94 protein-coding genes, 3 tRNA genes and 1 pseudogene (2 of these 98 only partly in view) are annotated in these 114,810 nt (G+C 72.6%); 51 read left to right on the top strand and 47 right to left on the bottom strand.

Features of this window, described 5'->3' with window-relative positions:
- Nucleotides 1–611 carry the 5' end (the start) of a heavy metal translocating P-type ATPase gene (locus ACZ6WH_RS28245; RefSeq protein WP_469731657.1) on the bottom strand. The gene continues 1,699 nt to the left of window position 1, outside the view, so 611 of the gene's 2,310 nt are visible here — the first part of the coding sequence; it begins with the start codon at nt 609–611; its stop codon lies beyond the left edge, outside the window.
- Between the two features lie 4 nt (nt 612–615).
- Nucleotides 616–849 (bottom strand): heavy-metal-associated domain-containing protein, encoded by a 234-nt coding sequence (locus ACZ6WH_RS28240; protein ID WP_052866971.1) that lies wholly within the window; start codon nt 847–849, stop codon nt 616–618.
- A gap of 385 nt (nt 850–1,234) precedes the next feature.
- Here ACZ6WH_RS28240 and ACZ6WH_RS28235 point away from each other — a divergent pair.
- Nucleotides 1,235–1,591 (top strand): annotated as a pseudogene (locus ACZ6WH_RS28235) (DedA family protein); the annotation flags it as partial.
- Nucleotides 1,592–1,774: 183 nt separating this feature from the next.
- Here ACZ6WH_RS28235 and ACZ6WH_RS28230 read toward each other — a convergent pair.
- Together ACZ6WH_RS28230 and ACZ6WH_RS28225 are read right to left on the bottom strand one after the other, a co-directional pair.
- Nucleotides 1,775–2,746, bottom strand: coding sequence for a TSUP family transporter (locus ACZ6WH_RS28230; protein ID WP_469731654.1), 972 nt, complete (start codon nt 2,744–2,746; stop codon nt 1,775–1,777).
- A 14-nt stretch (nt 2,747–2,760) separates the two neighbouring features.
- Entirely contained in the window at nt 2,761–3,762 is a 1,002-nt protein-coding gene (locus ACZ6WH_RS28225; protein ID WP_469731652.1) for a Gfo/Idh/MocA family protein, read from the bottom strand.
- Between the two features lie 260 nt (nt 3,763–4,022).
- Here ACZ6WH_RS28225 and ACZ6WH_RS28220 point away from each other — a divergent pair, with 260 nt between their 5' ends.
- Nucleotides 4,023–5,132: a LacI family DNA-binding transcriptional regulator gene (locus tag ACZ6WH_RS28220; RefSeq protein WP_469731650.1), complete on the top strand. Its 1,110-nt coding sequence runs from the start codon at nt 4,023–4,025 to the stop codon at nt 5,130–5,132.
- A gap of 86 nt (nt 5,133–5,218) precedes the next feature.
- On the opposite strand, the gene ACZ6WH_RS28215 is transcribed toward ACZ6WH_RS28220, so the two are convergent.
- The 5 genes from ACZ6WH_RS28215 to ACZ6WH_RS28195 form a co-directional block, all read right to left on the bottom strand.
- The gene (locus tag ACZ6WH_RS28215; protein WP_399711375.1) at nt 5,219–5,425 is read right to left on the bottom strand and encodes a helix-turn-helix transcriptional regulator; all 207 of its coding nucleotides are present in this window, start codon (nt 5,423–5,425) and stop codon (nt 5,219–5,221) included.
- A 418-nt stretch (nt 5,426–5,843) separates the two neighbouring features.
- Nucleotides 5,844–7,262: a sugar porter family MFS transporter gene (locus ACZ6WH_RS28210; RefSeq protein ID WP_469731649.1), complete on the bottom strand. Its 1,419-nt coding sequence runs from the start codon at nt 7,260–7,262 to the stop codon at nt 5,844–5,846.
- A gap of 4 nt (nt 7,263–7,266) precedes the next feature.
- Entirely contained in the window at nt 7,267–8,127 is an 861-nt protein-coding gene (locus tag ACZ6WH_RS28205) for a sugar phosphate isomerase/epimerase family protein (protein ID WP_469731647.1), read from the bottom strand.
- 354 nt (nt 8,128–8,481) lie between these two features.
- Entirely contained in the window at nt 8,482–9,516 is a 1,035-nt protein-coding gene (locus ACZ6WH_RS28200) for a Gfo/Idh/MocA family protein (RefSeq protein WP_469731646.1), read from the bottom strand.
- Nucleotides 9,517–9,865: 349 nt separating this feature from the next.
- Complete coding sequence (locus tag ACZ6WH_RS28195) at nt 9,866–10,786, bottom strand: sugar phosphate isomerase/epimerase family protein (protein WP_469731645.1); 921 nt, start codon at nt 10,784–10,786, stop codon at nt 9,866–9,868.
- Nucleotides 10,787–11,080: 294 nt separating this feature from the next.
- Between ACZ6WH_RS28195 and iolC the strand changes: the two genes are divergently transcribed.
- The 5 genes from iolC to ACZ6WH_RS28170 are packed head-to-tail and all read left to right on the top strand — an operon-like array spanning nt 11,081 to nt 17,437.
- A complete protein-coding gene (gene iolC, locus ACZ6WH_RS28190) occupies nt 11,081–12,088 on the top strand; it encodes a 5-dehydro-2-deoxygluconokinase (RefSeq protein WP_469731644.1) in 1,008 nt (335 codons plus the stop codon).
- 60 nt (nt 12,089–12,148) lie between these two features.
- Nucleotides 12,149–13,030, top strand: a complete 882-nt coding sequence (locus ACZ6WH_RS28185) for a Cgl0159 family (beta/alpha)8-fold protein (RefSeq protein WP_469731643.1) — start codon at nt 12,149–12,151, stop codon at nt 13,028–13,030.
- 56 nt (nt 13,031–13,086) lie between these two features.
- Nucleotides 13,087–14,025, top strand: coding sequence for a 5-deoxy-glucuronate isomerase (gene iolB / locus ACZ6WH_RS28180; RefSeq protein ID WP_469731642.1), 939 nt, complete (start codon nt 13,087–13,089; stop codon nt 14,023–14,025).
- Nucleotides 14,022–15,905: a 3D-(3,5/4)-trihydroxycyclohexane-1,2-dione acylhydrolase (decyclizing) gene (gene iolD / locus ACZ6WH_RS28175; protein WP_469731641.1), complete on the top strand. Its 1,884-nt coding sequence runs from the start codon at nt 14,022–14,024 to the stop codon at nt 15,903–15,905. The genes iolB and iolD overlap by 4 nt, the downstream gene beginning before the upstream one ends.
- 38 nt (nt 15,906–15,943) lie before the next feature.
- The gene (locus tag ACZ6WH_RS28170; protein ID WP_469731640.1) at nt 15,944–17,437 is read left to right on the top strand and encodes a CoA-acylating methylmalonate-semialdehyde dehydrogenase; all 1,494 of its coding nucleotides are present in this window, start codon (nt 15,944–15,946) and stop codon (nt 17,435–17,437) included.
- Nucleotides 17,438–17,709: 272 nt separating this feature from the next.
- On the opposite strand, the gene ACZ6WH_RS28165 is transcribed toward ACZ6WH_RS28170, so the two are convergent.
- Complete coding sequence (locus tag ACZ6WH_RS28165) at nt 17,710–18,942, bottom strand: styrene monooxygenase/indole monooxygenase family protein (RefSeq protein WP_469731639.1); 1,233 nt, start codon at nt 18,940–18,942, stop codon at nt 17,710–17,712.
- Between the two features lie 171 nt (nt 18,943–19,113).
- Between ACZ6WH_RS28165 and ACZ6WH_RS28160 the strand changes: the two genes are divergently transcribed.
- The 3 genes from ACZ6WH_RS28160 (at nt 19,114) to ACZ6WH_RS28150 (ending at nt 24,059) form a co-directional block, all read left to right on the top strand.
- A complete protein-coding gene (locus tag ACZ6WH_RS28160; protein WP_469731638.1) occupies nt 19,114–20,415 on the top strand; it encodes a hypothetical protein in 1,302 nt (433 codons plus the stop codon).
- Between the two features lie 78 nt (nt 20,416–20,493).
- Entirely contained in the window at nt 20,494–23,199 is a 2,706-nt protein-coding gene (locus ACZ6WH_RS28155; RefSeq protein ID WP_469731637.1) for a CocE/NonD family hydrolase, read from the top strand.
- Nucleotides 23,196–24,059 (top strand): ABC transporter permease, encoded by an 864-nt coding sequence (locus ACZ6WH_RS28150; RefSeq protein WP_469731635.1) that lies wholly within the window; start codon nt 23,196–23,198, stop codon nt 24,057–24,059. The genes ACZ6WH_RS28155 and ACZ6WH_RS28150 overlap by 4 nt, the downstream gene beginning before the upstream one ends.
- Before the next feature lie 55 nt (nt 24,060–24,114).
- Here the strand turns inward: ACZ6WH_RS28150 and ACZ6WH_RS28145 are convergent, their stop codons facing one another.
- Both ACZ6WH_RS28145 and ACZ6WH_RS28140 read right to left on the bottom strand, forming a co-directional pair.
- Complete coding sequence (locus tag ACZ6WH_RS28145) at nt 24,115–24,837, bottom strand: YqeB family protein (RefSeq protein WP_469731633.1); 723 nt, start codon at nt 24,835–24,837, stop codon at nt 24,115–24,117.
- Entirely contained in the window at nt 24,837–25,457 is a 621-nt protein-coding gene (locus ACZ6WH_RS28140) for a TetR/AcrR family transcriptional regulator (RefSeq protein WP_469731631.1), read from the bottom strand. Before ACZ6WH_RS28140 ends, ACZ6WH_RS28145 begins: the two co-directional genes overlap by 1 nt.
- A gap of 181 nt (nt 25,458–25,638) precedes the next feature.
- Between ACZ6WH_RS28140 and ACZ6WH_RS28135 the strand changes: the two genes are divergently transcribed.
- The 8 genes from ACZ6WH_RS28135 (at nt 25,639) to ACZ6WH_RS28100 (ending at nt 33,738) form a co-directional block, all read left to right on the top strand.
- Complete coding sequence (locus ACZ6WH_RS28135; protein ID WP_432854544.1) at nt 25,639–26,094, top strand: hypothetical protein; 456 nt, start codon at nt 25,639–25,641, stop codon at nt 26,092–26,094.
- Nucleotides 26,095–26,203: 109 nt separating this feature from the next.
- A complete protein-coding gene (locus ACZ6WH_RS28130) occupies nt 26,204–28,273 on the top strand; it encodes an FUSC family protein (RefSeq protein ID WP_469731629.1) in 2,070 nt (689 codons plus the stop codon).
- Nucleotides 28,274–28,446: 173 nt separating this feature from the next.
- Nucleotides 28,447–29,595, top strand: coding sequence for a rod shape-determining protein MreB (gene mreB, locus ACZ6WH_RS28125; RefSeq protein WP_469731627.1), 1,149 nt, complete (start codon nt 28,447–28,449; stop codon nt 29,593–29,595).
- Between the two features lie 313 nt (nt 29,596–29,908).
- Nucleotides 29,909–31,498 (top strand): sensor histidine kinase, encoded by a 1,590-nt coding sequence (locus ACZ6WH_RS28120; protein WP_469731625.1) that lies wholly within the window; start codon nt 29,909–29,911, stop codon nt 31,496–31,498.
- Entirely contained in the window at nt 31,495–31,902 is a 408-nt protein-coding gene (locus tag ACZ6WH_RS28115; protein ID WP_469731623.1) for a roadblock/LC7 domain-containing protein, read from the top strand. Before ACZ6WH_RS28120 ends, ACZ6WH_RS28115 begins: the two co-directional genes overlap by 4 nt.
- Complete coding sequence (locus tag ACZ6WH_RS28110; RefSeq protein WP_469731621.1) at nt 31,899–32,258, top strand: DUF742 domain-containing protein; 360 nt, start codon at nt 31,899–31,901, stop codon at nt 32,256–32,258. The genes ACZ6WH_RS28115 and ACZ6WH_RS28110 overlap by 4 nt, the downstream gene beginning before the upstream one ends.
- Entirely contained in the window at nt 32,239–32,916 is a 678-nt protein-coding gene (locus ACZ6WH_RS28105) for a GTP-binding protein (RefSeq protein WP_432854528.1), read from the top strand. The genes ACZ6WH_RS28110 and ACZ6WH_RS28105 overlap by 20 nt, the downstream gene beginning before the upstream one ends.
- Nucleotides 32,917–33,222: 306 nt before the next feature.
- Nucleotides 33,223–33,738 (top strand): hypothetical protein, encoded by a 516-nt coding sequence (locus ACZ6WH_RS28100; RefSeq protein WP_432854525.1) that lies wholly within the window; start codon nt 33,223–33,225, stop codon nt 33,736–33,738.
- Between the two features lie 32 nt (nt 33,739–33,770).
- Here ACZ6WH_RS28100 and ACZ6WH_RS28095 read toward each other — a convergent pair whose 3' ends face one another.
- The 5 genes from ACZ6WH_RS28095 to ACZ6WH_RS28075 form a co-directional block, all read right to left on the bottom strand.
- A complete protein-coding gene (locus ACZ6WH_RS28095) occupies nt 33,771–34,649 on the bottom strand; it encodes a ribonuclease BN (protein ID WP_469731619.1) in 879 nt (292 codons plus the stop codon).
- A 382-nt stretch (nt 34,650–35,031) separates the two neighbouring features.
- Nucleotides 35,032–36,084, bottom strand: a complete 1,053-nt coding sequence (locus tag ACZ6WH_RS28090; protein WP_469731617.1) for a glucose 1-dehydrogenase — start codon at nt 36,082–36,084, stop codon at nt 35,032–35,034.
- A gap of 358 nt (nt 36,085–36,442) precedes the next feature.
- Nucleotides 36,443–37,321, bottom strand: coding sequence for a fructosamine kinase family protein (locus ACZ6WH_RS28085; protein ID WP_469731615.1), 879 nt, complete (start codon nt 37,319–37,321; stop codon nt 36,443–36,445).
- Nucleotides 37,318–37,833, bottom strand: a complete 516-nt coding sequence (locus ACZ6WH_RS28080; protein ID WP_469731613.1) for a low molecular weight protein-tyrosine-phosphatase — start codon at nt 37,831–37,833, stop codon at nt 37,318–37,320. The genes ACZ6WH_RS28085 and ACZ6WH_RS28080 overlap by 4 nt, the downstream gene beginning before the upstream one ends.
- Before the next feature lie 86 nt (nt 37,834–37,919).
- Nucleotides 37,920–37,992: transfer RNA gene (locus ACZ6WH_RS28075), tRNA-Arg, on the bottom strand.
- A 311-nt stretch (nt 37,993–38,303) separates the two neighbouring features.
- Here ACZ6WH_RS28075 and ACZ6WH_RS28070 point away from each other — a divergent pair.
- From ACZ6WH_RS28070 to ACZ6WH_RS28040, 7 genes are all read left to right on the top strand, one after another.
- Nucleotides 38,304–40,178: a dynamin family protein gene (locus tag ACZ6WH_RS28070; RefSeq protein WP_469731611.1), complete on the top strand. Its 1,875-nt coding sequence runs from the start codon at nt 38,304–38,306 to the stop codon at nt 40,176–40,178.
- 356 nt (nt 40,179–40,534) lie between these two features.
- Complete coding sequence (locus ACZ6WH_RS28065; protein WP_469731609.1) at nt 40,535–42,802, top strand: GTPase; 2,268 nt, start codon at nt 40,535–40,537, stop codon at nt 42,800–42,802.
- A 272-nt stretch (nt 42,803–43,074) separates the two neighbouring features.
- A complete protein-coding gene (locus tag ACZ6WH_RS28060; protein WP_469731607.1) occupies nt 43,075–43,749 on the top strand; it encodes a single-stranded DNA-binding protein in 675 nt (224 codons plus the stop codon).
- A 253-nt stretch (nt 43,750–44,002) separates the two neighbouring features.
- Nucleotides 44,003–45,415 carry a Cys-Gln thioester bond-forming surface protein gene (locus ACZ6WH_RS28055; RefSeq protein WP_432854502.1) on the top strand — a complete coding sequence of 471 codons (1,413 nt, stop codon included), beginning with the start codon at nt 44,003–44,005 and terminating at the stop codon, nt 45,413–45,415.
- Nucleotides 45,416–45,924: 509 nt separating this feature from the next.
- Nucleotides 45,925–47,589 (top strand): energy-dependent translational throttle protein EttA, encoded by a 1,665-nt coding sequence (gene ettA, locus ACZ6WH_RS28050; RefSeq protein ID WP_432854499.1) that lies wholly within the window; start codon nt 45,925–45,927, stop codon nt 47,587–47,589.
- Nucleotides 47,590–47,599: 10 nt separating this feature from the next.
- On the top strand, nt 47,600–48,070 hold the full coding sequence (locus ACZ6WH_RS28045) for an acyl-CoA thioesterase (protein WP_469731605.1): 471 nt from the start codon (nt 47,600–47,602) through the stop codon (nt 48,068–48,070).
- A complete protein-coding gene (locus ACZ6WH_RS28040; RefSeq protein ID WP_469731603.1) occupies nt 48,067–48,774 on the top strand; it encodes a DUF8010 domain-containing protein in 708 nt (235 codons plus the stop codon). The genes ACZ6WH_RS28045 and ACZ6WH_RS28040 overlap by 4 nt, the downstream gene beginning before the upstream one ends.
- 88 nt (nt 48,775–48,862) lie before the next feature.
- On the opposite strand, the gene ACZ6WH_RS28035 is transcribed toward ACZ6WH_RS28040, so the two are convergent.
- On the bottom strand, nt 48,863–49,267 hold the full coding sequence (locus ACZ6WH_RS28035) for a globin (protein ID WP_361566550.1): 405 nt from the start codon (nt 49,265–49,267) through the stop codon (nt 48,863–48,865).
- Between the two features lie 96 nt (nt 49,268–49,363).
- On the opposite strand from ACZ6WH_RS28035, the gene ACZ6WH_RS28030 reads away from it, so the two are divergent.
- A complete protein-coding gene (locus ACZ6WH_RS28030) occupies nt 49,364–50,443 on the top strand; it encodes a methyltransferase domain-containing protein (RefSeq protein ID WP_469731601.1) in 1,080 nt (359 codons plus the stop codon).
- Here ACZ6WH_RS28030 and ACZ6WH_RS28025 read toward each other — a convergent pair.
- From ACZ6WH_RS28025 to ACZ6WH_RS27995, 7 genes are all read right to left on the bottom strand, one after another.
- Nucleotides 50,424–51,836, bottom strand: a complete 1,413-nt coding sequence (locus ACZ6WH_RS28025; RefSeq protein ID WP_469731599.1) for an FHA domain-containing protein — start codon at nt 51,834–51,836, stop codon at nt 50,424–50,426. The genes ACZ6WH_RS28030 and ACZ6WH_RS28025 overlap by 20 nt on opposite strands.
- Nucleotides 51,837–51,898: 62 nt before the next feature.
- The gene (locus ACZ6WH_RS28020; RefSeq protein ID WP_469731597.1) at nt 51,899–53,254 is read right to left on the bottom strand and encodes a vWA domain-containing protein; all 1,356 of its coding nucleotides are present in this window, start codon (nt 53,252–53,254) and stop codon (nt 51,899–51,901) included.
- 140 nt (nt 53,255–53,394) lie between these two features.
- On the bottom strand, nt 53,395–54,726 hold the full coding sequence (locus ACZ6WH_RS28015) for a PP2C family serine/threonine-protein phosphatase (protein ID WP_469731595.1): 1,332 nt from the start codon (nt 54,724–54,726) through the stop codon (nt 53,395–53,397).
- Between the two features lies 1 nt (nt 54,727).
- Entirely contained in the window at nt 54,728–57,376 is a 2,649-nt protein-coding gene (locus ACZ6WH_RS28010) for a serine/threonine-protein kinase (protein WP_469731594.1), read from the bottom strand.
- Complete coding sequence (locus ACZ6WH_RS28005; RefSeq protein ID WP_432854485.1) at nt 57,373–58,629, bottom strand: hypothetical protein; 1,257 nt, start codon at nt 58,627–58,629, stop codon at nt 57,373–57,375. The genes ACZ6WH_RS28010 and ACZ6WH_RS28005 overlap by 4 nt, the downstream gene beginning before the upstream one ends.
- Before the next feature lie 97 nt (nt 58,630–58,726).
- Nucleotides 58,727–59,725: a glutamate ABC transporter substrate-binding protein gene (locus ACZ6WH_RS28000; protein ID WP_469731592.1), complete on the bottom strand. Its 999-nt coding sequence runs from the start codon at nt 59,723–59,725 to the stop codon at nt 58,727–58,729.
- Between the two features lie 17 nt (nt 59,726–59,742).
- Entirely contained in the window at nt 59,743–61,182 is a 1,440-nt protein-coding gene (locus ACZ6WH_RS27995) for a hypothetical protein (RefSeq protein ID WP_469731590.1), read from the bottom strand.
- A 340-nt stretch (nt 61,183–61,522) separates the two neighbouring features.
- Here ACZ6WH_RS27995 and ACZ6WH_RS27990 point away from each other — a divergent pair, with 340 nt between their 5' ends.
- The gene (locus ACZ6WH_RS27990) at nt 61,523–62,209 is read left to right on the top strand and encodes a FadR/GntR family transcriptional regulator (protein ID WP_469731588.1); all 687 of its coding nucleotides are present in this window, start codon (nt 61,523–61,525) and stop codon (nt 62,207–62,209) included.
- 39 nt (nt 62,210–62,248) lie between these two features.
- Here ACZ6WH_RS27990 and ACZ6WH_RS27985 read toward each other — a convergent pair whose 3' ends face one another.
- From ACZ6WH_RS27985 to ACZ6WH_RS27955, 7 genes are all read right to left on the bottom strand, one after another.
- Nucleotides 62,249–63,256, bottom strand: a complete 1,008-nt coding sequence (locus ACZ6WH_RS27985; RefSeq protein ID WP_469731586.1) for an N-acetylglucosamine kinase — start codon at nt 63,254–63,256, stop codon at nt 62,249–62,251.
- Nucleotides 63,247–64,500 (bottom strand): 6-phospho-beta-glucosidase, encoded by a 1,254-nt coding sequence (locus ACZ6WH_RS27980; RefSeq protein ID WP_469731957.1) that lies wholly within the window; start codon nt 64,498–64,500, stop codon nt 63,247–63,249. The genes ACZ6WH_RS27985 and ACZ6WH_RS27980 overlap by 10 nt, the downstream gene beginning before the upstream one ends.
- 16 nt (nt 64,501–64,516) lie before the next feature.
- Nucleotides 64,517–65,419, bottom strand: coding sequence for a carbohydrate ABC transporter permease (locus ACZ6WH_RS27975; protein ID WP_469731584.1), 903 nt, complete (start codon nt 65,417–65,419; stop codon nt 64,517–64,519).
- A 3-nt stretch (nt 65,420–65,422) separates the two neighbouring features.
- Nucleotides 65,423–66,376, bottom strand: coding sequence for a carbohydrate ABC transporter permease (locus tag ACZ6WH_RS27970; protein ID WP_469731582.1), 954 nt, complete (start codon nt 66,374–66,376; stop codon nt 65,423–65,425).
- Between the two features lie 11 nt (nt 66,377–66,387).
- On the bottom strand, nt 66,388–67,725 hold the full coding sequence (locus ACZ6WH_RS27965) for an ABC transporter substrate-binding protein (RefSeq protein WP_469731580.1): 1,338 nt from the start codon (nt 67,723–67,725) through the stop codon (nt 66,388–66,390).
- An 84-nt stretch (nt 67,726–67,809) separates the two neighbouring features.
- The gene (locus ACZ6WH_RS27960) at nt 67,810–68,967 is read right to left on the bottom strand and encodes an ROK family transcriptional regulator (protein ID WP_469731578.1); all 1,158 of its coding nucleotides are present in this window, start codon (nt 68,965–68,967) and stop codon (nt 67,810–67,812) included.
- 237 nt (nt 68,968–69,204) lie between these two features.
- Nucleotides 69,205–70,269, bottom strand: a complete 1,065-nt coding sequence (locus ACZ6WH_RS27955) for a mechanosensitive ion channel family protein (protein ID WP_432854455.1) — start codon at nt 70,267–70,269, stop codon at nt 69,205–69,207.
- A 266-nt stretch (nt 70,270–70,535) separates the two neighbouring features.
- Here ACZ6WH_RS27955 and ACZ6WH_RS27950 point away from each other — a divergent pair, with 266 nt between their 5' ends.
- The gene (locus ACZ6WH_RS27950) at nt 70,536–71,072 is read left to right on the top strand and encodes an HNH endonuclease (protein ID WP_361566593.1); all 537 of its coding nucleotides are present in this window, start codon (nt 70,536–70,538) and stop codon (nt 71,070–71,072) included.
- Nucleotides 71,073–71,175: 103 nt separating this feature from the next.
- Here ACZ6WH_RS27950 and ACZ6WH_RS27945 read toward each other — a convergent pair whose 3' ends face one another.
- Complete coding sequence (locus tag ACZ6WH_RS27945; RefSeq protein WP_469731955.1) at nt 71,176–74,322, bottom strand: beta-N-acetylglucosaminidase domain-containing protein; 3,147 nt, start codon at nt 74,320–74,322, stop codon at nt 71,176–71,178.
- 432 nt (nt 74,323–74,754) lie between these two features.
- On the opposite strand from ACZ6WH_RS27945, the gene ACZ6WH_RS27940 reads away from it, so the two are divergent.
- The 7 genes from ACZ6WH_RS27940 to alc all read left to right on the top strand — a co-directional run bounded on the left by ACZ6WH_RS27940 (nt 74,755) and on the right by alc (nt 81,926).
- Nucleotides 74,755–75,009, top strand: coding sequence for a hypothetical protein (locus ACZ6WH_RS27940; RefSeq protein WP_030614919.1), 255 nt, complete (start codon nt 74,755–74,757; stop codon nt 75,007–75,009).
- On the top strand, nt 75,009–77,105 hold the full coding sequence (gene malQ, locus ACZ6WH_RS27935) for a 4-alpha-glucanotransferase (protein WP_469731575.1): 2,097 nt from the start codon (nt 75,009–75,011) through the stop codon (nt 77,103–77,105). The genes ACZ6WH_RS27940 and malQ overlap by 1 nt, the downstream gene beginning before the upstream one ends.
- Nucleotides 77,106–77,153: 48 nt before the next feature.
- Nucleotides 77,154–77,396 (top strand): hypothetical protein, encoded by a 243-nt coding sequence (locus tag ACZ6WH_RS27930; protein WP_469731573.1) that lies wholly within the window; start codon nt 77,154–77,156, stop codon nt 77,394–77,396.
- A 209-nt stretch (nt 77,397–77,605) separates the two neighbouring features.
- Nucleotides 77,606–78,583: an acyl-ACP desaturase gene (locus ACZ6WH_RS27925; protein WP_469731572.1), complete on the top strand. Its 978-nt coding sequence runs from the start codon at nt 77,606–77,608 to the stop codon at nt 78,581–78,583.
- 118 nt (nt 78,584–78,701) lie between these two features.
- A complete protein-coding gene (locus ACZ6WH_RS27920) occupies nt 78,702–79,691 on the top strand; it encodes a DMT family transporter (RefSeq protein ID WP_469731570.1) in 990 nt (329 codons plus the stop codon).
- A 17-nt stretch (nt 79,692–79,708) separates the two neighbouring features.
- A complete protein-coding gene (locus ACZ6WH_RS27915) occupies nt 79,709–80,626 on the top strand; it encodes a LysR family transcriptional regulator (protein ID WP_469731568.1) in 918 nt (305 codons plus the stop codon).
- Between the two features lie 154 nt (nt 80,627–80,780).
- A complete protein-coding gene (gene alc, locus ACZ6WH_RS27910; protein ID WP_469731566.1) occupies nt 80,781–81,926 on the top strand; it encodes an allantoicase in 1,146 nt (381 codons plus the stop codon).
- 259 nt (nt 81,927–82,185) lie between these two features.
- Here alc and pepN (ACZ6WH_RS27905) read toward each other — a convergent pair whose 3' ends face one another.
- A complete protein-coding gene (pepN, locus tag ACZ6WH_RS27905; protein ID WP_469731564.1) occupies nt 82,186–84,759 on the bottom strand; it encodes an aminopeptidase N in 2,574 nt (857 codons plus the stop codon).
- A 126-nt stretch (nt 84,760–84,885) separates the two neighbouring features.
- Between pepN (ACZ6WH_RS27905) and ACZ6WH_RS27900 the strand changes: the two genes are divergently transcribed.
- The 3 genes from ACZ6WH_RS27900 to ACZ6WH_RS27890 all read left to right on the top strand — a co-directional run bounded on the left by ACZ6WH_RS27900 (nt 84,886) and on the right by ACZ6WH_RS27890 (nt 86,040).
- Nucleotides 84,886–85,116 carry a ribbon-helix-helix domain-containing protein gene (locus ACZ6WH_RS27900; RefSeq protein ID WP_469731562.1) on the top strand — a complete coding sequence of 77 codons (231 nt, stop codon included), beginning with the start codon at nt 84,886–84,888 and terminating at the stop codon, nt 85,114–85,116.
- Nucleotides 85,103–85,450 (top strand): type II toxin-antitoxin system PemK/MazF family toxin, encoded by a 348-nt coding sequence (locus ACZ6WH_RS27895; protein ID WP_469731560.1) that lies wholly within the window; start codon nt 85,103–85,105, stop codon nt 85,448–85,450. The genes ACZ6WH_RS27900 and ACZ6WH_RS27895 overlap by 14 nt, the downstream gene beginning before the upstream one ends.
- A 68-nt stretch (nt 85,451–85,518) precedes the next feature.
- Nucleotides 85,519–86,040, top strand: coding sequence for a DUF1203 domain-containing protein (locus ACZ6WH_RS27890; protein WP_469731558.1), 522 nt, complete (start codon nt 85,519–85,521; stop codon nt 86,038–86,040).
- A gap of 73 nt (nt 86,041–86,113) precedes the next feature.
- On the opposite strand, the gene ACZ6WH_RS27885 is transcribed toward ACZ6WH_RS27890, so the two are convergent.
- Nucleotides 86,114–87,145: an aspartate-semialdehyde dehydrogenase gene (locus tag ACZ6WH_RS27885; protein ID WP_469731556.1), complete on the bottom strand. Its 1,032-nt coding sequence runs from the start codon at nt 87,143–87,145 to the stop codon at nt 86,114–86,116.
- A 280-nt stretch (nt 87,146–87,425) separates the two neighbouring features.
- Between ACZ6WH_RS27885 and ACZ6WH_RS27880 the strand changes: the two genes are divergently transcribed.
- Together ACZ6WH_RS27880 and ACZ6WH_RS27875 are read left to right on the top strand one after the other, a co-directional pair.
- Nucleotides 87,426–87,986 (top strand): HPP family protein, encoded by a 561-nt coding sequence (locus ACZ6WH_RS27880; protein WP_469731555.1) that lies wholly within the window; start codon nt 87,426–87,428, stop codon nt 87,984–87,986.
- A 282-nt stretch (nt 87,987–88,268) separates the two neighbouring features.
- Entirely contained in the window at nt 88,269–89,999 is a 1,731-nt protein-coding gene (locus ACZ6WH_RS27875; RefSeq protein WP_469731553.1) for a TIGR03767 family metallophosphoesterase, read from the top strand.
- Between the two features lie 80 nt (nt 90,000–90,079).
- Here the strand turns inward: ACZ6WH_RS27875 and ACZ6WH_RS27870 are convergent, their stop codons facing one another.
- A complete protein-coding gene (locus tag ACZ6WH_RS27870; RefSeq protein WP_432854416.1) occupies nt 90,080–91,195 on the bottom strand; it encodes a hypothetical protein in 1,116 nt (371 codons plus the stop codon).
- Between the two features lie 125 nt (nt 91,196–91,320).
- Nucleotides 91,321–93,909, bottom strand: coding sequence for an aminopeptidase N (gene pepN, locus ACZ6WH_RS27865; protein WP_469731551.1), 2,589 nt, complete (start codon nt 93,907–93,909; stop codon nt 91,321–91,323).
- Between the two features lie 103 nt (nt 93,910–94,012).
- Here pepN (ACZ6WH_RS27865) and ACZ6WH_RS27860 point away from each other — a divergent pair, with 103 nt between their 5' ends.
- Nucleotides 94,013–94,651 carry a mycothiol-dependent nitroreductase Rv2466c family protein gene (locus ACZ6WH_RS27860; RefSeq protein WP_432854409.1) on the top strand — a complete coding sequence of 213 codons (639 nt, stop codon included), beginning with the start codon at nt 94,013–94,015 and terminating at the stop codon, nt 94,649–94,651.
- Between the two features lie 181 nt (nt 94,652–94,832).
- Here the strand turns inward: ACZ6WH_RS27860 and ACZ6WH_RS27855 are convergent, their stop codons facing one another.
- From ACZ6WH_RS27855 to ACZ6WH_RS27845, 3 genes are all read right to left on the bottom strand, one after another.
- Entirely contained in the window at nt 94,833–95,474 is a 642-nt protein-coding gene (locus ACZ6WH_RS27855) for a superoxide dismutase (RefSeq protein WP_361566632.1), read from the bottom strand.
- A 179-nt stretch (nt 95,475–95,653) separates the two neighbouring features.
- Complete coding sequence (locus ACZ6WH_RS27850) at nt 95,654–97,078, bottom strand: amino acid permease (protein ID WP_469731548.1); 1,425 nt, start codon at nt 97,076–97,078, stop codon at nt 95,654–95,656.
- Between the two features lie 177 nt (nt 97,079–97,255).
- Complete coding sequence (locus ACZ6WH_RS27845) at nt 97,256–98,677, bottom strand: amino acid permease (RefSeq protein ID WP_469731546.1); 1,422 nt, start codon at nt 98,675–98,677, stop codon at nt 97,256–97,258.
- 279 nt (nt 98,678–98,956) lie between these two features.
- Between ACZ6WH_RS27845 and ACZ6WH_RS27840 the strand changes: the two genes are divergently transcribed.
- On the top strand, nt 98,957–99,556 hold the full coding sequence (locus tag ACZ6WH_RS27840; protein WP_469731544.1) for a biotin transporter BioY: 600 nt from the start codon (nt 98,957–98,959) through the stop codon (nt 99,554–99,556).
- Nucleotides 99,557–99,635: 79 nt separating this feature from the next.
- On the opposite strand, the gene ACZ6WH_RS27835 is transcribed toward ACZ6WH_RS27840, so the two are convergent.
- The gene (locus ACZ6WH_RS27835; RefSeq protein ID WP_432854399.1) at nt 99,636–101,051 is read right to left on the bottom strand and encodes an amino acid permease; all 1,416 of its coding nucleotides are present in this window, start codon (nt 101,049–101,051) and stop codon (nt 99,636–99,638) included.
- Nucleotides 101,052–101,265: 214 nt separating this feature from the next.
- Here ACZ6WH_RS27835 and ACZ6WH_RS27830 point away from each other — a divergent pair, with 214 nt between their 5' ends.
- Both ACZ6WH_RS27830 and ACZ6WH_RS27825 read left to right on the top strand, forming a co-directional pair.
- On the top strand, nt 101,266–101,754 hold the full coding sequence (locus ACZ6WH_RS27830; RefSeq protein ID WP_432854396.1) for a ribose-5-phosphate isomerase: 489 nt from the start codon (nt 101,266–101,268) through the stop codon (nt 101,752–101,754).
- Between the two features lie 24 nt (nt 101,755–101,778).
- Nucleotides 101,779–102,588 carry an Fpg/Nei family DNA glycosylase gene (locus ACZ6WH_RS27825; RefSeq protein WP_469731541.1) on the top strand — a complete coding sequence of 270 codons (810 nt, stop codon included), beginning with the start codon at nt 101,779–101,781 and terminating at the stop codon, nt 102,586–102,588.
- 168 nt (nt 102,589–102,756) lie between these two features.
- Here ACZ6WH_RS27825 and ACZ6WH_RS27820 read toward each other — a convergent pair whose 3' ends face one another.
- Complete coding sequence (locus ACZ6WH_RS27820; RefSeq protein WP_469731539.1) at nt 102,757–103,986, bottom strand: GNAT family N-acetyltransferase; 1,230 nt, start codon at nt 103,984–103,986, stop codon at nt 102,757–102,759.
- A gap of 127 nt (nt 103,987–104,113) precedes the next feature.
- Between ACZ6WH_RS27820 and ACZ6WH_RS27815 the strand changes: the two genes are divergently transcribed.
- Nucleotides 104,114–105,256: a SpoIIE family protein phosphatase gene (locus tag ACZ6WH_RS27815; protein WP_469731537.1), complete on the top strand. Its 1,143-nt coding sequence runs from the start codon at nt 104,114–104,116 to the stop codon at nt 105,254–105,256.
- Nucleotides 105,257–105,407: 151 nt separating this feature from the next.
- Here ACZ6WH_RS27815 and ACZ6WH_RS27810 read toward each other — a convergent pair whose 3' ends face one another.
- Nucleotides 105,408–106,595, bottom strand: coding sequence for a cation:proton antiporter (locus ACZ6WH_RS27810; protein ID WP_469731535.1), 1,188 nt, complete (start codon nt 106,593–106,595; stop codon nt 105,408–105,410).
- 282 nt (nt 106,596–106,877) lie between these two features.
- On the bottom strand, nt 106,878–108,065 hold the full coding sequence (locus tag ACZ6WH_RS27805; RefSeq protein WP_432854385.1) for an acyltransferase family protein: 1,188 nt from the start codon (nt 108,063–108,065) through the stop codon (nt 106,878–106,880).
- 547 nt (nt 108,066–108,612) lie between these two features.
- On the opposite strand from ACZ6WH_RS27805, the gene ACZ6WH_RS27800 reads away from it, so the two are divergent.
- Entirely contained in the window at nt 108,613–108,807 is a 195-nt protein-coding gene (locus ACZ6WH_RS27800; RefSeq protein WP_361557684.1) for a hypothetical protein, read from the top strand.
- A 108-nt stretch (nt 108,808–108,915) separates the two neighbouring features.
- Here ACZ6WH_RS27800 and ACZ6WH_RS27795 read toward each other — a convergent pair whose 3' ends face one another.
- Both ACZ6WH_RS27795 and ACZ6WH_RS27790 read right to left on the bottom strand, forming a co-directional pair.
- Nucleotides 108,916–109,284, bottom strand: a complete 369-nt coding sequence (locus tag ACZ6WH_RS27795; protein WP_469731533.1) for an arsenate reductase family protein — start codon at nt 109,282–109,284, stop codon at nt 108,916–108,918.
- 86 nt (nt 109,285–109,370) lie between these two features.
- Nucleotides 109,371–109,444 (bottom strand) — tRNA-Gly (locus tag ACZ6WH_RS27790).
- 138 nt (nt 109,445–109,582) lie between these two features.
- On the opposite strand from ACZ6WH_RS27790, the gene ACZ6WH_RS27785 reads away from it, so the two are divergent.
- From ACZ6WH_RS27785 to clpX, 5 genes are all read left to right on the top strand, one after another.
- Nucleotides 109,583–109,659 (top strand) — tRNA-Pro (locus tag ACZ6WH_RS27785).
- Nucleotides 109,660–109,903: 244 nt separating this feature from the next.
- Nucleotides 109,904–111,310, top strand: coding sequence for a trigger factor (gene tig / locus ACZ6WH_RS27780; protein WP_432854380.1), 1,407 nt, complete (start codon nt 109,904–109,906; stop codon nt 111,308–111,310).
- A gap of 345 nt (nt 111,311–111,655) precedes the next feature.
- Nucleotides 111,656–112,258 (top strand): ATP-dependent Clp protease proteolytic subunit, encoded by a 603-nt coding sequence (locus ACZ6WH_RS27775; RefSeq protein WP_030614813.1) that lies wholly within the window; start codon nt 111,656–111,658, stop codon nt 112,256–112,258.
- A gap of 67 nt (nt 112,259–112,325) precedes the next feature.
- On the top strand, nt 112,326–113,018 hold the full coding sequence (locus ACZ6WH_RS27770) for an ATP-dependent Clp protease proteolytic subunit (protein ID WP_030614811.1): 693 nt from the start codon (nt 112,326–112,328) through the stop codon (nt 113,016–113,018).
- A gap of 175 nt (nt 113,019–113,193) precedes the next feature.
- Nucleotides 113,194–114,483, top strand: a complete 1,290-nt coding sequence (gene clpX, locus ACZ6WH_RS27765; RefSeq protein ID WP_052866896.1) for an ATP-dependent Clp protease ATP-binding subunit ClpX — start codon at nt 113,194–113,196, stop codon at nt 114,481–114,483.
- Nucleotides 114,484–114,595: 112 nt separating this feature from the next.
- Here clpX and ACZ6WH_RS27760 read toward each other — a convergent pair whose 3' ends face one another.
- Nucleotides 114,596–114,810 carry the 3' end of a hypothetical protein gene (locus tag ACZ6WH_RS27760; protein ID WP_469731530.1) on the bottom strand. The gene runs 757 nt beyond the window's last position, so 215 of the gene's 972 nt are visible here — the last part of the coding sequence; the start codon falls outside the window, past its right edge — the gene reads right to left on this strand; it ends in the stop codon at nt 114,596–114,598.

Below are 114,810 nucleotides of genomic sequence, written 5' to 3'. Positions count from 1 at the left end.
CCGGCCGTCAGGTCGAAGCCGTGCCGCATCCCCGGCATCCCGGCGTCCCCGAAGAACAGTGCCCACAGCGACCAGCCGAACGCGGCCAGCGTGCCGAGGGAGACCAGGGTGTCCATCGTGGCGGCGCCGTGGCGAAGGTTCGTCCAGGCCGCCCGGTGGAAGGGGTACGCGCCCCAGACGACGACCGGCGCGGCCAGCGTCAGGCAGAGCCACTGCCAGTTGTCGAACTGGAGGGCGGGGATCATCGACAGCGCGACGACGGGCGCGGCGAGTACCGCCGACACGATCAGCCGCTGCCGCAGCGCCGACAGCGCGTGATCCGGGTCGCCCTCGGAGCCGGCCGCGCGCTCGTCGTCCGAGTCCGGGGCGGGGGCCGGCGGCTCGGGCTCCGGCTCGCGCGCCGTGTAACCGGTCCGCTCCACGGTGGCGATGAGATCGGCGATCTCCACACCGGAGTCGTAGGCGACCTTCGCCTTCTCCGTCGCGTAGTTGACGGTGGCGGTGACGCCCTCCATCCGGTTGAGCTTCTTCTCCACGCGCGCGGCGCACGAGGCGCAGGTCATGCCGCCGATGGCCAGCTCGACCTGCGCCTGCGACGTGGTGTCCGGCATGGGATCAGGCCTGGCCCACGAGCTCGTAGCCGGCCTCGTCGACGGCGGCGCGCACGGCCTCCTCGTCGAGCGGGGCCTGCGAGACGACGGTGACGAGACCGGTCGCGGCGGCGGCCTCGACCGAGCTGACGCCGGCGATCTCCGAGATCTCCTCCTTCACCGCGCCTTCGCAGTGACCGCAGGTCATGCCGGTGACCTTGTAGGTGGTGGTGACGGGCTGGTCGGCCGGTGCGGTCATGGGACTCTCCTTGTGCCGGGTGACGGTGAGTGTTTCGTGGTTCCTGAGTCCACTGTATACCCCTATGGGGTATACACGGCAAAACCCTCCCACCGCGCCGGAAACATTGCCGTCCGGCAGCCCCGGGACGAGTCTGGAAGGACAGGAAAAGCCCGGACCGGACAGGAGGAGACCGAAACCGTTCGCGTGGGACGGAAACGGCCCGGAAGGACGGCACCGGAACGGTTCGGAAGGACGGGGACCGGCACCGTTCGGATGGGACGGGAACGGTTCGGACGGGACGCAAGTGGCCCGGAAATGACGGGACCGGGACGCACGGGGGAGGGGACGCAGGGCGGAGGGGACGCAGGGCGGAGGAGGCGGGGCCGCAGTGAACGCGCTCGCCATGTACGGACTGCTGGCGCTGACCACCGCGCCACCACTGGTACTCAACGCCGCGCTGCTCGCCTGGGCCGGCGTCCTCGCCGCCGACGGCGACCTCCACCTGGCCCTCGTCCTCTCCGTCGTCGCCGGCAGCGCGCTCCTCGGCGACCTGCTGCTCCACCTGGCCGCGCGGCGCTTCGCACGCCCGGTACGCGCCTGGGCGAACCGCCGCCCGCGCCGCCGGGCGTTCCTGCAACGGACGTCCGTGCTCGTCGACCGGTACGGCGTGCCCTTCGTGGCGGGCGTCCGCTTCCTCCCGGCAGGGCGGGTCGCCGCCGCGCTCGTCACCGGCCTCGTCCGGTACCCGGTGCGCCGCTACCTCCTCGGCTGCGCCATCGCCGAGACGCTCTGGGCGTCGTACTCGGTGGGCATCGGCTACCTCGGCACCACCGCCACCCGCTCCTTCGTGCCCGCCCTGGCCCTCAGCATCGGCCTCTCCGCCGTCGTCTGCGGCGCGACGGCCCTGGTGCAGCACGTGGCGCTGGGGCGCCCGGCGCCCCGGTCAGCGGAGCAGGTTGAGGCCGGCGAGCGTGGTGAGGAGAAGGGTGAGCCGGGTGAAGAGGGGCAGGTCGATGCGGTGGATGCAGCGGCGGCCGAGGTGGGCACCGAGCAGGACGGCGGGGAGCAGGACGGCGTCCAGCAGGAGGACGTCCGGGGTGAGCAGGCCCAGGCCGGCGCTGAAGGGCAGCTTGAAGGCGTTCACCAGGAAGAAGAACCACGCCGCCGTCCCGAGGAAGCCGAGCACGCCGAGGCCTGAGGCGAGCAGGTAGAGGGACATCGCCGGGCCGCCCGCGTTCGCGACCATGGTGGCGAAGCCGGCCATGAGGCCGTAAAGGGCGGTGCGGGTACGGCCGGTGGTGGGGGAGGGGTGTGCGGGGGTGGGCGCCGCGGCCGCCCTGGTGCGGAGGGTGCCGTGGGCCTCTGTGGGGGCCGCGTGCGCAGCTCCCTGAGGGGTGGCGGCATGCGCAGCTCCCTGAGGGGCGGTGGCCGCTGCGCCCTGAGAGGCGGTGGGCACTGCGCCCTGAGGCGAAGCCCCCTCGGCACTTGAACGGGGCGAAGCCTCCTCGGTCCGTGAAGTGGAGCGGGGCGGGCGCCCGCTCCGGAGCCACTTCGCCCGCCGTTGCCACACGTGGTGGACCGTGATCGAGAGCAGCAGGACGCCGATGGTGCGGCGTACGAGGGTGTCGTCGGCGACGGCCGTGAACACGACGCCGAGGAGGACGCCCGCCGCGACGGAGGGGAAGAGACGGAGCAGGGTGGGACGGTCGGCGTGCCGGCGGTAGGCGCGTACGGCGATGAGGTCGCCGGCCAGCAGGAGGGGCAGCAGGGCGCCGGTGGACTCCTTGGCGGGGAGCACCGCGGCGAACAGGGCCACGCCGACGGCGGCCACGCCGCTGAGGGCGGTCTTGGAGAAGCCCGCCAGCAGCGCGGCCACCACCAGGGTGAGCAGCGGGAGCAGTCCCAGGCCGAGCACGGTGACGGCGCGGCTCAGGCGCGGACGTCGGCGAGCGCGACCGGCTCGCCGGTACGGCGCGAACGCTCGCACGCCTCGGCGATGTAGAGCGCTTCGAGGGCGTCGGCGGCCGGGCAGGGGTTCTCCGCGCGACCCGCCGCGACCTCGGTGAAGGCCGTCAGTTCGGTGACGTACGCGGCGTGGAAGCGCTCCATGAACGTCGCGTACGGGGTGGCCTGCTGCCAGGACAGCGTGGCCTCGGCGGTGGGCATCGGGGCGCGGTCGTCCAGGCCGACGAAGCGGGCTCCCTTGGAGCCGCAGACCTCCAGCCGCACGTCGTGGCCCGCGCCGTTGTAACGGGTCGCGGTGACCGTGGCGAGGGTGTCGTCGTCGAAGCGGAGCAGCGCGGCGCAGGTGTCGACGTCGTCGCCGTCGGCGAAGAACGGCTCGCCCTTGTTGGCGCCCTGGGCGAAGACCGAGACGACCTCACGCCCGGTCAGCCAGCGCAGGATGTCGAAGTCGTGGATGGAGCAGTCGCGGAAGAGGCCGCCGGAGGTGGGGATGTACGCGGCGGGCGGCGGCGTTCGGTCCGAGGTGCAGGCGCGCAGGGTGTGCAGCCAGCCCAGTTCGCCGGCGCGGAGCGCGTCGCGGGTGGCGTTGTAGCCCGCGTCGAAGCGGCGCTGGAAGCCGATCTGTACAGGGGTGGGGCTGTGCGCCGCGCGCTCGACGACGCTGAGGGTGCCCGGGACGTCCAGCGCCACCGGCTTCTCGCAGAAGACCGGGACGCCGTGGTCCAGGGCCTGGTGGATGAGGGCGGCGTGGGCGCTGGTGGCAGCGGTGATCACCACGCCGTCCACGCCGTCCGCGTACATGTCCTCGATGGTGGTCGCCGCCCGGACGTCGAGCTTGTCCGCCAGCTCCCGGGCGCGGGCGGTGTCCGCGTCCGCGACGACAACCTCGTGCACGCCGGGGACGCCCTTCAGGGTCTCGGCGTGGAACGCGCCGATGCGGCCGGTGCCGATGAGTCCGAGCTTCATAGCTGCCACTCCCTTGGTGGAGGCACGACTGGTGGAGGCACGACCGCGTCGGCGGCCGGCACTTTGGAACGGTCCAACGGTCCAACTTCTGCTCCGGAACCCTGCATGTCCTTACATAGTCGTGTCAACCCTCGGAGGTGGGGTTTTCCGGCCACCCGTTGACGCCCGTTGGTTTCCCTTGATGTCTCTCGACCGATGCCTCTCGACGTCTGTTGGTGTCCATTGACGGAGGAATGGGGCGGGTGGAAGGATCCCAGCCCATGGAACGGTCCAAAAGGTCCGCCGGGAAGCCTGAGAGGCCGGTGGGACCGGCACGCGCGCGACGGGCGGAGAACGCGGGGCGGGCCACCGCCGGTGCCGTCGACCGGCCGCCGACGATCCGCAGCGTCGCCGAGCACGCGGGAGTCTCCAAGTCGCTGGTCTCCCTCGTACTCCGCGGCTCGCCGCAGGTCAGCGACGCCAAGCGGGCCGCCGTCCTGGACGCCGTCCGGGAGCTGGACTACCGGCCCAACGCCGCCGCGCGCAGCCTCGTGGCCCGCCGCACGCACACCGTCGGCGTACTGCTCAACGACATGCGCAACCCCTGGTTCGTGGAGCTGCTGGACGGCCTGAACTCCGTACTGCACGAGCACGGCCTGCGCATGCTGATGGCCGACGGGCGACTCAGCCGCCGGACGGGCGAGGACTTCACCCGCGCCTTCGCCGAGCTGCGCGTGGACGGCCTCGTCGCGGTCGGCACCATGCCGGACACCGGCGCGCTCGCGGAGGCCGCCGGACGGCTGCCGACGGTCGTCGCCGGCACCCACGACCCGGAGCTGCCCCGGGTGGACACCGTCGCCAACGACGACGCGCGCGGCGCGCGACTGGCCACCGAGCACCTCATCGCCCTCGGGCACCGACGGATCGCGCACATCATGGGCCAGGGCAGCGTCGGCGCGCTGCGCCGCCACGGCTACGAAGCGGCGATGCGCGAGCACGGCCTCGAAAGCGGCATCGTCATGGCACCCAGCGACGCGACGGAGGAAGGCGGCTACCGCGCCGCCGTACGGCTGCTCGGCGGCCCGCGCGGCGGCGAACGGCCCACCGCCGTCTTCGCGTTCAACGACATCGCGGCCGTCGGCGTCCTCTCCGCCGCGCAGGAACTGGGGCTCGACGTACCCCGCGACCTCTCCCTCATCGGCTGCGACAACACCTACCTCGCCCGGATCCGGCACCTGTGGCTGACGACGGTGGACAACGCCAGCCACGAAGTGGGCCGGCGGGCGGCACGGTGCCTCCTGGAGCGCATGGACCATCCGTCCCGGCCCGCCGAACGACAACTCGTCGAACCCGCCCTGGAGATCAGAGGCACCGCGACGGCTCCGCACTGAGGCACGGCGGCAGCCCGCTCCGAAGCGCATGGAACGGCCCCGCACCGGACGATGCGGGGCCTGCGGACAGAGGTAATGCCGGGCGCTCAGCCCTCGCGGTCGCGCCTGCCGCGGTGACCCGGCCGGCGGGCCACCCACTCCCGTACGGTGTCGGCGAACCAGTACGGTTTCCCGCCCTCCACGAGGTCGGGTGGTGGCAGCAGCCCGTGCTTCCGGTAGGAGCGCACCGTGTCCGGCTGGACCCGGATGTGTGCGGCGATCTCCTTGTACGACCAGAGCCTCCGGTCGGTCATGTTCTGCGCACCTCCTCGGCCGTACGCAGGGCGGCCCGAAGGAGCCCGCGGGGGAACTGCGTACGGCTTGGTGATCACTCAGCCTGTGCCTGGTGCAACGAGGTCCTTGAGCGACGGGGACAGCCTGTCGAGGGCCTGTGACGCAAGACCCGCGTAACGGTGACGACCGTGACGCGCTCCGGACGGCTGTTGCCGTACGAAGAAGCCACGTGGCCGCACGAGGGACGCGAGAGAGCCGCGCACGAGGGACACGAGCGACACGAGGGAACCGCACCAGGGACACAAGGCAGCCGCACGAAGGACACGAGGGAGGGGACGTTCGCATACGGAGAAGGGCCGGGCAACCCCCGCGCCCGGCCCTGCCTCATCCCGTACTCAATCCCGTACTCATGCCGTACTCACCCCGTGGTGCGCCGGCTCACGTGTGCGCCGCCGCCCTGCGCAGCTCGTGCTCCAGGTCCTCCAGGGCCATGCCCTTGGTCTCCGGCGCGTACCGCTTGCAGAAGACCAGCGACAGCACGCACGCCACCCCGAACAGCCAGAACGTGACCGCGGCACCGGCCGCGTCCAGCAGCACCGGAAAGAGCAGCGCGACCGCGAAGTTGACCATCCACATCACGAACACCGCGGCGCCCATGGCCAGCCCCCGCACCTTCAGCGGGAACATCTCGGCGAGCAACAGCCACACACCCGTGTTCAAGGTCGCCTGCATGAAGGCCATGTAGACCACCATCAGGCCCAGCACGAGGAAGCTGACACCGGCGGACCGCGGGAGGTGGAACGAGGCGCCCAGCAGAGCCAGGGACACAGTCATCCCCGTCAGCCCCCGGATCAGCATCGGGCGCCGCCCGACCCTGTCGATCAGCGACATGCCGATCGCCGTGGCCACGACCGAGATCGCACCGACCGCGATGGTGGCGGTGATCGCGGCGTTCGTGCCCAGGCCGGTGGTCAGCAGGATCTTCGGGGCGAAGTAGATGACCGCGTTGACCCCGGTGATCTGCTGGACGATCGACAGACCGATCCCGACCAGCAGAAGCCGACGCACCCAAGGGGTACGCAGCTCCTGCCAGGCGCCGCGCTGAGCGCTCGTCTCCAGGGCGCGGGCCTGCTCGATGCGGGCCAGCTCGCCGTCCACCTCAGCGGCCGGCAGGGTGCGCCGCAGGACCGCGCTCGCCTCCGCCGTACGCCCCTTGCTCATGTACCAGCGCGGGGTGTCCGGCAGGAAGAACAGGCCGACGAAGAGGGCGACGGCGGGCAGCGCGGCCAGGCCGAGCATCCAGCGCCACGCCTCCCAGCGCGCGAGCACCGCGTTGATGAGGTACGCCAGCAGCTGACCGCTGACGATCATCAGGGAGTTGAAGGAGACCAGCCGCCCCCGGATGTGCGGCGGGGCGATCTCCGACAGGTAGAGCGGGGTGATGACGGACGCGCTGCCCACGGCGAGGCCGAGGACGAAGCGCGCCGCCACCATGAACGGGACCGAAGGCGCGAGCGCGACGGCGATCGCGCCCGCGATGAACACCGCGCCCGACCGGAGCAGCGAGTTGCGGCGGCCCAGCCGGTCGGACATCCGGCCGCCCGCGAGGGACCCGAAGGCCGCGCCGATCAGCAGGGCACTGGTGATGACGCCCTCGCCGAGCGAGGTGAGCCCGAAGTGCTCCTCCATGAACGGGAGGGCCCCGGAGACGACTCCGGTGTCGTAGCCGAACAGGGCACCGCCGATGGCGGCGATGGCAGCGATGCCGACGATGAAGCGCTTGGCGCGGCCCGCCGTCACGACGGGGGCCTGACCCTCGCGGACGGGCGCGTCCGGTTCGGTCGGTGCGGCGACCATGGGATCAGCTCCAGTGGCGGGTGACGTACTCGTCGATCTTGGCCCGCATGAAACGTGACGACTCCTTCGCACGCTCCTCCCAGGCGAAGACGGAGGACACCAGGGTGCCGTCGAAGCCGTTGGCGGCCAGCTCCCGGAAGAGCTCGTCGAAGTCGACCTCGCCCTGGCCCATGTCCAGGTGCTGGTGGATGCGTACGGCCGAACCGGGCGGGTTGACGATGTAGCGCAGCCCGGAGGAGCCGGTGTGGTCGAAGGAGTCGGCCAGGTGGACGGCGGTGGTCAGATCGCCCGCGTGCTTCAGGATGCCCGGCGCGTCGTTGCCCTGATGGAAGGTGTGCGGCGCGCAGTACAGGAAGGACACCAGCGGGTTGTTGATGCCGCGGATCATGTCGACGGCGGCGTGGCCGTCCTCGATGAAGTCGTCCGGGTGCGGCTCCAGGGCGAGCGTGATGCCCTCCCGCTCGAAGACCGGGAGCAGCTGCTCCAGAGAGCGCCAGAACTGGCCCTCACTTGTGTCGGCCTTCTCGGGACGCCCGTTGAACTCCGAGTTCATCGCGGAGACGCCGAGGTCGGCGGTGATCTGAATGGCCCGCTTCCAGTAACGGACGGCGGCCTGCCGCTCGTCCTCGTCCGGGGAGGACCACTTGTACAGGGGCAGGACGGAGGAGATGCCGACACCCGCCGCGGTCAGCTCCTTGCGGAACTTCTGCACGGTGCCGTCGTCCACGCGCGGGTGGAGGAAGAACGGGTTGAAGTCCTCGCGCGGCGACAGCTCGATCCACTCAAAGCCCAGCTCGGCGACGACGCCGGGCAGCTCGAGCAGCGGAACGTGGCGGAACATGTAGGGGTCGAGGGCGATCTTCACGGAAGGGCAGCCTTTCGAAGTACGGGAGAAGCCCGGGGCCCGGACGGAGGCCCACGGCGGGGCCCGTGACGGAGGCCCACGGCGGAGCCCCCGTGACGGAGCCCCATGGAGGCGGTCGAACACCTGCACCGACGGGGGCGGGGCGGGGGCGGGACGGGAGCCGGCGGATCAGCGGTACGAGTTGTCGTGACCGTCAGCGGTACGAGTTGTCGGTACGACCTGTCGGTACGAGTCGTCGCGATTCGCCGCGATCTTCAGCGCTACGAGGAGCGGCGATCGTCAGCACAACAAGGCGCCGCGACCGTCATCACTACTCAGCACTGCAAGGATCAGCACTACAAGGAAACGCGTGGGTCAGCGGTACAGGGCCGGGCGTTCGACCAGCTCGACGGTGATGCGCTCGCCGGTCTCCTGGGCGCGGACGCCGGCCTCGCAGACCGCGGCGGCGGCGTAGCCGTCCCAGCAGCTGGGGCCCTCGACCTCGCCGCGGCGGGTGGCGTCCACCCAGCGCTGCACCTGGCGGTCGTAGGCGTCCACGAAACGGTCCTCGAAGCCGGGGTCGATGGCGCCGCCCCAGCCGTTGGCGGTGTTGGTGAACACGCCGCGGTCGTCGCCGACACGGGCGGTGCCGTCGGTGCAGACCGCCTCGCACTGGACCTGATAGCCGAAGCCGCAGTTGACGAACAGCTCGGTGTCGACCACGTGGCCGGCGGCGGTCTCGAAAAGGATGAGCTGCGGGTCGTTCAGCCCCTCGGGCGCCTTGCCGGTGGGCTTCGGGAAGAGCACGCGGACGGCGGTGATCTCCTCCTCCAGCAGCCAGCGGGTCACGTCGATCTCGTGCACCGCGGAGTCGTTGATCATCATCGAGTTGGTGAAGCCGGGCGGGGCAGTGGGATTGCGGTGCTTGTTGCGCAGCATCAGCGGCCGGCCGAAGGCGCCCTGGTCCAGCTGCGCCTTGAGCTTCATGTAGTCGGCGTCGTAGCGGCGCATGAAGCCGACCTGGACCCGGCGGTGGCCCAGCTTCTGCTCGGCCTCCAGCACGCGCAGCGCGGAGGCGGCGTCCGGCGTCAGCGGCTTCTCGCAGAGCACCGGCAGGTCCCGCTCGAACGCGGCGAGCAGGGTGGCCTCGTGGGCCGGGCCGGGGGAGGCGATCAGTACGGCGTCGACCGCCGGGTCGTCCATCGCGGCGGCCGGGTCGGTGTAGGGCGTACAGCCGTCGATGCCGTCGGCGATGGTCTTCACGCGGTCGGCGTCGATGTCCACCACGGCGGCGACCCGCGCGCCGCTGATGACGTTCTTGATGCGGCGTACGTGGTCCGAGCCCATCCGGCCGGTGCCGATGACCGCCACCCCGAGCGTTCCGTATGAAGTCTTGTCGTCCCTCGTCATGTCGTCCCTCATCCATCCTTACGAGTGATAGCTACAGACTGTGATGATCCCCGGGAGTAGAATCACTTTATGTAATCGTTGCCGGGGATAGAGGAGGCGGCGCGGCGGACGGACACAGGCGGACTCGCGCACTGGCCGCACAACATGCGTGCCGCACTGGACACCCCTGCCGCACGTGGATGCATGAGTGCACGCCCCACCCGCGCCTGGCGGGTGGCAGCGCTCCACCGCCTGACAGCGCTCCACCGCCACGCCTGGGCGTACCGACTAGGCGTACCCGGTCCGCAGTGCGTATTCGGCGCGAGGCGAGGTCATGCGGGGCGAGGTCATGGGCTCGGGGCGGGGCGGGTCAGGCGCCGCAGGAGCGCAGGAAGCGGCGGGTGCGCTCGGCGATCGGGAAGGGCTGGGCGGGCGGGCAGGGGTACATGTCCTGTTCGACGATGGCGAAGAGGTCCACGTTCAGGGCCTGCGCGGCCTCCAGGACGGGCGGCAGGGCCGGTACGCCGAGCGGCGGCTCGCACATCACGCCCTGCTTCACGGCGGGCCCGAAGGGGGTGCCGTTGGCCTGGACGCCGGCCAGGATGTCGGGGTCGACCTGCTTGAGGTGGAGGTAGCCGATCCGCTCGCCGTACGTCTTGATCAGCTTGACGTTGTCGCCGCCGCAGTAGGCGTAGTGGCCGGTGTCCAGGCAGAGGTTGACCAGATTCGAGTCGGTGCCGTCGAGGAAGCGCTCGACGTGCTCCTCGGTGTCGATGTGGGTGTCGGCGTGCGGGTGCACGACGATGTCCAGGCCGAACTCGTCGCGTACCTGCTTCGCGAGCCGCTCCATGCCGCTGGTGAGGTGCTTCCACTGCTCGGTGGTCAGCTCGTTCGGCTCGATGAGTTCGGCGGTCTTGTCGTCGCGCCAGAACGACGGGATCACGACAAGGTGGTTGGCGTTCATCGCCTTGGTCAGCGTGGCCACCTCGCTGACGTGCTGCCAGGTCGCGTCCCAGACGTCGGGGCCGCGGTGCATCGAGGTGAAGATCGTGCCGGCCGACACCTTCAGGTCACGCTTGGCGATCTCGGCGTGCAGTACGGCAGGGTCGGTCGGCAGGTAGCCGTACGGGCCCAGCTCGATCCACTCGTAGCCGGCCTCGCTGACCTCGTCCAGGAAGCGTTCCCAGGGCACCTGCTGGTCGTCCTCGGGGAACCAGACGCCCCAGGAGTCGGGTGCCGATCCGACGCGGAGCCGGTCCAGGCGGGGAACGTTCGCGCTGGGTACGGACATGGTGCGGCTCTCCTCTCGCCGGTCGGCGATGACCGGGGGAAGGGACGGAGTGGGGTTGCGGTGCGCTCAGCCTTCATCGGTGTGCCGAGCCTGTCAAGACTTCGTCCTGACATAAGGACTTAAGGACTTTGTAACCCTGGGCGTAACCCCGGGTGACTCCGTCATCATCGCATCGTCGACGTCAGAATGTAAGGACAAACTGTTGACAGGGGTTGAGTCGTCCCGTTAGACCTGTGGTCGGAGCCGACCTGGCCGGAGCCGACAGCCGGCACCGGGCGAATCGAAGGGGCGCACATGACCGAGCCGACCGACACCGGACGCTTTGACCTGATCACCATGGGCCGCATCGGAGTGGACATCTACCCGCTGCAGACCGGCGTCTCGCTGGCCGAGGTGGAGACGTTCGGGAAGTTCCTGGGCGGCTCGGCCACCAACGTCGCGGTCGCCGCGTCCCGCCAGGGCCGCCGCACCGCGGTGATCAGCCGCACCGGTGACGATCCCTTCGGTGCGTACATCCACAACGCGCTGCGCGACTTCGGCGTGGACGACCGCTGGGTGACCCCCGTCGCGCAGTACCCGACCCCGGTCACCTTCTGCGAGATCTTCCCGCCGGACGACTTCCCGCTGTACTTCTACCGTCGGCCCAAGGCTCCCGACCTGGTCATCCGCCCCGAAGAACTGGACCAGGACGCCATCCGTGCCGCGCGCGTCTTCTGGATCACCGGTACCGGCCTGTGCGAGGAGCCCAGCCGCTCCGCGACGCTCGCCGCCCTGGAGGCCCGCGCCAAGTCCGGGACGACCGTCTTCGACCTGGACTGGCGGCCGATGTTCTGGGGCGGCCAGGGCGGCGCCTCCGGGGACGGCGGCGAGACCGGCGCGCAGGCGATGGCCAACGCCCGTCCGTATTACGAAGCGGCGCTGGCGCACGCCACCGTCGCGGTCGGCAACGTCGACGAGGCCGAGGTCGCCACCGGCGTGCGCGACCCGAAGGCCTGCGCCCAGGCGCTCCTGGCCATGGGCGTCGAACTCGCCGTCATCAAGCAGGGCCCCAAGGGCGTGCTCGCCGTGCACCGCGACGGCCGCACCGCCGAGGTGCCGCCCACCCCCGTGGAGGTCGTCAACGGCCTCGGTGCGGGTGACTCGTTCGGCGGCGCCCTCGTGCACGGCCTGCTCGCCGGCTGGGACCTGGAGCGCATGATGCGGTACGCCAACGCCGCCGGCGCCATCGTCGCCTCCCGCCTGGCCTGCTCCTCGGCCATGCCCACCACCTCCGAGGTCGAAGCGTTCCTCGCGGAGCGCTGACCACACCGCCGCACACCGCCCGCGCGGACTGCGCGGGCGCTCAAGAAGGTGAGTTACGCCTTGACCACTCCGCTCTCCGACCTCGTGCGGCTGCGGGCCCGGCACCCCGAAGCCGTCGCGGAAGCCGCGGCCCGCCGCACCCGCCGCCCCCTCATCGGCGACAGCGGCCGGCTGATGATCGTCGCCGCCGACCATCCCGCGCGCGGCGCCCTGGCCGTCGGTGACCGCAAGCTGGCCATGGCGGACCGTTTCGACCTGCTGGAACGCCTCTCGCTCGCGCTGTCCCGGCCGGGCGTCGACGGGGTGCTGGCCACCGCCGACATCCTGGAGGACCTGCTCCTCATGGGTGCCCTGGAGGGCAAGGTCGTGATGGGCTCGATGAACCGCGGTGGGATCGCCGGCGCGTCCTTTGAGATGGACGACCGCTTCACCGGCCACCGTCCGCAGGACATCGCCCGGCTCCGCTTCGACTGCGGCAAGCTGCTGATGCGCATCGACTACGAAGACGCCGGATCGCTGGACACCATGGAGTCCACTGCGCGCGCCATCGACGCCATGGCGGAGCTGGAACTGCCCACCTTCGTCGAGCCGTTCATCTCCCGCCGGGTCGACGGGAAGGTGAAGAACGACCTGAGCGCCGAGGCGGTGACCAAGTCCGTCGCCATCGCCTCCGGACTCGGCGGCACCTCCGCGTACACCTGGCTCAAGCTGCCGGTCACCGAGGACCCCGACGACATGGCGCGGGTCTGCGAGACCTCGACGCTCCCGACGGTGCTGCTCGGCGGGGACATCTCGGCCGCCGACCAGGACACGACGTACGAGAAGTGGCGCAAGGCCCTCCATCTGCCCACCGTGCAGGGGCTGGTCGCCGGGCGCTCGCTGCTCTACCCCGTCGACGGGGACGTGGCAAGCGCTGTGGATACCGCAGTCGGCCTGCTCTAGCCGGAGTTGTCCACAGGCATCTGTCACTGTCAGTGATCAGTAGGAGACTTGACGCCATGAACGCCGAATCCCGCTTCCACCGCCCGGCCGGCACCGCCGCCGACGGTCCGTACGCCCTCGACATCCATCCCAAGAACGCCGGCTGGGGGTACTCCTCCCTCCGCGTGCTCGAACTCCCGCCCGGCGGCCACCACTCCTTCCCGACCGGCGACAGCGAGTGGATCGTGCTGCCGCTGTCCGGCGGCTGCACGGTCGCGGTCGATTCCGGCGAGGAGTTCGCGCTGACCGGCCGGGAGAGCGTCTTCAGCGGCGTCACGGACTTCGCGTACGTACCGCGCGACGCGCACGTGGGCATCGCCAGCGAGTCCGGCGGCCGCTTCGCGCTCACCGGCGCCCGCTGCGAGCGCAGGCTCCCCGCGCGGTACGGCCCGGCCTCGTCCGTCCCCGTCGAGCTGCGAGGTACGGGCAACTGCTCGCGGCAGGTCAACAACTTCGGTGCGGCAGCCCCCGCCGGAGGCGACAGTGACTACGGCTTCGAGTGCGACAAGCTCATCGCCGTCGAGGTGCTGACGCCGGGCGGCAACTGGTCCTCCTACCCGCCGCACAAGCACGACGAGTGCCGGCCCGGCGAGGAGTCCGAGCTGGAGGAGATCTACTACTTCGAGATCGCCGCCGCGACCGGCGAGGACGGCACCGCCAGGCCCGGCCTCGGCTACCAGCGCGTGACGCCCTCCGGCGACGGCCGCGAGACCGATGTGCTCGCCGAGGTACGCGGCGGCGACGTCGTCCTCATCCCCGACGGCTGGCACGGCCCCTCCATCGCGGCGCCCGGCCACGACATGTACTACCTCAACGTCATGGCGGGCCCCGGCGAGGCCCGCGAGTGGCTGATCTGCGACCACCCGGACCACGGCTGGATCCGGGGCACCTGGTCCGAGCAGCCCGTCGACGCCCGCCTCCCCCTCTACAGCGCACCCGCAGGAGACCCCCGATGACCGCCCCGACGACGCGCCGCCTCACGGTCGCGCAGGCCCTGGTCGCCTTCCTCGCTCACCAGTACACCGAGCGGGACGGCGTACGGCGCCGCCTGATCGGTGCCACCTGGGGCATCTTCGGCCATGGCAACGTCGCCGGGCTCGGCCAGGCGCTGCTGGAGTCGCAGGATGCGATGCCCTACCTCCAGGGCCGTAACGAGCAGGCCATGGTGCACGCCGCCGTCGGGTACGCCCGCCAGTCCGACCGGCTCTCCGCGCAGGCCGTCACCACCTCCATCGGCCCCGGCGCGACCAATCTCGTCACGGGCGCGGCCCTGGCCACGGTCAACCGCCTGCCGGTCCTGCTGCTGCCCGGTGACACGTTCGCCACCCGCCCGGCCGAGCCCGTGCTCCAGCAGCTGGAGGTGGCGTACGCGGGGGACGTCTCCGTCAACGACGCGCTGCGCCCGGTCTCCCGCTACTTCGACCGGGTCGGCCGCCCCGAGGCGCTGATCCCCGCCGCTCTGCAGGCCATGCGGGTGCTCGCCGACCCGGTGGAGACCGGTGCGGTCACCCTGGCCCTGCCGCAGGACGTGCAGGCCGAGGCGTACGACTGGCCCGAGGAGTTCTTCGCCGACCGGGTCTGGCACGTCACCCGCCCGCAGCCGGACGCGGGCGCGCTGGCCGAGGCGGTGCACGCCGTCCGCTCCGCCGAGCGGCCGCTGCTCGTCGCGGGCGGCGGCGTCCACCACTCCGAGGCGGAGGACGCGCTGCGGGCCTTCGCCGACGCCACCGGCATCCCGGTCGCCTCCACCCAGGCGGGCAAGGGCTCGCTGCGGTACGACCACCCGGCCGACGTGGGCGGTATCGGGCACACCGGCACCGCGACCGCGGACGCGCTGGCCCGCGAGGCGGACCTGATCATCGGAGTCGGCACCCGCTACACCGACTTCACCACCGCCTCGGCGACGCTGTTCGCCCGCCCCGGCGTGCGCTTCGTCAACCTCAACATCGCCTCCTTCGACTCCCACAAGCTCGGTGCGCACTCGCTGATCGCCGACGCCCGCGCGGGCCTGGAGGCGCTGGCCCGGGAGCTCGGCGGACACCGGGTGGAGCGGGCGTACGAGGAGGCGTACGGCGCGGCCAAGGCCGAGTGGGAGCGGATGGTGGACACCGCTTACCTGACCGGTGCCGAGGACGCGCGGCCCAGCCAGACGCAGGTGCTCGGGCTGCTCGACGCGACCGTCGGCGACGACGACGTGATCATCAATGCGGCCGGCTCGCTCCCCGGTGACCTGCACAAACTGTGGCGCGCCCGGTCCCGCCGCCAGTACCACCTGGAGTACGGCTACTCCTGCATGGGGTACGAGATCCCGGCCGCGATCGGCGTCCGGATGGCCACCCCGGACCGTCCGGTGTGGTCGCTGGTCGGCGACGGCACGTACCTGATGATGCCCACCGAGATCGTGACGGCGGTCCAGGAGGGCATCAACATCAACCTCGTCCTCATCCAGAACCACGGCTACGCCTCGATCGGCGGGCTCTCGGAGGAGACCGGCGCCGAGCGTTTCGGTACGGCGTACCGGTTCCGGGCCAAGGACGGCACGTACACCGGCGAGCCGCTGCCGGTGGACCTGGCCGCCAACGCCGCGTCGCTGGGCATGGAGGTGATCCGCGCGGCGACCGTGGCCGAGCTGCGGGCGGCCCTCTCGGCGGCGCGCGCCTCCGACCGGCCCACATGTGTCTATGTCGAGACCGAAACGGCTGACACAGTGCCGGGCGCGCCCGCGGCGCAGGCCTGGTGGGATGTTCCTGTTGCCGAGACCGCGACGCGTGAGGCGGCGCTGCTCGCCCGTGAGGAGTACGACCGCCAGGCGGCCGGACGCCGCCGCCATCTCTGACCTCAGCTGAAGCTTTCGTCCCCAGAAAGGCCCCGCACATGAAGACCCTCAGCCACTGGATCGGCGGCAAGCCCGTCGAGGGCATCTCCGGCAACTTCGGTCCGGTCTACAACCCGGCCACCGGCGCCCAGGAGAAGCAGGTCCCCTTCGCCTCGGTCGACGAGGTGGACTCCGCCGCCGCCGCGGCCAAGGCCGCCCACGCGACCTGGGGCACCAGCTCGCTCGCCAAGCGCACCTCGATCCTGTTCAGGTACCGCGAGCTGGTCGACGCGCACCGCGAGGAGATCGCGAAGCTGATCACCGCCGAGCACGGCAAGGTGCACTCCGACGCCCTCGGCGAGGTCGCCCGCGGCCTGGAGATCGTCGAGCTGGCCTGCGGCATCTCCGAGAAGCTCAAGGGCGAGCTGTCCACCCAGGTCTCCACCCGTGTGGACGTCTCCTCGGTCCGCCAGTCGCTGGGTGTGGTCGCCGGCATCACGCCGTTCAACTTCCCGGCCATGGTGCCGATGTGGATGTTCCCCATCGCGGTCGCCTGCGGCAACACCTTCGTGCTCAAGCCCAGCGAGAAGGTGCCCTCGGCCGCCTTCAAGCTGGCCGAGCTGGCGGCCGAGGCGGGTCTGCCGGACGGTGTGCTGAACGTCGTCAACGGTGACAAGACCGCCGTGGACCGGATCCTGGAGCACCCGGACATCGCCGCGGTCTCCTTCGTCGGCTCCACCCCGATCGCGAAGTACATCCACACCACGGGCACCGCCAACGGCAAGCGTGTGCAGGCGCTGGGCGGCGCGAAGAACCACATGCTGGTGCTGCCGGACGCCGACCTGGACCTGGCCGCGGACTCCGCGATCAACGCGGCGTACGGCTCGGCGGGCGAGCGCTGCATGGCCATCTCCGTCGTGGTCGCGGTCGGTGACACCGCGGACCCGCTGATCGAGAAGATCAAGGAGCGGGCCGGGAAGCTGACCATCGGCCCCGGCGACGACCCGGCCTCCGAGATGGGCCCGCTGATCACCAAGGTGCACCGGGACAAGGTCGCGTCGTACGTGACCGGCGCGGGCGCCCAGGGTGCGACCGTCGCGCTCGACGGCACCGGCTTCACCGTCGAGGGCCACGAGGACGGCCACTGGATCGGCGTCTCGCTGCTGGACAACGTCACGCCCGAGATGGACTGCTACCGCGACGAGATCTTCGGCCCGGTGCTCTCCGTCGTCCGTGTCGACACGTACGACGAGGCCATCGCCCTGATGAACAACTCGCCGTGGGGCAACGGCACCGCGATCTTCACCCGGGACGGCGGCGCGGCCCGCCGCTTCCAGCTGGAGGTCGAGGCCGGCATGGTCGGCGTGAACGTGCCGATCCCGGTGCCGGTGGGCTACCACTCCTTCGGCGGCTGGAAGGACTCGCTCTTCGGCGACCACCACATCTACGGCAACGACGGCGTGCACTTCTACACCCGCGGCAAGGTCGTCACCACCCGCTGGCCGGACCCCTCCGACGGCGGCATCAACCTGGGCTTCCCCAGCAACAGCTGACGTCAGGCAACAGGCAGCTGACGCCGGGCAACAGGCAGCTGAAGCCGGGCAACAGCCGACGTCGGGCAGCAGCTGACGCCAGGCATCGGCCGACGCCCGGAAGCGGAACGGGCGGGACGGGCGGAGCCCCGCCGGTGCGGACCGGCGGGGCTCCGCCGACCGCGCTCAGGAGCTGTACCGCGCTCAGGAGCTGTACCGCGCTCAGGAGCCGTACCGAGCGTGGGAGCCGTACCGAGCGTGGGAGCCGTACCGAGCGTGGGAGCCGTACCGGCTCACGGGGCGCGGATCTCCGCCAGGTAGGACGCGGCGGCCTCCGGGTCGGTGAGCCAGTGGCGGAAGTCGGCGGGGTCGGCGTAGCCGTTGACGAAGCGGTGGGCGACGGCCGGGCAGTGGGCGGCGGCCGCCAGCAGCCGCCGTACGTGGTCCGGCGGCGGCTGGAGCATGGCGTTGGTGAACTCCGTGGCGTACTGCGCGTGGTCCCAGAAGGTCTCGAAGGTCCGCTCCATCCAGGCCCGGTCGAAGGGGGCGTCGCCGCGTTCCCTGATGGCGCGGAGGTAGCGGGCGGCGCAGCGGGCCGCGTTGTTCGAACCCTGGCCGGTGACCGGGTCGTTGACGACGACCGTGTCCGCCATGCCCAGGACCCAGTGGCCCGCCGCCACCTCGGCGACCGGGCGCCGCACCGTCGGGGTGACCGCGCCGTAGAGCGTGCAGCGCGCGTCGGTCGGTTCGGCGTTCCGGCACAGTTCGTACTCCACGGGCACGTACCGGCGCAGCAGGCGCTGGGTGCGGGTGAGGCAGTCGCCGGGGCCCGGGCGGTCCTGCCAGCAGTCGAAGGGGCCGCCCGGCAGCCCCTCGAAGAAGACGATGTCGCACAGTCCGCCCGTGGTGAGCGCGGGGATCACGAAGACCTCCCCGGCCCCGGCGGTGAGATGGGAGCGGGCCTGCGGCGCGGGGTACTCCGGCGGGTGCCCGACGCCGTGCAGGTAGATGCAGGCCAGGGTGCGTTGGGGCCGGTCGTACGGGGAGCGGGCCGGGTCCCGGGGGAAGAGCCGGGCGAGGTCGCCGCGGCCCGCGGCGACCAGCGTCAGGTCGTGCGAGGCGGCCAGCGCGGCCAGTCGGCGGGCGTCGGCCGCGCCGTACTCCACCCGGCCGCCGCGCGCTTCGTAGAGGTCGAGCCAGTCGGCCGTCTTCACCCGCTGGTCGACGGATTGCGCCTCCTCGTCGAAGCGGCCGCTGAACCGCAGCGCGGGCGTGCCCGGCGGGTCCCAGACGGTGGCCTGCAGTGCCGTGATGCCGGGGGCCTTGCCGTCCCAGGAGTTCAGGCCCGCCGTCCGTTCGAGGCCCAGCGCGGGGCCGAACATGATCTGTGTCGACAGCACCCGGCCGGAGCGGATCTGCTCCGGTGTGCGGTCCGAGACGACGGTCACGTCGTACCCCTCGGCCAGCAGTCCGTGGGCGAGTTGCAGCCCCGCCTGCCCGGCTCCGACGATCGCGATGGCGCGCATGCCGCCTCCCACCCCCGCGGCCCGGTGCGGCGCCGGACCCCTCCTTCAGTTGTACTGGCGGTGCGCGGGGGGTGTACAGATCCGTTACGGTGCGCGGGCGCCGTACCGCCGTTCCGGCACCCGGCGCAGCTCGGCACAGATGGCACAACATAAAGAAAAGACGGGGGCGAGATGCCGCACAGTACGGTCCTCAGCAAGGGGGCGCGGATCACCGCGGGGGTGTTCTGCACGCTCTTCTTGCTGCACAGCGCCACATGGATGGCGATCGATGTCGCGGAGCGCGGGTTCGGGGCGCTGTGGGACTCCTGGGCCGGTGCCGGCGGCACGGGCATGGTGACCGACCTGTTCACGCTGGCGCTCGCGGTGGTGCAGCTCGGCGCGGTCTGGGCGGCGTTCACCGGGGCGCGGGCCGCCGGCGGCATCCTGGCCGTGGCGACGACGCTGACGTTCACCTCCAGCGTGCTGGTCTTCATCAGCACCGGCCAGCACACCAGCGACGACCGCTGGTTCCGCGGTGAGGTGGACAACGGCAGCGGCACCTTCGAGGGCGTGTTCATCAGCAGCGCCTTCGTCATCCTGCTGGCTTTCGCGTGCGGCGTGGTGCTCCTCGCGGGCATGCGCAGCTGGCCCACGCGGCGGCCCAGCGACCCGCCGATGCGTCCCGCGAAGCCGGCGGTCGCGACCGGTGCCGCGGTGCTCGGTGTCCTCGCGCTGTTCGGCGCGGTCTGGAACATCTACATGGTGGTGGAGTACGGCTCCGGTGTGCTGGAGGCCCTGTACCTGGGCCGTGGCACGCTGACGGCGCTGCTGAGCGTCGCGGGCGGCTGGCAGTCCGTCGTCTTCGTCCTGCTGACCGGGGTCGGCGCGCTGCTGTGCCTGGGGCGTGCGGGGTCCGCGCGCGGCTTCGCGCTGGGGCTGGCGCTCGTCCTGCTGCCGCTCGCGCTGATGACGACGATCGCCCTGATCAGGTTCGGTGTGTTCTTCTCGGTGCAGCAGGGCCCGGCGTTCCCGGTGATCCTGAACCACACGCAGATCCTGTTCGAGCTGGTGGGCTCGGTGGCGCTGCTGGTCCTGATGGGGCGTCCGGGCGTGCCCGTCGCCGCCGAGTGGTACCCGCCGGCGCAGCCGGGCATGCCGGGGCCGGCGCCGTTCGCGATGCCGGGCACGCAGCCGTACGGAGCGCCGGGCCAACCGCAGCCGGGTTACGCCCAGCCCGGCCAGCCGCAGCCGGGTTACGCGCAGCCCGGGTACGCGCCGCCCGTGCAGCAGCCGCAGCAGCAGCCCGGCTTCGGCCCGGCCGCCGCCCCGGCACCGGGCTTCGGCCCGCCCGCCGCGTCCCCGCAGGCACCCGCGGTACCGCCGCAGGCCCCCCAAGCGCCTCCGCAGCCCCCGCAGGCGCCGCCCATGCCGTACGGCGCTCCGCCCGTCCCGCCCGCTCCGCCGGGCGGCGGTTTCGGTCCGCCGCAGGGCTGACCTGGGAGGTCATGAAGGTGAGACGGAGATCGCAGGGCTGACCCGGAGATCGTTGGGCACCCCCGTAGGGTGAACGACATGGCTCTGAAGGTTCCCCGGCCGCGTGGCCGGCGACTGGTCGCGCTCGTGGCCGTGCTGGGCGTCCTGCTCGGCGGCGGCTCATGGGCGGCCGTCGCCGCGTCCGACGACGCGGCCCCCGCGGTGCACCGCGAGGACCACGTTTTGACGCTGCCGGAGAAGCCCGGCAGCAAGTCCACCGTCCGGATCGACACCTCCTACTTCACCAGCACGGCGGACTCCGGCCGCCGGCCCGCCGTGCTGGTCGGCCACGGCTTCGGCGCGAGCAAGGCCGCGGCCGCCGGCCAGGCCCAGCAGCTGGCGCGGGCCGGGTACGCCGTGCTCACCTGGTCGGCGCGCGGCTTCGGCCGCTCCACCGGCAAGATCGGCCTCAACGACCCGAAGGGCGAGGTCGCCGACGTCAGCGGGCTCATCGACTGGCTGGCGAAACGCCCCGAGGTGCAGCTGGACAAGGCCGGTGACCCGCGCGTCGGCATGACCGGCGCCTCGTACGGCGGCGCCATCGCGCTCCTCACCGCCGCCCACGACCCCCGTGTCGACGCGATCGCCCCGCAGATCACGTACTGGAACCTCGCCGACGCGCTGTTCCCCGACGGGGTGTTCAAGAAGCTGTGGGCCGGCTACTTCTTCACCACCGGCTCGGCCCCCGTCACCACCACCGTGCCCAACCCCGCACGCGGCGTCGCCTGCAACCGCTTCGAGGCGCAGCTGTGCCGGATGTACGAGCGGGTGGCGGTCTCCGGCCGGCCGGACGCGGCGGCCCGGGAGATGCTGGAGAGCCGCAGTCCGAAGGCGGTGGCCGACCGCATCAAGGTCCCCACCCTCATCTCCCAGGGCCAGTCCGACTCGCTCTTCCCGCTCGGCCAGTCCGACGCGCTGGCCAAGGCGCTGAAGAAGAACGGCGCGCCGGTCGCGGTGGACTGGATCGAGGGCGGCCACGACGGCGGCAACCGTGAGGAGCCCCGGGTACTGGCGCGTACGGAGGCGTGGTTCGCCCACTACCTGAAGAAGGACCGCGGCGCCGACACCGGTCCGGCGTTCCGGATCAGCCGGGCCGGGGGCGTGAACGCCGCCGACGGGGCCTCGCGGCTGCGCGGCGCGACCGGGGACAGCTACCCGGGCCTGCGCGGCGACCCGCGGTCCGTGCCGCTCGCCGGCCGCGAGCAGACTCTCGCCAACCCCGCGGGCGGCGACCCGCCCGCCATCTCCTCCGTTCCCGGCATCGGCGCCGCGCTCGGCAGCCTCAGCGCGCTGGGCAACAGCCCGTCGCTGGACTTCCCCGGCCAGTACGCCCGGTTCGAGTCCGCGCCGCTGAAGGATTCCGTGCAGGTCACGGGCTCGCCCACGGCGAAGATCCGGGTGAAGAGCGACCACGACGAGGCCGTGCTGTTCGCCAAGGTCTACGACGTCGGACCGGACGGGCAGAGCCAGTTGCTGCCGCACCAGCTCGTCACGCCGCTCCGGGTGACGGACGCGAAGGACGGCCGTACGGTCTCCGTCCGGCTCCCGGCCATCGACCACGAGTTCGAGGCCGGGCACCACATGCGGCTGGTGGTGGCCGCCACCGACATGGCGTACGCATCACCCGACGAACCCGCCGTGTACAAGGTCGCGCTCGCCGGCAAGGACGCGCTGAGCGTGCCGACCGCGCCCGACGTGCGGACCGCCCCCACCTCGCTGCCCTGGTGGGTGTGGGGCCTGCCGCTCGCGGCCGTAGTGATCGCCGCCGGGCTGCTGCTCACCGGCCGCCGCCGCACCACGCCGCCCGCCCCCGACCCGGACCTGGCGGATGTGCCGCTGCGCATCACCGGCCTGACGAAGAAGTACGCGGGCGCCGTGGACCGGTACGCCGTACGGGAGCTGACTTTCGGCGTCGAGCGCGGCCAGGTGCTCGGGCTGCTCGGGCCGAACGGCGCGGGCAAGACCACCACGCTGCGGATGCTGATGGGGCTGATCACGCCGGACGAGGGCGAGATCCGGGTGTTCGGGCACGCGGTGCGGCCGGGTGCTCCGGTGCTCTCCCGGGTCGGCGCCTTCGTCGAGGGCGCGGGCTTCCTGCCGCATCTGACGGGCCGGGAGAACCTGGAGCTGTACTGGCGGGCGACCGGCCGGTCGGCCGAGGACGCGCACCTCGACGAGGCGCTGGAGATCGCGGGCCTGGGCGAGGCGCTGCAACGCGCCGTCCGTACGTACTCGCAGGGCATGCGGCAGCGGCTGGCCATCGCGCAGGCCATGCTCGGCCTGCCGGACCTGCTCATCCTGGACGAGCCGACCAACGGCCTGGACCCGCCGCAGATCCGCGAGATGCGGGCCGTGATGATCCGGTACGCGGCCGAGGGCCGGACCGTGATCGTCTCCAGTCATCTGCTGGCCGAGGTCGAGCAGACCTGTACGCATCTGGTCGTCATGGACCGTGGCCGGCTGGTGCAGGCGGGCCCGGTCGCCGAGATCGTCGGGAGCGGCGACACGCTGCTGGTCGGCACGGCGGCGCCGGTGCCGGACGGGGTGGTGGAGAAGGTGGCCGCGCTGCCGTTCGTCGTCTCGGCCGCGGGCGGTGACGACGGGCTCCTCGTACGCCTCGACGGCACGGCCGGCACCCCGGAGCTGCTCGCCGAACTCCTCCGGCTGGGCGTGCCGGTGGAGAGCGTCGGTCCGCACCGCCGCCTGGAGGACGCCTTCCTGACCCTGATCGGAGGGGACCGATGAATACCGCCGCACATCCGGCCGGGCCCGCGGCCGGCTACCGCGCGGGCCGCACCCTGCCGCTGCGTGTCGAGGCCCTGCGGCAGCTGAAGCGGCGCCGCACGCTGGTGGTCGGCCTGGTGCTGGTCGCGCTGCCGTTCGTGCTGGCCGCGGCGTTCGCCATCGGCGGCGATCCGGCCGGGCGGAACAGCCGGGTCAACCTGATGGACACCGCGACCGCCTCGGCCGCCAACTTCGCGGCCACCGCGCTGTTCGTCTCGGCCGGCTTCCTGCTGGTGGTGCCGGTCGCGCTGTTCTGCGGCGACACGGTCGCCTCGGAGGCGAGCTGGTCCTCGCTGCGGTACCTGCTGGCGGCGCCCGTCCCGCGGACCCGGCTGCTGCTGAGCAAGCTGACCGTGGCGCTGGCCTTCAGCGCGGCGGCGATGGTGCTGCTGCCGCTGGTCGCGCTGGCCGTGGGCACGTACGCGTACGGCTGGGACGGGCTGCGGCTGCCGGGCGGCGGGGTGCTGCCGGCCGGGGACGCGGTGCCGCGGCTGGCGCTGGTGGTGGCGTACCTCTTCGTGTCGCAGCTGGTGACGGCGGCGCTGGCGTTCTGGCTGTCGACGGTGACCGACGCGCCGCTGGGGGCGGTCGGCGGCGCGGTCGGCCTCACCATCGTCGGCAACGTCCTGGACCAGGTCACCGCGCTCGGCAACTGGCGCGACGTGCTGCCCGCGCACTGGCAGTTCGCCTGGGTGGACGCGCTCCAGCCGAAGCTGGACATGACGGACATGCTGCAGGGCGCGGCGGTCTCGGTGTCCTACGCGCTGGTCCTCTTCGCGCTGGCCTTCCGCGGCTTCCGCACCAAGGACGTGGTGTCCTAGCGGACCCGGTGCCGTACCGGCCGGGCGCGGCGCCCGGCCGGGCGGCGGGCGGCGCTCAGGTCTCCGGTTCCGCCGCCGGGAGGCCCCGGTCGCGGCGGAAGAACTGCTGTTTCTTCTCCTCGCGGACGACGATGCCCAGCGCGGCCAGTTCCTCGCGCAGCTGGGCGGCGTCGTCCGCGCGGCTCTTCTCCAGCGCGTGCGCGCGGGCCTTGAGGAGCGCGTGCGCGCCCGCGTCGAGGCCCGGGAGCCCGGCCACCCAGCGGCGGTACTCCTCGGCGTGCGGGTCGGTGTCCTGCCAGGGGTAGCCGTGCGCGCGGAACGCGGCGGCGAACGCGCCGGTGTCGAAGTCGCCCTTGAGGCGGAGCAGTTCCTCGGTGCGCCGGCCGAGGGCCACGAGGTGCGTGCCGTCAGGGAAGACCGCCGAGACGTCCGCGCGGTGCAGTATGTGGTTCCGGCCCCCGCGGGTGAGGACGGTCCGTGCGGGGCCGACGGCGGCGTGTACGTAGTCGTGTTCGGCGAGCAGCGCGAGCAGCACCCCGGCCAGCAGGCCGAGGAGCGCGGCGCCGATCGTGGCCTGCGGCTCGGGGAGCGACGCGACGAGCCGGAACAGTCCTTGGAACGGCGCCCACGGCAGCCCGGCCACCCAGCCCGCCACCGCGTCCAGCAGCCATCCCAGCGCGGCGCCCAGGACCGGGAAGCCGGCCCGGGCCAGGGCGCGGGAGCCGGTGCCCGGCCCGATGCGGGTCGCTTCCTTCCCGGCCGTGTCCTCAGCAGACATCAGGTGTGCCCTTCCGCTCGGGCCGGGGCCGGGACGCGGCCCACCAGCCAGTCGATGAGGTGGCGCAGTTCGGCGGCGTGCGCCGCGGCGTCAAAGTCGTCCTCGCCCGCGCTCAGATAGCCGGAGTCGACCATCCGCTGGATCCAGCCGGCGACGCGCGCCGGCGGGAACGCGAGGGGCCGGCCCGCGTCCGCGAGCCGTTCCGCCAGCGTGACGAGCGTGGCCCGGATCCGGGCCTCGTCGGCGGCGACCATCGCGGCGAACCGCTCGTCCCGGTTGGCCTGGAGGAAGGCCGCCGCCGCGAGGCCGGGGACGAGCGGGTCGGGCAGGTCGGCGAGGAGGTGGTCCACCAGCCCGTCGAGGCCGTCGTCGGGCCGCTCGGCGGCCAGCGCCCGGTCGCAGGCCTCGGCGTGACGCGGCACGTCGTCGGCGAACAGTGCGTGGAAGAGGTCGCGCTTGGTCGGGAAGTAGTGGAAGAGGGTGCCGGAGCCGATGCCGGCGCGGCGGCAGACGGCCGCGGTGGAGGTGCCGTCCACGCCGTGGGCGGCGAACTCCTCGGCGGCGGCCCGGAGGATCCTGGCCCGCTTGCGGGCGTGCCGGTCGGGGTCGACGGTGCGCATCGAGCCAATAGTAGAGCACGCACTCTATTAATGGCGGCCCGTTCACGGCAGAGGTGTGCGGGCCGTCGTTGGGCCGGGCGGGTGCTTGCGCCGCGGGTCGTGCAACCCTCGCGCGGTGCGGCGTGTCTGCTCGGGTGAGGTCCGCATAATGCGGATGAAATCCGGAAGAAGAGGACATTCGATGATCCGTAAGGCTTCGCGAGCTGTCACCGTCTCCGCGCTCTGCGCCGCCCTGCTCGGCGGCGGCCTGACCCTCGCCGCCTCCGCACCCGCCGCGAGCCCGGCCCCGAAGAAGGCGCCGGCCCGCTACGGCGCCGAGCAGATCCACCACTTCCTGGAGGGCTTCTACGGCAACCACGGGCCCCGCCGGTGGGAGCGGCGGCACATGGTCGGCGACGCGCTGAAGAAGCGCGTCGAGCAGAACAAGAAGTACGACGTGCTGCTCTGCGCGCAGAACGCCCCGCGCGACATCGCCATCGGCCGGGTGACCACCGCGCAGTCCGCGGGCGTCGGCTGGGCGACGGTGACGACCAAGTGGAACCGCGGCCGGGACCAGCACTTCACCGCCTACGTCGGCCTGGACGCCACCAAGCCGATCAAGCTCACCCAGATCGACTGCAGCCCCGGCCGCCGCTGACGGCCGCCCTCTCCTCCGTACCGGCCGTGATCCGAGGGGCGGCCGGTACGGAGGTGCCGCGCGTGGCAGAGCACCCGATTTCCACGTATACGGCACGTATTCTCTCGCTATGACCTGGACGAGCGCGCTGAAGCAGACCGCCCGCTCCGGACTGTCCGTCGAACGGGCCAAGCTGACGCCGCTCATCGCGGTCCGCGGTGCGGTGGGCGTGGCGCTCGTCATCGGGGGCTGCCTGTGGCTGGGCTCCCCGGTACTCGCCGTCTCCGCCGCCTTCGGAGCCTTCTCCGCCGCCATCGCCACCTTCCAGCGCAGCTGGCGGCCGCGCCCGCTGCTCGCCCTGGCCGTCGCGGGCGGCCTGTCGGTCTCCACCTTCCTCGGCTACCTCGCCGCGTCGCACACCGTGCTCTTCGTGCTGCTGCTCGCTGCCTGGACCCTGCTCGCGGGGCTGTGCTGGGCGGTCGGGCCGGTCTCCGGGCTGATCGGTACCCAGACGGTCGCGGTGATGCTGGTCACCGTCACGCTGCCGACCTCCGTCCTGGGCGCGCTGGAACACGCCGCGCTCATCGCGGCCGGCGGCTGCGTCCAGGCCGCGCTCATCGTGCTCTTCCCCGTCCGCCGCTGGGGGCGGCAGCGCGACGCGCTGGCCGACGCGCTCGCCGCCGAGGCCGACTACGCGCGCCGGCTGCGCCACGACCCGGTCGCGCCCTTCGACCCGCAGCCCCTGATGGACGCCCGGCTCGCCTCCCGGGTCACACCCCGTCAGGCCCGCCGCCGCCCCGCCCAGCTGCACGGCCCGCGCACCCTCGCCGAGCAGGTGCGCCCGGTGCTCGCCTCGCTCGCCGACCCGGTCGTCGGCGCGCCGCTGGAGGGACCCGAGCGGGACCGCGTCCGTGCACTCCTGCACGCAGCGGCGACCGTGCTGGACGCGGTGGCCTCCGCCATCCGGCACGCCCGGCCGGTCCGGCTGCCCGCCGACGTCCTGGACATCATGGAGGTGCCGGTCACCGGCGACACGCTGACCGGCCCGGCGCGCCGCTCGGCGACCCGCCTGCTGAGTCTGCTGGCCGACGCCGTGGAGGCCGCCGACGAACCGGTCGAGCCGACCGGCCCCGTCACCGACGGCGACCGACCCCACCTGCTGCGCCCCGCCGTCCACCGGCAGGTACCGGTGGTCCTGCGGGCCGTACGGCGCGAGCTGCGGTGGTCCTCCTTCGTGCTGCGGCACGCGCTGCGCGTGGCGGCGGTCGCCGCTGTCGGCTACCTGGCGGGCACCGCGCTGCCCTTCGGGCACGGCTACTGGGCGCCGCTCGCCTCCGTGATGATCATGCGTCCGGACTTCGCGCAGACCTACCAGCGGGGCATCGCCCGGTTCACCGGCACCCTCTTCGGCGTCGCCGTCGGCGGCGGTGTCCTCGCCCTGTTCCACCCCGGGCAGTACGTGGACGCGGCGCTGGCCGTCGTCTGCGTCTTCCTGATGTACCTGCTGCTGCGCACCGGCGTCGCGGTCACCTCCGCCTGCGTCGCCGCGTACGTCGTCTTCCTGCTCGGCATCGCGGGCGCCGGCTGGGAGCAGACCGTCCAGGAGCGGGTGGTCCTCACCCTCCTCGGCGGGGTGCTGGCGACCCTCTCGTACGCCGTCTTCCCGGCCTGGGAGACCTCACGGCTGCGCGACCGGCTGGCGGAGTGGCTGGCCGCCGGCGGCCGGTACGCCACCGCCGTCCTGGACATTTACGCCCGGCCCGCCGACCGCCGGCCGCGCCGGGTGCGCGAGGCCCTGCTCGACCTGCGCGCGGCGCGCGTCGCCTGGGTGAAGAGCGGGGAGCGCGCCGGGCAGGAGCCGGTACGGCACCGCGGGCTCTCCCCGACCGCCGAGGAGGACGCCGAAACGGCCCTCAACACGATGGGCCGGGTCACCATGGTGATGGAGGCCCACCTGCCGGGCCCGGACGCCGAACCGTCGCCGGGCGCCGAGGCGTTCGCCGCCGAGTTGGGGCCCGCGGTGGAGCGCGCGGCGCGGGCCGTCCGGGAGGGCGGCGACCTGGACTGGACCGGTCTGCGCCGGCGGCTGGCGGCGTGGGAGGCCGGGGCCGAGGGCGGGGGAGTGGCGCCGCGCGCGGCGGACCTCCTGGTGGACGCCCTCGACGAGCTCGCGCGGGCGCTGAACCGGACCCGGAGCTGAGCGCGTGCTCCTTCCCGGGCCGGGCGGCGTGCACCTATGCGACGCCGGTAGGGTAGGTAATCGCCCGTTATTGACGTCATTGCTGTCGTCTGGGGCGCGATGTCGGGGGGATCCGCACGCCGCGCCGCGGGCGTACCCGCAGTCCGAGCCGAAAGCGAGCGAGCGAACTCCTCATGGCCAGCACTTCCTCCGGTGGTACGTACGACATAGGCATCGACCTGGGCACCGCCAACACCCTGGTGTACGCACGCGGCAAGGGCGTGGTGCTCGACGAGCCGTCCGTGGTCGCCGTCAACGCGGCGGGCGACGTCGTCGCGGTCGGCGCGGAGGCCAAGCGCACCATCGGCCGCACCCCCTCCGGCATCACCGCGATGCGGCCGCTCCAGGAAGGGGTGATCGCCGACTTCGACGCCGCCGAGCGGATGCTGCGGGGGCTGCTGAAGAAGGCGCTGCCCGGGCGCCGGTTCTCCCGCCCGCGCGTGGTGATCTGCGTGCCGTCGGGCATCACCGGTGTCGAGCGGCGCGCGGTCATCGACTCCGGCAAGCGCGCGGGCGCCCGCGAAGTGCAGCTGATCGAGGAGCCGATGGCGGCGGCCATCGGAGCCGGGCTGCCGGTCGCGGAGCCGGTGGGCTGCATGGTGGTGGACATCGGCGGCGGCACGACCGAGGTCGCCGTGGTCTCGATGGGCGGCCTGGTCACCGCCCACTCGGTACGGGTCGGGGGCGACGCGATGGACGCGGCGATCCTGGCGTACGTCAAGAAGAAGCACGCGCTGGACATCGGGGAGCGCACCGCCGAGGACATCAAGATCGCGATCGGCTCCGCGCTCCGGACGCCGGACGAGGACCGCACGCCGCAGCCGCCCGCCGACGGCGCGGAGACGGACGCGGAGAGGGAGGCGGACGCGGAGACGGACGCGGAGACCACCGTTCCGGTACGCGTCGACTCCTGCACCGTCCGCGGCCGGGACCACGTCAACGGCCTGCCGCGGGTCCAGGAGATCACCGCGGAGGAGGTCCGGCAGGCGCTCGCCGAGCCCGTCGACGCGATCGTGCGGGCCGTCCGCCGCACCCTGGACGCCTGCCCGCCCGAGCTGTCCGGCGACGTCATCGAGCACGGCATCGCGCTCACCGGCGGCGGCGCGCTGCTGCGCGGCCTGGACCGGCTGCTCACCCAGGAGACCGGCGTGCCCGTCGTCGTCGCCGAGGACCCGCTGAACTGCGTCGTGGCGGGCACCGGCCGGTGCGTGGAAGAGTTCGCCGCCATGAACGGACTGCTGGCGGACGCCAGGAACCTGCCGCGGCGGACCGTACGCCTCTGAGGATCCGCCCGTCGGCCGGCCGCGCGGTCAACTCCCTTGCCCGCGTGGCGAACCGGCGTCCCCGTGTGCCGTACGGAGGGTGGTGTGCGGGTGGCCGGAAGGCGTCCGCAGCGCGGACACATCCGTCCGTTCCGCGGCCCGAATAGCCCTCCACCTGCGGCGACATGACCTGGCGTCAAGGAGTGATCAAGTCCGGTTATGCTGAGACCGGCTCAGCGTACTGGCAGTTACCACTGGTGATCTGTGCGTCGACGCTGCCCTCACCGCTGCGCCCGAGAACTTCCCCGTATCTTTCGATTGGTTGAGGGTGCTGATGGTTCGAGAAGGATCGTCGCCCGGAGGCCTGCGACCGGCTTCGGCGTTCGTGTGGATACTGCCGGCGGCGCTCACCGTGATCGCCGCCGTCGTCTCCGCCGTGCTGGTCCCCTCCGACGCGCTGACGCCGGTCCTGTGGACCGGAGGCGTCGCCACCGTCGCGGTGGCGCTCCTCTCCGCCGAGGTCGCCCGCCGCGGCCGGGCCCTGGTGGAACTGCGCCGGAGCTCCCGGACGCAGGCCGAGGTGCTCGCCCGCCAGGAGGCCGCGACCGTACGGCTCGCCGAGGAGCTGCTGCCCGAGGTCGTCCACCGGCTCGGCCAGGAGGAGTTCCCCGAGGACGTCCTCGCCTCGATGACCGAGCGGCTGGCGCAGGAGGCCCGCGAGGCCCGGCTGACCCCCGAGTTCACCGCGGCCCACGAGGCGGTGCTCCGCTCGGTCCTGGAGGCGGTCGTCGCCGAGGAGGACCTGCGCGAGTCCGCCCAGCGCGCGTTCGTGAACATCGCGCGCCGCGTCCAGGCCATCGTCCACCAGCAGGCGCAGGAACTGCGCGACATGGAGGACCGGCACGGCCAGAACCACGAGGTCTTCGGCGACCTGCTGCGGCTGGACCACGGCACCGCGCTGATCGGCCGGCTGGCCGACTCCATCGCTGTACTGGGCGGTGCCCGCCCCGGCCGCCAGTGGAGCCGCGCCGTCCCGCTGTTCAGCGTGCTCCGCGGCGCGATGTCGCGGATCATCGACTACCAGCGCGTCGAGCTGCACTCCGTCACCGAGGTCGCCGTCGTCGGCCAGGCCGTCGAGCCGCTCATCCACGCGCTCGCCGAGCTGCTGGACAACGCCACCCGCTACTCCCCGCCGCAGACCCGGGTGCACCTGACCGCGGTCGAGGTGCAGTCCGGCATCGCCGTCGAGATCGAGGACGGCGGCGTCAGCATGAGCGAGGAGGCCCGCATGCGGGCCGAGCGGATGCTCCAGCAGGCCCAGGAAGGCATCGACGTCAACGACCTGGGGGAGACCCCGCGGCTCGGCCTCGCGGTCGTCGGCCGGCTGGCCCAGGCGTACGACTTCCAGGTGTCGCTGCGCCCCTCGGCGTACGGCGGCGTGCGCGCCGTCCTCATCGTGCCGCAGGACCTGATCACCACGGCGCCGGCCACCGGACGCGCGCACGGCATCGGCGCCTCCTCCGGGCCGGTGAGCGAGCGCACCGAGCGCCCGGCGGTCCCGCGTCAGGCCACCGGGCCCGTGCCCGCGGCGCCCGTGGCTCCGGCGGCACCGGTAGCACCCGCGGCGCTGCCGCCCCGGGCCGAGAACACCCAGGAAGACGTACCCGTGGTGACCGAGCGGACCGCCAACGGGCTGCCGCAGCGGCGCCGCAAGTCCCGCGCCACCGCGCCGGCGGCCCAGCCCGCGCCGCAGGCGTCCACCGCCCCCGACACCGCAGACCACCGGTCCTCCGCGTCGGAGCCCGCCCCCGAGGTGCAGCCCGGCATGTGGCTGGCCGCCTTCCAGAGCGGCCTCTCCGGAGAACAGGGCGGGGCCGCCGGGCCGAAGAGTGACGAGTCGTCGGAAAAGAGTGAGTTGCCATGATTCAGCACCGGGCCAACATGGACTGGATGCTCAAGGACCTGGCGGAGAGCGTCCCGCAGACCCGCAACGTCGTCGTGCTGTCCTCGGACGGCCTGCGGATGGCCCAGTACGGCACGGACAACGACACCGCCGACCGGCTGGCCGCCGCCTGTGCCGGCCTGCAGTCCCTGGCCGGTGCCGTCTCCGCCGAATTCCCGCGCAGCGACGGCAGGATGCGGATGGTCGTCATCGAACTGGACGGCGGGTTCTTCTACCTGATGGCCGCCGGCTCGGGCGCCTACCTCGCGGTGCTGGCCGACGAAGGGGTGGACGCCGGACTGATCGGGATGAAGATGCGCGACCTGGTGGCGCGGATCGGCGAGCACCTCAGCAGCCCGCCGCGCGGCGACGGACCGGCCGCATGAGCACAGCGGGCCAGGAGTGGGAGGACGAGAGCCCCGAGCGGCTCTATGTGATCACCGGCGGTCGCACCGGCGCCGCCGACACCTTCTCCCTCGACCTGGTCACGCTGATCGTGGCCAAGAGTTCGCCGAGACCGGGCGGACAGCCCGAGCACGCCACGATCATGCGGCTGTGCCACTCCCCCCTGTCGGTGGCGGAGCTCTCCGCCTACCTGAAGCTGCCGGTCAGTGTGGTCACCGTGCTCCTGGGTGACCTGCTGGCCGACGGGCGGGTGGTGGCGCGTGCCCCCGTTCCGCCCGCAGAACTTCCGGACCGTTCCCTTATCGAGGCGGTGATCCATGGACTTCAACAGCTCTGAGCCGACCGCAGGACAGGCGCTCGCCGAGCAGCCCGTGGCCGGTCAGACGTTCGCCGCGGAGCCGGTCGTCGGGCCGCGGAGCGAGGACGAGCTGCCGGACTCGGCGACGGCCGCGGTCAAGGTGGTGATCGTGGGCGGCTTCGGGGTCGGCAAGACGACCCTGGTCGGCGCCGTCAGCGAGATCCGTCCGCTGACCACCGAGGAGACGATGACCCAGGCCGGCGTCGGCGTCGACGACACCCTGGGCGTGGAACGCAAGACCTCCACGACCGTCGCGATGGACTTCGGGCGCATCAGCCTCAACGAGGAACTGGTGCTCTACCTCTTCGGCACCCCGGGCCAGCAGCGCTTCTGGTTCCTGTGGAACGGCCTGTTCGACGGCGCGCTCGGCGCGGTCGTGCTGGTCGACACCCGCCGCCTGGAGGTCAGCTTCGACGTCATCGGGCGTCTGGAGGAGCGCGGCGTCCCCTTCGTCGTCGCCATCAACTCCTTCCCGGAGGCGCCGAAGTACCCCGTCGAGGAGCTGCGCGGCGCCCTCGACCTGCCGCCCGAGGTACCGATCGTGGACTGCGACGCCCGGCTGCGCACCTCCAGCCGTGACGTCCTGATGACGCTCATGCACTACCTGCACGGCCTCGCCGTCACCGCGGAGAGCTGAGGCTCCGCAGCGCGCTCGCCGAGAGGGCCCGGACCGGCATCCGCCGGCCGGGCCCTCGGTCGTGCGGCCGGTCCGCCGCCCTGCCGCCGGGCCTTCCGTCGTGCCGCCCGCGCGCTGCCCCGGCGGCCGGGCGTCGACGCGCGGCCGAGTCGAATCGGCCGGAGTGCCGACACACATGGACGCCATCCCGGGGAACCCCGAATGACACACCGGGTCGAATACAACCCTTCCCAGGCATATGAGTGTCTTATCTCGTGGACCCACTGACTCAGGGACCAAACGCTCATCCTGGGGGAAGGAATGACCATGCGTACCTCTCGTCCCGCGCGCCGCCGCACCGCCGTCATCGGCACGGCCGCCGCCGCGCTCCTCACCGCCTCCGCCGCCATCCCGGCCTTCGGCGCCACCACGACACCGCCGCCCGTCCGGCCGGCGGCGCAGCCGGCGGCCGAGCCGGTGCGCGGCGGCAGCCCCGAGTCGACCGTCGACCGGGTCGCGGACTTCTACGGCGCGTACATCGACGCCGTGTACGACGAGGACGGCCGGCTCGCCGGGCAGCTGCGGACCCACTACCTCCGCGCCGACCTGCGCAAGCGCCTCGCCACCTGGGAGTCCAAGAACCACGCCGACGGCGTGCTGCGCGCGCAGAACGTCCCGGTCAAGTGGTCGGTCTCCTACGACGGTTCCGGCACCGGCAGCTCGTACACGGTCGTCACCCTGACCTGGGACTCGGGCAGCAAGCCCAGCACCTCCCGGGTGGCGGTCCGCAGCTCGCTGGAGACCCGGCAGATCACGGACATCAAGGAAGCACCGGCGAACTGACGTGACGCCCGGGCCGCGACCGGCCCGGCCGTTCACGGGGCGTGCGGGGGCCCGCCGGAGGGTGGCGGCGGGCCCCCGTCCCGCGCGGTCCGGGGAGCGGGCCGCAGGTGATGGACGTGGCGGACGTGCACGGCCCGGCGTACGCGGGGGAACGCGTGGCGCTCGGGATGGTCGTGGAAGTGCCGCCCCAGCAGCGCCCCGCCGAAGACCACGAAGCCGACCCCGACCAGCCAGCACTCCACGATCAGTACGGTGCCCACCGGCCCGTAGCTGACCGCGTTGGTGACGATGAGCGGCGCGAAGACCAGGTACGAGAAGGCGCGCAGCCCCGTCAGGCCCGCCATGGTCGCGACCGCGCCCGGCAGCAGCGCCCGCCACGCGACCTGCGCGCCGAGCAGGAAGCGCTGGCCCCACCAGAAGAACAGCACGCCGGCGAAGAGGTTCAGCACGATCCGCAGCGGCTCCGGGAGGGCGCCGCGGGACTGCACCTCGGCGTAGAGGTAGGCCAGCAGGACGGCCAGCCAGACGAGCTGCCGCCAGGCCCGGTGCCACGGTCCGACCGACAGGCTCCAGGTCTTCTCGTACCCGGTCTGCACGCTGCCCGCGAAGCTCAGCCCGAAGACGGCCAGGGCGACGAGGCTGACCGCGCCCGTGGTGGCGACCGCCTGGCGCGGCGCCGTGAAGACGCTCTGCACCGCGTCCGCCGAACGGCCGGACAGCGCCATGCCGTCGACCAGCCAGAGGGCGAAGCCGCGGTGCCGTACCGGGTCGGCCGCGGCCACCACGATCAGCAGCGGCACGAGCGTCACCAGACCCAGCGCGCCGAAGCCCATGGCACGGTGCAGCAGCTCCAGTTCGCTGCCGCGCTCCCGGAACCGCCCGATCTGCAGCCGGTGCCGCACGCGACGCACGATGCGGCGGCGGTGCTGCCGCTCCGTGGTGCGGCCCGGCCCTGCGGGGCCGGGTCCTGTCGGCTCGGGCTTCGTGGGCTCGGGTCCTGTCGGCTCGGGCTTCGTGGGCTCGGGTCCTGTCGGCTCGGGCTTCGTGGGCTCGGGTCCTGTCGGCTCGGGTCCCGTCCGCTCAGGCTCTGCCGGCCCAGGCCCCGTCGGCTCGGGTTCCGTGGGCTCAGGTCCCGGCGTCATGCGTACCCACCGTCCTCCGCACTCCCTCCGGCCGCGCCCGGTCCGCCCGGTGTCGCGCCCTCCGCCGAGCAGGCCGCCCGGGGTCTCCGGCTCGCGGCCTTCGCGCTCGCGGCCTTCGCGCTCGCGGCCTTCGCGCTCGCGGCCTCCGTGCTCACTCCTCCAGCGAGACGACGACCTTGATGTCGTCCTCCCGCGCGGTGAACGCCTCCTGCGCGCGGGACAGCGGCACCCGCCTGGTGATCATGCGTGCCAGCCAGTCGTGGTCGGCGCCGGCCAGCGCGTCGGCCGCCTGCCGGTAGTGCCGCAGATTGGCGTTGACCGAGCCCACCACCGCGTCGTTCTCCAGCACCAGGTCCCGGTTGACGGTGCCCGCGTCGATGGTGAGCCGCCGCCCGGCCGGGGAGACGCCCGTCAGGCACACGATCCCGTACGCGGCCGTCCCGGCCATCGCGTCGAAGACCAGGTGGCCGGCGCCGGTGGCCTCGATGACCACGTCCGGGCGGAGCGCCTCGGTGACCCGGTCGATGTCCTCGCTGTGGTACGTCGCGCCCAGGTCCCGGACCAGTCCGGGCTTCGGCCCGCCGGTGACCCGGTCCAGTACGTGCACGTCGAGCCCCCGCTGCACACCGAGGAGCGCCGCCAGCAGCCCGATCGGCCCCGCGCCGGTCACCAGGACCCGTTCCGGCTCGAACCAGGCCCGGCCCCCGACCCGCTCCACCTGCTCCCACGCCTTGGCGACCACGGTGGTGGGCTCCATGAGCACCCCCACCCGGCGCAGCCCCGGGTCGAGGCGTACCGCGTACTCGCTCTCCACCGTCCACGCCCGGCTCGCGTACCCGTCCCGCTCCTTGATGCCCCGCTCGGTGTAGCGCCCGTTGCGGCACATGTCGAACTCGCCCCGCGCGCACGCCCCGCACGGTTCGGGGTCGGGCCGGCGGACCACCCCCACCACCAGGTCACCGCGCGCGAAGCCGCTCCCGGGAGGCGCCTCGCGCACCCGCCCGAGCGACTCGTGCCCGAGGACGAGCCGGTCCCGCCCCGGCGGCGGGGCCCCGTAGTCGCCGGCCGCGATCTCCTTGTCGGTACCGCACACCCCGACGTCGAGGCCGTCCACCAGCAGCTCGCCCGCCCCGGCCACCGGGTCGGGCACCTCCCGCACCTCCAGCGAATCCGGCTGCAACGGCCGGATGGTCAGCGCACGCATGCTCACAAGCCCTCTCGTCGCTCCGCCACGCCCCACCGGGCAGCCGCGCCACCACCACCGACGGGGTGCGACCGCGTACCCGTGGGGTGACCCGAGTACCCATGGGGAGGCGCCCCCCGACCGGGCACGGAGCACCCGGCCCCTCATTCACCTCCGAACCGCCCGCGCCGTCACCTCCCCACGCCGCCACCGCCCGACGAACCCACAGAGGGAGGGGCGCTGTCACCCGTCCGGGCGGGGTGGGCGTGGGGGCGTGGGGTGAGCGGGCTGGGTGAGAGGTGTCCGGTGGGGGCGGGGTCTCGCGGGGTAAGGCCGAGGGGCGGGAGCGACGGGGCGTCAGCCGAGGGCCGACCGGGCGTCAGCCGAGGGTCGACCGGGCCGCCGCGAGGGCCTGTTCGGCGTAGCCGCGGCCGAAGAGCACGGTGTGGACCAGCAGGGGGAACAACTGGTGCAGGCCGATGCGGTCGGCCCAGCCGTCGGCCAGCGGCGCGGCGTCCTGGTAGGCGGCCAGGACGCGGTCCAGATGTGGGCACCCGAACAGGTGCAGCATGGCCAGGTCGGTCTCGCGATGGCCGCCGTGCGCGGCCGGATCGATCAGCCATACCTGGTCGTCCGCGCCCCACAGCACGTTGCCGCTCCACAGGTCGCCGTGGAGCCGGGCGGGCGGTTCGGCCGGGCCCACCAGCTCGGGGAGGCGTGCCGCGACGTCCTCGATCACGGCTGCCTCGGCGGGACCCACCGTGCCGTCGTCGACGGCGCGGCGCAGATACGGGAGGACCCGGTGCTCGGCGTACCACTCGGGCCAGTCGGTGCCGGGGACGTTGCGCATCGGGGCGAGCCCGATGGCCGCGTCTTGGGGGCCGTCGGGCGGCGCGGCGCCGAAGGCGGGTGCCCCGGCGGCATGCAGAGCGGCCAGCTCCCGGCCGAAGCGTTCCGCGGCGCCCGCGCTCGGCCGCCCGGTCGGCACGCGGTCGATCACCAGCCGGCGCCCGTCCCGGCCGTGCACCGCGGGGACCCGGACCGCGTCGGCCTCGGCCAGCCAGCGCAGCCCCGCCGCCTCGGCCGCCACCGCGCCGGGGCTGTCGCCCCGCTTGACGACCACGACCCGCCCGTCATCGAGCGCGACCTCGGCAAGCGCTCCCGACAGCCGCGGTTCGCCCTTCACCCGCCGCCCGGTGAGCCGGGCCGCCACGTCCTCCGGTCCCTCGCCGTCCGGGGCCGCCGTACCGGCCGTCACGCGTCGTCCAGCCGCTCGCGCACCCAGGCGAGAAGCCCCGGCATCGCACCTTCGATCATGCCCAGCACCTCGTCGAACCCCTCGGGCCCGCCGTAGTACGGATCAGGCACCTCCAGCCCGACGGCCGCGCCCACGGCACCGGCCGCTCCCGGATCGACGCCCACGGCACCCGCCGCTCGCGGATCGAACGAACGCAGCAGCCGCACCCGGGACACGTCGGCCACCTGCCGGCGCAGCGCCTTCTCGTGACTGCGGTCCATCGCCACGAACAGATCGGCGTCCATGTGCGCGGCACCGATCTGGGCCGCGACGTGCCGAGTGGGGTAACCGTGCCGGGCCAGTACCTCGCCGGCCCGTTCGTCGATCGGTTCCCCGACGTGCCAGGGCCCGATGCCGACACTGCTGACCCGCACCGCCCCGTCCAGCCCGGCCCGGCGCAGATGCTCACCGAAGACCAGCGCGGCCGACGGCGACCGGCAGATGTTCCCGCTGCAGACGAAACAGATGTGCACACGCCCAGCGTACGACCGCCCGCCCGCGACTACGCTGCCCAGCAGAGCCCAGCAGAAAGGCCCTCCCCGGGGAGGGCCTTGAAGAGCGCCCCCGGCAGGACTCGAACCTGCGGCCAAGTGCTTAGAAGGCACCTGCTCTATCCACTGAGCTACGGGGGCCGGGTGTGAACGTGGATCACGGACCGCGGACCAGGATAGGGGGCCGCGTGCCTCGTCCCGGTTGCTTCACCTCCGTGGCACGTTGTGGAGGTTCGGTGAAGCGGTCCCGATAATCGCAGGCAGGTACGAATTCTGCACCGGTTTTGGCGCCTCACGGGACGGGTGTTGTGCACTCGTTATGCCTGAGCCCCTCCTGTCGCGGGCGTCCCACGCGTCACACATACCGTTTTGAGCGGGTTCGTACGGCGCGCACATGGGGCTATACGCTTCAAAAAGGCGTCGAAATTGGGCATTCTTCACATGTGGCGACCTTGGACGTAGGACCCCGGATCATCGACGCGCTCTCCGTGCTGCGTGACCGCGTCGCCGCCGCGCGCTTCCCGCTGCCGCTTCCAGGGGCCGCGCGGGCCCGCCGCGATCGTGCCGAACTCCTCGCTCACCTCGACGACTATGTGATGCCCCGTTTGCGCGCTCCTCAGGCACCGCTCCTGGCGGTCGTCGGCGGATCCACCGGCGCCGGGAAGTCCACACTGGTCAATTCCCTCGTCGGGCGGCACATCACCGAGGCGGGTGTGCTGCGGCCCACGACGCGTACGCCCGTCCTGGTGTGCCACCCCGACGACCGGCACTGGTTCGCCGGCCCCCGTGTGCTGCCCGACCTCGTCCGCCTGTGGATGCCCGAGCAGGGCGGCGCCGGGAATCACCCGTATGGGGAGGGTTCGTGCGGAAGTGATTTTTACGGGGACGAAGGAGGCGCGGGGCTCGGCGCGTACGAGGGCGAGGAGGAGGACGGTGACGCCGCTTCCGAAGACGGCGGGCCCGCGCCGCTGCGTATCGAGACGGACCGGGGTGTCCCCCGGGGGCTCGCCCTCCTGGACGCCCCGGACATCGACTCCCTCGTGGCCCGCAACCGGGAGCTCGCGGCGGAGCTGATCTGCGCCGCGGACGTATGGGTGCTGGTCACCACGGCCGCGCGGTACGCCGACGCCGTCCCCTGGCACCTGCTGCGCACGGCCAAGGAGTACGACGTCACGCTCGTCACCGTGCTCGACCGGGTGCCGCACCAGATCGCGCCGGACATCACGGACCGGTACGCGGCCCTGCTGAACCGCGCGGGCCTCGGTGCCGTGCCGCGTTTCACCATCCCCGAGCTGCCCGAGTCGGCGGGCGGCGGCAGCGGCCTGCTGCCGGCCACCGCGGTCGCGGCGCTCCGCGCCTGGCTGGAGCGGCACGCCGAGGACCCGGTGGCCCGGGAGGCGGCAGCGGCCCGCTCCGTTGCCGGGGCGATCGCCTCGCTGCGCGGCCGGCTGCCCGCGCTGGCCGGTGCCTCCGCCGCCCAGCACGCCGCGGCGGTCCGGCTGGCCGACCGGGTCGACGAGGCGTACGAGATGGCCTTCGCACGGGTACGGACCGCGGTGACCGGCGGCGACGTCCTCTCGGGCGACGCCCGCGCCAACTGGCGCGACCACGCCCTCGGTGGCCGCCCCGACGAACTGCTGGACTCCCTCACCCGCGGCCTCGCCTCCCTCTTGTGCTGCGCGGTCGAGGAGGCGGACGAGCGGACGGCGGAGGTCTGGCGGCGCGATCCGGCGGCGGCCGGACTCGCCCTACTGGGGCAGGGACCCTCGCCACACGGGGGAGCGGCCGGGCCCACCGCCTCCCGAGACGCGGGCACCGCCGGACGGCTCGGCATCCTTGCCCGGCGCTGGCGCCGCTGCCTGGAGGAACTCGCGGAGGAGGAGGCACGCGAGGCCCGCGCGGCACGGGAGGCGGCCGGGGACGCCCGCGGGCTGCTCGGCGGCGTACGGGGGCTGACACGTGACGCGCGCGGTGTCTCTGGAGAGCCGCGCGGCCCGGAACGTACGGGGGCCGCGGTACCCGAAGAGGCGGCGGCGCTGCTGGCCACCACGTTGCTGGGCGGCCGCCGGGCCCGTACGGCGGGCGAGAACCTCGCCGAGCTGCTCGGCGCCCACGGAGCGCTGCGGCTGCGCGACAAGGGGGGCGCGCTGCTCGACACGTACCTGGGCAGGGCGCTGGCCGCCGAACGCGAGCGCCGGCTGGCCCCCCTGGACGAACTGACCGTCCCGCCCGACCAGCAGGTCGGACTGATCGCCGCCCTGTCGGTCCTGCGCACGGAACTGGCCGCCGAACGCGGCCCGGTGGCGGAGGGGGCGATGGCGGGGTGAGGGGCGCCGGAGGGGGTGCCCTGCTCGGGGACGTCCCGGGCGGTTGCGGGGACGTCCTGGTCGGGGGCGCCCCGGGCGGTGGCGGTCACGGCGACCTCGGTTGCCGTCGGTGCTGTCGATGACGTTGAGGACTCTGCTGGTTCGTACGGGAAGGGCTACTGGTGAGCGGTGAGCGCGAGGGCACGGACGGCGGCGCTGTACGGAGGAGCGGCTGGGACGACGGGCTGATCGCACGCCGGGCCGCTCATGGCGAGCGCGCTGCTGACGGGAGCCGGGCCGGGCACGGTGGCCACATCGATCACGGCGGCCGTGCGGGGCATGCGGTTCGGCGGGCTGTGCAGGAGGGCGACTCGGCCGTGCCGGAGGACCGTCGCGCCGCGTCGGAGGGCGTGTCTGCCGCGCCGGAGGAGTACCGCGCTGCGCCGGCGGCTGCGCCGGAGGGGTACCGCGCCATGCAGGAGGGCTACCGCGCCATGTCGAGGGAGGACCATCCCGTACCGCGGGACCGGCACGGCGTACCGGAGGCCGATGGCGCGGCACCGCAGGCCGCCCCCGCCGCTTCGGGGGGCGCGGCGGACGCGGGACCGGGAGAGCCGGTGGCCGGGGCGACACGGGACGCCGCTCCCTCGTACGCGTACGTGCCGCCCGTACGGCGCACCGTGGAGGACGAGCTGCAGCCCCGTATCGACGCGCTGCGCGAGCTGATCGGGCTGTCCCGGACGCGGCTGGACGGGCGGACGCTGGACGAGGCCGGACAGGTGCTGGACGCGGCGGACGAGCGGGGCCGGCTGTCGGGCGAGCACACGGTCGTGGCGATCGCCGGTGCGACTGGCAGCGGTAAGTCGTCGCTCTTCAACGCGCTGTCCGGCGCCCCGTGTTCGGAGGTGGCCGCGCGTCGGCCGACCACTTCGCAGCCCGTGGCGTGCGTGTGGCCGGGCGACCGGGCGGGCGCCGAGGCCCTGCTGCACCGGCTGGAGATCTCCGTATCGCGGCGGTACGCCCCCGGTACGGCGGCGGGGCCGGGCGGTGTCCAGGGTGCCGAGTCGGACGGCGCCCCCGAAGGCGGGCGGGCCGGCGGCCCCGCAGGCGACCACGCCCTGCGCGGACTCGTACTGCTCGACCTGCCGGACCACGACTCGGCCGCCGTCGGCCACCGTGACCAGGTGGACCGGCTGCTGAAGATCGTCGACGCCGTCATCTGGGTCGTGGACCCGGAGAAGTACGCGGACGCGGTGCTGCACGAGCGGTACCTGCGCCCGTTGGCGGGCTACGCCGAGGTGACGTTCGTGGTGCTCAACCAGGTGGACCGGCTGCCGGGCGACGCCGCCGACCAGGTGGTCGACGATCTGCGGCGGCTGCTCGACGAGGACGGGCTGGCGCTCAGCGAACACGGCGAGCCGGGCGCCACGGTACTCGCGCTCTCCGCGGCGACCGGTGAGGGCGTGGAGGAACTGCGGGACGCCCTCCGGCAGTTCGTGGGGGAGCGGGGCGCGGCGGGGCGCCGCCTGGCGGCGGACGTGGACGCGGCGGCGGAACGGCTGCAGCCCGTGTACGTGGCGGACGGCCAGGTCGGCCTGACCGAACAGGCACGTGAGGACTTCGAGGAACGGCTCGCCGAGGCCGTGGGCGCAGCGGCGACCGGACGCGCCGCGGAACGTGACTGGCTGCGCCACGCGGAGCGGGCCTGCGCCACCCCGTGGGTACGCCTCCGCAACTGGCGCGCGGACGCCGCGAGACGAAGAGAAGCCGCTGCCGAGGGACCACGCGGCCCGGTCACCGGAGCGGCGACGGGAGCGGCGACAGGAGCGGGGGGCGGGCAGCGCAGCGAGTACGGACAGGCCCATGTGTACGGGCAAGCCCATGTGTACGGCCGGGCCGCTGAGTCGCCGGGTGCCTCCGGTCCGGTCCGTCCTGCCGGCTCCGCCAACGCCTCCAGAGCGTCCGTGCCCTCCATGCCGTCCGCACCCTCCACGCCCTCCACGCCCTCCACGCCCTCCGTGCCGTCCGCGCGGTCCGTGGCGGCTGCGTCGACCGCCTCCGCTTCCGCCGCTGCCTCCGCCGTCTCCACCGGCTCCGCCGCGCAGACGTCGCGGACCGTTACGGAGCAGGCGGTACGGGCCGTGGCGAGTGGGGCGGCGCGGGGGCTGCCCGTGCCGTGGGCGCAGGCCGTGCGCGAGGCGGCGGACAAGGGAGCGCTCGGGCTGCCGGAAGCGCTGGACCGGGCGGCGGAGGCGGCCGACGAGGCGTTGCGGGCCGGGCCGCCGGCGAAGCCGCGGTGGTGGACCGTGGCCGCCGGGGGACAGGGGCTGCTGGTCGGGCTCCAAGTGCTGGGCGCCCTGTGGATGGTCGGCCTGCTGTGCGGGGTGGACCGGGCGTCCGGCGCAGCCGGCTGGCTGCCGGCGTTGGCGCTGGTCACGATCGGTACGGTCGGCGGGCCCGCGTTGTCCTGGCTGTGCGGGGTGGCCGCGCGCGGCCCGGCGCGGCGGTACGGGCAGGACGCCGAGCGGGAGCTGCGGGCCGCGGCGGCGGGCGCCGGCCGGGCCCGGGTGCTGGAGCCGGTCGCGGCCGAACTGCTGCGGTACCGGGAGGTGCGCGAGCAGTACGCGGTGGCGGCGGGCGCGTGAGCGCCTGACCGGCCGGGGCGGGCGAGGCGTGCGGTTGCCCCGGCCGCTGCGGCTGCTCACCCACACGAGTGGCGGTCTTTTCCCCACCCGGCCCCCACCTGACCCGACTCGGCCTCCGGCGGCCTTCGCGCCCGTCTCGCTCGGATGGTTGTCCACAGCCCCCGACGCGATTTCGCGAATCCGGGCAGCATGGATTTCACGACGCGGCCGATGGCGGGCTCGGAGCTCGCCGGGGAGAACGGAACGGCCGCGACAGAACGGGGGAGACGACGATGACCGACACGATGGTGACGCTGACGGGGAACGCGGCGACGGCGGTGGAGCACCGCTATACCAAGGACGGCGCGGCAGCGGCGAGGTTCCGGATGGCGTGCACACCGCGCCGGTTCGACAGGGAGCAGGGCCGCTGGACGGACGGCCCCACGAGTTTCTACACCGTGCGGGCCTGGCGCACCCTCGCCGACAATCTCGCCGCCTCGGTGGCCGTCGGCGAACCCCTCCTCGTACGGGGGAGGTTGACGATGCGCGAGGGGGAGCACCCGCCGGAGCGGGGTGGCGGCCGGTGGTTCGCGGCTGAGGTCGACGCCGTGGCGATCGGGCACGACCTCACCCGCGGCACGGCCGCCTTCCGCCGCGTTGCCCGGACGACGGCCTTCCCCGGCACGGACGTTGACGCGACCGACTCCGCACCCGGCTCCGCCGCCCCCGCACCCGCCCCCGCGAGCCCACCCGACCCGGGCGCCGACCCGAGCACCGCCTCCGAAGCAGAAGGCAGGACAGCAGCAGGCAATACAGCGGAAGGCAAGACAACTGACCGTCCACTGCCGGGAAGTGACCTCTTCACGAGCGGAACTGTGCGCTCCGTAGCAGCAAATGACGCCCATGGGGCCGGAATTGATGCTTCCGTGATGGGAAGTGATTCGCCGGAGAAGGTGCCAGTGTCCTGAATTGCCCCCGGGGATTTGTCGATAATCCCAGGTCAACGGTGGTTCGTTCGGTAACGATTGCGATTCGGATCGCTTGTCGTACGGCATCACTGGGGACGCTGTTGCGCTCGCTCTCTAGGATCCACGAGTGACTCACGGGGGCTGATCATCACGAGCACTCACGGGGGCCGATCGTTCCGTTCGGCTGTTGAGTTCTCGGTTCTTTCCGGCGAGGCCACCTCCCATCGACCTGCCTCGCCCAGAGGGGAATTTCATGATTTCTGTGAAGAGGCGCGGTGCGGCCCGCCTTGCCGCCGCGGTCCTGGCCTCGGGCCTGGCAGCGGCGGGCGCGATAGCCACCGCGGGGCCTGCTGTCGCGGATGACGCGCCCCCGGCGCACAGCGGCGTCACCGCCACGCTCGGTGGCCTGAAGGTCTACGACCAGGCCGTCATCCACGACAACGGCCGGGACCAGAAGATCGGTGCCGGGCTGTTCGAGATGGCTGTCGACAAGGGCGGTGCGCTCCAGACGTACTGCATCGACATCCACAACCCGACGCAGAACCAGGCCAAGTACCAGGAAGTGCCCTGGAGCCAGTCGTCGCTGCACAACAACAGCGACGCCGGCAAGATCCGCTGGATCCTGCAGAACTCCTACCCGCAGGTGAACGACCTGGCCGCGCTCGCGCAGAAGGCGGGTGCCGGGACGCTCACCGAGAAGACCGCGGCGGCCGGTACGCAGGTCGCGATCTGGCGCTTCTCCGACCACGCCGACGTCGACGCGGTGAACCCCGCGGCGGAGAAGCTGGCGGACTACCTCGAGAAGAGCGCCCAGAACCTGGAGGAGCCGACGGCGTCCCTGACGCTCGACCCGCCGGCCGTCTCCGGCAAGTCCGGCAGCCGGATCGGCCCGGTCACGGTCCACACCAACGCGCAGAGCGCGGCGGTCACCCCGGCGGCGGACGCCCCGTCCGGCGTCAAGGTCGTCGACAAGAGCGGCAAGCCGGTCACCAGCGCGCCCAACGGTTCGCAGCTGTTCTTCGACGTGCCGGCCGGTGCCGAGGACGGTTCCACCTCGCTGACGGTCCAGGCCGCCACGAAGGTGCCGGTGGGCCGCGCGTTCACCGGTGTCGGTCAGCACGCCAAGAGCCAGACGCAGATCCTGGCGGGCTCCAGCGAGTCCACCGTCTCCGCCGTGGCGACGGCCTCCTGGGCGAAGCAGGGCGCGGTTCCGGCCGTGACCGCCGAGAAGGACTGCAAGAAGGGCGGCGTCGACGTCACCGCCAGCAACAAGGGTGACGAGGCGTTCCACTTCCAGCTGGCGGGCAAGGACTACGAGGTCGCGCCCGGCAAGTCCGAGACGGTGACCGTGCCGGTCGCCGAGGACCAGTCGTACGACATCACGGTCAAGGGTGACAACGGCTTCTCGAAGCAGTTCACCGGCGTCCTGGACTGCAAGACCGCGGGCAGCGGTGGCGACAGCACCCCGGCCCCGTCCGCGCACCCGAGCCCGGCGTCGGCCGGCGGTACGGGTGGCGACTCGGCCGGTGACACCGGTGGCGACTTGGCGGAGACCGGTTCCAGCAACGCCACGCCGATGATCGCGGGTGTCGCGGTCGCGCTGGTCGTGATCGGCGGTGCGGCGGTGTTCTTCCTCCGCAAGAAGAAGGCCGGCGTCACGCAGTAGGACACGCGGCAGTACGGCGCGCAGCAAGAGGCGTCACGCAGTAAGAGCAGTGCAGTACCGAAGACCGGTCCAGCGGTAACGACGACCGGCGTCATGGTCACGCGGTAGCAGTGGCGTGACCCGCGGTGAGCGGCGCTCACCGCAAGCACCAGGCCCCGGCCCCGGAGCGCCCCAGGCGCCCGGGGCCGTCGGCTGCCCGTCCACGGGGCCGTCGGCTGCCCGTCCACGGAGTCGACGGCGATGGGCCACCCCGAGGCTCGGCCCCCGCCCCGGGAGCGCTCCCCCGCAGGCTTGGCCGGCAGGGCCCCGGCCCGCTCCCCGCCCTCTTCCCCGCCCTCTTCCCGGCCCGCTCCCCGTCCGCTCCCCGCCCGCTCCTCACCGTCCCCGGAGCCCCTCTCGGCCCCGGGTTGAGGGGGCTCGGGTCGTTACCCGTTTTCATCGGGGGACCGGCGTACGGCAAGATGGGTAGTACTGCCCACTTCCAGATCCAGACTGCCGGACGGTTTCTCTTGGCTGAGTTCATTTACACCATGCGCAAGGCGCGCAAGGCGCACGGCGACAAGGTGATCCTCGACGACGTCACCCTGAACTTCCTGCCGGGAGCGAAGATCGGTGTCGTGGGCCCCAACGGTGCCGGTAAGTCCACGGTGCTGAAGATCATGGCGGGCCTGGAGCAGCCGTCCAACGGTGACGCGTTCCTGTCGCCCGGTTACAGCGTCGGCATGCTGCTGCAGGAGCCGCCGCTGGACGAGTCCAAGACGGTCCTGGAGAACGTCCAGGACGGCGCCCGCGAGATCATGGACAAGCTGCACCGCTTCAACGAGGTCGCCGAGCTCATGGCGACCGACTACAGCGACGCGCTCATGGACGAGATGGGCAAGCTGCAGGAGGACCTGGACCACGCCAACGCGTGGGACCTGGACACTCAGCTGGAGCAGGCCATGGACGCGCTGGGCTGCCCGCCCGGCGACTGGGGCGTCACCAAGCTCTCCGGTGGTGAGAAGCGCCGCGTCGCGCTCTGCAAGCTCCTCCTGGAGGCCCCCGACCTGCTGCTCCTCGACGAGCCCACCAACCACCTGGACGCCGAGTCCGTGCAGTGGCTGGAGCAGCACCTCGCGCAGTACAGCGGCACCGTCGTCGCCGTCACCCACGACCGGTACTTCCTCGACAACGTGGCCGAGTGGATCCTGGAGCTGGACCGCGGCCGGGCGCACCCCTACGAGGGCAACTACTCCACGTACCTGGACAAGAAGGCCACGCGCCTGAAGGTCGAGGGGCAGAAGGACGCCAAGCGTGCGAAGCGTCTGAAGGAAGAGCTGGAGTGGGTCCGCTCCAACGCCAAGGGCCGGCAGGCCAAGTCCAAGTCGCGTCTGACGCGGTACGAGGAGATGGCGGCCGAGGCGGAGAAGACCCGGAAGCTGGACTTCGAGGAGATCCAGATCCCGCCGGGCCCGCGTCTGGGCAACATCGTCGTCGAGGTCGAGAACCTCTCGAAGGCGTTCGGGGACAAGGTCCTCATCGACGACCTCTCCTTCACCCTGCCGCGCAACGGCATCGTGGGTGTCATCGGCCCGAACGGTGCCGGTAAGACCACGCTGTTCAAGATGATCCAGGGCCTGGAGACCGCGGACTCCGGTTCGATCAAGGTCGGCGACACGGTCAAGATCTCGTACGTGGACCAGAACCGCGCCAACATCGACCCCAAGAAGACCCTGTGGGCCGTGGTGTCGGACGAGCTGGACTACATCAACGTGGGCCAGGTCGAGATGCCGTCCCGCGCGTACGTCTCCGCGTTCGGCTTCAAGGGCCCGGACCAGCAGAAGCCGGCCGGCGTGCTCTCCGGTGGTGAGCGCAACCGCCTGAACCTCGCGCTGACCCTGAAGCAGGGCGGCAACCTGCTGCTCCTCGACGAGCCGACCAACGACCTCGACGTCGAGACCCTGTCCTCGCTGGAGAACGCGCTGCTGGAGTTCCCGGGCTGCGCCGTGGTCGTCTCCCACGACCGCTGGTTCCTGGACCGCGTCGCCACGCACATCCTGGCGTACGAGGGCGAGTCCAAGTGGTTCTGGTTCGAGGGCAACTTCGAGTCGTACGAGAAGAACAAGATCGAGCGGCTCGGCCCGGACGCCGCCCGCCCGCACCGCGCCACCTACAAGAAGCTGACCCGAGGCTGAGGCTGATCGCGTGCGACACGTCTACTCCTGCCCCCTGCGCTGGGCGGACATGGATGCGTTCGGCCACGTCAACAACGTGGTCTTCCTCCGCTACCTCGAAGAGGCGCGGATCGACTTCATGTTCCGGCTGGCGCCGGGGGACGGCAGCCCGTCGTTCTCCGGCGGGTCCGTCGTGGCCCGTCATGAGATCGACTACGTGCGTCCGCTGGTCCACCGGCACGCGCCGGTGACCATCGAGTCCTGGGTGACGCGGATCACCGCGGCCTCGCTGACGATCCAGTACGAGATCAAGGACGCCGCCACGCCGGAACGAGGGGAGACCGTGTACGTGCGCGCCTCGACCGTCGTGGTGCCCTACGACCTCGAAGCGGGGCGTCCGCGGCGCATCACGGCCGAGGAGAAGTCGTTCCTGCAGGAGTACCGGGACGACGCCGACGACAGCGGCAACGGCAGCGACCGCTCGGAAGCCGTCGCCGCATGACGGTTCTGCGCCTCGCCGACGACGGGGAGGCGGCGGACCTCGCCGCCTTCCTGTCCCGGCTGCTGCACTACGACCGGGCCGCCGCGGTGCGTCTGCAGGCGGCGCCCGGCGGAGCCGGCGACGGCGGCGTGCTCGCGGTCTTCGGCCGGCCGCCGTCCTTCGAGGTGCTGGCCATCCGCACGGCGCGGCTCGCGGAGCCGGCCCGGCTGGACGCCACCGTCTCGGCCGGCGAACTGCTCGACGGCCTCGCGGAACCGGCGGGCACGCTCGCCGTGCCCGCCGAGGTCACCGGCCCGCCGTGGGCCGGGGTGCTGCCGCCGCAGGGCGGCTGGCGCCGGGTGCCGGGGCTGCCCGCGCCCGACGCGCTGGGCCGGACGCTCGCGGCCTCGGTGGCCGAGTTCCGCGCCCGTGACGCGGAGCTGTCGCCGGAGCGGCGGACCCGTACGGAACGGGACCGCATCGGCCGGGAGATCTGGTCGCGCACGGTCGGCGACACGCATCTGCCGCTGCGCGCCGTGCACGCCGCGCAGTCCCTGGGCTTCCTGCGTCCGGTGCGCGCCGCGGTCGGCGCCGCGGGCGCCGGGCGCCTCCCGGAGCCGTACACGCTGCTCGCCGCGGGCGGCTGGCTCCGGTTCCGTACGCCGCACGGCTCCATCGCCGTCCGTACCGGCGGCCTCCAGGGCCTCTCGGTCACCCCGACCTGAGCCGACCCGGGTCACGTCCGGCGAACGGCGAGAGGCCGGGCCCCCGGGAGGGGGTCCGGCCTCTCGCCGTTCATGCCACCGGTCGTCGTCAGCCCTCCGAGTTGACCATCGAAGCGGCCGCGTACGTCATGTAGTTCCACAGCTGGGTCTCCAGCTCGGGCGCCAGCTCCAGGGAGTCCACCGCGTCCCGCATGTGCCGCAGCCAGGCGTCGTGCGCCGCGCGGTCGACGGTGAAGGGCGCGTGCCGCATCCGCAGCCGGGGGTGGCCGCGGCCCTCGCTGTACGTACGGGGACCGCCCCAGTACTGCATGAGGAACAGCGTGAGGCGCTCCTCGGCCGGGCCGAGGTCCTCCTCCGGGTACATGGGCCGGAGCAGCGGGTCCTCAGCGACGCCCTGGTAGAAACGGTGCACCAGACGCCGGAAGGTCTCCTCGCCACCGACCTGCTCGTAGAAGGTCTGGTCCTGAAGCGTGCCGCGCGGAATCTCGTTCACCCCTCCATCGTCTCAGACGCACCGGCCGAGTACGGAAGATCTAGGACCACGGGCAGCGGGAGGACGGCCGGGGCGCGGGCGTAGCACAGTGGAGGCATGAGCGGTAACGGCGCGGAACCGACACATGATCCGTACGTCGCCGAGGCCGCGGCGGCGAGAGCCGGGCTGGTGCGGCTGATCACGCTGGGCGGCGGGCTCGCGGACCCCCGCTGGCGGGCGGCGTTCGCCGAGGTGCCCCGGCATCTGTTCGTCCCCGTGTACTACGTGGGCGCGGCCGGCGGGTACGAGCGGCGGGCCGCCGATCACCCCGATCCGCAGCGCCGGGCGGAGTGGCTGCGCGGGGCGTACACGGACGGCGCGCTGGCCACCCACGTACGGGAGGGGGAGCTGGTCTCCTCCAGCAGCCAGCCGTCGCTGATGGCCATGATGCTCGACGCGCTGGCGGTCGAGGACGGGCACGAGGTGCTGGAGGTCGGCACGGGCACGGGCTACAACGCGGCGCTGCTCGCGCACCGGCTCGGCGACGCGCGTGTCACCACCGTGGACCTCGACGAGGAGATCACCGGGCCGGCCCGGGAGCACCTGGCGGCGGCCGGGTACCGGCCCCTGGTGCTCACCGGGGACGGCGCGGCGGGCTGCCCGGAGCGGGCCCCGTTCGACCGGATCATGGCGACCTGCCGGCTGCCGTCCGTGCCGCCGGCGTGGCCGGCGCAGTGCCGGACCGGCGGGCTGATCCTCACGCCGCTGGCCACCGGGCTGGTCCTGCTGCGGGTGACCGGGCCGGAGCACGCGGAGGGACGTTTCCTGTCGACTCCGGCGTACTTCGTGCGGCTGCGCGGCGGGTCCGAGGCTCCCGCGGACCGGCCCCGCGGCGCTTCGGGGGACGGTGGGCAGGACAGGGCGCAGGCCGAGACCGCCGCGCTGCCCACGGAAGCGCTGCGCGACGAGCGCTTCCACTTCCTGCGCGCGCTGAGCGCCGGGACGCTGGACCCGCAGGCCGCGTACGCGCTGTGGCGCGCGGAGCACCGGCCGGACCGGGAGCGGTACGGGGTGACGGTCGCGGGCAGGCGGCAGTGGGCGTGGCTGGACGACCCCGACGGGCCCCACCGCTGGCCGCTGCCCGGCCGGGACCGGCCCCGGCCGGGAGCGTCGGAGCTCAGCCCCGGCGGACCGTGATCGTCGTCCAGGCGCCGACGTGCACCCGGTCGCCGTCCTGGAGCGGGATCGGGACGTACGGCTGGATCGGCTCCTCGCCGCCGTTGATCGTCGTGCCGTTGGTGGAGTTCTGGTCCACCACGGCCCAGCCGCCGTCCGGCTGCTGGACCAGCATCGCGTGCTGGTGCGAGACGCCCGGGTCCTCCGGCGGGCGCGCCAGGTCGATGTCCGGCGACTCGCCCGTGCTCTGCCGGCGGCGGCCGATGGTGACCTGCTGGCCGGAGAGCTGCAGCTGCTGCTCGGGGGAGTAGGCGGGCAGGTTCAGGCCGGCGGCCTCCGGGCCGCTGCGGCCCATCATCGCCATGAAGTACTCACGGTCCGGAGCGATCACCGCGACCCAGCCGGCCGCGGTCGGCACGGGGCCGGTGCCGCCGCCCGGGGGCCACGGCTGCTCACCGGTCCGGGCCTGCTGACCCTGGTCGTACGGCGGCGGCTGCTGGCCCTGCTGGTCGTACGGCTGCTGTTGCTGCTGCGGGAACGGCTGCTGCTGCGGCTGCTCCCACGGGGCCGACTGCTGCGAGTCGTACGGGCCGGGCGGCGCCGGGGGCGCGGACTGCTCGTACGGCGGGGGCGGCGGACCGGGCTGGTCGAAGCCCTGCGGGCCCGGACCCTGCGGGCCGGGCTGGTCGAAGCCCTGTGGGCCGGGGCCCTGGGGGCCGGGACCGTGCTGGCCGGGGACGGGCGGTCCGTACGGGCCGGGGCCGCCGGGCGGTGCCGGGGCCTGCGGGGCGGCGTTCTGCGGTGCGCCGGGCGGCTGCGGGCCGCCGGGGGGCGGGAGCAGCCAGTCGTCGCCGCCCTGGGACTGGCCCTGCGGCTGCGGCGGGGGCGGCGGGCCCGCGTCACCGAAGGGCGCGGGCGGCGGCGTCGCGTCGCCGTACGGCGGGGGCGGGCCGGCGGGGCCCGGCTGCCCGCCGGGGCCCAGCGGCTCGGCGGGCCGGTTCATCTGGGAGGGGCGGGAGCCCTGGTACTCGTACTGGTCCGGCGGTCCGGGCTGGGGCGGGAAGCCGGGCGGCTGCGCGGACTGCTGCTGCGGCGCCGGGTACGAGGCGGAGGTCGAGGAGTGCGTGAGGAAGTTGTACCGGCACTCCTCGCAGAACGGCGCCATGGCCTCGCGCGGCGTACCGCACTGCGGGCACAGCTCGGCCTGGCCGGTGGCGGGACCGCCGGGGACCTGGCCGGCGCCGGGCGGGGGCTGGGGCGGCGGGAAGCCGTAGCCCCCCTGCTGGGGCGCCGGGGCGCCGGGGAAGCCGGGCGGTGGGGGAGGCGGAGGAGCGACAGTGCCCGCCATGCGGTGGCCGCACACCTCGCACCAGTCTTCGGCCACTGAGTGGTGGCCGTTCGGGCAGGTCGGCATGTCGGTATGTCCCCCTCCGTACCGTCTTCCGACGGTGTTACGTCTCGCTCGTCACTCGTGTGTCACTTTTTGACGCGAACTGTCTTGGTTGAGCGTGTTTCGAGTGTCATCTCGTCCGCTTCCGCGACCTTCGCCTTCAGCCGCACAGTACCGGTCGCGGCATCGACGACGTCCACCACCTTCGCAAGCAGTTTCGCGGTGGCCTCGTTGCCGGAGGCGCTCGCGAGCTGGACGGCGCGGCCCAGCCGGGCGGTCGCTCCGTCCGTATCGCCGGACTTGCGCGCATCGAGCCCCTGCTGGATGGCGTGCGCCAGTTCCGCCTGCCCCGTGTAATGCGCCACCTGCGGGTTGATCTGCGTCGATGCGGCCATGTCCGATGTCCACACCGCCCGTACCAGGCCCTGCGCGAGCGTCCGGGGCGCCTCGCCGCCGGGCACAGGGAGCACCAGTGCCACCCGCGCGGCCAGCATCTCCCGGCCGACACCGGCGTCCGGAACCCGTACGCACAGGTGGTAGTCGCGGGACTCGTCGCCCCAGGAACCGGTCGGGTAGACGCCGGCCCGCGGCCCGGCATCGGTGCGCCGGCCGGTCAGGTCCTCGACGGTCGGCGCGACCTGCTTCACGAACCGGATCTCCGCGCCCTGCGGCGTCCACACCCGCAGTCCGACGTCCGCGACCTCCTTGCCCATCGCGGTCTCCATCATCCGCGTGAAGTCCGCCGCCAGCCCGGCCGGATCGGCGACGATGTCGGCGCTGCCCAGCAGGGCCGAGGCGATGCCGGTGACCTCCGCGACCTCCCAGTCCGTGCCCACCCCGCGCGCGTCGCAGGTGAACCGCCCGGCGCAGGCGTCCAGCACGGCCCGCAGGTCCTCGGGCGACTCGTGCTCGTTGCGGCCGTCGGTGAGCAGGATGCCGTGCCGGATCGCCGCGTCGGAGGAGGTCAGCAGCCGGTCGGCCAGCCGCAGCCAGGTGCCGATCGCCGTGCCGCCGCCCGGCCTCAGCCGCCGCAGCGCCTCCTTGGCCTGGCCGCGGGTGGCGGGCGAGGCCTGCGCGAGGCGGCCGCCGCCCGGGTAGACCTCGGCGGCCTGGTGGGTGCCGGCGACCACCGCGAAGGCCACCCCGTCGCGCAGGGTGTCGATGGCCGCGGCGGTGGCCTCGCGGGCGTTGCGCATCTTGGCCGGCGGGTACTCCATCGAGCCGGAGCAGTCGACCATCACGACCACGGCGGCGTCCGGGGCGCCCGGCGCGGAGTACGGGCCTTCCCCGGCGCCGGCGAGCGGCCGGCCCCCCGATGTGCCGCCGCCGGTGGCGGTGACCGTGACGATGGCGTTCACCTCGCGGCCGCCCTCGGGCAGGTACGCGTTCTGGTACACCTCCGCGGAGAACCGCGGCACCGTGGACTTCGAGAAGTTGGCCATCTTTTCCGCTCCTTGACGCTCCGTCGAAGCTCGTCGGCATGCGGGCGGGCGGAAGTACCCCAGGCCGTCCCCCCGTCGGCACCTCCCCAGATGCCGGACCGTTCACTGCGGTTGCTGCGCGGCGCTGCCGCCGCGGTGACTCAGGCCGATCCTGCCCCGCCTGCGGGGACCGGGAACGGCACCAGGGCCACTGTTACGTTGTCGTGGCCCCCGCTGTCCAGGGCGTGGTGCACCAGTGTCCGGGCGCCGTGCAGCGGGCGTTCACCCGCGTCCGGGGGCAGTATGTCGGCCAGTTCGTCCGCGGCCTCGGTGTAGTTCCACAGGCCGTCGGTGCACACCACGACGACGCCGGAGCGGTCCGGCCGGAAAGCGGCGGTGTGCGGCTGCAGTTCGTACGCGTCGGCGCCGAGCCAGCCGGTGATGGCGTGGGCCCGTTCGTCGGCGTACGCCTCCGCCTCCGTCATCAGGTTGTTCGCCACCATCTGTGCGGCCCAGGAGTCGTCCTCGGTGAGCCGGGCGCCGGGCGCCGTGCGGTCGTCGGGGATCCAGTACACGCGGCTGTCGCCGATCCAGCCGACGGTCAGCACCCCGCCCGCCGCGACGGCCGCGACGAGCGTGCAGGCCGGGGCGTTCTGCCGGCGGTACGGATCGTGCTCCTGCGGCTCGTCGGGCGAGGCCGCGAGCGCGTCGACGGCCTTGGCGGCGGCCACGATCGCGTCGTGCATGGCCTGTTGGGGCTGCGGTTCCCGGGGGAGCGCCGCCACCAGCGCCTCGGCCGCAGTCTCGGCCGCTGCCTGCGACGCGTCGTCGGGCCTGGTCGCGGAGGAGACGCCGTCGCAGACCACGGCGAGCACGGCCGGGGAGCCGTCGGTGAGCGTGGTGCCGGCGACGGCGAAGAAGTCCTCGTTGCGGTGGTGGCGGTGGCCGCGGTCGCTGACCGCCGCGACCCGCCCCAGCTCCCGCTCGAAGTGGTCGCGCTCGCGGGGCTGGGCGTGGCCGCAGTGCTCGCAGTAGCCGTCCTGGTCCACGGTGCCGGTCCGGCACGCGGCACAGGACGTTGCGGCGAACGTCTCGCGGGGGTCGGCGGGGGCCTCGGCAGGGGGCCCGGCCGGGCCGGCCTCCGCGGCCGGTGCAGGGGCGGGCGCCGGCGGCGCGGCCGGCATGGGGGGCACCGGCGCGGGAGCCGCCGGTGCCGGGGCGGCCGGGGGCGCGGCGCCGGGGTCCGGCAGCCGGGTCTCCGGCGCGGGCGGCGGCGCCGCCCGGTACGCCTCGTCGGGCCGTCCGGCCCCGGAACCGCCGTACGCACCGCCGGGCACCCCCTGGGGGCTGAGCGCGAGCGTCGGGTGGTCCCCGGCCGCGGCGTTCCCGTCCGCCGTGGCGGAGAGTTCGGCTCCGCACACGCCGCAGAAGTTGTCCCCCGGCTCCAGCGGCTCGGCACAGCCCGGGCACCGGGAGGGACCTGTCACTGCCATCTCACACCCACGTCCTGGGGCGGAAGCGGTTGGCCCGTTCCACCAGTTCGATCCTCTCATCACCGCGCTGGGCCAGCCTGGCGAGCAGCCGGTAGGACCGCTCCAGGCCGAAGCGCAGTCCGCGCTCGTCCAGCGCACAGCCGAGCAGCACGGGGCGGCCGTCGGCCGGCCCGCCCGCCGCGTCCGGCGGGCCGGGCACCCGCTCCCCGGCTCGCCCGGACAGCACCCAGTCCAGGGCGCAGCCCAGCACTTCCGTCGTCAGCGTCTCCCGGCGCTGCGCGTCCAGCCCGAAGTCCGCGAGCCGCTCGATCTGCCCGGCCGCGGCCCGCAGGTCCGCCAGCAGCGGTTCACCGGCCGGGCGCTGCCGGAGCCGGGCCCGCACCGCGGCGATGCGGGCCGCGGTGAAGTGGATCGAGGACTCGGGTACGGCCTCCAGGGCACGTACGGCACCCGCCCGGTCACCGGCCGCGAGCCGCACACGTGCCAGCCCGAACGCCGCGCTCACGTAGCTGTGGTCGGTGGACCACACCAGGTGGTAGTACTCGGCGGCGTTGTCCAGCTGGCCCAGTACCTCGGCGCAGACGCCCAGCGCGAGCTTGGGAGCGGGCTCGCCGGGGAACGCGTCGTACACCGCGTCGAAGGACAGCGCGGCGGTCTCCTTGTCGCCGGTGGCCAGGGCCACCAGGCCGCGGTTCCAGACCACCCGCCAGTCCGACGCCCACTCCGCCAGCGGGTCCGTCTCGATCTCCCGCAGCACCCGCCGGGCCTCGGGCCCGTCGCCCATCTCCAGCCGGGCCCGCAGGTCGCGCAGCCGGACCTCCAGCGAGTCGGCGGGCGCCGAGCGGAGCGCGGCGACCAGTTCGGCGGGGGCGGCGGCGAGCAGGCCGGCCAGGAAGCCGGAGTTCGGGTCGCCGGGGTCCACCCGCGGCGCCGGCAGCGCCAGCACGGTGGCCGAGGTGTCCAGGGTGCGCAGCACGGGGGCCGGGCGCCCGTATCCGGGCAGCGGGGAGACCTCGTACGACATCTGCGCCGGGATCGACGGCGTGTCCGGTGCGGCGCCCACGAGCCCCGCCGTCGGTCCCCGGCCGGGAAGGGCCGCGGCCGGCTGTCTGCGCCGGCCGGGGCGGCGGGACGGCGCGGCCCGGCCGCCCAGCAGCGAGGTGTCGCCGTCCACGGCCGGCATCAGCTCGGTGTCCACGACGCGCAGCTCGGGCCCGAACAGCTGGGACAGCGCGGGCCGTTGCTCGCCCGTCTGGAGCGCCACGACCTCCCGCAGCACGCCCGTCAGCTGCTCGGCCATCTCCTCGGCGTCGGTGAACCGGCGCGCCGGGTCGGGGTCGGTGGCGCGGACGAGCAGCCGGTAGAAGGACTCGTACCGGCGGAAGACCTCGATGTGCTCGGGGTCCGGCAGGGAGTCCGCGAAGACGTTGGTGTAGCCCTGGAAGTCGAAGGTGAGGACGGCGAGGGTGCGCGCGACGGTGTAGAGGTCGGAGGCGACGGACGGGCCGACCTCGGCGACCTCCGGTGCCTGGTAGCCGACCGTGCCGTAGATCGCGCTCTCGTGGTCGTCCATCCGGCGGACCGCGCCCATGTCGATCAGCTTGAGCTGGTCGTTCTGCTGGATGGCGTTGTCGACCTTGAAGTCGCAGTACAGCAGGTTGCGGCTGTGCAGGTGGCCCAGGGCCTCCAGCGCCTCGATGCCGTACGCGCAGGCCTGCTCGACCGGGAGCGGGTCGCGCCTTCCCTGGGGCGTGCGCCGGTCGTTGGCGATCTCCTTGAGGGACTTGCCGCCGACGTACTCCATGACGATGTAGCCGTCGAGGCTGCCGGTCGCCGGGTCGAGGTGCTCGACGAAGTTGTAGATCCGGACGATGTTGGAGTGCTCGATCTCGGCGAGGAAGCGGCGCTCGGAGACCGCGACCGCCAGCGCGTCCTCGTCGCCGGTGTCCAGCAGGCCCTTGAGCACCACCCACCGGTCGGAGACCGCGCGGTCCACCGCGAGGTAGATCCAGCCGAGCCCGCCGTGCGCCAGGCAGCCCGCGACCTCGTACTGGCCGTGCACCACGTCACCGGCCCGCAGTTTCGGCACGAAGCTGTACGGGTGGCCGCACTTGGTGCAGAACCCCTCCGTACGGCCGGGGCGTCCGCTGCGCGCGCGGCCCACCGGCGCCCCGCAGTCGCTGCGGCTGCAGAATCGCTTGCGCTCGGGGACCTCCGGGTTCTCCAGCACGACCGTGCGCGGGTCGGGCCGGGGCACGTCCGGCACCGCCACCAGCCCGGCACCGAGCCGCCCGCGCCCCGCGCCGGAGGCGGACGTGGAGCCCTGCCCCGAGCTTCCGCTGCGCACGGACACCAGCTGCGTCGAAGGGCCGGACAGGGAGCGGGAGAGGCGCCCGGACACCGAGCGCCGGGAGCCGGCGGAGCGGGCGGAGGACGAGGAGCCGGAGCTGCCGGAGCCCGGTGCGGACCCGGACCCGGCGGAGGAGCGGGCCGCGCCCGCGACTCCGGTCGGCGGCGAGGCCACCATGCCGGTCCGGGAGACGACCGGGGCCATGCCGCAGGTGTCGCAGTACAGTTCGCCGTCGCCGACGTCCTCGTACGTGCCACCGCACTCCGGCCGCTGGCAGGCGGTGTCCGGCGCGCCGCTCATGACTCCTCCTCGCGGTCCTGCTGTCCGGCCGCCACCGCCTCGGCCACCGCGTGCTGGTAGCGCAGTACGGCGTGTTCGGCGGCGCGCAGGTCGCAGGGCGCGCTCCACAGCATCCGGCGGGCGATGTCGTACCGCTCGACCAGCAGCAGGTCCTCGGCCAGGCCGTGCCGCGCCACCTTGGCCTTGTACGCGTCGAGCCGGCCGCGCAGCTCGGCGCGTACGGCCAGCGGCGCGGTCACCGCGGTCAGCGACTCGCGGGCCCGCAGCAACTCCTCCTCGGCGCGCTCCTCCAGGCTCTCCAGCAGCGGCGACAGCAGGTGCCACTGGGAGCGTCTGCGGTGGTCGGCGGCGGTGGCGAGCTGTTCGTGCAGGGCGGCCGACGGGCCCGAGACGGCCGGGACCTCGGACGCGGCGATCTTCGCCAGCACCTCGCCGCGCGCCTGCCGCGCCTCGGTGAGCGTACGGTCGGCGCGCGAGAGCAGGTCGCGCACCTGCATCAGCCGCCGTTCGGCGTCCTGCCGTACGGCGAGGACCGCCTCGATCTCGCGCCGTACGTCCTCCAGGGCGCGCGCCGCGCGGTCGTACCGGCCGGTGTCGGGGCGGCCGCCGCCGGGCGCGGCGCTGGCGTCGGTGGCGGGAATCCAGAAGGCGAGCGGGTCGGTGAGCACCTCGGCGCGCAGCCGGTCCAGTTCGCCGGTGATGTCCTCCAGGTCGTCGCCCGAGGGGTGTTCGCCGGGGCGTACGCCGACGGAGTGCGCGAGGGAGCGGGTGCGGCGCAGTTCGGCGGCGAGCAGGTCGATGCGGGCGGGCAGCGCGGTCCATACCGAGTCGGCGCTGACGATGACGTCCAGGGCGCGGGCGTACAGCCCGTTCATCCGGTCGACCAGCGTCTCCAGGCTGAGGTGTTCGCTGAGCCGGCCGGGGCTGCCGGCGGCCGATCCGCCGGAGACCGTGACGCCGTTGCCGCGGAGCATGTCGGTCAGGGCCGCCAGGTCGTCCTGGGAGAGCCAGCGGCGGCGGGCGCGCAGGTCGCGGGCGGCGTCCAGCGCCGCGGTGTACGCCTCGAAGTGCGCCCAGAGCACGGTGATCTGCCGCTCGGCCGTCGCCCAGCGGTCCTTGGTGACCCCGGTCAGCTCGGCCCCCTCCAGGAGGCGGCGGCCCGCGTGGTCCTGGAGTGCCAGCAGGGAGGTCTCGATCGCCTCGTGCTCGGCGACGAGCCTGCCGAGGGCGCGGTCCACCTCGTCGCGGCTCATGGCCGGGGCGGGTCCAGGGACCCCCATCGATCACCTCTCCAGAGTGCGTGCGGTGCGCTGCGGACGGCCGGAAGCGGGGCGCGTCCGGCCGGGCCGGTCAGTCGCTGTACTGCGGGGCCGGCGGGCCGGAGACGCCCGGCAGGTCGGCCTTGAGCCACTTGTCGTACGCGGTCGTCCAGGGGCTGTCGGTGCCGCCTTCGCGGTACTCCTCCAGCACCTTGTTCACCCGCCGCACCAGGTCCTCGTCCTCCTTGTTCATCGCGATGCCGTACATGTCCGTGCTGAACGGCTCGCCCTTGAGCTCGACGGTCGGGTCCTGCGCGGCCTGGCCGGCGGCCAGCGCGCTGTCCGTCACGACGGCGTCGGCCTCGCCCAGCTGGAGCCGGACCAGGCAGTCGAGCTGGTTCGGCACGGTCATGACCGTCGCGCCATGATCCTCCCGCTTCAGCTCCTGCTCGCCCGTCGATCCCTTCGCCGTGCAGATCTTCTTCCCCCGCAGCGAGTCGTCGAACGCGTCGATCGACGACCTCTTCGGCGCGAGCACCTGCTGGCCGGCCTTGAAGTAGGCGGTGGAGAAGGCGACCTGCTCCTTGCGCTCGCAGTTGATCGTCATCGTGCGCACCACCATGTCCACCCTGCGCTGCCGTACGGCGTCGATGCGCTGGTTGGTGGGGATGGCCCGGTACACGATGTCCGGGTCCGGCCCGAGGATGTCCTCGGCGACGGCCTTCGCCAGGTCGATGTCGAAGCCGATGAGGTTCCGGGGGTTGTCGGGGTCCCGGTAGCCCCAGCGGTAGCTGTTCTGGTCGACGCCGACGACCAGCCGGCCCGCCTTCTTGATCCGCTGCACCGCGTCGCCGTCGGCGGCGGAGGGGCGCAGGCTCTCCGCGGCGTTCTCCGCCGTGCAGCCCGTGGCGTCCGTGGCGGCGGGGGCGGCCACGGCGGTGCGGGGCGGCGCCGGGATGGGGGGCCGGGGCGGCACGGCGGGGGCGTTGCTGAGCACCGGCACCAGCACCGCAGCGGCGGCGGCCATCACCCCCATGCCGGCGGCCACCGGGGCCAGCGTGGAGCGGAGGTCCGCCATTCGCGCGCGCATGCTCGTCCCCGCCCTCTTCACCGGTACTCCGACAGCCTGCGGCCGATGCCCAGCACCGCGCCGGCGGCGGCCAGCACGGCCAGTACGGCGGCGCCCCCGGCCAGCCCGGACAGCGCGCGCCTGCCGCCTTCCGCCGCGTCCCGGAACTCGGCCTGCTCGTGCCGGAGCGCCTGCTGGAGGGCCGCCTCCACCTTGTCGAACGACTCCTTCGTCGGCCGGTCCTTGCCGATCACCTTCGCCAGCGCGCCCTCGTAGTCGCCGCGGTCGTTCTCCGCGCGGGCCTCGGCGTGCCGGGACTGCCACTCCCGTACGTTCTTCAGGGCCTCCCGCACCGGCGCGCGGCCCGCCTCGTCGTCCGCCAGCGCCAGCGCCTCCCGCAGCTTGCCGCCGGCCGGCGCCCCGGCTCCCCTCCCCGCACCGGCCAGGTCCCGCATGCCGGCGGCGTACTCCGTCTCGTAGAAGTCCCGCTGGTCGCCGCCGGTCACCTTGCCGCCGCGCGCCACCAGCGTCAGGTTCTCGTCGCCGCGTGCCTGGAGCGTCGCGATGCGCGCCTCGTTCAGCACCCGCAGCGACCTGGCGCCGTGCTCGATGGAGTCGTCCAGGCCGGCGCGGGCCACCGCGTGCCCGCCCGCCGTCCACAGCAGCACCACGGCGGACGCGGCCGTGGCGAGCAGCAGCCCGTGGTTGAACACCCGGTTCGTCCGCAGGTAGTTGCGGCGCTGCGCCCAGCCGAGCCCGCCGATCGCCACCACCCCGGCGGCCAGCGCCACCCAGGGCCAGGCGGTGGCGTCGTCGTGGTCGGCGTCGAGCCGGCCGGTCTCGGTGACATAGAGCCGGCGGGCAGCGGGCAGCAGCTGGGTGCGCATCCGGTCGTTGGCGTACTGGAGGTAGGCGCCGCCCACGGGCAGGCCCTGGCGGTTGTACATCCGGGCGGTCTCCACCAGGCCCGTGTACCGCGGCAGGGCGTCGTTCAGCCGCTCGATCTGCTCGCGGGCCGTCGCCGAGCCCTGGGAGTTGGCGGACGCCCGGACCAGCAGCCGCGCCGCGGTGGCGATGTCGTCGGTGTAGCGCTTGCGGGACGCCGCGCTCTCCCGGTCGCCGGCCAGGAAGCCGCCGGCGGCCGTGGTGTCGGCGTCCGCCAGCGAGCGGTAGATGTCGGCCGCGTCCCGGCTCAGCGGCTGGCTGCTCTCCAGGACGTCGCTCGCGGCGGCCGACCGGTCCGTCACCTGCCAGGCGGTCAGCGCGCCGAACAGCACTACCAGCGCGGCGAGTACGGCGCCGATGACGCGCAGCCGGCCCGGCTCGGTGGTCGCGGCGGCGCGCAGCCGCCGCAGTCCCTCGGCCCAGACGGCGCGCTCACCGGACGGCGGCGGGGGCTCGGCGGCAGGCGGGGCGGCCGCGTCCGGCTCCGGGGCCGGCGCGGGCGGTGCCGCGCTGCCGGTCGGCGGATATGACACGGAACCTCCCCCTCGGTCGCTGGACGTGCACCCGCGACCCGGGCCACGGACAGGGGTGCATGGCCAGCAGTATGGCTGCAGGGACCGGTCGCCACACCGGTATTGCCACGATCTTGTTCGGATCGCGATCTCGTTCGGGTCCCGCGCCCGGCGGCTCGCTCCCCGGCCCCCATTGCCTCCCCTTGTGCCCCTCTGGACGCATTCGCACGGTGTTCGGTTCCCACCGGGGCAGCCACCGGAGTCCGGGGCTGACTAGAGTTGCCTGACGTCAGGTGACCTGTGAACCGCGGGCGGCCGGCGGCGGACGCCGGGGCACGAGGCCGGCGGAGGGGAGGGCGGCGTGCGGACGGTGCGCAGGGTGTCGCTGGTGGAGACGGCGACCGACGAGATCCGGGAGCAGATCGTCAAGGGGGTCTGGCCCGTGGGCGGCCGCATCCCGCCCGAGAGCGCCCTGTCCGAAACGCTCCAGGTGAGCCGGGCCTCCGTACGGGAGGCGATCCGCGCCCTGGTGCACGCCGGGCTGCTGGAGACCCGGCAGGGCGACGGCACGTTCGTGATCTCCGACGACGACAGCGCGGTGGCGCTCCGGCGCCGCCTGGAGCGGGCCGAGCTGACCCATGTCACCCAGGTCCGGCAGGGCCTGGACGTGATCGCCGCGCGGCAGGCGGCGCGGCACCGCACGGACGCCCAGCTCGCCGCCATCGAGGCCGCGCTGGCGCGCCGCCGGGCGGCGCTCGCGGCACACGAGGACGAGGCGTTCACCGCCGCCGACGCCGACTTCCACGTCCTGGTCGCCGAGGCGAGCGCCAACCCCGTACTGGCCGACATCTACCGCTCGCTGAGCACGGCGCTCCGCGCGGAACTGCGCCGCGCCGCCTGCCTGGACACCGCGACCGCGGCGCCCACCGATCCCCACCACCTCCTCGTCGAGGCGATCCGGGCGCAGGACCAGGGGGCCGCGGTGGACGCCGCCGTGAAGCTGCTCGCCGGCCATGTACGGGACCTGGCACTGCCGTTGGACGACTAGCGGGCCGCTACGGTCCGGCCGTCGGACGACCGGAAGTCGCTACGGTCCGGCCGTCGCGTAGTGCGCGCGCAGCCGGGTGTACGCGGCTGCCGGTGCGGCCGTGGTGTCCAGCGCCAGCAGGGCGGCGCCCAGTACCGGGGGAGCGCCGACGACCCGCGGTACCGCCTTCGGGGCGCGTTCGGCCAGCAGCGCGACCACCGCCTCGTGCAGGACCGGGTGCCGGGCCGCCAGCACCCCGCCGCCGAGCACCACAGGGACCGGCTCGGCGAGCAGGTCCAGGCGGCGCAGCGCGACCGTGGCCATGACGACGATCTCCTCGGCCTGCCGCGCGACGAGCGCCCGTGCCACCGCGTCCCCCTCGCCCGCCACCGCGAACAGCACCGGCACCAGCTCGTGGCGCCGCTCGGCCGGCACCTCCTTCAGGTGCAGCGCCTCGATGAGCCGCGGCATCGACGGCAGCCCGAAGTGGGCGGGCAGCCGGTCCGCGAGGGCGCTGGGCACGCCCCGGCCGTCGTCGGCGCGCGCCGCCCACCACAGCGCCTCCTCGGCGAGGTGCCCGCCGCCGCCCCAGTCCCCGGAGATCCGCCCGATGGCCGGGAAGCGCGCGGTACGGCCGCCGGGGCCGAGCCCGGCGCAGTTGATGCCGGCGCCGCAGACCACCGCGACGCCGGTGCCCGGCCCGTCGTCCGGCAGCCCGGCCCGCAGCAGCGCGAAGGTGTCGTTGGCGACGGTGACCGTGTCCGACCAGCCGCGCGCCGTCAGCAGCTCGGTCAGCCGCTCCTCCTCCACCGGCAGGTCGGCGTTGGCCAGGCAGGCGGACAGGTGCCCGACCCGGTCGGTGCCCGCCCGCCGCAGCGCCTCCTCGACGAGTTCGGCGAGCCCCGCGACGGCCTGCGGGGCGCCCACCGTGGGCGGCTGGAACCCGCCGCCGCGTACCGACGCCGGCACCCTCCCGTCCGCGCCGACCACCGCCACGTCGGTCTTGCTGTTCCCCGCGTCGACCGCCAGCACGGCCGGGGGGCCGTTCCCGTTCCCGCTCAGGCCCACGCCAGGTGCTCCCGGTTGTGTGCGAGCAGCTCGTCGGCCAGCCGGTCCGCGTACTCGATCTGTCCGACGAGGGGGTGGGCGAGCAGCGCCTCGAAGACCCGGTCCCGGCCGCCCTTCAGGGCCGCCTCCAGCGCCAGGTGCTCGTACGCCGTGACGTTCGCGATCAGACCGGCGTACAGCGGCTCCAGCGGGCGTACCGGCACCGGCGCCGCGCCCCCGGCGCCCACCGTGGCCGGCACCTCGATCACCGCGTCGTCCGGCAGGAACGGCAGCGTCCCGTTGTTCAGCGCGTTCACCACCTGTACGTCCCCCGTGTCCCGCAGGAGGGAGGAGGTGAGCGCGACCGCCGCCTCGGAGTAGAAGGCGCCGCCCCGCTTGCCCAGCAGCTCCGGCTTCTCGTCCAGCGCCGGATCGCCGTACATGGCCAGCAGTTCCTTCTCCATCGCCGCGACCTCGGCGGCCCGCGACGGCTTGGTGCGCAGCTCCCGTACGACCTCGTCGTGCTGGTAGTAGTAGCGCAGGTAGTACGAGGGGACCACGCCGAGGCGCTCGACGAGCGTGCGCGGCATGCGCAGGTCGGCGGCGATCGCGTCGCCGTGCTCGGCGATCAGCCTCGGCAGCACGTCCTCGCCGCCGACGCGCACGGCCCGCTCCCAGGTCAGGTGGTTCAGCCCGACGTGTTCGAGCTGGACGTCCTGCGGGGCCACGTCCAGCAGCCGCGCGAACTTCCGCTGGAAGCCGATCGCCACGTTGCACAGCCCGACGGCCTTGTGCCCGGCGGTGAGCAGCGCCCGCGTCACGATCCCGACGGGGTTGGTGAAGTCCACGATCCAGGCGTCGGGGTTGCGGCGGCGCACCCGCTCGGCGATGTCCAGCACCACCGGCACCGTGCGCAGCGCCTTGGCGAGCCCGCCCGCGCCGGTGGTCTCCTGCCCCACGCAGCCGCACTCCAGCGGCCAGGTCTCGTCCTCGTTGCGGGCCGCCTGCCCGCCGACCCGCAGCTGGAGCAGGACGGCGTCGGCGCCGTCCACCCCGGCGTCCAGGTCCCCGGTCCAGGTGATCCGGCCCGGGTGGCCCTGCCTGGCGAAGATCCGCCGGGCCAGCCCGCCCACCAGCTCCAGCCGGTCCGCCGCGGGATCCACCAGGACCAGCTCGTCCACCGGCAGCACGTCCCGCAACCGCGCGAAACCGTCGATGAGTTCGGGGGTGTAGGTCGAGCCTCCGCCGACCACCGCAAGCTTGATACCTGTCATATGTGCTTCAGCCCTTGACCCCTGTGAGAGTGACGCCTTCGACGAAGGCCTTCTGTGCGAAGAAGAAAACGACGATCACCGGAGCCATGACCAGCAGCGTCGCCGCCATGGTGAGGTTCCAGTTGACCATGTGGGCGCTCTTGAACGTCTCCAGGCCGTAGGACAGCGTCCAGGCGCCCGGGTTCTGCGCGGCGTAGATCTGCGGCCCGAAGTAGTCGTTCCAGCAGTAGAAGAACTGGAAGAGGGCGACGGCCGCGATGCCGGGCTTCGCCATCGGCACCACGATCCGCAGCAGGGTCCGCAGCTCCCCGCAGCCGTCCACCCGCGCCGACTCCAGGTACTCCTTCGGGATCGTCAGCAGGAACTGCCGCAGCAGGAAGATGGAGTACGCGTCCCCGAAGGCCATCGGGATGATCAGCGGCCACAGCGAGCCGGACAGATGGAACTGCTGGGCCCACACCAGGTACATCGGGACCACGATGACCTGCGGCGGCAGCATCATCGTCGAGATCACCAGCAGCATCGCCGTGCGCCGCCCGCGGAAGCGGAACTTGGCCAGCGCGTACGCGACCGGGAGGGACGAGCACACCGTGAGAACCGTGCCCAGCACCGCGTACATCAGCGAGTTGCGCCACCAGTCCAGGAAGCCCGGCGTGCGGAACACCTGCGCGTAGTTCTCCCAGTGCCACGCGCGGGGCCACAGCTCACCGCTCATCGCCTGCCCGTCGCTCATCACCGAGGTCAGGAAGACGAACACGAAGGGCAGGACGAAGAAGAGCGCGGCGGCGAGGGCGAGGGAGTGCACCGCTATCCAGTGCAGCACCCGCTTGCGGCGGACCGCCCGGACGGCGGGGCCGCCGCTGCTCCCGGTACGGACGTCGGCCGCCGCTCTCAGGGTCGTGGTGGTCATCGGTCAGTCCTCCGCCGAGAGCAGGCCGGCGCGCTTGCGCATCAGCAACGTGGTGACGACCATCGCGATCGCGAAGAGCACGAGCGAGAGCACGCACGCGGCACCGGTGTTGAAGTTCTGGAAGCCGAGCGAGTAGACGAGCTGCGGCACGGTGAGCGTGGCGTGGTCCGGGTAGCCGGGCTGGATGACCGTGCCGGGGCCGACGGAGACGCCGGACGCGAGCTTCCCGGCGACCAGGGCCTGCGTGTAGTACTGCATCGTCTGCACGACCCCGGTCACCACCGCGAACATCACGATCGGGGTGATCGACGGCCAGGTGACGTACCGGAACCGCGCCCACGCGCCGGCCCCGTCCAGCTCCGCCGCCTCGTACTGCTCCTTCGGCACGTCCAGCAGCGCGGCCATGAAGATGACCATCAGGTCGCCGATGCCCCACAGGGACAGCATCACCAGCGACGGCTTGGCCCACGCCGGATCGTTGAACCAGGTCGGCGGCGAGTCGATGCCGACGGCCGACAGGATCTCGTTCACGGGTCCGCTGCCGGGGCTGAGGAGGAAGACGAAGGCGACGGTCGCGGCGACCGGCGGGGCCAGGTACGGCACGTAGAACGCGGTACGGAAGAGGCCGACACCGGTCTTGATCTTCGTGACCAGCATGCCGATGCCGAGCCCGAAGACCACCCGCAGCGCGACCATGACGACGACGAGCCAGAGCGTGTTCCACAGCGCGGGCCCGAAGAGCGGCATCTGCGTCAGCACGTACGTCCAGTTCCGCAGCCCGACGAAGGTGGGCTCCTTGATCTGGTTGTAGTGCATGAACGAGAAATAGACGGTCGCGATCAGTGGATACGCGAAGAAGACCGAGAACCCGACCAGCCACGGCGAGAGGAATCCGAGCGTACGGAGCCGGGTACGGCGGTGCTTGCGCCGGAGTTCGGGCGCGTGGGAGAGAGCCATGGGATATGTCCTCAGCTCTTGGACTGGAGGGTGTCGGCGTCTATCTGCGCATCGAGCGTGCGCAGTCCGGACCGCAGGTCGGGCACTTTCCCGGCCTCGACGTTGTAGGCGAAGTCCCGGAGCGAGACCACGTACTGCCCGCCGTTCGTGGACGGCGGCAGCGCCGTGCTGTACGGATTACGCGCGATGTCGAGGAACGTACGGAACGAGCGGTCCGCGTCCAGTTCCGGGGACTTCAGCGCGGCATTCGTCGACGGCACGTTGTGAATGGCGTTGGCGAACCGCACCACCTGCTTGGTGTCGGCGGTCAGGAACTTCACCAGTTCCCACGCGGCGTTCTGGTGCCGGCTGCTGTGCGAGATCCCCACGACCGTCCCGGTCAGATAGCCGCGCCCGTACGTCTCCGGCCGGTCGTCCGGCACCGGCAGCGGCGCCGTGCCCCACCGGAACTTCGCCTTCGCCTCGTCCAGCATCAGCCCGCGCCACTCGCCGTCCATGTGCATCGCGACCTTCCCCGTGAGAAAGGCGTTCTGCGAGGACATCTCGTCGCCGAACGTCGTACGGAACTTCTCCAGCGGGGCGTATCCGCCCTGCGCCTTCATCAGTTCGCCGGTCGTCCGGAAGAACTCCGGTACCGTCTTCTCCTTCGCCAGCCGGGAATTCCCCTTGCTGTCGAAATACCGCGGCCCCCACTGCGCGAACAGCCGGTCCGGACTGTTCTGGTACATCCGGAAGTTGGGCATGAACCCGACCCGTTCGTACCCGCCGTCCGCCTTCTTCTTCGTCAGCTTCTTCGCGTCCCGCACCAGCTCCGACATGGTGCGCGGCGGCCGCGCTATCCCCGCTTCCTCGAAGGCGTCCTTGTTGTAGTACATCCCGTACGCGTCGGCGAGCAGCGGCAGCGCGCACTGCTTTCCGTCGTAACTGCTGTACTCCAGCAGCGTCTTCGGGAACACCTTGTGCTTGTCCAGCCCGGTCTTCTTCATGAACGGGTCGAGATCCGTCCACATCCCCGAATCGCAGTACTGGCCCACGTTGTTGGTGGTGAAGGAGGACACCACGTCCGGGGCGTCCGAGCCGCCGGCCCGCAGCGCCTGGTTGGTGGTCTCGTCCGACACGTTCCCGGTCGCCACCACATGGATGTTCGGATGCAGTTCCTCGAACCGGCGGATCGAATCACCGATCGCCTTCACCTCGCCCGGCGCCGACCAGCCGTGCCAGAACTTCAGCGTGACCGGCTTCGTCGGATCGTCCCGGTCGCTGCCGACGCCGGGATTGGCACAGCCGGCGGCCAGCAGCAGCGCGACGGCCGCCGCCGCGCCACGTGCGCCATATCTTGGTGAGAACATGACAGGACCCTTCTCAAGGGTGGGGGAGGGGTACGCGGGGCCGCCGCGTACGGCGCTGGGGCCGTGTCGCCCGGGCCGTGTCGCTCAGGCCGTGTCGAAGACGACGTCCCGCGCCTGGACGAGGGCCGTCCGCAGGGCGCCCGTCAGGATCGGGTCGCCCTCGATGTCACTGATCCGCAGCTGCGGCCGGGGGAGCGCGAGCCCGGTCAGCTCCTCCTCGACCCGCACCCGCAGCCGCTCGCCGCCCGCCTGCGCGACGACACCCGACAGCACCACCAGCTCGGGGTCGACCACGGCGACCACCGCCGCGAGGCCGGTCGCCAGTCGGCGCGCCACCTCGTCGACGACGCCCGGACCGGCGAGCGCCTGGGCCGCATCGGCCGGATCCAGTCCCTGGCCGCGTGCGATCTCCAGCACGGCGGGCTGCCCCACCAGGCTCTGGAAACCGCCGCCCGCGTCCGGCGCGGCCGCCGCGTCCGGGCCACCGCGCGCGAGCGGCGCGCCCGGCAGCGGCATGTACCCGATCTCGCCGGCGCCGCCGGTGGCGCCGCGCAGCAGCGTGCCCCCGAGGACGATCGCCGCGCCGACCCCCTCGTCCACCCACACCAGCACGAAGTCGTCGTGGTCCTGCGCCGATCCCTCGTACTGCTCGGCCAGCGCCGCGAGGTTCACGTCGTTCTCGACGGCGACGGGCGCGCCCAGCGCGTCCCCCAGCTCCGCGAGCAGCGCCCGCGAGTGCCAGCCGGGCAGGTGCGGGGCGTACCGCAGCTCGCCGGTGCGCGGGTCCAGCGCGCCGGGCGTGCCGATGACGACGCCGTGCAGGTCGTCCCGGGCCAGCCCGGCCTTGGCCAGCGCCCCGTCCACGGCGGCCGTGACCACCCGGGCGGTCGCGCTCGTGGCGCCCTGCCCGGCCGTCACCGCGGCGCCGTCCACGGGGTCTTCCGCGGCGGCCCGCCGCTCCCCGACGACCCGTCCGGTGATGTCCGCGACGACGGCGGTCACACCACCGGGGTCCACCGACAGCGCGGCCACGTACGCCGCCGCCGGATTGACCTCGTACAGCTGCGCGCTGGGGCCCGGCCGCCCGGTCACGTTCCCCGTCGTCCGCACGAGCCCGGCCGACTCCAGCCGCCCCAGCAGCTGCGAGGCGGTGGGCTTGGACAGCCCGGTCAGCTCGCCGATCCGGGTGCGCGTCAACGGGCCCTGCGACACGAGCAGTTCCAGCGCGGCCCGGTCGTTCATCGCCCGCAGCACCCGGGGAGTCCCCGGCGTTCCGCCCGTCCCGCCCATTCCGCTCACCCGCCGTCGCCCCGCCCCGGAACGCACCGTCCGGTGGCCGGGAGCTGATCTGTTAGGAAACTTTCCAATCAACTTCCAGGAAGGTAGGTCCTTGTACCGGCTCCGTCAATGGTCCGGACAGGAATCGGCCCGCTCCCCGGAAGGGGGAGCGGGCCGATTCCTGTGCGTGCGGGTGCCCCGCTACTTGTTCAGGTTCGGCGGGGGAGTGACCGGGTTGCTGGCCACCGACTGGGGGGAGAGGGGGTTCGCGAAGGCGGACGGGGCGGCGACGGCGGCCGATGGGTCGGCCGCCTCCTCGCCCTCCGCCGGCAGCGGCGCGTTGCCGACGATGCGGATGCCGGCCTCGTCCAGGGCCCGCTTGATGCGCCAGCGCAGCTCCCGCTCGACGGCGAAGGACTTGCCCGGCATCGTCTTGGCGGACACGGAGATCGTCATGGTGTCGAGCAGGACCTCGCTCAGGCCGAGCACCTCGACCGGCTCCCACAGGCGCTCGTTCCACGGCTCGGACTTCGCCATCGCCTCGCCCGCCTCGGTGATGACCTCCCGCACCCGCTCCAGGTCCTCGGTGGCGCGCAGCTGCACGTCGACACTGGCGGTCGCCCAGCCCTGGCTGAGGTTGCCGATCCGCTTGACCTCGCCGTTGCGGACGTACCAGATCTCGCCCTCGGCGCCGCGCAGCTTCGTGACCCGCAGCCCGACCTCGATCACCTCACCGGAGGCGACGCCCGCGTCGATGGAGTCGCCGACGCCGTACTGGTCCTCCAGGATCATGAAGACGCCGGAGAGGAAGTCCGTGACGAGGTTGCGCGCGCCGAAGCCGATCGCGACGCCCGCCACACCGGCGCTGGCCAGCAGCGGCGCGAGATTGATCTGCAGTACGGAGAGGACCGTGAGCGCGGCCGTGCCGAGGATCACGAAGGACGCGACGCTCCGGAGCACCGAACCGATGGCCTCGGAGCGCTGCCGGCGGCGTTCGGCGTTGACGAGGAAACCGCCGAGCGGGCCGTTGCGCGCCGCGCCGGCGTTGCGGTTCATGCGCCCTATCAGCTTGGTGATCGCACGGCGGACCAGCGACCGCAGGACCACCGCGATGACCACGATGAGGATGATGCGCAGACCGGCGTCGAGCCAGCTCTGCCAGTTCTCCTGCACCCAGCCGGCGGCGTCGGTGGCCTTCTCCTGAGCCTCGGATATGGAGGACGGGTCCGGCGCCGCTGCGGCTACCGGAGAAGCGGACCAGAACACAGCAAGGACCTTCCGTACGGGACAGCAGACCCGGGCGGCACGTAACCGCACATCGGGCAGACCAACCACACTAACGGGGCAACGCGGGCAGTCCGCGCCGTTGTTCGAGTAGACCGGGCCGAATTGCTGGGCAGAAAAGGAGTGTGGTCGAAAACACCTCCGACCCGTTACCTGGTCATGGTGGCGCTCCGACCAGGCACCGGGGGACACTGTGGGGAGATCGTCCCGGCGCGAGCCACGCGCCGCCGGCGTACAAGGAGGCACCCGTGCCGCATGTCCTGGTCCTCAACGCGTCGTACGAGCCGCTCGGCGTCGTACCGCTCCGCCGCGCGCTCATCCTCGTCCTCAATGAGAAGGCCGTCAGCCTCGAGGATTCCGGCGCCCTGATGCACAGTGCGACCCGTGCGCTCCCCGCTCCCAGTGTGGTGCGTCTCAAGCGGTTCGTACGTGTGCCCTTTCGTGGCCCTGTTCCCCTGACCCGCCGTGCGCTCTTCGCCCGTGACGGCGGCCGGTGCGCGTACTGCGGTGGCGTCGCAACCAGCGTCGACCACGTGATCCCGCGCAGCCGCGGTGGGCAGCACACCTGGGAGAACGTCGTGGCCGCATGCCGTCGCTGCAACCACGTCAAGGCCGACCGGCACGTCGCCGAGATCGGGTGGCGGCTGCGGCATCAGCCCGCGCCGCCATCGGGGCTCGCGTGGCGGATCATCGGCACGGGGCATAGGGACCCGCGCTGGCTGCCATACCTGCAGCCGTACGGCGCGGATGATGCGATGGCCCGTATCGACGCGGTTTCCGCGTAGATCCGGGCCATTCGCGTTCCCGGAGCCGGTACCCCGCGCCCCTGAAGGGGCGCGGGGCACTGCGCGACCAGCCACGACGTGGCCGCACCGGGCCACCGGACGGTCATCCCCGCTGCGGGTGGCCCCCGCCGTTCCGGCGGCCGTCGTCCCCGCGGCCGTGCTCGTCCCGGCGCCCGTCACCGTCCCGGCGACCGCTGTCGCCCCCGTGGCCCGGGTCGTCCCGTTGCCCGCGGTCGGAGACCGCATACGCCTCCACGCCCCACAGCGAGTAGCCGAAGCGGGTCGCCCGCTTGTCGCCCTGGATGCGGACGTGGCGGACGTCCTTCGCGTCCAGCCGGACGGACTCGCGGCCGCCCTTGCCGTCACGCACGGTGGCGGCCGTGCGCCAGGTGCGGCCGTCGGGCGAGACCTGGATCCGGTAGCGCGCGGCGTGCGCGTCCTGCCAGTGGAGGACGAGCCGGCCCAGGCGGACCGGGCGGTCCAGGGCGAACTGCAGCCAGGCGCCGTCCTCGGCCGGTGAGGACCAGCGGGTCTTCGGGTCGCCGTCGGTGGCCGCCGAGGCGGGGAAGTCGGCCGTCTCGTCGCCGGAGGAGGTCGCCCGCGCGCCGCGCGCCAGGTCCTTCCCGCCGGCCGGCGGGAACGTACGTACGGTCAGGGTCTGCTCCTCGTCCCCGAAGGAGACCGGGATCTCGTACGTCCCGGAGCGGGCGTCCTCCGGCACGGAGATCCGGACGCGGGTGGTCGCGGTGCCGCCGCGCGGCGCGGTGAGCCGGTCGGGGGCGTGCACGGCGAAGCCCTTGGGTGCCTTGACGCGGAGCCGTCCGTGGACGTCGGAGGGGCGGCGGGAGAAGACCAGCGCGTCGACGGAGACCGTGCCGCCGGTGTCGGCGTCCACGTCCTTCCGGGAGAGTTCAAGGCCGGCCGGCGCCGTGTCGTCGAACCACGGCGTGAGGGACTTCACCGAGGGGGCCGGGCCGTCCTCGTCCCAGTGCAGCCGGATCGCGTCGGCGCGCAGGCCGTGGGCCGCCGCCTGGGTCCAGCCGGAGGCGGCGAGGCGGCCGATGCGGCGCCAGCCCTCGCCCGGCACGCGCGCCTCCACGGTGGCGCGCGCGGCGTCCCGGGACGGGTCGGTGAGCGCGGTGACGGCGGAGAGCGTACGGCTGCGTGCGAACGGCACGGTCAGGGACGTGGCGTGGGCCGCCTCGTGCGGCGCCGGGGCGTCGGAGGCGGCGCCGGTCCAGGCGTCGGACTCGCGCAGGGCACGGTCGAGGAACGGGCCGAGGACGCCCTTGCCGACCGTCGCGGCCCGCTCGCCGATGTCCTTGCGCAGCCCCTCGGCGGACCGCTGGGCCCGCCACGCGGCGGACCCGTCGCCGCGGGCCTGGGCGCGCAGCATGTCGACGGCCTGCACCCCGGCCCGGCCGTACCGCGCCAGCTGTTCGGACCAGGGGCGCACCTCGTCGGCGAGGCCGCCGGTCAGGTGGTCGGGGACCTCGCTCATGGTGCGGAACGCCGAGCGGAGCGCGGCGGCGGCCTTGATGTACTCCTCGTCGTCGGCCGTGTCGCCGCCGTTGATCGAGGCGGCGCGGGTCGCCCAGAAGCGGTCGATGAGCGGGCGGAGGTAGCCCGACTCGCCGGGGTGCAGGACGGACGAGGCGTCGTTGCCCGCGAGGGCGTGCAGCGCCGCCCTGGTACGGGCCCGGCGGTCCTCGGCGGCCGGGCCGCCGGCGGGCGCGGCCGGGCCCCCGGCCGGCGCTTCCGTGCCGTCCGTCAGGTCGGCGGCGAGCGCGTCGATGGCCGCCCGCCAGGACTCCCGGGGGCGGTAGTCGCGGGGGTTCCAGGCGTAGTCGGCGGCGGTGAAGAGCGGGATGCGGGAGGCCGTGGGCTGGGCCATCGCGTTGGCGAGGAGCGCCGCGGAGCCGGTGGCGACGGCGGGCTCGCGGCCGGTGTACGGGCCGAGGAAGATCCGGTCCTGCGCGTAGTCGTTGACCGGGTAGTTGTCCATCGTGATCAGGGGGTGCCCGAACGCCTCGCGGGTGGTGGCCAGTTCACGCCCGGTGATGGTGCGGGGCACGACGCCGACGCCGGTCCAGGCCACCGCCACCCGCTCCGCGAGCGCGCCCGCCAGCGCGTCGCGGTACGTGGTCGAGCCGTCCTGGTAGTACTCCGTGGGCATCAGCGAGAGCGGCGCCGAGCCGGGGTGGCGCTCGGCCAGGTGCGCGGCGAGGGCGTTCGCCACCTGCGCCTGGGCGCGGGCCGCGGCCTCCGGCCCGGTGCCGAAGGCGTCCCGGTCGGCGTCGCAGTGCCACTCGCTGTAGCTGACGTCCTGGAACTGGAGCTGGAAGTCGCGCACGCCCAGCGCCCACATGGCGTCGACCTTGCGTTTCAGCGCGCGCACGTCCTCGGCGGAGGACATGCACAGCGACTGGCCGGGGGAGACGGCCCAGCCCAGTGTGACGTGGTTGGCGCGGGCCCGCTCGGCCAGCTCGCGGAAGTGGGCGCGCTGCGCGGCGGGGTACGGGTCGCGCCAGCGGGCCTGGCGGTAGGGGTCGTCGCCGGCCGCGTACAGGTAGCGGTTCTGCTTCGTACGGCCCATGAAGTCCAGCTGCGCGAGGCGCTCGCCCTGGGACCAGGGCGCGCCGAAGAAGCCCTCGGTGGTGCCGCGGGCCGCGGTGCCCGGCCAGTCGCGCACGGCGACGGAGGCCAGCCGCCGGCCGCCGTCCGGGCCGTCCGTGACGAGCTGCCGCAGCGTCTGCACGGCGTGGAAGACCCCGTCGGGGCCCGCGCCCTCCATGGCGACGGTGGCGCGTCCCGCGACCTCTCCCACGGCCAGGCGGTAGCCGCCGGACGGCAGGTCCGTGCCGCGGGCCGGGGCGTGCAGGGCCCGCAGCGCGTCGGCCGCGTGCCGCCCGCCGACGTGGATCAGCGGCCCGGCGCCGGCCACCGGCGCACCGGGGCGCGCCTCGTGGACCGTGCGCACCCCCGCGCCCCGCAAAAGCTTCAGGAGCGCCTCGACGGCGTACGGGTCGGTGTCCTCGGCGGCGACGACCGTGACGGCGGTGCCCAGCGGCACGGCCGTGCCCAGGCTCCGCATCGACTGGGGGCGGGGCCACACGGCGGGCGGGTCGCCCGCGTCGGTGGCCCGGTCGGGAGCGCCGACGGGCGGCTCCTCGGGTGCGGCCTGGGCGGCCGGTACACCACCGAGAAGTCCCCCTATGACGGCGGCGGCCAGCGCTGTCGTGCCTGCCACCCTGGCGCCGGACCCGGCGCCGTTCCGTTTCCTGGCGCCGGCGCCACGGAATCGCACGGCCTCTCCTCGTCCCCGTCGGTCTGCAGCCTCGCCGGCGGGCCGGCTCCGCGTGGTCGGTCGGCGGAGCGGCCGCCATGGGCTGTGAGCCCACCACTCGGGGGTCGAGGTGTCAACGACGACAACCGAAGTGCCCCCGTTTGCCCTGTGTGGCCCCCGGGGCCCCCGGGAATGGCGGTCCGAGGGAAATGCCGCAGGAGTTTCGCTATGATGTCCATTTAGTCGGGATCTCCTGCGTGAGTGACCGGCCCCGCCGCTAAATCGTTCGCCGAAGCGGGGGTGTGAGGTGGAACACGTTTAGTGACCGGATACGTCTGCGGCGGCATGGATTGGGTAGGGCCCGGTTGTCCTACTCTCGACGAACGGGAGGCCCTCGTGGCTCCGTCCGCTCAGCTTCTTCTCGACGCCCTCTCCAAACCGACCGAGCCGGATCTGCTGGCAGGGGTCTCCGACCCGGACTGCGGCTTGGACGGATGCGGCTCGTTCACCTTCTCCGAGCCTCCCCTGACCAGCGAGCCCCCGCTCGCCGACAGCACCCCCCTCACCAGCGAGACCCCGATCGCCGCCGAGCTGCCGCTCACCAGTGAGCCCGCCGCCGCCGGCTACGGCACGGAGTCCATGGAGGTCTGATGGGCCGAGCGCGGCTCGCCCGGCTGCACGGCGTCACTACGTCCTACGAGCCCGCGCCGGGCCGCACCGTCCATGTACCCGAGGACACGGTCGTCGCCGTGCTGGCCGCGCTGGGCGTCGACGCCTCCACGCCGCAGGCCGTACGTGCCGCGCTGGACGCGTACGAGTACGGCCCCGCGCGTGCCCTCCTCCCGCCCACCCTCGTCACCCGTGAGGGCCGCCCGCCCGACCTGGCCGGGCTGCCCGGCGGCACCACGCTGCGCGTGGACACCGAGGACGGGCGGACCCTGGACTGGGGCCTGGTCCCCGGAGGGCGGGCGGCCCCGCTGCCGCCCGGCGTGCACGTACTGCGCGCCTCCGCCCCCGACGGCTCCGCCGCGCACTCCCACCTCGTCGTCGCACCCGACCGGATGCCCGCCGTGTCCGGTCGCGGGCACGGCTTCATGGTCCAGCTCTACTCCCTGCTCTCCCGGCACTCCTGGGGCATGGGCGACCTCGGCGACCTGGCCCGGCTGGCCGACTGGTCCGGACGGACCCTCGGCATGGACTTCGTCCAGCTCAACCCGCTGCACGCGGCCGTACCGGGACCGCCCACCGACCCCTCCCCGTACCGCCCCTCCTCGCGCCGCTTCCCCGATCCCGTGCATCTGCGGATCGCGGACGTCCCCGAGTTCGCGCAGCTGTCCGGCGCCGCCCGGCGGCGCGCCGGGGAACTGGCCGGACAGGCCGCCGCGCTCCGCGACGCCGTACTGAAGAACGGCGCGCTGATCGACCGGGACGCGGTCTGGGAGCTGAAGGCCGAGGCGCTGGAGCTGCTGCGCACGGTGCCGCTGAGCGCCGAACGGCAGGCCGCCCACGACGCCTTCCGCGCCGCCCAGGGCCAGGACCTGGAGGACCACGCCACCTGGTACGCCCTGGCCGAGGCACACGGCCCGGACTGGCGTGCCTGGCCCGACGGCCTGCGCGACCCCCGCTCGGCGCGTACCGAGCGGATGCGGCAGGCACTCGCCGACCGCATCGACTTCCACCGCAGGGCCGCCTGGCTCACCGACGAACAGCTCGCGGCCGCCCAGCACGCGGCGCACGCGTCGGGCATGCGCATCGGGCTCGTCCACGACCTGGCCGTCGGCGTGCACCCCACCGGGGCCGACACCTGGGCCCGCCAGGACGCCTTCGCGGCCGGCATGTCCGTCGGCGCGCCGCCGGACGCCTTCAACAGCCGGGGCCAGGACTGGGGCCTGCCGCCCTGGCGCCCCGACACGCTCGCGGCGACCGGGTACGCGCCCTTCCGCGCGCTGCTGCGCGGCCTGCTGCGGCATGCGGGCGCGCTGCGCATCGACCACGTGATGGGCCTCTTCCGGCTGTGGTGGATCCCGGAGGGCCGGCCGCCCACGGAGGGCACGTACGTCCGGTACGACGCAGAGGCGATGCTCTCCGTGCTGGCGCTGGAGGCCGCACGCGCCGGCACCACGGTCATCGGCGAGGACCTGGGGACGGTCGAGAACGGGGTGCGCGAGGCCCTGGAGGAGCGCGGCGTCCTGGGGACGTCCGTCCTGTGGTTCGAGCGCGACTGGACCGCCGAGGGGCGGCCGCCGCTGCCGCCGGAGAGCTGGCGCGCCGGCTGCCTGGCCACCGCCACCACGCACGACCTGCCCAGTACGGCGGGGAGGCTGACCGGCGAGCACGCCGCGCTGCGGCACCGCATCGGCCTGCTGGACGGCTCCCTGGAGGAGGCGCGCGCCGCGGACGCGGCCGAGGTCGCCACCTGGCTGGAGTGGGTCGGCCGGCTGGGGCTGCTGCCGGAGGGCACGGCGACCGGGGACGCGGAGGCGGACGAGCGGGCCGCGGTCGCGGCGCTGCACCGCTTCCTGCTGCGCACCCCGGCCAGGATGGTCGGCGTCTGGCTGCCGGACGCGGTGGGCGACCGGCGGCCGCAGAACCTCCCCGGCACGTGGGACGAGTACCCGAACTGGCGGCTGCCGATCGCCGCGGCGGACGGCCGGCCGATGACGCTGGAGGAGATCGTGGAGTCGCCACGGCTGCGCGCGCTGCTGGCGGAGTTCGACGCGACGCCGGGGTCGGGCATCGGCCGTTAGGGCACCCCGAGCGCGCGGGTCGCTCGGGCGTCCGATACGTTGAGGTACGTGAGCAACAAGGTCAAGAACCACGCCCTGCGCGCCGGAACGATCACCGCCGGTACCGCGCTGCTGCTGCTGATGTCGTCCCCTGCTTTCGCGCTCACCCGCGACGACGGTGACGACCCGGGTCCGGGCCTGAGCGTCGTCGAGACGCTCGGTCTCTACGTCGTGACGCCCATCGTCCTCTTCCTGGTCATCGCCGGCCTGGTCATGCTGGGCGACAAGTCCCGCAAGACCAAGAAGAGCTGACACCCGGCCTCCTGGCTCACCGGGCACCACGCACTGCACGGCGCCGAACGGTTCGTAGGAACCGTTCGGCGCTTTTTGTCATGCCATGAGCCGCTTTTGTCCGTAATTCGCCCCTCGATCGGAACGGCGGATTCTCTTGACGTGGTCCTAACCTACGATGCCGTAACCTACGGTGCCGTAAGGTTTTCCACGTCCCCAGGAGACCCCGCATGACCATCGCCCCCGCCCACCATGACGGAGAGCGCGGCCAGACCGCCTGGAGTGACGCTCAGCTCCTTTACGCGCTCGAAGAGGTCGTCGAGAAGGAGCTGAACCGCCATCTCGGCATAGCCAAGGAATGGATGCCGCACGAGTACGTGCCCTGGAGCGACGGCCGGAACTTCGACGGCGTCATGGGCGGTGAGCCCTGGGCTCCCGAGCAGTCCAAGGTCACCGACATCGGTCGTACGGCGCTGGTCGTCAACCTGCTGACCGAGGACAACCTCCCCAGCTACCACCACGAGATCGCCACCCTCTTCGGCCGGGACGGAGCGTGGGGCAACTGGGTGCACCGCTGGACGGCCGAGGAGGGCCGGCACGGCATCGTCATGCGCGACTACCTGCTGACCAGCCGGGCCGTCGACCCGGTGCAGCTGGAGCGCTTCCGCATGGCGCACATGTCGGAGGGGTTCGAGTCCGACAACAACCACAGCATGCTGCACTCCGTGGCGTACGTGGCCTTCCAGGAGCTGGCCACCCGCATCTCGCACCGGAACACCGGGCGGCACTCCGGCGACCCGGTCTGCGACCGGATGCTCGCCCGGATCGCCACGGACGAGAACCTGCACATGGTCTTCTACCGCAACCTCCTCTCCGCGGCGTTCGAGCTGGCCCCCGACCAGACCATGAGCGCGGTGCGCGACGTGGTGGTGAACTTCCGGATGCCGGGCCACGGCATGCCCGGCTTCGAGCGGGCCGCGGCCCGGATGGCGCTCGGCGGCATCTACAACCTCCGCATCCACCACGACGACGTCATCCAGCCCGTACTGCGCTTCCTGAAGGTCATGGAGATCGGCGGCCTGGGCCCGGCCGGTCTGCGGGCACAGGAGGAGCTGGGCCTCTTCATGGGCGGCCTCGACGACCAGGCGCGCAAGTTCGACGAGCGGCTGGCGGCCCGGGAGGCCCGCAAGGCGGCGCGCAAGGGCTGAGCCCTGCGTCTGCAGCCAATCTTTCAGTTGCACTGAAAAGAATCATCGAAAACATTCGATGGACCTGAGGAGTCCAGGGCTGTCACGGTAAATGCCTCCGCACCGACGAGAGGAAGCCGTGACAGTCCTGGACCAGGAAGAAGCCGTACGGACCGGGGGCGCGCCCCGCCCAGCCGGTCCCGCCACCACCCGCACCGCCACCGCCCGCGGCGTCGCCCTCACCGGCCTCGCGCTGGCGCTGACCGCCACCGTGGCGTGGTCCGGCAGCTTCGTCGCGACCCGGGCGCTGCACGACAGCGTGCCGCCCGTGCAGGCCGTCTTCTGGCGCTGGGTGATCGCGCTGCTCGCCGTGGCGCCCCTGACGCTGCGCCAGGTCTGGCGGCAGCGCGCGGTCCTCCGCCGCCACCTGCGCTTCCTGCTCCTGGCCTCGCTGCTCGGCGTCGCCCTCTACAACACCCTGGTCCACCAGGCGGGGCTGACCACGCCGGCCGGCACCATGGGCATGTTCATGGCCGCGTCGCCGACGCTGATGGTGCTGCTCGGGCGGTTCGGACGCGGCGGCGAGCGGATCGGCGCGCGGCGCGCCGCCGGCATGCTGATCGCGACCGCGGGCGTGCTCACCCTGATCGGCAAGGGCGACCCGACGGCCCTGTTCCGGCTGGACCTGAACGCCGGCAGCCTGTGGATGCTCGCGGCCATGGCCTGCTTCGCCGGGTACAGCGCGCTGCTGCGCCACAAGCCGGCGGAGATCGCCGGCCCGGTCTTCCTGTGCGTGACCTTCGTGCTCGGCACGCTGATGCTGGCACCCGCGTACGCCGTCAGCCTCGCGGTGCAGGGCGGCTTCGCGCCCGGCGCCGACACGGTCGGACCGCTGCTCTACGTCGGGATCCTCTCCTCCGCCGTGGCCTTCTTCGCCTGGAACAAGGCCATCTCCCTCGTCGGCGCGGCCCGCGCGGGCGCCGTCTACTACCTCCAGCCGGTCTGCGTGGCCCTGCTCGCCCACCTCCTGCTCGGCGAGCGCACCGGCCCGGTGCAGATCCTCTGCACGGGTCTGATCCTCGGCGGAGTGCTGCTGGCCGCGGGCGCGCGGCGAAGAGCCGCCCGGTGACCGCATACGCTGCCCGCATGGCCGACTGGGACATCAAGAAGCTGCGGATCCTGCGCACCCTCGGCGAGCTGGGCACGGTGACCGCGACCGCCGAGGCGCTGCACATGACGCCCTCGGCGGTCTCGCAGCAGCTGACCGGGCTCGCCAAGCAGCTCGGGGTGACCCTCCTCCAGGCCCACGGCCGCCGGGTCCGGCTGACCGACGCGGCCCACCTCGTCCTCCGGCACGCCGACGCGGTCTTCGCGCAGCTGGAGCGGGCGGACGCGGAGCTGCTCGGCTACCTCCAGGGCGAGGTCGGCGAGGTGCAGGTCGGCGCGTTCTCCACCGCGATCCCGGCGCTGGTGGTGCCCGCCGTCGAGCGGCTGCGCGAGGATCTGCCGGGCCTGGTGGTCCGGGTACGGGAGGCCGAGGCCGCCGAGGCGTACGAGCTGCTGTCGGAAGGCAGCGTGGACCTCGCGCTCTCCCTCGCGGCGCACGCGCCCACGCCCCGCGATCCCAAGTTCGCCCGCTTCGAGCTGCTCGCCGACCCGCTGGACGTGGCGCTGCCGGCCGGCCATCCGCTGGCCGCCGAGCCGGGGCTGCGGCTGGCCGACCTCGCGGGCGAGCCATGGATCTTCGGGCGGAGCGGGCCGTGGTCGGAGATCACCACCACGGTCTGCGAGAGCGCCGGATTCGTGCCGGAGCAGGCGCACGCGGCGGCCGACTGGGCGGCGATCCTGGCGATGGTCGCGGCCGGCATGGGCGTGGCGCTCGTGCCGCGGATGGCGATGCGTCCGGAGCGGGGCGGCGCGGGCGTCGCCGTCCGGGTCCTCCACGCCGACCAGCCCCGCCGCCACGTCGTCGCCGCCGTCCGCCGGGGCGCGGAGGACGCTCCCGGCATGTCCCGCGCCCTGGCCGCCCTCCGCCAGGCGGCTGCGGCGCTGTCGGACCAGTAGGCGGCGTCCTGGGGGAGCGGACCTTTCAAGTTTGCTTCACGTCCACTGCAGAAACTTTCGATAGACCTGCCCGAACGGCTCTGCGAAGGTCGATGGTGTGAACACGCACTACGTGCGGTGAGCACACCTCACCCCCGGACGACGAAGGGCAGAGATGACCACCACCCCGGCCGCCTCCTCCACTGATCCGCACGCCAACGACGCCGCCCCGTACGGCGGTGGCGACCCCTACGCCGACTACCGCGGCGGGGACTTCGCCTTCACCTCGCTCGTCGACCTCGCCGACCGCCGCTTCGGTGCCGGTGTGATCGCCGCGAACGACGAGTTCTTCGCCGAGCGCGAGAACCTGCTGAAGCCGGACCGCGCGGTGTTCGACCCGGAGCACTTCGGGCACAAGGGCAAGATCATGGACGGCTGGGAGACCCGGCGCCGCCGCGGCGCCGACGGTGACCACCCCTTCCCGACCGACGAGGAGCACGACTGGGCGCTGATCCGCCTCGCCGTGCCCGGCGTGATCCGCGGTGTCGTCGTCGACACCGCCCACTTCCGCGGCAACTACCCGCAGCAGGTCACCGTCGAGGCCACCTCCGTACCGGGCAGCCCCGGCCCGGAGCAGCTGCTCGCCGACGACGTGAAGTGGGAGGAGATCGTCCCCCGCACGCCGGTACGCGGCCACGCCGCCAACGGCTTCGAGGTCACCGCCGAGCGCCGCTTCACCCACCTCCGCCTCAAGCAGCACCCCGACGGCGGCATAGCCCGCTTCCGCGTGTACGGCGAGGTCGTCGCCGACCCCGAGTGGCTGGAGCTGCTGGGCACCGTCGACCTGGCCTCCGTCCTGAACGGCGGCGCGGTCGAGGACGCCTCGGACCGCTTCTACTCCTCGCCCACCCAGATCATCCAGCCCGACCTCTCCCGCAAGATGGACGACGGCTGGGAGAACCGCCGCCGCCGGGTCAAGGGCACCAACGACTGGGTCCGCTTCCGCCTCGCCGCGCAGGGCGAGATCCGCGCGATCGAGATCGACACGGCGTACCTCAAGGGCAACTCCGCGGGCTGGGCGGCGCTGTACGGCTGCGACGGCACGCCGGAGGACGAGTCCTCCTGGTTCGAGATCCTGCCGAAGACGAAGCTCCAGCCGGACACCCCGCACCGGTTCGCGCTCCCGGCCGCGGTGACCGCCACCCACGTACGGCTCGACGTCTTCCCCGACGGCGGCCTCGCCCGCATGCGCGTGCACGGCAGCCTCACGGAGGACGGCCGCGCGGAGCTGCGCCGCCGCTTCGACGAGCTGAACGGCTGACGGAGCGGCCTACGGCCGCGGATCATCGACTCGTCCGGCGGACGGCCGCGCACGATCGCGCCGGCGCCGGACGGCACCACCACGCCGAGGCTCGGGGCGCCATCCGTCTCCGCGGACCGTCCCGCCGTCCCGGTTGCTCGCGCCCACGCGGCGGAGCCGCATAACGACAGTTCCCCGCGCCCCTTCAGGGGCGCGGGGAACTGCGCGCTCAGCGCCGACGGCGCCGCGGTAGGCCACCGGGCGCCCGGGGCATGTCGGCTCAGCCCGCGGCCACGGCCGCATCCGCGGCCTGGGCCCTGAGCGCCCGCTCGACACCCGCCCGGTTCTCCGTCACCAGGCGGCGCAGGGCCGCACTCGGCTCGGCCGCGGCCAGCCAGGCGTCCGTGGCCTCCAGCGTCTCCGGCGCGACCTGGAGCGCGGGGTAGAGCCCCACGGCGATCTGCTGCGCCATCTCGTGGCTGCGCGCCTCCCACACGCTCTTCAGCGCGTCGAAGTACTTCCCGGTGTACGCGGCCAGCAGCTCGCGCTGGTCGGTCTGGACGAAGCCGCCGATGACGGCCTCCTGCACGGCGTTCGGCAGCTTGTCCGTCTCCACGACCGACGCCCACGCCTCGGCCTTGGCCTCCGCCGTCGGACGGGCCGCGCGGGCCGTCGCGGCGTACCGCTCGCCCGCCGAGGTCCGGTCCCGCTCCAGCTCCGCCGCGATGGCCTTCTCGTCCGCGCGGCCGGTGGCGGCCAGTCGCTGCAGCAGCGCCCAGCGCAGCTCGGTGTCGACGGCGAGGCCGGTGATCTCCTCCGTGCCGTCCAGCAGGTTCTGGAGCAGGTCCAGCTGCGCGTCCGTACGGGCCGTCGCGGCGAACGCGCGGGCCCACGCGAGCTGGTGGTCGCTGCCGGACCCGGCGGCCCGCAGCTGCTTGAGGCAGGCGTCGGTCCAGTTCGCGAGGCCGGTCTCGCGCCACTCCGGCGCCGCGTACAGCTCCAGCGCCAGCTTCACCTGCCGCTGGAGGGACTGGACCACGCCGATGTCGGACTCCTTGCCGATGTTGGCGAGGACCAGCTCCAGGTAGTCGCGGGTGGCCAGTTCGCCGTCGCGGGTCATGTCCCAGGCCGAGGCCCAGCACAGCGCGCGCGGCAGCGACTCGGAGAAGTCACCGAGGTGTGCGGTGACGGTCTTCAGGGACTCCTCGTCCAGGCGCACCTTGGCGTAGGAGAGGTCGTCCTCGTTGAGCAGGATGACCGCCGGGCGCGGGGTGTTCGCGGGGAACGGCACCTCGGTGCGCTCGCCGTCCACGTCCAGCTCGATCCGGTCGGAGCGGACCAGCCTGCCGTCCTTGAGGTCGTAGCAGCCGACCGCGATGCGGTGCGGGCGCAGGACGGGCTCGCCGGTCGCGCCCTCGGGCAGCGCGGGCGCCTCCTGCAGGATGGCGAGCGAGGTGACGTTGCCCGCCGCGTCCGTCTCGATCTCCGGGCGGAGGACGTTGATGCCGGCCGTCTGGAGCCACTTCTTCGACCAGGTCTTCAGGTCGCGCCCGGAGGTCTCCTCCAGCGCGCCGAGCAGGTCCGAGAGCCGGGTGTTCCCGTAGGCGTGCGCCTTGAAGTACTGCTGCACCCCGCGGAAGAACTCGTCCATCCCGACGTACGCCACGAGCTGCTTCAGCACGCTGGCGCCCTTGGCGTACGTGATGCCGTCGAAGTTGACGAGGACGTCGTCCAGGTCGCGGATCTCCGCCATGATCGGGTGCGTCGACGGCAGCTGGTCCTGCCGGTACGCCCACGTCTTCATGGAGTTCGCGAACGTGGTCCACGAGTGCGGCCACTTGCTGCCCGGGGCGTACGCCTGGCAGGCGATGGAGGTGTACGTGGCGAACGACTCGTTCAGCCAGAGGTCGTTCCACCACTCCATGGTCACGAGGTCGCCGAACCACATGTGGGCCAGCTCGTGCAGGATGGTCTCGGCCCGCACCTCGTACGCCGCGTCGGTCACCTTGGACCGGAAGACGTACTGGTCGCGGATGGTCACCGCGCCGGCGTTCTCCATCGCGCCGGCGTTGAACTCCGGCACGAAGAGCTGGTCGTACTTGGCGAACGGGTACGCGTAGTCGAACTTCTCCTGGAACCAGTCGAAGCCCTGCCGGGTGACCGCGAAGATCTCCTCGGCGTCCAGGAACTCGGCGAGGGAGGGGCGGCAGTAGATGCCCAGCGGGACCCGCACCCCGTCCTTCTCGTAGCTGCTGTGCACGGAGTGGTACGGCCCCACGATCAGGGCCGTGATGTAGCTGGAGATCCGCGGCGTGGGCTCGAACGCCCACACGTTGTCCGCCGGCTCCGGGGTCGGGGAGTTGGACACCACGGTCCAGCCCTCCGGCGCCTTCACGGTGAACCGGAACGTGGCCTTGAGGTCCGGCTGCTCGAAGGACGCGAACACCCGCCGCGCGTCCGGCACCTCGAACTGGGTGTAGAGATAGGCCTGTTGATCGACCGGGTCGACGAACCGGTGCAGGCCCTCACCGGTGTTGGTGTAGGCACAGTCGGCCACGACCTTCAGCTCATTGCTTCCGGCCGGCAGCCCCGCCAGCGCGATCCGCGAGTCCTGGAAGACCGCGGCGGCGTCCAGCGCCGCTCCGTTCAGCACCACCTCGTGCACGGCCGGCGCCACGAGGTCGATGAACGAATCCGCACCGTCCTCGGCCACGTCGAAGCGCACCGTGGTCACCGACCGGAACACGCCCCCCTCCTGCGCGCCGCTCAGATCCAGATCGATCTCGTACGCGTCCACGGTCAGCAGGCGCGCCCGCTCCTGCGCCTCTTCACGGGTCAGATTCGTGCCAGGCACGCGGTCATCTCCTCGGTGTAGATCCTTCGTATGCGACGTTTCCGTCATCCTTCCACGCCGGGGGGCTCGGACGGCGAGTGGTAATACGGGTAGCACCGATATTCCTACCCGGGTAGCATTGGTGTCATGAAGATCAGCGTGAGCCTGCCGCAAGAAGACGTGGCCTTCGTCGACGAGTACGCCTCCCGGACCGACGCTGATTCGCGGTCCGCCGTGATACACGCCGCCATCGAGCTCTTGCGTGCCACCGAGCTGGAGGCCGATTACGAGGCGGCGTTCGCCGAATGGGACGCGAGCGACGACGCCGCGTTCTGGGACCGATTCTCGGGGGACGGGCTGGGCAATGAGGCGCGGTGACATCTACCTGGTCGACTACGAGCCTGCGCGCGGCAGCGAGGCCAACAAGGCCCGCCCGTCGGTGATCGTCTCCCACGATGGCGCCAACGCCATAGTGCAGCGGACCGGACGGGGAGTCGTCACCGTGGTGCCGCTGACGTCCAACACATCCCGGGTCTACCCCTTCCAGGCGCTGCTGCCGGCGGACGAATGCGGACTGGCGAAGGACTCCAAGGCGCAATGCGAGCAAGTGCGCGCCATGGCCCCGGAGCGGCTGCTCAAGCGCATCGGAACGGTTCCGCGGCAGCGCATGGCCGAGGTCGACGTTGCCCTGCGGCGGCACCTGGCGCTCTGACGGCGGACGGCGAGTGCGACGTCCGATTGCCGCCGGAAGTGGCGGGCCGTCGCGCGCAGGCTGGGGGCATGACCAAGTACACGCCGCGTCCCATTGACGCCGCCGCGCTGAAGGAGCTTCGTGCCGCTGACGATGCCGGGCGGCCGGTGCGGGCGTACACGGCGGCCGGGGGTGATGACCTGCTGGGCTCCGTGGGGTCGCCGCTGCGGTGCTGTCTGCGGCCCGTCCGGGCCGGGGAGCGGGTCGCGCTTGTTTCGTATGCGCCGCTGCGGCGGTGGGCCGCCGTGACGGGGGCCGAGCCGGGGGCGTACGACGAGCAGGGGCCGGTGTTCGTGCACGCCGAGGAGTGCGGCGGGCCGGACCCGGACACCACCGGCTACCCGTTCACCCGTACCGGGGCGCTGCGCGTCCTGCGGCGGTACACGGCGGCCGGGCACATCGCCGGCGGGCGGCTGCTGGAGCTGCCCGAGGACGCCGACGCGGCCCTGGACGCCGCGCTGGACGAGGCCTTCGCCGATCCGGACACCGCGCTGGTGCACGTACGGGCGGTGGAGTACGGCTGCCTGCACTTCGAGGTACGCAGGCCGTAGCGCGGGGGGGCGGAAGGGCGCGGGGCCCGTACGGACACGTGTCCGTACGGGCCCCGCGGTGGTGCCGGCGGCGTCAGCCCTTGAGCTCGGCCGCGACCAGCTCCGCGATCTGGACGGCGTTCAGCGCCGCGCCCTTGCGGAGGTTGTCGTTGGAGAGGAAGAGGGACAGGCCGTTGTCGACCGTCTCGTCCTGGCGGATACGGCCGACGAAGGACGGGTCCTGGCCGGCGGCCTCCAGCGGGGTGGGCACGTCGGAGAGGGCCACGCCCGGCGCCCCGCCCAGCAGCTCGGTCGCCCGCTCGGGGCTGATCGGGCGCTCGAAGCGCGCGTTGACCTGGAGGGAGTGGCCGGAGAAGACCGGGACCCGCACGCAGGTGCCGGAGACCTTCAGCTCGGGGATCTCCAGGATCTTGCGGCTCTCGTGGCGGAGCTTCTGCTCCTCGTCGGTCTCGTTCAGGCCGTCGTCCACGATCGAGCCGGCCATCGGCAGCACGTTGAACGCGATCGGACGGACGTACTTGTCCGGCTCCGGGAACTCCACCGCGGCACCGTCGTGCGTGAGCTTCGTCGCGTCCTGCTCGATCGCCTTGCGGGCCTGCTGGTCCAGCTCGGCCACGCCGGCCAGGCCGGAGCCGGAGACCGCCTGGTAGGTGGAGACGATCAGGGCGGTCAGCCCCGCCTCGGCGTGCAGCGGGCGCAGCACGGGCATCGCGGCCATCGTGGTGCAGTTCGGGTTGGCGATGATGCCCTTGGGGCGGTCCGCGATCGCGTGCGGGTTCACCTCGGAGACCACGAGGGGGACCTCGGGGTCACGCCGCCAGGCGGAGGAGTTGTCGATCACGACCGGGCCGGCCGCCGCGACCTTCGGCGCCAGTTCCTTGGAGGTCGAGCCGCCGGCGGAGAACAGGACGATGTCCAGGCCCGAGTAGTCGGCCGTCGCCGCGTCCTCGATCGTGATCTCGGTGTCCTGCCACGGGAGCGTGCGACCGGCGGAACGGGCCGAGGCGAACAGGCGCAGCTGCTCCACGGGGAAGTTCCGCTCGGCGAGAATCCCTCGCATCACACCGCCGACCTGGCCGGTGGCTCCGACGATTCCGATCCTCATGGCTCTCCTTCTAGGGAACTGGCGACGATTTCCGAAAGGAAACCCTGCTCAGAAGTCCGCCCATCATGCGTGTGACACCCGTCGCCTTGTCCAATCGGTTTCACGGACTGGAGCGGAAAACGAATCTTGCCATGCGGACAAGTGACTTCTGAGTCGCTGCTGCCCTCCCATAATCTCCTACGCGAAGGACAGTGCGAAGGTCACGACGAGGTGCCGGCACGAAGACCGTACATTCCGGTACCGAACGGGGCGTACCAGCCCCCAGAGAGGCCCCGCTCCTGTGACCGCCCCCGCCCCGACCGCCGACGCCCCGGAGGCCACCGCCCCCGACGCCGTACGCACCGCCCGCTCCGGGCGGGCCCTGCGCTCCGCCGCCCCGCCGCGCCCCCGGCCGCTCGTCCTGCTGGCCGCGACCTTCGCGATCGGCCTCGCGCTGCTCCTGCTGGCGGGGACCGGCGCCCTCATCGAACACCCGGTGCTCATCCCGCCGCTCGCGGCCAGCGCCGCCCTGATAGCCGGTGCCCCGGCGCTGCCGCTCGCCCAGCCGCGGAGCGTCATCGGCGGCCATCTGCTCGCGGCCGGCGTCGGCTTCCTCGTGGTGGCAGCCGCGGGGCCCGGCGTCTGGAGCGCGGTCGCGGCCGGCGCGCTGGCCTTCGGGGCGACGTCCCTGGCCCGCACGCCGCACTCGCCCGGCGTCGCGACCTCCGTCATCGTCGGCTTCCAGGGGCCCGACCCGCTGCCCTTCCTCGCCCTGCTGGCCGCGGCCACCGTGATCCTCTCCACCGTCGGCGTCTGCCTGCACCGCCTGAGCTCCCGGAAGTACCCGGCGTACTGGTGGTGACGCGCGCCCCGGCGTGCCGGTGAGGCGGCGCACACCCCGCGTCTCCCGTGCGCGGTCCGGTACCCCGTGAGGTGAACACGACGTGACGCGCGGCCGCCCGGCCCGCGAGCGGTCCGTTGCGGGCGGACCACGCCCCGGCCCGGCCGTGATCCCTGTGCGGAGATGGGCGGCCGCCGTTGTGGTCATGTTCACGCGCAGTCCACCCCCGGTGCGAAACATCCCTGGTGAGGGGGCGGTCGGCCCGCCCCGACACCACCGCGTCCGCACTCGGGGAGTTCGCGCATGTCCCGCACACGGTCCGCCGCCACTCTCGACCGCCGTACCTTCCTCGCCGCCACCGGAGTGGCCGGCGCCGCCGCCGGGGCCGGACTCACCCTCGGGCTGACCGGCCGGACGGCCACCGCCGTGCCGGCCCAGGCCGGACCCCCGCCCTTCGCGCCGCAGCCGGTCGCCGCGCCCGCCGTGCCGCCGGTGCCGTTCCGCCGCGGCACCACCCTCGACTCCGTCGCCACCCCGCGCGGCACCGCCGGCTACCGCCGCCTCGGCGACGGCCCCGCCTGGTCCCGCGTCGTCCGTACCGAACTCGCGTCGGCGCGCTCCGGGCGCGACGAGCGGCGGACCACGCTCGCCTCCTTCGTCCAGTTCACCGACCTGCACCTGGTCGACGTGCAGAGCCCGCTGCGGTACGAGTACCTGCGCGCGCAGACCGCGAGCGCCTGGCGGCCGCAGGAGGCGCTGTCGGTGGCCGGACTGGTCTCGCTGATCGAGCGGGTCAACGCGCTCAAGGGCGGCCCCGCCACCGGCTCGCCGCTCGCGTTCGCCATGACCACCGGCGACAACACCGACAACAACTCCAAGATCGAGCTGGACTGGTTCCTCGCCGCGATGAGCGGCGGCCGGATCATCCCCAACACCGGTGACCCGCGGCACTACGAAGGCGTCCAGGACAGCGACCTGAAGCTGTACTGGCAGCCGGACAGCGACCTGCGCGACGCCGACAAGCAGCTCGGGTTCCCGCGGCTGCCCGGCTTCCTGGACGCCGCGATCCGCACCGTGCACAGCCCCGGCCTGGACATCCCCTGGTACACCACCGTCGGCAACCACGACCAGCTGCCCGGCGGCTGCTACGCCCCCGGCGACTCGTACTGGACGGAGATCGCGACCGGTGGCCGGAAGCTGGAGACGCTGCCGGCGGACGAGGCCGAGCGGGTCTGGACGGCGGTGAAGAAGGGCCTGGACCCCACGGGCGCCGACTTCAAGACCCTGATGAAGGCGAACCGCCGGCACACCCGGCAGGTGACGCCGGACCCGCGGCGGGCGCCCTTCACCCGCGCCGAGTACGTACAGGCCCACCTCGACCCCGCCTACACCGGCAAGGGCCCGCACGGCCACGGCTTCACCGAGGCCAACGTCCACGACGACCAGCTGTACTACAGCTTCCAGGTGTCCGACGACGTGATCGGCATCAGCCTGGACACCACCGACCCCGGCGGCCACTACACCGGCTCCGTCGGCACCGGCCAGCTGCGCTGGCTGGAGCGGCAGCTGAAGGAGCACAAGGACTCCTACGTCCTGATCTTCAGCCACCACACCAGCAAGACCATGGACAACACCCGTCCCGACCCGGCCCGCCCGGACGAGGGGCGGCACGGCGGTGACGAGCTGATCCGGCTGCTCTCCGGCCACCGCAACGTGCTGGCCTGGATCAACGGCCACAGCCACAAGAACGACATCACCGCGCACGACGGCTTCTGGGAGGTCTCCACCGCGTCCCACATCGACTTCCCGCAGCTCGCGCGGGTGATCGAGGTGGTGGACAACCACGACGGGACGGTCTCGCTCTTCACCACCCTCGTGGAGTCGGCGGCGCCGCACCGCACGGACTTCCACGACCTCTCGCAGACCGGCCTCGCCGCCCTCTACCGGGAGCTCGCCCTCAACGCCCCGGAGGCCCGCACCGACCTCGCCGGGCAGCCGGGCGACCGCAACACCGAACTCCTCCTCAAGCGCTGACGCCGAAGGCGCGGAACGCGCGGGGGCGGGTCCGGCACCGGACCCGCCCCTCCCGCTTCCCGCGAGTGCCGCCGCGGAGGCTACTTCGGCAGCACCGCCACGTACGCGCTCGGCTCCCGGTCGACCGCCGCCATGAGGGCGGTCCGCACCACCATCGCCTGCTGCTCGGGGGCCTCCCGCAGCTTCTTGGGCGTCACCTGCACGACCGTGATGCCCAGCCGCTCCAGCCGCTCACGGGTACGGGTGTGCTCCGGCCACAGCGTCCGGTCGGCGTACTTCGGGGACCGCGCGTCGATCGTCAGCGCCACCGACTGCACCGGCCAGAAGGCGTCCACCCCGCCGAGGTACGGGCCGCCCGGCAGCCGCAGGTCCACGTTCCACACCGGGTCCGGCAGCCGGTGGTCCCGCACCAGCGCGTACAGCATCCCCTCGGCGAGCGCCCTGCCCTCCGCCAGCAGGCCGTCCACCGCGTCCATCACCTGGGGCTTGCCCAGCAGCCGGGCCCGGCTCAACTCCCGCACCACCGCGGTCGGATCGCAGTGCCCGCCGCGCACCGCCTCGCTCAGCAGCCGGCGGATGGCAGTCGGCCCGCCGACCGCCTCCAGCGCGGTCATCTCGCTCTCCCCGAACCCCGACCGGGTGGTCTGCGGTCCGGTCAGCCGGGCCACCGCGTCGGCCAGCGCTCTGGGGACCGGGGCCACCGGCAGGCCCGTGACCTCGACCGCTGGCGGCGGCGTCTGGGCCCGGACGATCCGCGCGAAGCCCGCCGAGCGCAGCCGCCGCGTGCGCGGCACCAGCACCTCGATGCGGTCCAGGGACAGCAGCGGGGGAGCGGAGGAGAAACGGTGCAGGGCGAGCGCCGCCAGCCCGGTGATCATCGCCTCGGGCTCGTGCCGGTCGGCGCCGCCCTGCGGCGGTACGGCGGGCTCCCCGTCCGGCCCCGCTGACGCCGCCGGGGTGCGCCGGGCCGCGTACAGCAGGACGGCGTGCAGCCGCTCCTCACTGGTGGGCGGGCCGGGGTGGAGCAGGTGCACCCCCGGCAGGATCTGCTGCCAGGGGCCGCCGGGCCGGCACCGCTCGGCGAGGTCGGACGGCGCGATGCCGTGCTCGCGCAACTGCCGTGCGGTCAGGACGCGGTGCCGTACATCGGAGAGGTGGTGCAACGGGCGGGGAGAGAGCGGGGTGTTGTGGTTCATGTCACCGCCCTTTCCCTCGCCCGAGCCGCTGCCTAACCGCTGTTACCGATCCGTCGACGTTTACGCACAACCGCGTCCTAAAGTACGAGCGTTCGACGGCCGATAAGTGCTGGTCCTACCCGGGGTTACGGCCTCGCGCCGACCTTTGCGTCACAAGCCTGTGCCCGCAGCGCCCGCGCGAGATCGTCGCGCGACTCCGACACCAGGCGGCGCAGCGCGGGGGCGGCCTCCGGGTGCGCGATGAGCCAGGCGTCGGCCGCGTCCAGCGTCTCCGCGCTGCTCTGCAGCGCCGGGAAGAGGCCCCGGACGACGGCCATCCCGATCTCGATCGACCGCTCCTGCCACACCTTCTGCACGGCGTCGAAGTACCGCGGCGCGTACGGCGCGAGCAGGGCCCGCTGGCCGGGCTGGTCGAAGCCCGAAATCGTGGCTTCCACCAGGGCGTTGGAGAGCACGTCGGACTCCACCACGTCCGCCCAGGCACGGGCCTTGACGTCGGCGGACGGCCGGGCCGCCAGGCAGCGGACCTGGTGCCGCTTCCCCGACGCGGTGTCGTCCCGGGCCAGTTCGGCGTCGATCACCCGCTCATTGACGGCGCCGTGCGCGGCCAGCGGCTCCAGGAACGCCCAGCGCAGCTCCTGGTCGACCTCCAGGCCGTCGATCTTCGCGGTGCCTTCCAGCAGGCCGTTCAGCAGCTGGAGGTCGGACTCGGTGGAGGCGACGGAGGCGAAGAAGCGGGCCCAGGTCAGCTGGTGGCCGCTGCCGGGCTCGGCGAGCCGCAGCTCGCGCAGCGCGCCCTGGGCCAGCAGCTGCGCGCCGGGCTGCCGCCACTCGGGGGCCGCGTAGTGGTGCAGCGCGGTGCGGGCCTGCGCGTGCAGGGTCTGCAGCACGCCGATGTCGGACTCCCGCCCGGCGAACCGCAGCACGATGTCGAGGTAGTCGCGGGCCGGCATCAGCCCGTCGCGGGTCAGGCCCCACAGCGCGGACCAGCACAGGGCGCGCGCCATCGGGTCGGTGATCTCGCCGAGGTGGCCGCGCAGGGTGGCCAGCGACCGCTCGTCGAAGCGGATCTTGCAGTACGTCAGGTCCTCGTCGTTCACCAGGATCAGGTCGGGGCGCTCGGCCCCCGCCAGCTCCTCCACGGCCGTGCGCTGCCCGGAGACGTCCAGCTCGGCGCGGGCGTACCGGACCAGCGCGCCGTCCGCGCCGGCGCGCCGGTACAGGCCGACCGCGACCCGGTGCGGGCGCAGCTCGGGCCGGGCCGGCGTGGCCTCCTGGAGGACGGACAGCTCGGTGACGCGGTCCTGCGCGTCGTAGGTGACCTGCGGGGTGAGCGCGTTGACGCCGGCCGTCTGCAGCCAGGAGCGGGACCAGGCGGCCAGGTCACGGCCCGAGGTCTCCTCCAGCGCGGACAGCAGGTCGGCCAGGGTGGTGTTGCCGTACGCGTGGCGCTTGAAGTAGCGCCGCGCGCCGTCCAGGAAGGCGTCCCGGCCCACGTACGCCACCAGCTGCTTGAGCACCGAAGCGCCCTTGGCGTAGGTGATCCCGTCGAAGTTGAGCTTGGCGTCCTCCAGGTCCCGGATGTCGGCGGTGATCGGGTGGGTGGAGGGCAGCTGGTCGGCGCGGTACGCCCAGGCCTTGCGGCCGTTGGCGAAGGTGATCCAGCCGTCCTTGAAGCGGGTGGCCTCCGCCAGCGACAGCGCGCCCATGAAGTCCGCGAAGGACTCCTTCAGCCACAGGTCGTCCCACCACTCCATGGTGACCAGGTCGCCGAACCACATGTGCGCCATCTCGTGCAGGATGACGTTGGCCCGCCGCTCGTACGACGCCTGCGTGACCTTGCCGCGGAAGATGAACTCCTCGCGGAAGGTGACACAGCCCGGGTTCTCCATGGCGCCGATGTTGTACTCGGGGACGAACGCCTGGTCGTACTTGCCGAAGGGGTACGGGTAGTCGAAGTGGTCGTGGAAGAAGTCCAGGCCCTGCTTGGTGACGGTGAAGACGTCGTCGGCGTCGAAGTGCCGGGCCAGCCCCTTGCGGCAGAGCGCGCCGAGCGGGACCTCCAGCTCGGTCCCGTCCTCGAACGTACGCCGGTAGGTGTCGGAGACGTAGTGGTACGGGCCGGCGACGACGGCGGTGATGTACGTGGAGATGGGCTGCGTACGGGCGAAGCGGTGCACGGTGCCGTCGCCGGGGCCGGCCTCGGCGCCGTTGCTGAGCACGACCCAGCCCTCGGGCGCGGTCACCTCGAACTCGAAGGGGGCCTTGAGGTCGGGCTGTTCGAAGTTCGCGAAGACCCGGCGGGCGTCGGCCGGCTCGTACTGCGTGTAGAGGTAGACCTCGCCGTCCTCGGGGTCGACGAAGCGGTGCAGGCCCTCGCCGGTGCGGCTGTAGGCGCACCGCGCGTCCACGACGAGGACGTTCTCCGCGGCCAGGTCGGGCAGGGCGATCCGGGCGCCGTCGAAGACGGCCGCGGGGTCCAGCTCACGGCCGTTCAGCGTCACCCGGTCGACCTCGGGGGCGACGAGGTCGGCGAAGGTGCCGGCGCCCGGTTCCGCGCAGCGGAAGCGGAGGGTCGTGCGGGAGCGGAACGTCCGGGAGGCGTCCCCCTGCTCCACGGCGGACCGCAGGTCCAGGGCCACTTCGTACCCGTCGACGGTCAGCAACCGGGCCCGTTCGCGGGCCTCGTCTCGGGACAGGTTTTCACCGGGCACGACGCGACTCCCTCGTCTGTGTCTCGAATATCGAACACTGGGAATCATGGCACGCTACGCCGCGGTTGAACCGGCTACCGACCCGCTCGTAGAGGAGACTCTCGTGTCCGACACCGGCAATACCCCCGCAGACTTCTGGTTCGACCCGCTGTGCCCGTGGGCCTGGCTGACCTCCCGCTGGATGCTGGAGGTGGAGAAGGTCCGGCCGGTGGAGGTCCGCTGGCACGTGATGAGCCTCGCGGTGCTGAACGAGGACAAGCTCGACGACCTGCCCGAGAACTACCAGGAGATGATGCGGACCGAGGCGTGGGCCCCGGTGCGGGTCTGCATCGCGGCCGAGGAGAAGTACGGCAGCGAGGTACTCGCCCGGCTCTACACCGCGCTCGGCACCCGCTTCCACAACCAGGGCCTGCCGCGGAACCGCGAGACGATCCTCGCGGCGCTGGAGGACGCGGGCCTGCCCGCCGAGCTGGCGGACGCCGCCGACACCGACGCGCACGACGAGCGGCTGCGCGCCTCGCACAAGGAGGGCATCGACCTGGTCGGCCAGGAGGTCGGCACGCCGGTGATCGCCGTCCCCGGTGCCGACGGCGACCAGATCGCCTTCTTCGGCCCGGTCGTCACCCCGCACCCCAAGGGCGAGGAGGCCGCCAAGCTCTGGGACGGCACCCTGATGGTCGCGTCCATCCCGGGCTTCTACGAGATCAAGCGCACCAGGACAGCGGCCCCGAGCTTCGACTGAGCGGCGCCCCTGTAGGGGCGCGGGGAACTGCGCGACAAGCCACGACGGCGCCGCAGCCGTTGCACATACAGAACCGCCCCCGCGAGTCACGTCCTCGCGGGGGCGATTCTTCTATCCGCCTGCCGGGGTGAACGGTGAGAAGACGATCACGAGGCAGGCTGCTTACCGGCGCCTCCGGCGCCTAGGGCGCCAGGAGCAGGTTGTTCGCGCGCTCCTTCGCGGACGCGTACCGCTTGGCGACGTCCTGCCAGTTGACGACGCGCCACATGGCCTCGATGAAGTCGACCTTCTGGTTCTTGTACTGGAGGTAGAAGGCGTGCTCCCAGGCGTCGAAGACCAGGATCGGGACCGAGCCCTGGCCGACGTTGCCCTGGTGGTCGTAGATCTGCTCGACGATGAGGCGGCCGGTGACCGGCTCGTACGCGAGGACGCCCCAGCCGGAGCCCTGAGTGGTGGCCGACGCCTTGGTCAGCTGGGCCTTGAACTTGTCGAAGGAGCCGAAGCTCTCCGCGATGGCGTCGGCCAGCTCGCCCACGCCGTCCTTGTCCAGGGGCTCGCCGCCGCCGTCGCCGGTCATGTTGTGCCAGTAGATGCTGTGCAGGATGTGGCCGGAGAGGTGGAAGGCCAGGTTCTTCTCCAGGCCGTTGATCGAGCCCCACTGGTCCTTGTCGCGGGCCTCGGCGAGCTGCTCCAGGGTGTCGTTGGCGCCCTTCACGTAGGCCGCGTGGTGCTTGTCGTGGTGCAGCTCGATGATCTCGGGGCTGATGACGGGCGCCAGCGCCGAGTAGTCGTAGGGGAGTTCAGGAAGTGTGTAGGTCGCCATGTACGCCCAGCCTCCAAGCTGCTCAACAGCAGTAGTTGCAACTAATTTGCAAGAGCAGGCTAACAGCAGGTGAGTGGCGAACCCGGGCAAGGGGGCGGACCCGGTACGAAAGACGGAGGCGGGGCGGGACTCCGGTAGGAGTCCCGCCCCGCCTCGCAGGATCAGGAGAGCGCCGCGGCTCAGTCGCGGGCGGCCAGCTTCTGCCGGACGAGCCCGATGGCGGTCAGCGCCAGCGCGAAGCCGCCCGTGAAGTACAGCTGGATGCGCTGGGCCTCGTCCCGCAGCATCAGCAGCAGCACCGCCGCGATGCCGGCCAGCGCCACCCAGGTGAGGAACGGGAACGCCCACATCCGTACGACCAGCCGCTCCGGCTCCTCCCGCTCCAGCCGGCGGCGCATCCGCAGCTGCGCGACGGAGATGAAGCCCCAGACCACCAGGACGGCCGCGCCGACCATGTTCAGCAGCCACTGGAAGACGGTGTCCGGCCACACGATGCTGAGCACCACGGTGAAGAAGCCGAAGACCGAGCAGAGCAGCACCGCGCGCCGCGGCACGCCGCCGCTCACCTTGCTCAGGAAGCGCGGGCCCTGGCCGCGGGCGGTGAGCGAGTACGCCATCCGGGAGGAGCCGTAGATGTTGGCGTTCATCGCGGAGAGCAGGGCGATCAGGATGACCACGTTCATGATCTGGCCTGCCGCGGGGATCTTCAGGTAGTCCAGCACCGCGACGTACGGGCCGGTCTTGGTGATCTCCGGCGCGCTCCACGGGATGACGGTCACGATGATCGCCATCGAGCCGACGTAGAAGAGGGCGATGCGCCACATCGCGGTGCGCACCGCGCTTGCCACGCCGCGCACCGGGTCCTTGGACTCGGCGGCCGCGATGGTCACCGTCTCCAGGCCGCCGTACGCGAAGACCGAGGCGAGCAGGCCGACCATCAGGCCGTCCACGCCCTTGGGCAGGAAACCGCCGTCGCCGGTGAGGTGCGAGGCGCCGGGCGCGTCCGTGCCGGGCAGCACGCCGAAGATGGCGAGCAGGCCGAGGATCAGGAAGATGCCGATCGCGGCGACCTTGAGGGTGGCGAACCAGAACTCGAACTCACCGAAGTTGCCGACCGCGGCGAGGTTGGTCGCGCAGAAGATCACCATGAAGAGGAGGACCCACATCCACGGCTCGGTGCCGGGGAACCAGCCCACCATGATGTCGGCCGCGCCCAGCGCCTCGGCGGCGACGGCCACGCAGAGCAGGGCGGTGAACATCCAGCCCGCGGTGAAGCCGGCCCAGGGGCCGATCGACCGCTCGGCGTGCACGGAGAAGGAGCCGGAGGCCGGGTTGGCCGCGGCCATCTCGCCCAGCATGCGCATGACGAGCATGACCAGGCAGCCGGATATCGCGTACGCGATGACGATGGAGGGGCCGGCCGCGGCGATGCCCGCGCCGGAGCCGACGAAGAGGCCGGCGCCGATCACGCCGCCCAGCGCGATCATCGAAAGGTGGCGCTGCTTGAGCCCGTTGGACAGCGAGGTGCCGCCGTCCGGTCCGGCGCCCGCGGCCCGGTCGGCCGGCTCGCGCTCGGGCGCGGTGGACGAAGGTGTCCGATTCATGGTCGTACCTGTCCCATTATGTGAGAGCGGAGCTGAGGCGGATCCGAGGAGCCCGCTCAGTTTGGGCGGGGTGTCCGCTCAGGACAACACTCGTGCGCTGGTTGTTCGATATTCAGACTGAATCGTGACCGACCGCGCCCGAGGCGTGATCGACAGCGACAGAGGGTGACCGGCGTCTCACCCGCGGCGCCGGTCGCGGAGCTCGCGCCCGCCCGCGACCAGCAGCACCAGCGCGGTCGCCCCGGCCGACCACAGCAGCTGCGGACGGGCCCCCGCGTCGAAGAGCATCAGCACGATCACGGCCGCCATGGCGGCCAGCGCCACCCAGGTGAGCCAGGGGAATCCCCACATACGGAGGGTGAGCTTCTCGGGCACCTCGCGCTCGATCCGGCGGCGCAGCCGCAGCTGCGAGACGGCGATCAGGCCCCAGACGAAGAGCAGTACCGCACCCACCGCGTTGAGCAGATACAGGAAGACCGAATCCGGCCACTTCAGATTCAGCAGGACCGAGATGAAGCCGAAGGCGACCGAGGCCAGCACGGCCCGGCGCGGCACCCCGCCGCCCGACACCTTCAGCAGCCCCCGCGGCGCCTCGCCCCGCTCGGCCAGCGAGAACACCATCCGCGAGGAGCCGTAGAGGTTGGCGTTCAGGGCCGACAGCAGCGCCACGAAGACGACCACGTTCATGATCTGGCCCGCGCCCGGCACGCCCAGCCGGTCGAGCACCGCGACGTAGGGGCTCTTGCCCGGCTCGATCGAGGACCAGGGCAGCAGCGTGACGATGACCAGCATCGAGCCGACGTAGAAGAGGAGGATCCGCCAGACCGCGCTGCGCACCGCCCGGCCCACCGCCCGCGCCGGGTCCTCGGACTCCGCCGCCGCGATGGTCACGACCTCCAGGCCGCCGAACGCGAACACCACGGCCAGCACCCCGGAGACCACCCCGGACCAGCCGTTGGGCAGGAAGCCGCCGTCGCCGGTGAGGTGCGCCAGCCCCACCGGGTCCCCGTCGTACGCGCCGGACCCCGGCAGCACCCCGAAGATCGCCAGCAGGCCCAGGACGAGGAAGAGCACGATCGCCCCGACCTTGAGCGTGGCGAACCAGAACTCGAACTCGCCGAAGTTGCGGACCGCGGCGAGGTTGGCCCCCGTGAAGAACAGCATGAAGATCAGCACCCAGCCCCACTGCGGGACCGCGGGCACCCAGCCGTTGGCGATCTGTGCCGCGCCGGTCGCCTCGACGGCGAGCACGACCACGAGCATGAACCAGTACAGCCAGCCCACGCTGAACCCCGCCCAGCGGCCCAGCGCCCGCTCCGCGTGCACCGAGAACGCGCCCGAGGCGGGCATCGCCGAGGACATCTCGCCGAGCATCCTCATGATCAGCATCGCCAGCGCGCCGGCGATCAGATACGACAGCGCGATGCCCGGACCCGCCACCTTGATGCCGGCGCCGGATCCCACGAACAGGCCCGCGCCGATCACGCCGCCCAGGCCCAGCATGGTCAGGTGGCGCTGCTTCAGTCCGCCGGACAGGGGTTCGCCGCTGTCCGCGCCACCGGTCGGGCCGGTGCCGGAGGTGGGGGGTGCGTCGTGCATGCGCTCGTACTCTCACAGGAGACGTTGGGGGGACCCCACAGTGTCTCCGGCCGGGCCGCACTAGCACAAAATGCCCGCACGATCGGCCCCGCGGCCGTGATGAGCATCACGTGACCTGGAGAAACCGCCGGTCGTCCGGCCCGGGCGCGGACATGCGCCGAGTGCGGAAGCATCCAAAGCCCGGTGTGACGCGTTTGTCGGCGCCGCACGATGATCGCCCGGCCTTGACTGGTCTAAGTTCGATGCGTCCCTGTTCGATTCCCACCCAGCGGAGTTCCGATGAGCCTTGCCGCCGCTTCCGTCCGCCCGGGCGCCGTCCTCGCCGACCTGCTGCCCGCCGTCACCGCCCCGCGCGCCCGCGTCCGCGACGCCGCGCTGGTCGTCGGCGGCGCCGCGCTCACCGGCGTCGCCGCCCAGATCGCCGTACCGGTCCCGGGCTCCCCGGTCCCGGTGACCGGCCAGACCTTCGCCGCGCTGCTCGTCGGTGCCTCGCTCGGCGCCCGCCGCAGTTTCCTGTCGATGGCCCTGTACGCGGTGGTCGGCGTGCTGGGCGTGCCGTGGTTCGCGGAGGCCAAGGCCGGTCCCGGTGGTGCCTCCTTCGGCTACGTCCTCGGCATGCTGCTGGCCGTGACGGTCGTCGGCGCGCTGGCCCGGCGCGGCGGGGACCGCGGGCTGCTGCGGACGGCCGGCACGATGCTGGCCGGCGAGGCCCTGATCTACGCGATCGGCGTGCCGTACCTGGCCCTGTCCACCGGCATGTCGCTGAGCGAGGCGGTCGTCGCGGGCCTGGTGCCGTTCCTGGTCGGTGACGCGCTGAAGGCGGTACTGGCCATGGGCGCGCTGCCGGCCGCGTGGAAGCTGGCGGGCCGCAAGGGCTGACCCCCGGCCGTACGCGGCGGGCCCCGCATCCCCTTCCGGGGGTGCGGGGCCCGTGCCGTTCGCGGTGCCGTCCGGCGGCTCAGGCGCGGGACCTGCGGCGGTCCCGGTAGAGGCCGACGGCCAGGACCAGCAGGCCGACGAGCACAGACATGATCATCTGCTGGCGGCCCTCCGGGTCGTAGAACATGTAGCCGACGACGAAGAGGATCAGCGCGATCGTGGCGTACGTCAGGTACGGGTACAGCCACATCCGGACGGTCAGCCGCTCCGGCGTCTCCCGCTCGATGGTGCGGCGCATCCGCAGCTGCGAGAAGCAGATGACGAGCCACACGAACAGCGCGACCGCGCCCGAGGAGTTCAGCAGGAACTGGAAGATCGTGTCCTTCGAGGTGTAGCTGAAGATCACCGCGATGAAGCCGAAGGCGACCGAGGCCCAGATGGAGACCGCGGGGACGCCGCCCTTGTTGACGCGGGTGAAGGACTTCGGCGCGTCGCCCCGCTCGCCGAGCGAGAAGGCCATGCGGGACGCGGTGTAGAGGCCGGAGTTCAGGCAGGAGAGCACGGCCGTGAGGACGACGACGTCCATGACGGTGCCCGCGTACGGGATGTCCAGCGACTGCAGGACGGCGACGTAGGGGCTGGCCTCGACCGCCTTGTCGTCCCACGGCAGCAGGGAGACGATCACCGCGATGGAGCCGAGGTAGAAGATCGCGATACGCCAGATGACGCTGTTGGTGGCCTTGCGGACGGCCTGCACCGGGTTGGGCGACTCGCTGGCGGCGAGGGTGACGATCTCACTGCCCATGAACGAGAAGACGACCAGCAGCATGCCGGAGAGGATCGCGCCCGGCCCGTTCGGCAGGAAGCCGCCGTTGCCGGTGAGGTTCGACAGGCCCACCGCCTCGTCGCCCGGCGGCAGTCCGAAGACCGCCAGCGCGCCCGCCACGATGAAGATCACGATCGCGGCGACCTTGATGCCGGCGAACCAGAACTCGAACTCGCCGAAGGAGCCGACGGATATCAGGTTCGTACCGGTCAGCACGATCATCACCAGCAGCGCCCAGGCCCACTGCGGGACGGCCGGGACCCAGTGGGTGAGGATGGCGGCCGCCGCGGTCGCCTCGACGGCCAGCACCACGGACCAGAAGAACCAGTACAGCCAGCCGATGGTGAAGCCGGCCCAGCGGCCCAGCGCGCGGTCCGCGTAGGTGGAGAAGGAGCCGGAGGTGGGGGAGGCGGCGGCCATCTCGCCGAGCATCCGCATCACGAGGACGACCAGCAGGCCGGTCAGCGCGTAGGAGATGAGGATGCCGGGCCCCGCGGCCGCGATGCCGGCACCGGAGCCGACGAAGAGGCCGGCGCCGATCACTCCGCCGATGGCGATCATCGACAGATGGCGGTTCTTGAGTCCTGCCTGCAGGCCCTCCGGCGACCGGCCGTCACCGGGGTCACCGGTGGTCCGCTCGGCGGTCGTGGTCGGCGGGTGCGCGCCCATGTGCACCGTCCTTGTGTGGTTCATGGATGTGTCGAGCCCCTGGATGAGAACGTCCGGAGTGCTCGGAGGGGAAGTCCCGAATCCGGATCGTTAACGACTTCGTGCGTTTGTACGACGAACTCGTGTACGGGCGGTAACGCGGGAGTTTCCCCTGGTGTACTCGTAGGGAGACCCAACGGCACTTACCCCGACCCCGCCGTGTCACACTCATCGCATGCGCGTGTACCTCGGCTCCGATCATGCCGGTTTCGAACTGAAGAACCACCTCGTCGAGTGGCTGAAGGCCCATGGCCACGAGCCCGTCGACTGTGGCCCGCACATCTATGACGCCCAGGACGACTACCCGCCGTTCTGCCTCCGGGCCGCGGAGAAGACCGCCGCCGACCCGCAGAGCCTCGGCGTCGTGATCGGCGGTTCGGGCAACGGCGAGCAGATCGCCGCCAACAAGGTCAAGGGCGTACGGGCCGTGCTGGCCTGGAGCGAGGAGACCGCCAAGCTCGGCCGGGAGCACAACAACGCCAACGTGATCTCCGTCGGCGGCCGGATGCACAGCCAGGACGAGGCCACCCGGTTCATCGAGGCCTTCCTCGCCACGCCGTACAGCGACGAGGAGCGGCACACCCGCCGGATCGAGATGCTCTCGGCGTACGAGACCACCGGCGAGCTGCCCGCGATCCCGGCGCACCACCCGCAGCAGGGCTGACCCGCAGGACAGGACTGATCGCAGATGCCCGAGGGGCACACGATCCATCGGCTGGCCGCCGACCACTTCGAGAGGTTCGGCGGCCGGCCTGTGCGCGCGAGCAGCCCGCAGGGCAAGTTCGCCGACGGCGCCGCGCTGGTCGACGGCCAGGTGCTGGCGGCCGCCGAGGCGCACGGCAAGCACCTCTTCCTCGGCTTCGAGGGCGCCGGCTGGGTCCATGTCCACCTCGGCCTCTTCGGCAAGCTCGGCTTCGGTGCGGCGCCGGCGCCGCCGCCCACCGACACGGTGCGGCTGCGGCTGCTGAACGACGGGCACTACGCCGACCTGCGCGGGCCCACCGCCTGCGCGCTGCTCACGGACGCCGACAAGCAGGCGATACACGACCGGCTCGGCCCCGACCCGCTGCGCGCGGACGACGACGGGGAGCCGGCCTGGCGGCGGATCTCGCGCAGCCGGACGAGCGTGGCCACGCTGCTGATGGACCAGAAGGTCATCGCCGGCGTCGGCAATGTCTACCGCGCCGAGGTCCTCTTCCGGCACGGAATCGACCCGTACCGCCTCGGCCGCGATCTGCGGCGTTCGGAATGGGACGCGATCTGGTCGGACCTGGTCGTCCTCATGCGTGAGGGCGTCCGCAACAACCGCATCGACACCGTGCGCCCCGAACACGAGCCCGAGGCCATGGGCCGGCCGCCGCGCGTGGACGACCACGGCGGCGAGGTGTACGTCTACCGCCGCGCGCAGCAGCCGTGCCACGTCTGCGGGACGGAGATCCGCGCGGCGGAGCTGACCGGGCGGAACCTCTTCTGGTGCCCTGGCTGCCAGGCGGCCTGACCGGGCGGTCGCGCCCTGCCCCACCGGGCCGCCGGTCCGCCGCGGGCGGTGCGCGCCGTCGCCGACCGCCGCGCCGTCGTGGCCGGCCGCGCTGGGGGCACCTCCCGGCGTCAGCTGGGGAGCCCCGCGCCCCTGGGGCTGCGCCCTGCCGGGCGCGAGCCCAAGAGGTCAGAACCCGTGTGGCAGCCACGGTGTGATGTCCGAGCCGAACGCGGCCGATGCCTCGGCCAGCGCGCCCGGTCGGAGCTCCGTCACGCGGCCGGCCGTCGCCAGCGCGCTCAGCGAGGTGTCGCCCAGATACGCCGCGCCCAGCTCCCGCACGGACAGCGCCAGGTCGGCCGCGTCCGTGGTCCGCTCGCAGGACGCGCCCTTCGCGTCACCGGACAGCCGCCACCGCCCCTCGTTCCACGGGCAGAAGGCGTCCCGGACGTCGAGGACGACGTCCACCGGCGCCGCGTACGTGCGCCCCGCCAGCGCGGCACCCACCTCCACCGGGCGCAGGAACAGCCCCTCCCGCACCCGCACTCCGCACCGGCGCAGGTCGGAGGCCATGTGCAGCAGCGGGTCGTCGAGCGGGCGGTTGTGGGACACCAGGGTGGAGGTCAGGTCGATGGAGAGGAGGTAGCGCCAGAGCGCCGCACGGACGACCGGGTCCAGCGCTTCGATGTCGCGCAGCTGCACCGTGCCCTCCGGGCCGCTGTCGCCCCACTCCGGCTTGACCGCGTACCGCGCGTACCCCCGCACCTCGCCGGCGACCTCCGCCAGCACGCACAGCAGTTCCCCCGAGCCCTCCCGGTCGCCGGGCGGGTCCAGCACCGGCAGCCGCTCCCAGCCCGGCTGCCGGGCGAGCATCCCGGGGCGGCCGGCGACGAGCTGCGCGTACACCCGTTCGCAGTCGGCCACCGCCTCGGCGGGCGGCACGATCCGCAGGCGTACGCCGTCCGTGCCGTCCGGGAGCGTCAGCGCGACCCGCTCCGTCTCGACCCGCAGCGTGGCCTGGCGGGTGGCCACGCCGTACCCGAACCGGCCGTAGATCACCGGTTCGGACGCAGTCAGAACGGCGAGCGGCTCCGCCCGGCGGCGTACGTCGTCGAGCTGATGCCGCATCATCTCGGTCAGCAGTCCGCGCCGCCGGTGCGTCGCCTGCACGCTGACCATCGTCACGCCGGCCGCGGGGACCGACGCTCCCCCCGGCACGGTCACCCGGAAGCTGAACGCCCCGGCCGTGCCCACGACTTCGATCCCGTCCCACACGCCGAGCGACCGGTCCACCTCGGTGAGGTCCCGGAAGAGCCCGCGCTCCTCCTGGGACTCGGAAATCCCGCCGAACGCCCGCTCCAACTTGGCGTACCAGCCGTCCCACTCGGCTGCCCGCAATGTCCGTACCTGTGTCGTCATACGTCATGCGTAGCAGGCTCCGGCTCGCGGACGCGACTGGATTTCGAACACGTTTTCCTGGCAATTGCCGCGGGCGGCGTGCCGCGAATCGACGCGCCGCCAAAGGGGTGGATATGGTCACGGGCAAATGGCGAGCGGCGCGGCAGCGGAGACCCTGACGGCCCGGGTGCGCAAGGCGATGCACCGGGTTCGCATCGGCGTGCGCAAGGCCATGGTCGACTACTTCCGCGGCGACGGCTCCGACTGGGTCGCGCTGGTGGCCCTGCTGATCTCCGTGCCGCTCCTCGCGGCCTGCACCATCTGGCGCCCCGACTGGTTCGCGCCCACCGCCCTGGTCCTCCCGATCGTCGCGGGCGGCCTGCTGCTGCGCCCCTCCAGCCTGCTCGCCCTGTACGGCACCTCGGCGGTGGCGCTGATCGTGGAGGCCGCGGCGCTCGGCCCGTACGAGCGGGGCCCGGACCGGATCACGCCCGGCACGGTCCTGGTGGTCGCGGCGGTGGGCCTCTTCGGGCTGCTGATCGCGCAGTTCCGCAGCCGGGTGGGCGTGCCGTGGCGGCGCGGCGGCACGATGCTCTTCGACCTGCGCGAGCGCATCCGGGTCCAGAGCGCGCTGCCGCAGCTGCCGCGCGGCTGGCACCGCGAGATGTCGCTGCGGCCGGCCGGCGGCCAGTCCTTCTCCGGCGACTTCGTCGTCGCCTCGCGCACCCACGGCGGCCACATCCTGGAGGTCGTCCTCACCGACGTCTCCGGCAAGGGCATGGACGCCGCCTCCCGGGCGCTGCTGCTGTCGGGCGCGTTCGGCGGCCTGCTCGGCTCGCTGCCGCCGCACGGCTTCCTGCCCGCGGCCAACGGCTACCTGCTCCGCCAGGACTGGAACGAGGGCTTCGCGACCGCCATCCACCTCGTACTGGACCTGGAGTCCGGGGACTACGAGCTGTTCTCCGCCGGGCACCCGCCCGCCCTCCAGCTGAGCGCGGGCAGCGGCCGCTGGGAGGAGAAGGCGGCCGAGGGGCCGCTGCTGGGCATCATGGACGGCGCCCAGTTCGACCCGATCAAGGGCACGCTGCGCCCCGGCGACGTGCTGATGCTCTTCACCGACGGGCTGGTCGAGGCCTCCGACCGGGACATCGCCGAGGGCATCGACCGCCTCACCGGTGAGGCCGACCGCTATGTGACCGCCGGCTTCACCGGTGCCGCCTGGCATCTGATCGAGGCGGTCGCCAAGGACGTGCACGACGACCGCGCGCTCCTGCTGATCTGCCGGGACTGAACGCCCGCGTCTGCCGGGACCGAACGCCCGCACGGCGTTTTTCCGGCGCGCCCCGCCCGGGGATCGGCGCGGGTCCGGATGTCCGGCCCGGGAGGATGTCCGGCCCGGGATCGGCGCGGACCGGGACGAGCCCGTGCCTGTGCCGGGTGGCCTACCCGGCCGCCACCGGCTCGGCCTCCGCCGGTTTCTCCGTACGCGGTGCCGCGCGCCCCGGCAGGATGCGTGCCAGCCGGCCGGCGCGCCCCGCGGCCAGCGGGCCCAGTACCGCGAGGATCAGGACGTACCCGGCGATGAACGGCGACAGCCGGTCGTCCAGGCCGGCCGTCGCGGCCATCGTCGCGAGGATCAGCGCGAACTCGCCGCGGGCCAGCAGCGAGGTCGCGATGTTGGCCGCGGGCCGCGCCCCGAAGCGGTAGATGCGGGCGGCGACGAGCCCGGCGAAAACGTTCATCAGCAGCGTCACCGCCACCGCGATCAGCACCGGCCAGAGCACGGTGGGCATGTCCCCCGGGTCGATGGACAGGCCGAAGGCGAAGAAGAAGATCGCGCCGAAGGCGTCCCGCAGCGGATGCACCAGCTCGCGTATGCGCTCGCCGGAGCTGGTGCTGCCGAGCATCAGGCCGACCATGAACGCGCCGATCGCGTCGGCGACCCCGAACACCTCGGAGATACCGGCCACCAGCACGGCCGCGCCGAGGAAGGAGATCACGAGGAGTTCGTTGTCGCGGGTGGCGATCAGCCGGCCGACCAGCTTGGTGCCCCAGCGGGCCGCCGCGGCGAGCAGCAGCAGGAAGCCGAAGGCCTTGCCGGCGTCGACCGCCGCGGAGGCCATCGAGTCGGCCCCGGAGATCACCGGCTGCAGGGCGGCCAGGTAGAGGGCGAGGAAGATGTCCTCGACCACGATGATGCCGAGGATCGGCCGGGTCTCCGGATTGCCGAGCCGGCCCAGGTCCACCAGGACCTTGGTGACGATGGCCGAGGACGAGATGCCGAGCACCCCGGCCAGCACCAGCGCCTCCGAGGTGCCCCAGCCCAGCGCGAAGCCGAAGCCGAGCCCCGCGCCGACGTTCAGCGCGAGGTACGCGCCGCCGGCCAGCGCCATCTTGCGGCCGCCGGTCTTGAGGTCGTCCATGTGGAACTCGAGGCCCAGGTAGAAGAGCAGCAGTACCAGGCCGAGCAGCGAGAGCATCTCCAGATCGTGCGGATCGGAGACGAGGACGTAACCGGGGGTGTTCGGGCCGAGCAGGATGCCGGCCAGGATGAAGAGGGGAATGGTCGGCAGGCCGATGCGGCCGCCGAGGCGGGCGAGGACGGCGGCGGCCAGGAAGGCACCGCCCATGGCGAGAAGGGTCTCCGCGTGTCCGATGGCTCCTCCAGGGTTCGGGTGGGGCTCGGGCAAGAGTCAAGGAATGGTCAAGAGAGCGTATGTAATTAGTTTACCAAACGACCTCTGGGGGAGTCCCGGCTCGCCCATCGAGGGCTCCCCGCCCCTGACCGGCGGAACCCGGCCGGGCCCGTGGGCGCCGCCGGAAACGCGAAAGGCGCGGGGCGGCATCGCTGCCGCTCCCGCGCCCTGACGGTCCGCACCCGGGCGGGACGCTCCCTGCCCGCCGGGTGCCGGCTACGCCGCCGTGCCGCGCGCCCGCGCCGTGTCGGCCGGGTCCCTCTTGAACGCCCAGTTCATCTTCGGCTCCATCGCCCAGCGGAAGGCCCGCTGCACCGGTGGCGTGCACAGCGCGGTGACCACCACGGCCGCGATCACCGTCACCGCGATCTCGCCCAGCGGCGTGTGCAGCCACTGGTAGTCGTCGAACCAGCCCCAGAAGCGCGAGCCCTTCGCCAGGAAGCCGTGCAGCAGGTAGCCGTACAGCGTGCCGGCGCCCAGCACCGTGAACCACGTATGCCGCTTCGGCACCCACGCGAAGAAGCAGGTCACCAGCACCGCCGAGCAGCCGAACATGGCCAGCGTCATGACCAGCCCGGACCACCACGGCGCGCCCAGCTCCTGCGCGCTGTCGCGGTGGTAGAACCACGCCGACGTCATCCGGGGCGCCGCCCAGTACGCCGTCACCACCGCGGTGGCGAAGATCGGGAGCGAGGCCCACTTCACCGCCCGGCGCTGCGCCCACTGGAAGTGCTCGGGCTTCATGAAGAGCCCGATGACGAAGAACGGCAGGAACTGCAGGACCCGCTGGAGGTCCAGGTCGTCGCCGATGTCCGGCGAGATGGAGGCCAGCATCGCGATGGCCAGGGCCAGCGGGACGGGCCAGCGCACGATCTTCCACAGCGGCGTGGTCAGCCGCCAGACGAACAGCGCGACCAGGAACCAGGTCAGGAACCACGGGTCCAGCAGGCTGATCGGGTGGCCCGGGTCGTCGTCGGCCCAGCGCTTGAAGAGGCTGTACGCCACCTCGAAGAGCACGTACGGCACGGCGACGCCGGTGATCAGCCGCTGCAGCCGGTCCTTGCGCATGTCGAAGCTGCGCGAGAAGTAGCCGGAGACGATGATGAACGCCGGCATGTGGAAGGTGTAGACGACCATGTAGAGCGCCTCGGCGGCACGGCTGCCGTCGGTCAGCGGCTCCCAGACGTGGCCCATGGCCACCAGCACGATCGCCAGGTACTTCGCGTTGTCGAAGAAGGGGTCGCGTTCCTTCTTCTTCGGCTTCTCCGGCGCGGCCGGTGCGGACTCCGTCAGCACGGAGCCGGCCGGCGCCGCGGGGGAGCCCGGTGGCTTCTCGGCAGGCGCGGCTGCGGCGGGCGTTTCCTTGGCCGGGGGGAGCGGACTTCGCTGGTCGCCGTGGAACATCTGAGGCACCTTAGTGGGGGACCGGAGATTGCGTAAAACCGTCTTCTTGGCGCTTGGGTATTTCTGCTGCTACCCGCGGAGATCGCAGGCAGGCGGGAAGATCCGGCCGTTCTCGGGCCGGGCCCATTCATGCCCGTTCTGTGGGGGAACATCCCGCTTTAGCGGTCCATATGCCTCGGGGGTGACCCGGAGGGAATGTCCCGCTGTGTGACGTTCCGCTCGCGTGGCGCTTCTCACGGGAACGGCTTTCCGGAATTCGAATTACCGCGCGTGAAGTGGGTATACCCGTCGCACCCGGTGCCGGCCGACGGAAATGATCAGGCCGAATCGGCGGCCGGAACCGCCTCGTTCAATTACCTGGCGCGGGCCAGTGGGCGGAGCTGTCCGGAAGACGCGGCCGCCCCGAAGTGCGTAAAGCCTTGGCCGATGATTCGTCACTCATCTCCACCGGGAAGACAGTTGGTGGCACGATGGGTGCCGGCGGGGGTATGCACGGCTGCATGCTTCCAGGGCCGGTGTGGCGTTCCGACCAAGGGTGTGATCAGTTGTGGAACTTTCCCTGTCTGTGGTGGTGCTGTTGGCGATCATTCTGATCGTGCTGCTCCGCAACAAGTCGCTGAAGTGGGGGCCCGCGCTCGTCGCCGTTCTCTTCGGCTTCTTCCTCGCGGCCACCGGCATAGCCCCGTCCGTGAACCGTTTCTTCGCCTCTGTCGCTGACACCATCAACAACATCAGCTTCTGACGGGCGCGAACCGCTTCCGAGCAGCGGACGAACCGCTTCCGAGCAGCGCGGACAAGGCACCGGACCGGCTCCCCGCGGCCCGGCGCCGCTCTCCTCGCCGCCCGCGCCTCACTCCTGGCCGCGGGCCAGCGCGTCCCGTACGGACTCCTCGCTGCGCCCCACCACGGCACTGCCGTCGTCCGCGGTGATGATCGGCCGCTGGATCAGCTTCGGGTGCGCGGCCAGCGCCTCGATCCAGCGTTCCCGGGCGTCCGCCGTCCGCTCCCAGTCCTTCAGGCCCAGCTCCTTCGCCGCGGCCTCCTGGGTGCGCGTGATGTCCCACGGCTCCAGCCCCAGGCGGTCCAGCACCGCCCGCAGCTCCGCCGCGCTCGGCGGGTCCTCCAGATAGCGGCGCACGGTGTACCGCGCGCCCTCCTCGTCCAGCAGCTGCACAGCGGACCGGCACTTCGAACACGCGGGGTTCACCCAGATCTCCATGTCCGCACCCTAGCCAGCCGGCACGTACCCCGGGATACGCAGAAGGCCCGGCCGCGCCGTCCTGCGCGCGACCGGGCCTTCTGTCGTGGAGCGGGCGACGGGAATCGAACCCGCGTAGCTAGTTTGGAAGACTAGGGCTCTACCATTGAGCTACGCCCGCATGCGCCGGGGACCGTGGAGCGGCTCCGGCACGATGAGCATCGTAGCGGGTCGGGGCCGTCCGCCGCACACCCCACTCGTCCCTCGGATATCTGGCAGCCGCATGGCCTGCGGGCATGTACCCTACGTGTCGCACCGACGGGGTGTGGCGCAGCTTGGTAGCGCGTCCGCTTTGGGAGCGGAAGGTCGTCGGTTCGAATCCGGCCACCCCGACCATCATGTGGCTTTCCAGCCATCCCCATGATCGCATCAACCACCGCCCGGCCTGCGCGGACGGGTGTTGTCAAGATCGCATTGTGGGGCGCGTCGTGCTTGCGGTTACTATGCAAGCTGCGCGTCCGTGTGCCTCTTTTCCAGGTCTCCCGGGCGCGATCCGCCGGGCCCGATACGCCACGAGCGTCTCGAAGGCCGGGGGATCTTCCAGCAGAACCCCAGAAGTCAGCCCCAAGGAGACCGAACCGTGAAGAGCGCCGTGGAGACCCTGAACCCGACCCGGGTTCGGCTCACTGTCGAGGTGCCCTTCGAGGAGCTCAAGCCCAGCCTCGACGCGGCGTACAAGAAGATCAACCAGCAGGTCACGGTGAAGGGCTTCCGCCAGGGCAAGATCCCGGCCCGCGTGATCGACCAGCGGTTCGGCCGCGGTGCGGTGCTGGAGGAGGCCGTCAACGACGCGCTCCCGAAGTTCTACACCGAGGCGGTCAACGAGGGTGAGCTCAACGTCCTCGGCCAGCCCGAGGTCGACATCACCGAGCTGAAGGACGGCGAGCTGCTGGCCTTCACCGCCGAGGTGGACATCCGCCCGACCCTGGAGATCCCGGACTACTCCGGCATCGAGGTCGAGGTCGACGCCGTCGAGGTGTCGGACGAGGACGTCGACAACGCGGTCGAGCAGCTCCGTGAGCGCTTCGCCTCCACCTCCGCCGTCGAGCGCGCCGCCGCCGAGGGCGACGTCGTGACGATCGACCTGCAGGCCAAGGTCGACGGCGAGGTCCTGGAGGACGGCGTCGCCGAGGGCGTCAGCTACACCATCGGCTCCGGCGAGCTGCTCGACGGCATCGACGACGCCGTCAAGGGCCTGGAGGCCGGTGGCGAGGCCACCTTCACCTCCGAGCTCAAGGGCGGCTCCGCCGCGGGCAAGGAGGCCGAGGTCTCGGTCAAGGTGACCGAGGTCAAGGCCAAGGAACTGCCCGCGCTGGACGACGACTTCGCGCAGCTGGCCAGCGAGTTCGACACCCTCGACGAGCTCAAGGACGACAGCCGCAAGCGCCTGGCGCAGACGAAGAAGTACGACCAGGCCACCCAGGCCCAGGAGAAGGTCCTGGAGGAGCTGCTGAAGCTCGTCGAGGTCCCGATCCCCGAGAAGCTGCTCGCGGACGAGATCGAGACCCGCAAGCACAACCTCGTGAACCACCAGCTCGGCCAGATGGGCCTCGACCTCGCGAAGTACCTGGAGTTCCAGGGCAAGACCGAGGAAGAGTTCGACGCCGAGACCAAGGAGCAGGCCGAGAAGGGCATCCGTACCCAGTTCGTCCTCGACGAGCTGGTCAACAAGGAGAAGCTGAACGTCAGCCAGGAGGAGCTCACCGAGCACCTCATGCGCCGCGCGCAGTCCTCCGGCATGTCCCCCGACCAGTTCGCGCAGGCCGTCGTCGAGGGCGGCCAGGTGCCGATGCTCGTCGGCGAGGTCGCCCGCGGCAAGGCCCTCGCGGTCGTCGTCGAGGCCGCCACCGTCAAGGACACCAACGGTGAGGTCGTCGACCTGGACGACGAGGACGAGACCGCCGAGACCGTCGAGGCCGTGGAGAACGCCACCGCCGAGGCCGCCGAGGCCAAGGACGAGCAGGCCGAGGACGAGACCAAGGCCTGAGTCCGCCGCCCGGCCCGCCAGGGCCGGGACCGCGGCCGCACCAGGCCGCACAGCACGCTGACGACGGGCCCGGACACGCACCCCGCGTGTTCGGGCCCGTCGTGTATCCGCGCTTCCCGCCGGCCCCGGGAGCGCCCCGGGCACCTGCGCTCAGAGCGAACAGTTCTCAATGCGGGATGGCGCCCGCCGACCAGCGCGTTAGGGTCCGTAGATACGTGGGCAGGGGACTTTCCGACACCGCGCCGGGGGCGCCGACGAGGCGCCGGGTCCCGCGCCCCAGAAGACGACGCTGAGACGGTCCTCGAAGCCGTCCGACAACGAGCAGGTGGACACGTGACGATCCCGATGCCTTCCGCCGCCGCTGAGCCGACCTTCGGTGGCCTCGGCGACCAGGTCTACAACCGGCTGCTCGGCGAGCGGATCATCTTCCTCGGCCAGCCGGTCGACGACGACATCGCCAACAAGATCACCGCGCAGCTGCTCCTCCTGGCCGCGGAGCCGGACAAGGACATCTTCCTCTACATCAACTCTCCCGGTGGCTCGATCACGGCCGGCATGGCGATCTACGACACCATGCAGTACATCAAGAACGACGTGGTCACCATCGCCATGGGCCTGGCCGCCTCCATGGGCCAGTTCCTGCTGAGCGCCGGCACCCCCGGCAAGCGCTTCGCGCTGCCGAACGCCGAGATCCTGATCCACCAGCCCTCCGCGGGCCTGGCGGGCTCCGCGTCGGACATCAAGATCCACGCCGAGCGGCTGCTGCACACCAAGAAGCGGATGGCGGAGCTGACCGCCTTCCACACCGGCCAGACCGTCGAGCAGATCACCCGCGACTCCGACCGCGACCGCTGGTTCTCCGCCGACGAGGCCAAGGAGTACGGCCTCATCGACGACGTCATGGGCTCCGCCGCCGGCGTCCCGGGCGGGGGCGGCACCGGCGCCTGACCGCGCCGGAGACTCACCCCCAGCCGACCCAGCCCACTTGATCGCCACCAGGACGGTGAACACCCAGATGAACAACTTCCCCGGCAGCGGCCTGTACGAGCGGACCATGTCCGAATCCGCCGGCCAGTCGCAGTACACCGGCCCGCAGGCCGAGTCGCGTTACATCGTTCCGCGCTTCGTGGAGCGCACCTCGCAGGGCGTGCGCGAGTACGACCCGTACGCGAAGCTCTTCGAGGAGCGCGTGATCTTCCTCGGCGTGCAGATCGACGACGCCTCGGCCAACGACGTCATGGCGCAGCTGCTGTGCCTGGAGTCGATGGACCCCGACCGCGACATCTCCATCTACATCAACTCGCCCGGCGGCTCCTTCACGGCGCTCACCGCGATCTACGACACGATGCAGTTCGTGAAGCCGGACATCCAGACGGTGTGCATGGGCCAGGCGGCCTCCGCCGCGGCCGTGCTGCTCGCCGCCGGCACCCCCGGCAAGCGGATGGCGCTGCCCAACGCCCGTGTGCTGATCCACCAGCCGTACAGCGAGACGGGCCGCGGTCAGGTCTCCGACCTGGAGATCGCCGCGAACGAGATCCTGCGCATGCGGACCCAGCTGGAGGAGCTGCTCGCCAAGCACTCCACCACGCCGATCGAGAAGATCCGCGACGACATCGAGCGCGACAAGATCCTGACGGCCGAGGAGTCCCTCGCGTACGGTCTTGTGGACCAGATCGTGTCGACCCGGAAGAGTTCCGTTTCCGTTTGACCGGTCGATTGATCGCGCTGGTCGCGACTTGAGCCGGAGTGGCTCCCCCTTGGACCGAGTCGGCCGAGTCGGTTCAAGGGGGGCCCGCAGCGGGGGCCCGGCAAGGTACCGTCGATTAGGCAAGCACCCGGGTCCGTAGGAGCAATGCGGATCCCAGGCGAAGGGGAAGCACCTCGTGGCACGCATCGGTGACGGCGGCGACCTGCTCAAGTGCTCGTTCTGCGGGAAGAGCCAGAAGCAGGTGAAGAAGCTCATCGCGGGTCCTGGTGTGTATATCTGCGACGAGTGCATCGACCTCTGCAACGAAATCATCGAGGAGGAGCTCGCCGAGACCTCCGAGGTGCGCTGGGAGGAGTTGCCCAAGCCCCGGGAGATCTACGAGTTCCTGGAGGGCTACGTCGTAGGCCAGGAGGCCGCGAAGAAGGCACTCTCGGTAGCCGTCTACAACCACTACAAACGGGTCCAGGCCGGTGAGAACGGCGGCGCGCGCGGCAACGACGAGGGCATCGAGCTGTCCAAGTCCAACATCCTGCTGCTCGGCCCGACCGGCTCCGGCAAGACGCTGCTCGCGCAGACGCTCGCCCGGATGCTCAACGTCCCGTTCGCCATCGCCGACGCGACGGCGCTGACGGAGGCCGGGTACGTCGGCGAGGACGTGGAGAACATCCTCCTCAAGCTCATCCAGGCCGCCGACTACGACGTCAAGAAGGCCGAGACGGGCATCATCTACATCGACGAGATCGACAAGGTCGCCCGCAAGAGCGAGAACCCCTCGATCACCCGCGATGTCTCCGGCGAGGGCGTCCAGCAGGCGCTGCTGAAGATCCTGGAGGGCACCACCGCCTCGGTCCCGCCGCAGGGCGGCCGCAAGCACCCGCACCAGGAATTCATCCAGATCGACACGACGAACGTGCTGTTCATCGTGGGCGGCGCCTTCGCGGGCCTGGAGAAGATCATCGAGTCCCGGGCCGGCGCCAAGGGCATCGGCTTCGGCGCGACGATCCGCTCCAAGCGCGAGATCGAGTCCAAGGACCAGTTCCAGGAGGTCATGCCGGAGGACCTGGTGAAGTTCGGGATGATCCCCGAGTTCATCGGCCGGCTCCCCGTGATCACCTCGGTCCACAACCTCGACCGCGAGGCGCTCCTCCAGATCCTGATGGAGCCCAAGAACGCGCTCGTGAAGCAGTACCAGCGCCTCTTCGAACTGGACGGGGTCGAGCTGGACTTCGACCGTCCGGCGCTGGAGGCCATCGCCGACCAGGCGATCCTGCGTGGCACGGGCGCCCGTGGCCTGCGCGCCATCATGGAGGAAGTCCTCCAGTCGGTGATGTACGAGGTGCCGTCCCGCAAGGACGTGGCCCGCGTCGTCATCACCGAGGACGTCGTCCAGTCGAACGTGAACCCCACGCTCGTCCCGCGCAACCGCGGCGGCGAGTCGGGCGAGCACCACGAGAAGAGCGCGTAGCCCGCATCCGGACGGGCCGGTCGGCCCGTACCCGCACGCGAGAGAAGGGGGCTCCCGGCAGACGCCGGGAGCCCCCTTCCGTGTCACCGCTCCGGGGGTGTGATCCGCGAGGTCACTTCTTGACGCGGACGTCCTTGCGGACCTTGCCGAGCAGATCGGCGGCGGTGTCCAGCTCACGCGCCGTGTTCTTCTCGCCCGGCATGACGACGGCGAAGGTGCTGTAGTCCGCCCAGGCGCAGATCGGCAGTTCGGCGACCTCGCCCGGCTTCGGGTCCTTGGCCTTCGCCATCTGGCACTTCACCAGCGCGCCCTCGCCGCCCTCGGGGG

This window comes from Streptomyces sp. NPDC050806, from assembly GCF_055586425.1.
Note: the sequence above shows the minus strand (reverse complement) of the source record. Positions and strands in the feature narration are given on the sequence as shown.

Bases quoted from the DNA above. Each gene is read 5' to 3' on its own strand.
- ACZ6WH_RS28240 (WP_052866971.1), bottom strand. From the start codon at position 849: ATGACCGCACCGGCCGACCAGCCCGTCACCACCACCTACAAGGTCACC.
- ACZ6WH_RS28225 (WP_469731652.1), bottom strand. From the start codon at position 3,762: ATGAAGCTCGGACTCATCGGCACCGGCCGCATCGGCGCGTTCCACGCC.
- ACZ6WH_RS28220 (WP_469731650.1), top strand. From the start codon at position 4,023: ATGGAACGGTCCAAAAGGTCCGCCGGGAAGCCTGAGAGGCCGGTGGGA.
- ACZ6WH_RS28215 (WP_399711375.1), bottom strand. From the start codon at position 5,425: ATGACCGACCGGAGGCTCTGGTCGTACAAGGAGATCGCCGCACACATC.
- ACZ6WH_RS28210 (WP_469731649.1), bottom strand. From the start codon at position 7,262: ATGGTCGCCGCACCGACCGAACCGGACGCGCCCGTCCGCGAGGGTCAG.
- ACZ6WH_RS28200 (WP_469731646.1), bottom strand. From the start codon at position 9,516: ATGACGAGGGACGACAAGACTTCATACGGAACGCTCGGGGTGGCGGTC.
- ACZ6WH_RS28195 (WP_469731645.1), bottom strand. From the start codon at position 10,786: ATGTCCGTACCCAGCGCGAACGTTCCCCGCCTGGACCGGCTCCGCGTC.
- iolC (WP_469731644.1), top strand. From the start codon at position 11,081: ATGACCGAGCCGACCGACACCGGACGCTTTGACCTGATCACCATGGGC.
- iolB (WP_469731642.1), top strand. From the start codon at position 13,087: ATGAACGCCGAATCCCGCTTCCACCGCCCGGCCGGCACCGCCGCCGAC.
- iolD (WP_469731641.1), top strand. From the start codon at position 14,022: ATGACCGCCCCGACGACGCGCCGCCTCACGGTCGCGCAGGCCCTGGTC.
- ACZ6WH_RS28170 (WP_469731640.1), top strand. From the start codon at position 15,944: ATGAAGACCCTCAGCCACTGGATCGGCGGCAAGCCCGTCGAGGGCATC.
- ACZ6WH_RS28165 (WP_469731639.1), bottom strand. From the start codon at position 18,942: ATGCGCGCCATCGCGATCGTCGGAGCCGGGCAGGCGGGGCTGCAACTC.
- ACZ6WH_RS28160 (WP_469731638.1), top strand. From the start codon at position 19,114: ATGCCGCACAGTACGGTCCTCAGCAAGGGGGCGCGGATCACCGCGGGG.
- ACZ6WH_RS28155 (WP_469731637.1), top strand. From the start codon at position 20,494: ATGGCTCTGAAGGTTCCCCGGCCGCGTGGCCGGCGACTGGTCGCGCTC.
- ACZ6WH_RS28150 (WP_469731635.1), top strand. From the start codon at position 23,196: ATGAATACCGCCGCACATCCGGCCGGGCCCGCGGCCGGCTACCGCGCG.
- ACZ6WH_RS28145 (WP_469731633.1), bottom strand. From the start codon at position 24,837: ATGTCTGCTGAGGACACGGCCGGGAAGGAAGCGACCCGCATCGGGCCG.
- ACZ6WH_RS28140 (WP_469731631.1), bottom strand. From the start codon at position 25,457: ATGCGCACCGTCGACCCCGACCGGCACGCCCGCAAGCGGGCCAGGATC.
- ACZ6WH_RS28135 (WP_432854544.1), top strand. From the start codon at position 25,639: ATGATCCGTAAGGCTTCGCGAGCTGTCACCGTCTCCGCGCTCTGCGCC.
- ACZ6WH_RS28130 (WP_469731629.1), top strand. From the start codon at position 26,204: ATGACCTGGACGAGCGCGCTGAAGCAGACCGCCCGCTCCGGACTGTCC.
- mreB (WP_469731627.1), top strand. From the start codon at position 28,447: ATGGCCAGCACTTCCTCCGGTGGTACGTACGACATAGGCATCGACCTG.
- ACZ6WH_RS28120 (WP_469731625.1), top strand. From the start codon at position 29,909: ATGGTTCGAGAAGGATCGTCGCCCGGAGGCCTGCGACCGGCTTCGGCG.
- ACZ6WH_RS28115 (WP_469731623.1), top strand. From the start codon at position 31,495: ATGATTCAGCACCGGGCCAACATGGACTGGATGCTCAAGGACCTGGCG.
- ACZ6WH_RS28110 (WP_469731621.1), top strand. From the start codon at position 31,899: ATGAGCACAGCGGGCCAGGAGTGGGAGGACGAGAGCCCCGAGCGGCTC.
- ACZ6WH_RS28105 (WP_432854528.1), top strand. From the start codon at position 32,239: ATGGACTTCAACAGCTCTGAGCCGACCGCAGGACAGGCGCTCGCCGAG.
- ACZ6WH_RS28100 (WP_432854525.1), top strand. From the start codon at position 33,223: ATGCGTACCTCTCGTCCCGCGCGCCGCCGCACCGCCGTCATCGGCACG.
- ACZ6WH_RS28090 (WP_469731617.1), bottom strand. From the start codon at position 36,084: ATGCGTGCGCTGACCATCCGGCCGTTGCAGCCGGATTCGCTGGAGGTG.
- ACZ6WH_RS28060 (WP_469731607.1), top strand. From the start codon at position 43,075: ATGACCGACACGATGGTGACGCTGACGGGGAACGCGGCGACGGCGGTG.
- ACZ6WH_RS28055 (WP_432854502.1), top strand. From the start codon at position 44,003: ATGATTTCTGTGAAGAGGCGCGGTGCGGCCCGCCTTGCCGCCGCGGTC.
- ACZ6WH_RS28040 (WP_469731603.1), top strand. From the start codon at position 48,067: ATGACGGTTCTGCGCCTCGCCGACGACGGGGAGGCGGCGGACCTCGCC.
- ACZ6WH_RS28030 (WP_469731601.1), top strand. From the start codon at position 49,364: ATGAGCGGTAACGGCGCGGAACCGACACATGATCCGTACGTCGCCGAG.
- ACZ6WH_RS28025 (WP_469731599.1), bottom strand. From the start codon at position 51,836: ATGCCGACCTGCCCGAACGGCCACCACTCAGTGGCCGAAGACTGGTGC.
- ACZ6WH_RS28020 (WP_469731597.1), bottom strand. From the start codon at position 53,254: ATGGCCAACTTCTCGAAGTCCACGGTGCCGCGGTTCTCCGCGGAGGTG.
- ACZ6WH_RS28015 (WP_469731595.1), bottom strand. From the start codon at position 54,726: ATGGCAGTGACAGGTCCCTCCCGGTGCCCGGGCTGTGCCGAGCCGCTG.
- ACZ6WH_RS28010 (WP_469731594.1), bottom strand. From the start codon at position 57,376: ATGAGCGGCGCGCCGGACACCGCCTGCCAGCGGCCGGAGTGCGGTGGC.
- ACZ6WH_RS28005 (WP_432854485.1), bottom strand. From the start codon at position 58,629: ATGAGCCGCGACGAGGTGGACCGCGCCCTCGGCAGGCTCGTCGCCGAG.
- ACZ6WH_RS28000 (WP_469731592.1), bottom strand. From the start codon at position 59,725: ATGCGCGCGCGAATGGCGGACCTCCGCTCCACGCTGGCCCCGGTGGCC.
- ACZ6WH_RS27975 (WP_469731584.1), bottom strand. From the start codon at position 65,419: ATGACCACCACGACCCTGAGAGCGGCGGCCGACGTCCGTACCGGGAGC.
- ACZ6WH_RS27970 (WP_469731582.1), bottom strand. From the start codon at position 66,376: ATGGCTCTCTCCCACGCGCCCGAACTCCGGCGCAAGCACCGCCGTACC.
- ACZ6WH_RS27965 (WP_469731580.1), bottom strand. From the start codon at position 67,725: ATGTTCTCACCAAGATATGGCGCACGTGGCGCGGCGGCGGCCGTCGCG.
- ACZ6WH_RS27960 (WP_469731578.1), bottom strand. From the start codon at position 68,967: ATGAACGACCGGGCCGCGCTGGAACTGCTCGTGTCGCAGGGCCCGTTG.
- malQ (WP_469731575.1), top strand. From the start codon at position 75,009: ATGGGCCGAGCGCGGCTCGCCCGGCTGCACGGCGTCACTACGTCCTAC.
- ACZ6WH_RS27925 (WP_469731572.1), top strand. From the start codon at position 77,606: ATGACCATCGCCCCCGCCCACCATGACGGAGAGCGCGGCCAGACCGCC.
- ACZ6WH_RS27915 (WP_469731568.1), top strand. From the start codon at position 79,709: ATGGCCGACTGGGACATCAAGAAGCTGCGGATCCTGCGCACCCTCGGC.
- alc (WP_469731566.1), top strand. From the start codon at position 80,781: ATGACCACCACCCCGGCCGCCTCCTCCACTGATCCGCACGCCAACGAC.
- ACZ6WH_RS27900 (WP_469731562.1), top strand. From the start codon at position 84,886: ATGAAGATCAGCGTGAGCCTGCCGCAAGAAGACGTGGCCTTCGTCGAC.
- ACZ6WH_RS27895 (WP_469731560.1), top strand. From the start codon at position 85,103: ATGAGGCGCGGTGACATCTACCTGGTCGACTACGAGCCTGCGCGCGGC.
- ACZ6WH_RS27890 (WP_469731558.1), top strand. From the start codon at position 85,519: ATGACCAAGTACACGCCGCGTCCCATTGACGCCGCCGCGCTGAAGGAG.
- ACZ6WH_RS27885 (WP_469731556.1), bottom strand. From the start codon at position 87,145: ATGAGGATCGGAATCGTCGGAGCCACCGGCCAGGTCGGCGGTGTGATG.
- ACZ6WH_RS27875 (WP_469731553.1), top strand. From the start codon at position 88,269: ATGTCCCGCACACGGTCCGCCGCCACTCTCGACCGCCGTACCTTCCTC.
- ACZ6WH_RS27870 (WP_432854416.1), bottom strand. From the start codon at position 91,195: ATGAACCACAACACCCCGCTCTCTCCCCGCCCGTTGCACCACCTCTCC.
- ACZ6WH_RS27855 (WP_361566632.1), bottom strand. From the start codon at position 95,474: ATGGCGACCTACACACTTCCTGAACTCCCCTACGACTACTCGGCGCTG.
- ACZ6WH_RS27850 (WP_469731548.1), bottom strand. From the start codon at position 97,078: ATGAATCGGACACCTTCGTCCACCGCGCCCGAGCGCGAGCCGGCCGAC.
- ACZ6WH_RS27845 (WP_469731546.1), bottom strand. From the start codon at position 98,677: ATGCACGACGCACCCCCCACCTCCGGCACCGGCCCGACCGGTGGCGCG.
- ACZ6WH_RS27840 (WP_469731544.1), top strand. From the start codon at position 98,957: ATGAGCCTTGCCGCCGCTTCCGTCCGCCCGGGCGCCGTCCTCGCCGAC.
- ACZ6WH_RS27835 (WP_432854399.1), bottom strand. From the start codon at position 101,051: ATGGGCGCGCACCCGCCGACCACGACCGCCGAGCGGACCACCGGTGAC.
- ACZ6WH_RS27830 (WP_432854396.1), top strand. From the start codon at position 101,266: ATGCGCGTGTACCTCGGCTCCGATCATGCCGGTTTCGAACTGAAGAAC.
- ACZ6WH_RS27825 (WP_469731541.1), top strand. From the start codon at position 101,779: ATGCCCGAGGGGCACACGATCCATCGGCTGGCCGCCGACCACTTCGAG.
- ACZ6WH_RS27820 (WP_469731539.1), bottom strand. From the start codon at position 103,986: ATGACGACACAGGTACGGACATTGCGGGCAGCCGAGTGGGACGGCTGG.
- ACZ6WH_RS27815 (WP_469731537.1), top strand. From the start codon at position 104,114: ATGGCGAGCGGCGCGGCAGCGGAGACCCTGACGGCCCGGGTGCGCAAG.
- ACZ6WH_RS27810 (WP_469731535.1), bottom strand. From the start codon at position 106,595: ATGGGCGGTGCCTTCCTGGCCGCCGCCGTCCTCGCCCGCCTCGGCGGC.
- ACZ6WH_RS27805 (WP_432854385.1), bottom strand. From the start codon at position 108,065: ATGTTCCACGGCGACCAGCGAAGTCCGCTCCCCCCGGCCAAGGAAACG.
- ACZ6WH_RS27795 (WP_469731533.1), bottom strand. From the start codon at position 109,284: ATGGAGATCTGGGTGAACCCCGCGTGTTCGAAGTGCCGGTCCGCTGTG.
- ACZ6WH_RS27775 (WP_030614813.1), top strand. From the start codon at position 111,656: ATGCCTTCCGCCGCCGCTGAGCCGACCTTCGGTGGCCTCGGCGACCAG.
- ACZ6WH_RS27770 (WP_030614811.1), top strand. From the start codon at position 112,326: ATGAACAACTTCCCCGGCAGCGGCCTGTACGAGCGGACCATGTCCGAA.